Genomic DNA, 115,343 nt, shown 5'->3' with positions numbered 1-115,343 from the left:
CGCAGCCAGCCGGTTAGCCACGGCCGGTGTTCGCGATACAAACTTTCTACACTGACATCCACTATCGGCCCTGCCCATCCAGAATTAAATGAGAACTATTATCATTTAAAAGTGGATGAGTGGCAAGCAAATTAAAACGCACTGTGGGCTGGAGGCCGCACAGTGCGCTGGTTTGACGCTGATGACTGCTTAGAACTTCAGGCGCATGGTCAGGCCGACCACGCGGTCATAACGGCGGATGTCGCGCGGGTTGCTGGCGATACCATGGTAGTCGTGGTACGTGCGGTTCAGCAGGTTTTCCACGTCCAGCGTGAAGCCCAGGTTGTCGGTCACGCGGTACGAGATCGACGCATCGGCGGTCTTGATCGGATCGACGATCAGGTCCAGCGGGCCCACCGGGGCCGGCAGGTTGCGATAGTTGAAAACATCGACAAACTTGCTACGCCAGTTGTAGGCCAGGCGTGCCGACCACTGTCCGCGTTCATACAGGCCAACGATGTTGTACGAGTTTTTGGACAGGCCCTGGAACGGCTTTTCCACGCCCTGATCGACCAGGTGGCCCTTCAGGTACGTGTAGTTCGCTTCCATGCCGAAGCCGCCCAGCCAGCCAGGCAGGAAATCGAAGAACTGGCGGTAGCCGAATTCCACACCCTCGAGCTGGCCCTTGTTGACGTTACGCGGACGGGTCATCAGATATGGCTGGCCGTCGATCATCTCCAGGTCCGTCGCGGGGATGATGTAGTTCTCGAACTTGTGCTTGAACACGGTGGCGGTCAGGCTGCCGGTCGGCGCAAAGTACCATTCCAGCGCGATGTCGGCGTTCTTGCCGGTCACCGGTTTGAGGTCCGGGTTGCCGCCGCTGCCGGCGAGATTGCCCTGGCTATCCTTGATCGTGCCCAGCGAGACGCCGGGGTTGAAATCGCCGAAGTTGGGACGCTGGATCGCCTTGCCGGCGTTGAAGCGGGCAATCAGTTTGTCGGTCAGGCTGGCCTTGAGAGTCAGGTTGGGCAGCACGTCAGTGTCCGACACGTTGCGGTGTACGGCCACCTGTTTGCCGCCGATGTTGCTGAAGCCATTCACGTCGAGGTCGGTCTTGACCACGCGTACACCCAGCGTACCTTCGATCGGTACCGGGCCGGCGTCGAAGCCGAAGCGGGTCTTGCCGTAGAACGCGCTGGTGTCTTCGCTGTTGGTGTAGAGCGAGTACGGATCGGCAGGGCTCCGGCCGGCCTGTTCGCGGCCGTACAGCTTGCGCCAGGCGTCGATGTTGGCGTGCTGGTACTGCTCACAGATCACCAGCCAGCGGTTCATACCGTAGTCGTTGGCCAGCGGCATCGACGGGCAGGTCAGTCCTGGCAACGATGAAACGGCTGGCAAGGTTGAGACTGGCGGAGTGCCTGCTCTTGGCACGTCCAGGAAGTTGTTGCTCTCGTGCTGGTATGACGATTTGCGCTTGGCCAGGCGTACGCCACCCGAGAACTCGCGGAAGAAGTGCTCTTCGCCGGCGTTCCAGGTGACGTCGCCGCGCCAGTCGTTCGAACTGCCGCCCGAGCGCTGCCAGTTATCGATGAAGGCGCCGAGCGTGTAGTTGTTCGGATCCAGCATGTTGTAGCCAGGGTAGTTGTAATAGGCGCCGCCGTCCTTGTAGGTGCTGGCCGTGATCGTGGTGGGATGCGCGTTCATCTCCATGATCGGCATGTCCTGCTTCCACTTGCTGTAGGTGTGTACGAATTCGCTGCTGACCTTGAGCGACGGCGACACGTTCCAGCGTCCGCCAATGGCGGCCTGGTGGGTTTCCGAATCGTCCTGCGGCGTCTGGTTCGAGCTCAGCGCGTTCAGGTTGCCGGTCGAGGTTACGGTATCGACCTGCTTGGTGCCAGGGAACAGCGTGTACTTGCTGTCGGCATTCCAGCCCAGGCCGCTGATCATGAACTGGCGTTCCATGTCGTGATCGATGCGGGTGGACCAGCCTTCCGCGTACAGTTCAACGGTGTTCGATGGCCGCCACTGGAACGCCCAGTTGCCGGTGTAGCGGGTGCGTTCGCCCCGGCCGTTGGTGTGTCCCACGTCGAACGGACCGGTGATGGTGGGGTCGCTGGTCACGGTATTCGATGGTGGCGAACTCCACGTCGCTTCGTCATGGTAGCGGCCCAGCTGGTACGACAGGCCGAACAGCGCGCCGAAGTCGCCGTACGCGGTTTTCCAGCGGTTCGAGACCATGCCCGATACCTGCGGGTCGCGGGTGTTCGATTTGTCGCGGTCTTCCACGCGCGCAGCCAGGTTGCCCGAGAAGCCGGCAAAGTCGAACGGGCGCGCGGTACGCACGTCGATCACGCCGGCGGTGCCGCCCTCCACCATGTCGGCGCTTTGCGTCTTGTAGACGTCGATGCGCGAGAGCATGGTGGTGGGAATGTCGGCCAGGTACAGGTTACGGCCATTGGACGTATAGACTTCGCGGCCGTTGAGCAGCGTGGTCAGGCCGGGCAAGCCACGGATGATCACGGAGCTGGCCTCGCCGCCCGCGCGCAGGACCTGCACGCCGGTCACGCGGCCAAGAATTTCGGCGACGTTTTTGTCGGGGAATTTACCGGCTTCTTCGGCGACGATGGAGTCGATCACGTCGTCGGCATTTTTCTTGATGTTCTGGGCGCTCTGCGCCGCGCGGCGCACGCCGGTAACGGTGACCGAGGTCACCGCGCTCACCGGTGCGGCGGCCTCTTGCTCGGCGACGACCTGGGCGTTCTGCGCCCAGACCGACGCGCTGCTCAGGATGCCGGCGCCGGCCAGGATGGCAACGGTCAGTTTGATTTGCATGCGTGGGGACGCTGCGTGACGCCCGGTTGGGTGTGCGCTCATGATATCTCTCTCCAGTGTTCTATTTTTTTGTTGGTGCACTGGACCGATGACCCAATGCAACCGGTGCCATCTTAGAGAGCGCGCATTTTCTGAACCAATCAATTTTTTGCGCGCACCGATACCGAAACTACTATGTCAATAGGGTCTTTCGCACTGTTTTCGTGCAATACCGGGCCTTTGCGGGGTGCGAAAAAAAACCGGAACGCACGGTCGCTCCGGTTTTTGATGTCAAAATGAGACTGTTCCCGCTCAAATTCTTGGCAATTATTGAGCAATCTTGACCTGTTTGACGTCGAAGATCGATTCGCCAAAGGTTTCCTTGTCGAACTCGCCGGTCAGTTCGACCACCGTGTTCTGGTCGATGTTGACACCCTGCGGGAAGTGCTTGGCGTCAATTTCCACCGTGATCTTGCCGCTGGCATCGGTGAACTCGTAGTCTTCGCCGCCCTTGTGGCTGGTCAGTTTGCCCTTGAGCTTGGCGTACTGGTCGTCCTTGCCGTTGGCCAGCAATTCCTTGGCGGTGGTCATCGCTACGCTGGACGGGCCGGTGTACCCGGTAGCGGCAGGCTTCGATGTCGGGCCGGTGTAACCGCCGGACTGGGCGATGGCGAAGGTCGAACCGGCGAGCAGTGCGGTCAGGCAGGTAACTTGAATGAAGCGTTTCATGGTGTGGTCCTTTCGTGGTGGGCTTGGACGCATTACACCGACTGGACATTAACCGTATCTTAACGGAACCTCGAAAAACCGTAGCGAGCGGTTCGTTATCGTCGCGAGTAGCGGAAGCGTACGGAGGTACGCTGAGCAACGGAACGGCGATAGCGGACCGCGCAGTAGGTTTTCGAGGTTCTTTTAATGTGCCGGCACATCGAACGTCACCCCGAGGCCACGTCCATCCAGGCCGGCTCCGAAGCCCAGCGTGCCGCCATGCAGCTCGACGATGCGCTGCACGATCGACAGTCCGAGCCCGCTGCCGCCCTGCCCTGCTGCGTGCCCGAGCACGCGGAAGAACCGTTCGGACAGGCGCTGGCGGCTGGCCGTATCCACGCCGGGACCGTTATCGCGCACCGTGATGACGATACGCCCGGCCGCCTGCACGGCATCGAGCTCGATGCGGGCGCCGTCCGGGCAATAGCGCACCGCGTTATCGAGCACATTGCGCACGGCGATTTGCAGCATGGCCGGATTGGCCTGCGCCACTGCGTCGGCGCAGCGCAGCACCAGCGTGAGGCCACGCCGGGCGGCGGTATCGGCCAGCGTGGCGCGCAGTTGTTCGCACAGCGGCGCCAGCGGCACTGCCTCGGTCGCCAGTTGTTCGCGCATGACCGGGTCGAGCCGCGCCAGCGCCAGCAGGCTGTCCACCAGCGCCGTCACGCGAGCGATATCGTCGCGCAGCTTTTTGAACGGCGCCGCCAGCGCGGCATCCGGGTGCTGGCGCTGCAACAGCTGCACGTGCATGTGCAGGCCGGCCAGCGGCGTGCGCAGCTCGTGCGCGGCGTCGGCGGTAAAGCGGCGTTCGGCCTGCAAGGCGGCATCGAGCCGGCCCAGCACGCCGTTGAGCGCCTGCACGATGGGCAGCAGTTCGCGCGGCTGGCCAGCGGTTGCCACCAGCGCCAGGTCGTGCGGCGTCTTGGCGGCAATCGCGGAAGCGGTCTGGCGCAATGGCTTGAGCACGCGGTGGATCAGCAGCCAGCACACCACCGCCAGCAAGGCCAGAAAACCGGCGACAGGCAGCCACAGGTGTTCGGCCAGCTCTTCCAGGATGTCGAGCCGCTTCTTGTGCAATTGTCCCACCTGTACCTCGAAGCGACGTTCGTCATCGCGCACCACGAACACGCGCCAGCGCTGCTTGCCCAGGCGCGGGTCGGCAAAGCCGTGGTCGTCGTCGAAGCCGGCCACGAACGGTGTGGCCGGCGCGCCGCTGGTGCGTTGCAGGACGCGGCCATCGACCACGATCTGGTACTGCATATCGACCTTGCGCTCGCTGGTGCCGCCTGCACGCGCGCGCGACAGCAGACCGCGCTCGTTCCAGTCGGTGGTGGCGGCCAGCAGCATGTAGCCCGATTCCTCGAGCGCGTCGTCAAAAACTTCGTTGGTTTCGTGCCAGGCGATATAAGTGACGATGCCCAGGCTGGCCAGCCACAGCACGGTGCTGGCAGCGACGATGGCGGCCAGCAGGCGGCGGCGCAGCGACCAGGGGCGCGCCAGCGGTTCAGTCGCCATCGTGCTTGAGCCGGTAGCCAAGCCCGCGCACGGTGACGATCTGCTCGCCGCCGAGTTTCTTGCGCAGGTTGTGGATATAGACCTCGATGGCGTTGCTCTCCACCTCGTCGCCCCAGCCGTACAGGGTTTCCTCGATCTGGGCGCGCGAGACGATGCTGTTTTTGCGCAGCATCAGCGCGTACAGCACGTTGTATTCGCGCGCGGTGAGCGCCACCGGCTGGCCGGCCAGGCTGGCCTGCTTGGTTTCCAGGTTGAGCGCCAGGTCGTCGTGCACCAGCGCGTTGCTGACCTGGTCGGCGCCGCGCCGCACGGCGGCACGGATGCGGGCCGACATTTCCTCGAGCTCGAACGGTTTGACCAGGTAGTCGTCGGCGCCCAGGTCCAGTCCCTCGACGCGGTCGGCCAGGGCGTTGAAGGCGGTGATCAGGATCACCGGCACGCGGTTGCCGGCGCCGCGCAGCTCGGCCAGCAGGGCGTCGCCGGTCATGCCGGGCAGGCCACGGTCGAGCAGCACGCAGTCGTAGCGGTGCGTCATGAGCGCAGTTTGCGCCGAGTCGCCCCGGCGCACCCAGTCGACCGCGTGCTGGTCGAGCCGCAGCCAGGCCAGGATGGTTTCGCCAAGGGAGGTGTCGTCTTCGACTAACAGGATGCGCATGGAAGCGAGTGTGCGGATCGAAGATGAAGTGAGTCTTAACCTATGCCGCGCACCTGGCGGGCGTCGAGCCGTGCGCGCAGTTCCTGGATCTCGGCAGCGAAGTTGTCGCGTGCGGTGATCGCGCCCACCAGTTCCATTTCGGCTACCAGGCGGCGGTCGGAATCGGCGGCGGCAGCGGCCACGTTGCGCTCGAGTTGCGCGCGCAGGTCGGCCAGCTGGCTGTCCTTGCCTTCGATGGCCAGGTGGTCCTTGGCTTTACCTACCAGGGCATCGGTGGCGATCTGGCGCGCGTTGCGCAGTTCAGCCTGCAGGCGTTCGATCTGTTCGTCACGCTCGGCGAGGATTTCCAGCGCCTCGTCGCGGGCGGCGGTGACCGTGTCGCGCTCGGCTTCGAGCTGGGCGCTGGCGTCGAGCAAGGCATCGAGGTCGCCGCCGGTTTGCTCCAGCCCGGCGCGGTTGGCGGCGCCCGCCTCGTCCGCGTATTGCTTGGCCCAACCGGCCAGCGCGGCCACCAGCTCGGCCGGCATTTCGGGCGCGGGCACCGGCGCAGATTGCGCTTGCGCACTGCGCCAGGCCGCCAGGTGCTTGTGCAGGCCGATCGACGCCGGCTCGCCCAGCGCGGCGCTGACGGTCTCGATGGTGACCGGCTGACCGTTGCCCTGCAAACCGGCTGCCGCTGCCGCGACGGCGTCGAAGGTGATGCCTGCACTTGCCATGACTTGCTCCGAATAAGGTGAGACGGCCAATATAAACGAAAAGACCCATTTTTCCCATCGGCAATGGGATGAGTTTGCAACAGTCGTCGAACCGCCTTTGAACCGATATCTACACATCATCACCCTGCGCACGGTATACATGCCACAGTTTGATGGATAAATTGACACACATGCCGGTTCAAAGACCGGTTCAACCACCACTCCAAGGAGCAGGAAAATGAAGAAATTTTTGATGGCAGCAGCGTTCACCATGGCATTCGGCGCCGCCCAGGCAGCAGACATCGTCGATACCGCGAAAGCGGCCGGTTCCTTCAACACCCTGGTCACGGCAGTGCAGGCGGCCGGCCTGGAAAGCACCCTGAAAGGTCCGGGCCCGTTCACCGTGTTCGCGCCAACCGATGCGGCGTTCGCCAAGATCCCTAAAGCCAAACTGGACGCACTTCTGAAAGACAAGGCCGCCCTGACCAAGGTGCTGACCTACCACGTGGTGCCGGGCAAGGTGATGGCAGCCGATGTGAAGTCCGGTGACGTCAAAACCGTCGAAGGCGCCTCCGTCAAAGTGGCCGTCAAGGGCGACAAGGTGATGGTCGACAAGGCCCACGTGACCAAGACCGACATCGCGGCCGACAACGGCGTGATCCACGTGATCGACACCGTGTTGATGCCAAAATAATTCCCTGGTAGTGCCGGGGTACCCGGCGAGTTCCTCTCCGCAGCGATTTCGCCACCCACCGGGTGGCGTTTTTTTATGGGCTTTTGCGCTATCATCGCCGCATGGATAACCACTACCTTACCCCGCTGTTCGCTCCCAAGTCCATCGTCGTCTTTGCCGGCCGCGATGACCAGCCGGACAGCCAGACCACGTACGGCCGCAGCATCCGCGCGCAGCTGGAACAAGGCGGCTTCACCGGCCCGGTCAGCTATCTCGACATCGGCATGACGGGCACCCTGGCCGACCTGGCGCAGTCGCGCGCCGACCTGGCCGTGATCGCGCTGCCGCACGACCAGCTGGCGTTTGCGCTCGAGGTGGCCGGCCGCATCCAGTGCCGCGCGGCGTTGATCCTGTCGTCGAGCGTCGATCCGGCGCTGGCCACGGCGCTGGTCGCCATCGCCAAGCGCCACGAGATCCACCTGCTCGGCCCCAATTGCCTCGGCTACCAGCGCCCGCGCCTGCACCTGAACGCCAGCGTGGCCGGCCCGCTGGCCCGTCCCGGCAGCCTGGCGCTGATCTCGCAATCGGGCGCGCTCACCACCGCCATTCTCGACTGGGCCGACAAGAACGCCGTGGGGTTGTCTGCAGTCGTTTCGCTCGGCCCCAGCACGGCGGTAGACCTGGCGCAAACGCTGGATTTTCTTGCCACCGATCCGGCCACCCACAGCATCGTCATCTGCATGGAGGGGCTCACCAATGCGCGCCGCTTCCTGTCGGCGCTGCGTGGCGCGGCCAATACCAAGCCGGTGATCGTGCTCAAGGCCGGCAACGCCACCGCCGCTTCGCAGGCGGCATTGACCCACTCGGGTGCGATGGTGCTCAGCGACGTGGTGTTCGATGCGGCGCTGCGCCGCACCGGCGCGGTACGTGTGAAATCGTTCGTCCAGCTGTTCTCGGCCGCCAAGTGCCTGGCGTCGCGTTACCGGCCGGTGGGGCCACGGCTGGCCGTGGTCACCAACGGCGGCGGCCCCGGCGTGCTGGCGGCCGACTGGATCCACGAACTGGGCCTGCAACTGGCGCACCTGTCCACCACCAGCGTCGATGCGCTGCGCCCGCTAGTGCCGGAACACGCCACGCTATCGAACCTGCTCGACCTGGGCGAAGACGCCAGCGCCGACGCCTACCGCGAAGCGGTGCTGGCCTGCGCGCGCGACAGCCAGGTCGATGGCATCCTGGTCATCTACTCGCCCAAGCTCGGTGGCGATCCGGCCGGCGTGGCGCGCGCCGTCAGCGCCCTCAACGCCGGCCTGGGCAAGCCGCTGCTTACCTGCTGGATGGGCGACAGCCAGGTGATCGAAGCGCGCCAGGTGATCAATACGGCCGGCCTGGCCACGTTCCGCACGCCCGAAGCGGCGGTCGATGGTTTTTCCAACATCGCGTCGTTCTACCAGAACCAGCAACTGCTGCATCAAACCCCGCCACCGCTGTCGCAACTGGCGGACCCCGACCTCGACGGCGCGCGCCTGCTCATCGAAAGCGTGCTGGCCGAGCGCCGCAAGGTGCTGACCGAAATGGAATCGAAAGCCTTGCTGGCCGCCTTCCACATCCCGATCACGCCCACCATGCTCGCGCGCAGCGCCACCGAAGCGGTGCTGATCGCCAGCCAGCTCGGGTACCCGGTGGCGATGAAGATCGACTCGCCCGACATCAGCCATAAATCCGACGTGCAGGGCGTGGCGCTCAACGTGCTCACCGCCGCCGGCGTGCGCGACACTTACGACGACATGCTGGCCACCGTGCGCCGCCTGCGTCCCGACGCCACCATCAACGGCGTCACTTTGCAAAAAATGGCCGGCAAGCGCCATGGCCGTGAGCTGTTCATCGGCGTATCCACCGACCGCCTGTTCGGACCCGCGATCAGCTTTGGAGCCGGTGGCACCATGATCGAACTGATCGCCGACCGCGCCACCGAGCTGCCGCCCTTGAACCAGTTCCTGGCGCAGCGCCTGATCGGCCGCGTGCGCGCCGCCGATACCCTGGGCGAATGGCGCGGCGCACCGCCGGCGCAGCGCGAGGCGATCGAACATATCCTGCTGCGCGTATCGGAAATGGTGTGCGAGCTGCCGCAGCTGCGCGAGGTCGATATCAACCCGCTCATCGTCGATGAATACGGCGCGCTGGCAGTCGATGCGCGCATCGTCATCGATGCCGCGCCACCGTCGTCGCACAAGTACGACCACCTGGCCATCCTGCCCTACCCGGCCGCCTACACCCAGCAATGGCCGCTGCGCGGCAGCGGTTTATATACGCTGCGGCCGGTGCAGCCGGACGACGCCTTCATGCTGCAGGAGTTCGTGCGCGGTCTGTCGGAAAAGTCGCGCTACTACCGCTTCGCATCATCGCTGCGCGAATTGTCGGTGCCGATGCTGGCCAAGTACACGCTGATCGACTACGACCGCGAAATGGCGCTGGTCGCCGTGCAAACGCTGCGCACGCCGGGCGCCGATGGCGGCTTCGTCGAAGCCGAACGGATACTGGGCGTCTCGCGCTACATCGCCAACCCGGACGACAGCAGCGGCGAATTTTCGCTGGTAGTGGACGACCGCTTCAGCGGCCAGGGCCTGGGCACGCGGCTGATGCTGGCGATCATGGACGTGGCGCGCGATAAGGGACTCAAGGAGCTCAACGGCCTGGTGCTGGTCAAGAACAGCGGCATGCTGAAATTGATGGCCAGTTTGGGATTCCAGATCCGGCCGTACGAGGAGGATCCGGATTTCCGGCTGTGTTCGAAGGCGCTGTGATTTAAACGAAACGCTTCCCGGATCGACCGGAACGCTGTACTTCGAATTTTGCAATGTGCCAGCATCCGCTGAGAGCGGATGCCCAGGCTGCGACACCTTGCTTCAGGTGGAACCCTTTTCGGCCATTTCGCGCTGGAGCCTGGCGTGGTTTGCCAGGTACTCGGCGTGTTGCGCTTCGCTGCGTTGTGGTCCCAGCTTGTCGAACAGCTCGCGCAGTTGATCGGCCGGCAGATCGGCCCCGTAACATGGCGTACCCGGTTGCTGACGCCAGGATTCGTGCAGGCTGCCGTCATCGACGGCATCAAAGCCCAGTTCTTCGACCAGCGCCATCACTTTCTGCTTGGCCCCGGCGTCGTCGCCGGCGACCGGCAGTGCAATACGGCCGGCAGCACCCTGGGGCAAACCCTTGGTTCGAATATGTTCGGCGAAAATGTTGTTGAACACCTTGATGACCGGACGGCCAAGATGTTGCTGCACCCATTCGCTTTCCGTGAGGGTACCGGATTCCAATTCCGGCATGTGGCCGTCGCGCAGGATGGGGTAATAGTTGCTCGTGTCGATGACTGGCACATCGGCGGCAGTGCCGGCGAACAGGTCTTTGGGTAACTTGGGAATATTCTTGAGTGGAATGGTGACCACGATAATGTCGCCATGCCGGGCTGCTTCCTGAATCGTCACCGGCTTCGCGCCCGTTTTCTGTGCCACGTCTTGCAGCGTTTCTGGCCCGCGAGAGTTGGCGATATGCACCGAGTGTCCCAGGCTGACCAGTCGTACTGCCAGCGCGCTGCCGATATGACCGGCACCAATGATTCCAATGTTCATAAAATCCTCACATTTTTAAAAGTTATGCACGACGAAAGCGCTCTTGGTACAGTTAAAAACTGCCATAACGAGACACGCTTTCCGGCTGACGAGTGGTACGGGGCCAGCAGTTGCAGCTATGTGTTCATCAAACAACGTTGAGAAACTGCCTTGATGGTACACATCAACTTGAGTGGCGTGTCGTACGGTTCTGTTGGGCAACCGGTCGATGCTTGATCAGAAAGATGACGCTGGCGCGACATGTGCGCCCGGCTCGTTTACTCAGGCGGTGAGCGTCTGCCGCGCCGCCTGGCTGATCGCCTGCGTGGCCGGGTGGCTCAGGCGGCGCTCGGTCGTGATCGCATACACCTGCTCGCGCAGTGCCGGGATGGTCCCCACCAGCACCATGCCGGACTGGCCGTTGAACGCATCGGTCAGGGTCTCGGCAATGGCGACCGGGGCGAAGAACAGCCCCGCGCCCGACTCGCCGAAGGCCTTGATCATGGCGCTGTCGTCGAACTCGCCCACCACGTGCAGGCGCGGCACGTGGGTGTGCAGCCACTGCATCAGCTTGGCGCGTACGGCAAAATCCTCGCCCGGCAGCAGCAGCGGCATATGGTTCAGGCAGGCGGGAAACTCGCCCGTCAGCGTGGCCGCCAGCGACGGCGCCGCGAACACGCCCAGTTCGCTCTCGCCCAGCAAGTGGTTGTAGCCGCGCACGCTCAGGTGGCTGGGCATGGGGCGGTCGGCGATGATCATGTCGAGCCGGTGGATGGCCATGTCGGCCAGCAGCGCCGCCAGTCGCCCCTCGCGGCAAATCAGCCTGGTGGGTTCGGCCAGCGACAGCGCCGGCGCCACCAGGCGGCACGCCACGGCTTTCGAGACCGAATCGGACACTCCCACCCGGAAGCTGCCCACCTTGGTGGCCGACTGGTCGCGCACCACGTCGAGCAGGGCGTCACCGGCGCTGAAGATGTCTTCGGCGTGGCGCAGCACGCGGTTGCCGGTTTCGGTCAGTTCCAGCCGCCGGCCCACGCGGCGAAACAATTCCACGCCCAGCGTGTCAGCAAATTCCGTCAACTGGCCCGAGATCGACTGCGGCGTCAGGTGCAGCTGCTCAGCCGCCTTGGCGATGCTGCCGCTGCGCGCCACCATCCAGAAATAGCGTAAATGCTTGTAGTTGAGTGCCGATACCGTCGCCATAGATTCCTCCGATTTTTCGATACATCGATATTTTCGATCAATTCATAAAGTATATTCGAATTGCACGAACAATCGTGCGCTCTTATGATGGCTTCGGGTTAATCGAAAACATTCATCTATTTTCATGCAAGGAGGACCGTCAATGACCGGATTAGAAAATATTGCCACGGCACCCATGTGGGCCGGGTTCGTGGCGTTCGTGCTGGTGATGCTGGCGCTGGACCTGTGGGTCTTCGGCGGCAACAAGGCGCACAAGGTATCGATCAAGGAAGCGGGCGCGTGGTCGCTGGGCTGGTTCAGCCTGGCGCTGCTGTTCAATGCGGGCCTCTGGTATTACCTGAAAGGCACGGTGGGCCCGGAGATCGCCGAGCAAAAGTCGCTCGAGTTCCTGTCCGGCTACCTGATCGAGAAAGCGCTGTCGGTCGATAACGTGTTTATCTTCCTGCTGATCTTTACCGCGTTCGGCGTCAAGCCCGAATACCAGCGCCGCGTGCTGATCTACGGCGTGCTCGGTGCGATCGTGATGCGGGCCGTGATGATCCTGGCAGGCGCCTGGGTGGTCAACGAGTTCAAGTGGATACTGTACCTGTTCGGCGCGTTCCTGCTGTTCACCGGCCTGAAAATGCTCAAGGCGGTCGATGAAGAACCGGACGTGAAAAACAATCCCGTGCTCAAGTGGGCACGCAAGGTGTTGCCGGTGTCGGAAGGCGACCACGGCGAGAAGTTCATCGTCAGCAAGGATGGCAAGCGCTACGTGACCACGCTGTTCCTGGTGCTGATCCTGATCGAAGTGACCGACCTGATCTTCGCAGTGGATTCGATCCCGGCGATCTTCGCGATCACCTCCGATCCGTTCATCGTGTTCACGTCGAATATGTTTGCGATTTTGGGCTTGCGGGCGCTGTACTTCCTGCTGGCAGACGTGGCTGACCGTTTCCACCTGCTCAAATATGGCCTGGCCCTGGTGCTCTGCTTCATCGGTCTGAAAATGCTGCTGCTGCCATGGATCCACATTCCGGTGCACATTTCGCTGACCGTGGTGGCATCGCTGATCGCTGGTAGCGTCATCGCCAGCCTGTACGCCACTCGTAAGAAGTAACCATTGAAACATGCCGGGCAAACCAGCTTGCCCGGCAAACCAAAAGGAAAAGACTATGCGACATTATGAAGAAAACACTGCCAGCGCCGCTGGCCGTATCGTGGCCCTGGCCATGGTGGTCGATGGCGCACTGGCGCCGTCCGAACTGCGCGCCCTCACCCGCACCCGCCTGCTCGAGCACATCGACATCGATATCGACACCTTCCACGGCCTGCTGGAAGACCTGTGCAACGACTTGCTTACCAGCTCGGTCAAGCAGGGCCATGTGGAACTGGCGCCGGCCACCATCGACAGCCTGCTCGGCGAAGTCACCGACCCCGACCTGCGCCGCCGCCTGTTGCGGGCCATGTGGGCGATTGCCGACGCCGACGGCGTGCTGGCCGATGCCGAAGCCACCCTGCTGGCGCGCGCCTGCGCCATGTGGTCCGCCGAATCGCGCTTTATCAAGGAAGAAGCGGCGGCCTGAGTTACGCCCCGAGCGGCTTGCCCGCTCAAAATCATCCTTACAAATAGGTAATGTTATTGACATAAGCCGACCCTAGAATGGGCAGGCATAAATGATCAAAACAACATTAACATTGTCTAGGGTGAAATAAATGGAAGCATCTACCAACCACGGTACGCTGCCTGGCGCACCAGTTCTTGCCGGCGTTGCAGGACGCCGCAACATGGCTCGCCGAACGCTGTCCAAGGCTGTCAGCCTGCCGCGCAACCTGCTGCACCTGCGCCGGCACTTCCATCTGTCGCGCCTGCTGGGTGACCTGGGCCTGCTCAACCAGCAGGATTTCTATACCGGCATCCGCTACCGCTACCTGCGCAAGTATTACCTCGGTTCCAGCTTTTCCATTCCCGAGCGCCTGGCCGTCGCGGTCAACCATCACCAGAGCATGGCCCGGCATTTCCTGCCCGACTTCCTGCGCAAGTCGCGCAGCAGCGGCTTCGGCCTGTGGCGCCATACCCACGAAGACAGCCGCTACGATATCGCGCTGCGCTACCCTTACAACTACAACCACGACGGCGACCTGTGCCTGACACTGGACCTGGATGGCGAAAATATCTGTATTGTGACGTTTTCCATTGCGCCGGGTGCGCTGGCAGGCGTAGCGGACAGCCAGGTGTTGCTGGTCTCGGGCATCCAGGGCATTGCCGGCAAGATCGCCCAGATCCGCCAGGCGACCGAAGCCTGCAACAACGTCTCGCCGGCGCACATGCTGTTATTCGCGGCGCAAACGCTGGCAAACGAAATGGGTATCAAGACCATGGTGGGCATGGGCCGGGGCCGCGCGCAAAGTGCGCTGCCGACCGACGGACAACGCACCGCCTTCGACTACGACGCGTTCTGGATGCCGATGGTGGGCGTGGAAGCGCCGCGCCGGTTTTACCATGTGGGCCTGCCGTTTACGGACAAGCCGATCGAGTCGATTCCTGCCAAGCACCGCAGCCGCGCCCGCAAGCGCCGTGAACTGCGCAACGTGATTCGTCAGGATATCGAAGCCCAGGCGCAAGTCATCCTGCTCAAAGAGTGTCTCATTGCAAACACATAAACAAACAGGTTCAATCACATCCGTGCAATGACCATTACACAAACGTAATTGAACCTGCTTTCATGTGAGATACACTACGTTACAAACGTCCTGCGTAACGCAGTGGTCTCAATGGCAATATTTCTTACTGGACGTTGCCGTCCGCATCCACCTTGCGCACTTCGCCCAGGTTGAGCTCGCGCACGCCGGCTTCGATCTTTTTCACATCGCCCACCACGACCCACACCAGCTTGCCCGGCTCGATCACGCGCTTGGCCAATGCGTTGGCGTCGGCCGGCGTCATGGACGTGATCTTGTTGGTGAAAGTGTTGTAGTAGTCTTCCGGCAGCTGGTATTGCAGGATGGTGCTGTACGCACCGCCCAGCTGGCCGGCGGTCTCGAACGAACCCGGCAGCGACAAGGTCGAGTTGTCTTGCGCTTCCTTCAATTCGGCCTCGGTGATCGGCTTGGCGCCGGCAATGTTGCCATACTCGCGCACCAGCTCCTGCAACGCCTCCTTGGTCTTGTCGGCTTGCACCGGCGACGTGCTCAGGTACAGGCCCTGGCTGCGCGCCGGCAACACGCTCGAACGCACGCCGTATGACCAGTGCTTGTCCTCGCGCAGGTTCATATTGATGCGCGAACCGAAGTTGCCGCCAAAAATGTTGTTGACGACGCCCAGTTGCACCGCTTCCGGCGCGTTGCGCGGCGGCGCCAGTTGCACCGCGTAAATCGTGCTCTGCTGCGCGCCCGGCTTGTCCATCAGGTACACGCTGGTTTTCTCCGGTTGCGCCACTTGCGCGATGTTTTTCTTCGGCACGTCGCCAGCCTTCCAGCCGCCAAATGCTTTTTCCAGCTGCGGTACGACTTCGGCCAGGGTGGTGTCGCCCACCACCAGCAAGGTGGCGTTGTTCGGTTTGAACCAGCTCTGGTGATACTTGACCAGGTCGTCGCGGGTGATACGCAGCACCGATTGTTCGTTGCCGCTGCCCGACAGCGGCAAGCCATAGGCGTGTTCCTTGCCATAGATCAGGCCCGGAATCACGCGCAGCGCCATGGCCGACGGATTGGTCTTTTCACGCGCGATGGCGGCGAGCTGGTCCTTGCGCAGGCGATCCAGTTCCTTCTGTTCGAAGGCCGGGTGCAGCACCACGTCGGCGTACACGTTCAGCGCTTGCGGCAAGGTGGCCTTGAGCGCGTTGAGCTGCACGAACGAACCGTCGAGGTTGTTGTTGCTGGAAATCTGCGCGCCCAGCGATTCGACTTCCTCGCTGATTTTCGCGGCGTTGCGCTTTTGCGTGCCTTCGTCCAGCATCGCCAGGGTCAGGCTGGCCACGCCGGGCAGCTCGTGCGAGTCGGACGAATAGCCGGCATCGACAATCAGCGACAGGTTGACCACCGGCGCCGCATGGCGCTCGGCCAGCACCACTTTCAGGCCGTTCGACAAGGTCGCCTTTTGCATCGCCGGCAAGTTCAACGATTCGGCCTTGCCCAGCGCTGGCGGCTTGCTGCGGTCGAACCTGGCGGTGGTGGTGTAGTTGGTCGGGAACGGCTGCACGTCGAGCACGAAGTCGCCATCGGCCAGCCAGGCGTTCATGGCCTGCTTGACGGATGCGGGCGTGGCCGCCTTGACCGCCTTCAGGTAGTCCTTGTAGCAGTCGGGATTGCCGGTGTAGGTCTGGCAGCTGGCCAGCAAATCGCTCTTGCCGCCGAAGCCGCCCACGCGTTCGACGATGCGCGTGTATTGCGCCAGGATCTTGGTCTTGGCAATCTCCAGCTCGGCAGCGGTGGGGCCGTTTTTGAGCAGCGCCTGCAATTCCTCGTCGGCCTGGCGTTCCATTTTTTGCGAGTCGGCGCCGGGACGGGCCGTGAGCACCATGTAGAACTGGCCGGCAATCTCGGATGACGCATTGCTGGTGGCTACGCTGGTCGCCAGTTGTTCCTTGTACACCAGGCGCTTGTACAGGCGCGAGGTCTTGCCTTCGCCCAGCACATAGGCGCCCAGGTCCAGCAGCGGTTCCGTGGCGCTCTTGGCGCCGGGCACGTTCCACACGCGGTAGATGCGCGCCTGCGGCACGCGGTCCTGCACCGTGCTGCGGTGGGTGCCGGTGCGCTTGGCGATCCACTCGGTGTGCTTGGCCAGCGGCGGGCCGGCCGGGATATCGCCGTAGTACTGCTCGACCTTCTGGAGCGCTGCTTCCGGCGTGATGTCGCCCGACAGCACCAGCGTGGTGTTGTTCGGACCGTAGTTGGTCTTGAACCAGTCGGTCACGTCGGCCATGGTGGCCGCATCGAGGTCGGCCATCGAGCCGATCGTGGTCCACGAGTACGGGTGGCCGGCCGGCCAGGTATTCTCGGTGAGCAGCTGGCGCGTCACGCCGTACGGCTGGTTCTCGCCCTGGCGTTTCTCGTTTTGCACCACGCCGCGTTGCAGATCGAGCTTCCTCTGGTCGAGCACGCCGAGCAGGTGGCCCATGCGGTCGCTCTCGGCAAACAGCGCGTAGTCCAGCATCGAGGTCGGCACGTTCTGGAAGTAATTGGTGCGGTCGGGATTGGTGGTGCCGTTGAGGTCGGTCGCGCCGATGCGCTGCAGGGCGTTCAGGTAGGTCTGGTTAAAATTGTCGCTGCCGCTGAACATCAGGTGTTCGAACAGGTGGGCGAAGCCGGTCTTGCCCGGCTTTTCATTCTTGGAGCCGACGTGGTACCAGGTATTGATCGCCACCACCGGCGTCTTGTGGTCTTCATGCACCAGCAGGGTCAGCCCGTTCTTGAGCACGAATTTTTTGTACGCGATATCGGGGATGGCGATATCGGCCTTGGCCATCGGCTTGACGTCGGCCGCATAGGCCGAAGCAGCGGAGAAAACGGCGATGGACGCCGCAAGGATGGTGCGGCGAAGCGAAATGGTCATGCACTGGCTCCTGAAAGAAAAAGCGCACCGGCATCAGTGCCGGCGCGCTTTTATTTTATTGCAAATGAGAAAAAGTTAGAAATAATATAAACGATAGCCCGATTATTTTCTATCTGCCGCGCTCTTATCGCGCGCCGCGCGGAACTCGGCATCGCTGGCCCAGTTGGGCCACGACTTGCCATCGGCCAGATCGCGCCCCAGCGAGTACAACATGCCCAGGTCGTGCGCCATGCCGGTAAATTGCCACTTGGCGCTCCACTCGTCCGACGGCTGGTGGTAGTTGTCGGTGGTGTAGGCCTGCTCGTTCTTCTTGCCGGCTGCAATGCCGCCGTCCACCCAGTCGTTACCCGAACCGTAAGAGAACGCCGGCACGCCGCGCTTGGCGAACGGGAAGTGGTCGGAGCGGAAGAAGTAGCCGGCTTCCGGTTTCGGATCGGGCGAATACGCCAGGTTCCACTGCCTGGCCTTGGCCACCAGCTGGTCGAGCAAGTCGAGCTTGGCGCTGCCGGAGATGGTGAAGTTGCGCGAGACGCCGTAGGGGCTGAGCGCATCCATATTGATCACGCCGACCGTGGTGGCCAGCGGGTACAGCGGGTACGACGCGTAGTACTCGGAGCCGAGCAAGCCCTTTTCTTCTGCCGTCACCGCCAGGAACAGCACGCTGCGCGCCGGTTTCGGCGCCTTGCCATAGGCGCGCGCCAGTTCCAGCATGGCGGCCAGTCCGGTGCCGTTGTCCACCGCGCCGTTGTAGATCTTGTCGCCTTTCGCATCGGGCAGGCCCACGCCCAGGTGGTCCCAGTGGCCGCTGTAGATCACGGTGTCGTCGGGACGGCTGGCGCCCACCACGCGCGCGGCCACGTTTTTCGACGTGATCACTTGCGCGTCCACCGCGTACTTGCCCGACAGCGTGACGTCCTTCAGTTGCACCGGTTTGAAATCGCGCGTTTGCGCCAGTTTTTTCAGCGCCTCGAAATCCTGGCCGCCGCGCTTGAACAGGTCCGCCGCCAGGTCGCGCTGTATCCACGCTTCCACCGGTGCATGGGCTTCGGCCGGATTCTTGCGCACGATGTCGTACATGACGTTGGTGTTGGAGTTTTTCACCGTGGCCCAGCCGTACGAAGCCGGTGCGGTTTCGTGGACGATGATGGTGCCCAGCGCGCCGCGGCGCGCCATTTCCTCGAACTTGTAGGTCCAGCGGCCGTAATAGGTCATGGACTTGCCCCCGAATTCACCCTGGCCGGTTTCAAAATCGGGATCGTTGATCAGCACCACGGCCAGCTTGCCCTTCAAATCCACGCCTTTGAAGTCGTCCCACTTGCGTTCGGGCGCGGTCACGCCATAGCCCACGAACACCAGCGGCGCATCCTTGAAGTCCACCAGCTTGCTGCCGCTCATCGACGCGCGCACGGCCAGGTCGTCGCCCTGCTTGAGCGCATGGGTACCCTTGGCGTCGCGCACCGACAGCGCAACCGGCCCCTTGATCTCGAAGCGGCCCAGCGGCACGTCCTGCGTCCAGCTGCGCTCGCCCGGTTTGCCCTTGACGGGGTCGCCGCCAGGCTGCAGGCCGGCCGCCTTGAATTGCTGCACCAGGTAGTCGACGGTGAGCGTCTCGCCGGCGGTGTTGGGGCCGCGTCCTTCGAACTTGTCGGACGAAAGCACCTTGACGTCCTGCGACAGGCGTTTGGCGTCGAACTCGGGACCGGTGGCGGCATGGACGACGCCTGCTGACAGCAGTGCGGCGATAATCAGCGTGTGTTTCAAATCTGGCTCCTCGGTAGTTTGCAACGAACAACGAATATGACATGATTTACTTGTGGTCGCAATGGCAGGGCGAATCGGCATAGGTGACCCAGCGTACAGCCCGCGTGGCGCGCGCGGTCCACACTCGACGGCATACCGCCAGTGGAGACCCCCCATGCCCGAAGGACCATCGATCGTCATCCTGCGCGAACAGGTCGCAGACTTTGAAGGCCGCACCATCGTGCGCGCGCAAGGCAGCAGCAAGGATGTCGCGACGGACGAGCTGGCCGGCCAGCCCATCCTGGCGCTGCGCACCTTCGGCAAGCATTTCTTGATACGCCTGGCCGACCGCGCGCTGCGCATCCACCTGCTGATGTTCGGCACGTACCTGATCAACGAAACCAAGGAGGCCGGCCGCGCCAAGCCGCGCCTGAGCCTGTTCTTCGACGACGACAGCGCGCTGCATTTTTATACGTGCTCGATCAAGACGCTCTCCGACGACCTGGACAGCGAGTACGACTGGCGCGGCGACGTCATGAGCGACGCCTGGTCGCCAGCACTGGCACTGAAAAAACTGCGCGCCCAGCCCGACCTGCTGGCGTGTGACGCCCTGCTCGATCAGACTATCTTTGCCGGCGTGGGCAACATCATCAAGAACGAGGTGCTGTTCCGGGTGCGCCTCCACCCACTCTCCAAGATGGGCGATATCCCGGCAGCGAAGCTGCGCGCACTGGTGGCGCAGGCACGCGCGTACAGCTTCGATTTTCTGGCATGGAAAAAAGAGGCAACGCTCAAGCAGCACTGGCTGGCGCACACCAGGAAAATCTGCCCACGCTGCAATATCTCGTTCTTGCGCGGGCACCTGGGCAAGACTGCGCGGCGCAGCTTTTACTGCGCGCGCTGCCAGCTGCAATATCCGCTTACACCAGCCCGGTCAGGTAATACACCGCAATCACGAAAAACACCGCCAGCGTCTTGATCACGGTGATGCCGAAGATCTCGCCGTACGACTGCTTGTGCGTCAGGCCCGTCACCGCCAGCAGGGTGATCACGGCGCCGTTGTGCGGCAAGGTATCCATGCCGCCGCTGGCCATCGACACCACGCGGTGCAGCACTTCGAGCGGAATCTGCGCGCTTTCTGCTGCGCGAATGAACTGGTCCGACATGGCAGCGAGCGCAATGCTCATGCCGCCCGAGGCCGAGCCGGTGATACCGGCCAGCGTGGTCACGGAGACGGCCGCGTTGATCAGCGGATCGGGCACGCTTTTGAGCGCACTGCTCACTGCCAGGAAACCCGGCAACGCCGCGATCACGCCGCCGAAGCCGTACTCGGACGCGGTATTCATCGCCGCCAATAACGCGCCGCCGACAGCAGCCTTGGTGCCTTCGGCAAACGCGGCGCGCACGCGGCCGAACGCGGTCACCACCACGAATACGATGCCCAGCAGCAGCGCGCCTTCCACGGCCCATATGCCGATCACGCCCTTGATGGGCAGGTTGATGGCGCTGTGCAGGCCGGGCAAGGCGTCGGCCGTGAGCGCGTAGTTGTCGCCGTACCAGTGCGGGATCATCTTGGTCAGTGCGTAGTTGACCACGCCGACCAGCACCAGCGGCGCGATCGACAGCAGCGGGTGTGGCAGGCCGCTGCGGGGTGCCTTGGGCTGGTTCTCTGCATTGGCTTCGGCGGCACTGCCGCCATAGCCTTCGCCGGTGGCCATCACGGTGCGGCGGCGCCATTCCAGGTAAATCAGGCCGGCCGTCAGCATGGCGACACTGCCGATCACACCGAGCCATGGCGCGGCCCAGCCGGTGGTTTTGAAAAACGTGGTGGGGATAATGTTCTGAATTTGCGGGGTGCCGGGCAAGGTGTCCATGGTGAACGAAAACGCCCCGAGCGCAATCGCCCCGGGCATCAGTCGCTTGGGGATATTGCTTTGCCGGTAGAGCTCGGCAGCGAACGGGTACACCGCGAACACCACCACGAACAGCGACACGCCGCCGTAAGTGAGCAGCGCGCACACCAGCACGATCACGGCATTGGCGCGGGTGCGGCCGATGTAGCGGATTGCCGCCACCACGATGGATTCGGAAAAGCCGGAAATTTCGATCAGCTTGCCGAACACGGCGCCCAGTAAAAATACCGGGAAATACAGTTTGACGAAGCCGACCAGCTTTTCCATGAAGATGCCGGAAAACACCGGCGCCACCGCGCCCGGATCGGTCAGCAATACCGCGCCGAGGGCGGCAATCGGCGCAAACAGGATCACGCTGTAGCCGCGATACGCGGCCAGCATCAAAAAGGCCAACGCTGCAAGAACAATCAGGAACGACATGCCGACTCCATTGGGTATTGATCTGGAGATATTGTAGTCGTAAAAGCAACGGGCTCATCGGTGTACAACTCCAGCCGTGCAATAATCAGTGCTCCACCGCCGCGACAAAACAACAACGCACAGATCAATCCGTCATTCCCGCGCAGGCGGGAATCCATAGACCGTCACAGGACTCCCATGCGCCTGCCCATTCTGCTCCTGCTCGCCAGCCTCAACGCCTACGCACAAAATCCCCCCGTCAATCAGGTCCGCATCGGCGTTGTCGCGCCCTTGTCCGGCGCCAGCGCCCACCTCGGCAAGGACATCGAAAACGGTGCCCGCATGGCAATCGACGACCTCAACGCCACCGGCCCGCAGATCGGCGGGCGCAACGTGCAGTTCGTGTTACAGGTCGAGGACGACGCCGGCGATCCCAAGCAGGGCACGGCCGTGGCGCAAAAGCTGGTCGATGCCGAGGTGGCCGGCGTGGTCGGCCACCTCAATTCCGGCACCAGCGTGCCGGCCTCGCGCATCTATGCGGCTGCCGGCATTCCGCAGATCACGCCGGCCGCCACCACGCCGCTGTACACGCGCCAGGGTTTCCAGACCGCGTTCCGGCTGGTGGCCAACGATAACAAGATCGGTGAAGTGCTGGGCCGCTACGCGGTGCACACGCTCAAGGCCCGCCGCATCGCCGTGATCGACGACCGCACCGCGTTCGGCCAGGGCCTGGCCGACGCCTTCCTCAAGGGCGTGCGCGCGCAGGGCACGGCGGCGGACGCCGTCAGCCGCCAGTACACCACCGACCGCGCCACCGACTTCAACGCCATCCTCACCCAGATCAAGGCGCGCCAGCCCGACCTGATCTTCTTCGGCGGCATGGATGCGGTAGCCGGTCCCATGCTCAAGCAGATGAAAACCCTGGGCCTGGACGTGCGGCTGCTGAGCGGCGATGGCATCTGCGCCGAACGCCTGCCGCAACTGGCCGGGGATGCGCTGGCCGACAACCAGGTCACCTGCGCCGTGGCCGGCGGCGTGACCGGCAACTACGACGCCGGCTACCGCGCCTTCGTGGACCGCTACCAGCAGCGCTACAAGCTGACACTGCAAACCTACGCGCCATACGCCTACGATGCCGTGATGCTGCTGGCCAAGTCGATGCAGGCGGCCGGCACCGCCGTGCCGAAACAGTACCTGCCCGAACTGGCCAACATCAAGTACCAGGGCGTGACCGGCGCCATCGGCTTCGACCGCTACGGCGACCTGGCCAACCCGGCGGTCACGCTGTACACCTATCGCGGCGGGCGCAAGACCCGCATCGACATCCTGCACTAGAACCGTGCGCCGCTGTGGCCCATGGTGCCCTACCATCGTGGTTTTATCCAGCATGCCGAGGACACCATGATGACCAGCCGCCGCCTGACACCCGGGCTGGTGGCCGCGGTGCTGCTGGCAGCCTGCTGCCAAGCGCGCCACGCTGCCGCTCAAGTCACTCCTGCACCCGCAGCAATAGCTGCTACACCTGCTACGTCTGCCGTCGCCGCCCCTTCGGACACGCCCGCGCCCCCGGCCGCGCCGGATGCCCCCGCGCGCGTCACCATCGCCACCACCCGCGACCCGGTGGACAAGTCCTACCGCAAGATGATCGCCGGCATGGACCGCTTCGAACGCCTGCATGCACTGGCGCCGCAGGCCACCTTGCGCTTCCAGCTGCTGCCGCGCCTGTCCACCACCGAACTCGACGGCATCACTTTGCGGGTGGCTGGCGACAGCGTCTCGCTGCCGGTCACGGTCGCGCCCGATCACACCTTCACGCTGCCGCGCGACGCCCGCGCACTGGCGCAGGACGCCGCCCTCGTGGCCAGCCGCAAGACCAGCACCCTCACCTGGCGCGCCCAGGTGCGCAGTCCCGGCGTACCGGCCGGAATGCGCCGCCTGGGCGACCTGCGCCTGGAATGCCAGGTGGGCGTGGCTGCCGGCCTGCTGTCGAACAATTCGGAGATGTTCGCCTGGCTGGGCGACCTGCTGACCGATGCCGACAGCATCTGCGGCGCTCCCGACGGCAACTACGTGTTCTTTGCCGAGCGCCCGATTTTCGGCGTGACCGCGCGCCATGGTGCGCGCAGCGCCGCCCTGCCGTTCGACCTGCTGTACGCGGGCGGCACGCAAACCCCGGAGTCGCTCCCCTACTGCGACTGCCAGGTCCTGCTCGACCGCAGCTTTTACGCGCCGCTGTGGGACAAGTCGTGGCCCGACGACACCCTGCTGGCCTTCGAGTACATGGACGATCCGCCCACCACCACGCTGGCCCCCGGCTACGACACCACGGCGGCCGTGCGCGCCAGGCTGGGGCCGGCCACAGCGCTGCAATTCGACACCGGCATGCAAGTGTGGCGCTACCGCTACCCGCAGGCGGCCGCCAAGGGCAGCGACGGCCAGCCGGCGTATGCCGAGTTCGTTATTTTGTTCGGCCCGGATGGCGCGGCCCGCAAGGCGCGCCTGACCGAGCCGCTGTAGTTTGCCCACCGGAGCACCCCCATGAAACTGTCCTCGTCCCTTCCGCTCTCCACGCGCCTGGCTGCGGCCGGCCTGCTGTTGCTGATGACCAGCGCCTGCGCCAGTCCACCACCGCCTGCGCCGCCTGCCGCTCCTGCCGCTCCTGCCACCCCTGCAGCGCCAGCCGCAGCCAGCAGCCTGTGGCAGCAAATCCAGGCCGCCACCGCCAACCCGGTGTGCGACAACGACAGTCAATGCCACACGATCGGCGTGGGCGCCAAGGCGTGCGGCGGGCCGCAGAGCTACCTGCCGTGGTCCAGCAAGCAGGACGATGGTGCAACCCTTCAACAACTGGTGGAACGCCACGCCGCCGCGCTGCGCGCCCAGGATGCGCGCGAAGCGATGATGTCCACCTGCTCGGTGGTATCGGACCCCGGCGCCAGTTGCCGCGCCAACCGCTGCGTGCTCAATCCGGCCAGCGCCGGCAGCCAGCCCAACGTGCGCTAAGCCCGCGTCCGCCACGTACCGGCGCCGCCCCGGATTGGGGGCCGGGACCGGGAGAGGCCGCCCCCCCGCCTTGGCGTGCCAACGGAAAAAAGCCCGCGGCGCCGAATGGCTGCCGCAGGCTTTTTAATGAAGCAATTACTGTTTAGTAAGCCAGCTTGCCCTTGTCGGACGAGCTCTTGAACAACGGCAGCGGATCGGTGGTATCCACATCGATCACCGTGGTGCCCTGCCTGACACCGCCTACCAGGTAGTCCACCGCACCGACGTAGCGTTTGCCCACGTCCAGGTTGCTCCAGCTCATGCCGACCGATGCCGTGCCACCCAGGGTGGCCGAGCTTGGCGACATCACCTTGAAGTTACCAGCGGTCGAGGTTGGCTGTACCAGCCAGCTCGACAGCTTGTAGGTGGCCTGGCCGCCGGCCGGGGCGTAACCGATCACGCACAGTGTGTAGTTGCCTGCCGCCGGCGACACCAGCTCGATGCGCTCGTTCGACGTCAGCTCGCCGCTCTGGCCCACCAGGGTGGTGCCGCGCAACAGGATCAGGTCGAGGTCGGAGTCGCCGGCGCCCGTGCCGGTGTTGTCCGAGTCGAACAGTGCGAAGCGCGCCACCAGCGTGCCAGCCGGCACGGTGAAGTTATGCACGTTCACGCCGGCCGAGGCGCCGTTCAGGCACAGCGTCGCATTGTCCGCGCCGCCGGCCTGGCCGATGGTGCGGGTGGTTTGCGTTGCCGGCAGCAAGCCCTTGGCGGTGCTGAAGGCGCCGGCAAAACCGGTGCCCACGGTCAGCACCTTGGCGCCCGACGTGTTTTCGCTGTACACGTTGGCAGCTGCAGCAATGCCGGTGCCGCGTGCGGTCAGCGGGCTGCGTACCGTGTGCACGCCGTCGCTCCAGACCAGCGAACCGTAGGACCAGGTATCGCGCGCTGCGGTGGTGCGGGTGAGGCGGGCCGTGAAGGTGGCCTTGGCGCCCGGCGCCAGCGTCAGCGAGGCCGGCGAGATCGCCACCGTGAAGCCCGGCAGCGTGGCCGTGGCGTTATAGGTGGCGGTGGTGTCGCCCACGTTGGTCACGGTGCGGGTGAGCGTTTGCGCGCCCAGCACGTTGGAGGCGGTGAGCGACGCCAGGTTCAGGTTGTAGGCTGCAATGCCGCCACCGAACGCGGTGCACTGCGCCGCGCTGTACACCAGGCCCTGGCCGCACAGGAAGCGCGCGTACTCGACCGGCGCGATGTCGTACACCAGGCCGGGATCGGCAGCCGTCGTCGGCGCAATGTGGCCGGCGCCCTGGCCGAACGCGCGGTTGCCCGCGTAGGTGGCCGAGGTGTCCCATGGCACTTTGGCGCTCTGGCCGTCGTTGAAGGTGCTATAGGCGGTGGTCATCAGCGCCGACTTGATGGCAGCCGGGCTCCAGGTCGGATGGCGCTGCTTGAGCAGCGCGGCCACGCCAGCCACGTGCGGCGACGCCATCGAGGTGCCCGACAGGAAGCCGAACTCGACCGTTTGCGCCGGGTTGCCGGCAGCAATCGCGTCGCGCTGGGCCTGGGTCAGGTCGGGCGTGAGCGCGGCCAGGATGTCGGTGCCTGGTGCGGTCATGTCCGGTTTCAGGATATTGGCGTTGGCCACGTTCGGGCCGCGCGAGGACGAGCCGCTCATCACCGGCGCGACCACGGTGGTATCGACGGTGGGTTTCAGATTGCCCAGCGCCGCCGTGGCGCCGGTATTGCCCGCCATATAGCTCTTGAGGATGGCGCCGTTTTCCTTGGTGATGTGCACGGTGGACAGCGAGTGCGCCTGGTTCAGGATGGTGACTGCACCGTTTTCGACGTTGGCGATGATCGCGCCCACCGCACCGGCGGTCTTGGCGTTGGCGCTCTTGTTGACCAGGACGTTGTTGCCACGGTCGCAAACCAGGATCTTGCCGGTCACCTTAACCGGGTCGAGCAGGGCCGCCACGCTGTCAGCCGCGCCGAAGCACTGGGCCAGCGCGAGCTGCTGGGCCGGCGTGACGCTGGGCAGGCCCGCATCTTTGGACAGGATCAGCGGCGAGTTCGGCGTGTTGGCGTTGCTTGAGGCGCCGGTCAGCTTGACGCCGGTGGGCAGGATCACGTCGCCGACGTACAGGCGGTTGTGGGTGGAGTTGCCGACCGTGGAGAGCCACGGGCTGATGTGGCTCSCCGGCGCCGGCGCGGTGGCGGTCGGGCCCGAGTTGCCGGCCGAAGCGGCAACGAACACGCCGGCTGCCGCCGCCCCCAGGAAGGCCTGCTCGGTGGCCTCATCGAAGGCACCGCCGCCGGACGACGGGCCGATCGAGAAGTTGATCACGTTGACGCCGTCCTTGACGGCCTGGTTGATGGCAGAAACGCTATTGGACGTGGCGCAGCCGTTGCGGCGGGTGGGGTCGGTCCAGCACACCTTGTACGAGGCAATGCGGGCGCGCGGCGCCATGCCGGAAATCTTGCCCAGGTTGACGCCGTTGATGATGGCGTTGGTGCCGCCATTGCCGGCGGCCGTGGTGGACGTGTGGCTGCCGTGGCCGCCCTCGCCGACCGAGCCGCCGATCGAGTCGCGCGGCGAGGCAAATTCGGTCCAGTGCAGTTGCTGGCTGGCGGTCTTGTAGGCACGCGCGCCGATCAGCTTGTTGTTGCAGTTGGCGGCGGTAAAGCCTTCGCCGGTATCGCAACCGCCCTTCCAGCTGGCAGGCGGCGCATCGTAGGCCAGCGTACCGCCGCTGTGGGTGGGATTGCCGTTCTCGTCCACGCGGTCGGCGTAGCTGGGATTTTCCGGCCAGATGCCGCTATCGACGATGCCGACGATGATGTCTTCACCGGCGAGCTTCTGGCCGCCCAGTTGCGACCACAGGCCGCCCGGCTGGTCCAGGCCCAGGAAGGTCGGGGTGTAGCTGGTGTCGAGGATCATTTCGGAGTCGGCCGTGATGGCGGCCACGCCGGCGTTTTTCTTCAGGGCGCGCACTTCGGCGTCGGTCAGCAGCGCGGCAAAACCGTTGAACACCACGTCGTACTTGTGGGTGATCTCGGCAGCACTGACGGTTTTGATGACGTCGTTCTGTTTGGCGTCGAGGTAGCTGATATAAGCCTGTACATTGCCCGCATCGACATTGAGGCGCTGGCCGGCTGCCGGCTGGGTGGCAGCCAGGCCGGCGACCTGGCCGGTGTAGGTGGCGACCGGCTTGTCAACCAGTTGCACGATGTAGGAGCGGCGCAGCTGTTCGGCATGGGCGGCGCCGGATAGTGCAGCCAGCAGGACGATGGCGGAGCAGATAGGACGAAGTTTCATGAAAAGGTTCCTCGATCAGGCGGCGATGGTATTGACAACAGTGTTGGTGCGGGCAGCACGCGCGCGGCGGCGGGACATCCAGCCCACCAGGCCCAGGCCCAGGCCCATCAGGGCGTAGGTTTCCGGCTCGGGCACGGGCGCCACACGCAGGTTGTCGATGGCGAACTGCGACTGGTTCTCGGCGCCGGCCAGCGGGCTGGTGCAACCGCCGTTACCGTCGAACAGGCACGAACCGATGGTCACGCTGCTGAAATAGTTGCCGCCGAAAGCAGTCAACGACAAGGTTTGGAACGGCGAATAGCCTTGGCCGTTAAGCACCGGGAAATCGTAGGCATACGACACGTTGGTACCGTTGGACAACTCGCCGACCAGGGTCAGCTGGCCGTAGGTATAGCCCCCGAGGCCACCCACGGGCGCCAGGAAAGCGTAGTCGAGGCCCGTGAGCTGGAACAGGCGGTTGTCGGTGCGGGTGACCTTGAGGCTGCCATCGTTGACGCCGAGATAGAACTGGCTGGCGTTGCCAGTGGGACAAGCGGCCACCGTGCACAGGAACGGATCGCTGCCATCGCCGATGGCGCCGGCAAAACCGGTGCCGCCAGGACCGGCGGCAGGAGTATCGATCACGGTCAGGTTGTAGCCGGATTGGGTGATGACTTCGGTGCCGCCATAGATATTCGGCGCGACCGACTCGAAATCGATCACCCCGGCCAGCGCCGGCGTGGCGGACATCACGGCAAGCGCGCCCACGGTGGCGGCAGTCAATTGGCGCAGTTTCGATTGGAAGAATGTCATTTTCTGTTGCCCTTGTGGTTAAGTGGTGAGCGCGGGTCGCCGGGCTGGTTGCCTGTCGGCCCCATGTTCTACTTTTTTGGAAAGTAACAATGAATATAAACAAACAACTCTCGGTGCAGTAACATATTATTACAATTTATTATTCTTTTTATATTGATAAAGACTGAACAATATACCGATTCCTCTATGAAAGTATGAGATTTTCCAGACGCCATACTTCGCTCAGATGAGCACACTTTACGTTGTATGCAAACAAAATTCCCACATAGAAATTTAACGTTCTTTTCGAAAATATCACCCCATCCTCGGCCTTTACCCGGGCAATGCCATGCCATCGTCGCGGTTCATGACGGTTTGATGACATGCATAAAAAAAGCCGGCGCAAGCGCCGGCTTTAGCCCTACTGCTAACAGGGAATAGATTATTCTGTCATCGCTTTCTTGATAGCAACGCAGCGTTCATCTTCTTGGTGCGTGACCAGCAGCGCACGGCGGGTGCCGGCCGACAAGCCGGTCTGCGCTGCCACCGCGGCTTGCAAGCGTGCCACGCTGGCCGGCGTGCACGCGGCCGGTATCAGGGCTGCCGCGTAGGCGCGCATGTAGACCGGGCCGGCCGCTTGATCCACCTGCGCCAGGCCGTCCAGGCGCGCACCGGCGCTCTGCTCGGCCAGCGCGCCCTGCTCGGCCGGATACAGTCCGAACATGGCGGTGCGGATGCGCGAGAACGGCAGCTTGGTCTGCAGGTCGCCGATGGTGGCCAGCCATTCGGCCTTGACCTTGGCGTCCGGGCGGGCCACGGTGGCGGCCAGCGCGGCGGCCTGGCCGCTGTCGGACTTGTCGCGCGCCTGTTCGACGCTCAACAGCGCGGCGCTGCCACGCACGTCGTAACGGTTCAGGCGGGCAACGATGTCCCAGCGCGCGTCCTGGCTCACGTTCAGGCCCGGCACCACCAGCTTGCCATCGAGAATGTCGGCCAGGCGCTTGAGCGCGGCCGGGCTGCTGGCCAGGTTGACATAGGTGGTGAACCAGCGGCGCTGGAAGTTGCTGTCGCCGCTGGCCGCGACCGTGGCCTTGAACGCCATGTCTTCCAGCTGCACGCCCACCTTGCTGCGGTACCTGGCGGCGGACGGGCCCATCTTGTCGAGGTAATACTTCGATTGACCGATCTTGCCGACGATATCGCCGAGCAGCGTGTAATCCTTCTCGGCCGGCGCGTTGGCCAGCACGGTTTTCAGGAAACTGTTGAGCGGCAGTTTGCCATCGCGCACGCTATCCCACAGGCTTTGCCACAGCATCGCGCGCAGCAGCGGATCGTCCACCTTGCCCAGCGCCGCCTGCGCGGTGGCGAACGATTTCTGGTCCAGCGTCACCTTGGCAAAACCCCAGTCCTGGTAGTTCGGATAGACCAGGTCCGGGCAGGCCGCGCCCACCAGCTCCGGCACTGGCGTCTCGGCGCCCTTGTAGGTAACCGCGACGTTCTGGCTCAGCGCCATGCCATCCTTGCCCTGCTTGAACAGCGCCACTTGCACGCGCTGTTCGCGCAGGGTCGGCATGTCCTTGCTCGGCGCGCTTTGCAGCAATTTAAAACTGTTGACCTTGCCGCCGGCGCAGCTGAGCGACGCCTGGATGGTGTTGACGCCCGGCTCGTACAACCATTCCTTTGTCCAGCCGCTCAGGTCGCGGTTGGCGGCCTCGCCCAGGCTGCCGATGAAGTCTTTCAGTTCGGCATTCTGGTACGAGTACTTGACCAGGTAGTTATGCACGCCCTTGCGGAACACTTCCGCACCCAGCAGGTGGCGCAGCTGCATCAGGGTGGAGGCGCCCTTCGAGTAGGTGATGGCGTCGATATTGTCGAAGGCGTTGGCGGTCGAAGGCACCGGCGTTTCGATCGGGTGCGTGGTCACGCGCTCGTCCATGACGTACGCAGCCTGCTTGCCGCTCGAATAAAAACTCTGCCAGGCGTTCTTGAACTCGGTGGCTTCGGCCGTACCCAGCGTGCCCATGAAGGACGCGAAGCTTTCGTTCAACCACAGGCCGTTCCACCACTTCATGGTGACCAGGTCGCCGAACCACTGGTGCGCCATCTCGTGCATGATCACCGACGCCAGGCTCTGGCGCTGGGCGGCGGTCATGGTTTCCTTGTGCAGAAAGCGCCCTTCGGCAAAGGTAATGGCGCCGGCGTTTTCCATGGCGCCGTACAGGAAGTCCGGCACCAGGAGCTGGTCGTACTTGGCAAACTGGTACGGCACACCGAAGTACTCGTCGAAGAATTTCAGGCCCTGCGACGTGTACGTGAACCAGTCCTTGGGCGACACTTGCGCTGCCACCGACTGCCGCGCGAACAGGCGCATCGGGTACGGGCCGCTGTTGTCTTCCCAGACCTGGTACGGACCGGCGTGCATCGAGAAGTTGTACGGGCTCAGTTTCTTGGTGCGCGGGAAGGTCCATTCTTTCGCACCAGCCACGTCCTTGACGCCGCTCTCGCGCATGGTGGACACCGCCACCCAGTCGGCCGGCGTGGTGACAGTAACCTGGTAGGTGCCTTTCAGGTCGGGCTGGTCGAACAGCGCGAACATCTGGTGCGCGGCAGCCGGCTCGAAGTGCGAATACGTGTACACGCGGCCATCGACCGGATCGACCATGCGGTGCAAGCCCTCGCCGTTGGTGCTGTGCAGGCGCTCGTAGGCGATGGTGACGCTGTTGCGGCCCACTTTCAGGTCTTGCGGCGCGATGGTGATGAACCACTGGTTGTACTGCGGCGCGACGGCCTTGCCGTTGACGACAAGCTGGCCGATGGTGGCCTTGTCGAGGTCGATGGTCAGCGGCTGGTCGGTGTCTTTCAGGTCGAATTCCAGCGTGGTGGTGCCGGCAAAGGTTTCCTTGCCGGTCAGCGTGAATTGCAGCGTGTAATCGACGTTCGAAACGCGGGCCGAGCGGGCCATGGCGTCTTCCTGCGACAGGTAGGCGTTTTCGGCGCGCGGGGCCGGGGTGGCGGCAAACGCAGGATGGGCGGCGCCAAAGGCCAGCACCAGGGCGGCGGCGATCAGATGTTTTTTCATGGTGGTCCTTGATGTGGAAACGCCCGCGCAGTGGCGGGCGTGGCGTCAGCTGCAAGCTAACGATTATTTTTTCAGGTAGGTGTCGAGCCAGCCGATCACCTCGTGGTGCCACAGCACCGAGTTGGCCGGCTTCAGTACCCAGTGGTTCTCATCCGGGAACATCAGCAATTTGCTCGGGATGCCACGCCGTTGCAGCGCGGTGAACGTACCGAGGCCTTGCGCGGTCGGGATGCGGAAGTCGAGGTCGCCCTGCACCACCAGCATCGGGGTTTTCCAGTTTTTCACGAACAGCGCCGGGTTGAATTTTTCGTGCGCTTCCGGGTTGTCGTAGTAGGTGCCGCCGCTTTCCCATTCGGTGAACCACAGCTCTTCGGTCGAATACGCCATGCCGCGCGTGTCGAACACGCCGTCGTGGTTGACGATGCACTTGAAGCCGTCGGACCAGTGGCCCTCGATCCAGTTCATCATGAAGCCGCCGTACGACGCGCCCAGCGCGCAGCTCTTCTCGCGGTCGAGCCACGGGAATTTCTGCACGGCTGCCGCCAGACCTTTTTGCAGGTCTTCCAGCGGCTTGCCGCCCCAGTCGCCGCTGATCGAGTCGGTGAACTTCTGGCCGTAGCCGGTCGAACCGTGGAAGTCGATGAACACGGTGGCGTAGCCGGCACCGGCGTACACCTGCGGATTCCAGCGGTAGCTCCACGAGTTGCCGAAGCTGCCTTGCGGGCCGCCGTGCACCAGGAACGCGATCGGGTATTTCACGCCCGGTTTCGCATCCCACGGTTTCATCACGTGACCGTAAACCGTTTCGCCATTGGCGCCGGCGAACGAGAACTGCTCGTACTCGCCGAATTTCACGTCGGCCAGCGCGGCTTCATTGACGTTGGTCAGTTGCGCAGCTTTCTCGCCCGAGCCGCCCAGCTTGAACTGGTACAGCTGCGCGCTTGATGCCAGGTTGGCCTGGGCGATGACGACCGTATCCTTGACCACGTCGAAGCCGCTGACGTAACCGTTGCCGGTCAGCTTGCGCACCTTGCCGCTGGCGGCGTCGATGGCAAACAGCGGGTGCTGGCCGATGTCGTCGGCAGTGGCCAGGATGGTCTTGCTGTCCGGCGTCCAGCGGTAGTCGGCGATCGAGCGGTCCCAGTTGTCGGCAACGGTGCGCTTCTTGCCGGTGGCCACGTCGATCAGCACCAGGTGGAAGCGGTCCGCCTCAAAGGTCGGCTTGTCCATCGCCAGGTAGGCCAGCGTGCGGCCGTCCGGCGAATAGATCGCCTTGGTGTCCCAGGCCTGGTTGTCGGCGGTCAGGTTCTTCGGCTCGCCGCCGGTGGCAGGCACCGTGTACACGTCGAAGTTGGTCGACCACGCTTCGGTCTTGCCGGCGATGCGGGCGGAGAACACCACGGTCTTGCCGTCCGGGCTGAAGTGATACTCGCCGTTGTCGCCGAACGGCTTCGACGGTACGTCGCCATCGAGCGTGCCCGACAGGGCTACCGGTTCGGCGCTGACCTTGCCGGCGGTGTCGATCGGTGCCGCGTACAGCACGTTGGTGCGGCCGTCGGCCCAGGTGTCCCAGTGGCGCACGAACAGCTTGTCGTACACCTTGCCGCTGGCCTTGTTCTTGCCCTGCTCGTCGAGACGTTTTTTGGTGCAGGCCAGGTCCACGCAGTCGCGGAACACTGCCACGCTCAGCGCCAGGCGGTCACCCTGCGGCGACAGGCGGAAGTTCTCGACGTCGAGCGGCAGGCTGGTGACCTTGGCGGCTTCGCCACCGGCCAGCGGCAGGCGCCAGACCTGCGACGAACCACTGCGGCCGGACAGGAAATAAATGGCGTCGCCCTTGGGCGACCAGGTAGGCTCGCTGCTGCTGGCGTCCGCTTGCGTCAGGCGCACCGGCGCCGCCTTGGGGCTGCGCAGATCAAGCAGGTAGAGCTGGGTGTTGCCCCGGTTCTTGTCCATGTCGGTGGTGCGCACGGTGTACACCACGCGGGTGGCGTCGGGCGACAACACGGGCGCGCCCACGCGCTCCATCTTGACCATGTCTTCTACGGTAAAGCCGCGTGGCGCGGCGATGGCGCTCGAGGCCGCAACGGCGGCGCCCAGCATCAGCACAGGTAATCTCATTCGGGGATCTCCGACTGTTAACAAAAAGTACCGGCTGGTGGCCGGTCGTCGAACATCATACCAAGATCAGATAGTGCAAAGGGCAAATGTTACTTTACGCTACTTAAGGACTTGAACTGACCGGGAAAATATATTTCGATGACAAGCGTTTTACCGGTTCCACAGCGCTAAAAATGGGCGCATAATTTCCCACTCACCAGTTCAACCTTCCATGACTACCACCGGCATGTCATGTGAACAACGCGCTGTCCCAGCCGGTAAATGAACAGCACACAACATTGCAGTCTGAACAGTTGTGAACAAGTGTAAATCGGCGTTGAACGAGGCCAACCCGGCGCTAAGGTTATCCGACCGCCGCGCTGGACGCTTCCTCTGAACGCCACCCGCGCAGCCTCGTCTTACGATCCAGTCAGAAACGGGAAACGCTATGCTTACTGCCACCTATGTCATTCTTTCGCTGTCGGTAGAACAAAAGAAAGAACGCCAATTCATTTCGCGCCTGCTGCAAACCGTGCAATCGGTCCGGCGCCGTCCGCAGGAAATCGATCCTGCCACCATCGAATCGCAACTCAAGCAACTGACCTCGTTTGCCGAGGCGCGCCACCAGCGCAAGGTCGAAGCGTGCCTGATGCCGGCCGTCTGCGCGGCCGCGCGCGCCACCGACCGCAACTGCGATGCGCTGATCAACGATCTCGAATCGTTGAGCCGCCACGGCAGCGCCACCCTCAACGCCGTCAACAAGTGCATGCGGCGGGCCATGCGGCGCAGCGCCAGCCAGTGCCAGTTCCTGTGCCGTACCATCGACCTGTATTGCTACAACCTGCTCAAGCGGCTCGACCGCGAAGAACAGGACTTGCTGCCGCTGGCGCAAAAAGTCATTTCCAGCGCCGAGTGGTTCGAGATCGGCCGCGAATTGCTGGCGCAGGAAGACAGCGGCGCCGCCAACCAGCCATCGCTGCGTCCGCGCCATGCCGCCACCTACGCCGGCCGCCCGGTGGATATCCGCATCTGACGTTGTTGTTTTCAGCAAGGTAGCGCCGGGAATGCTTGCCTAAGAAATTAGGCAAGGCTAATATCGACTCATGCCCACCAAGCTTGCCACCTCACCATGAGTCAAGGCGCCACCCTTCTGCACCTGCGCGGCGCGGCCGGCATGGATGCGATTTATCGCAAGATCAGCTGGCGCCTGCTGCCACTGCTCATGCTGTGCTGCGCGGTCGCTTATCTCGACCGCGTCAACGTCGATTTCGTCGCGCGCCACATCGGCGCCAGCCTGGCCTTCCGCGAGCATGTGCACAGCTGGGGCATGGCCGCATTTTTCATCGGCTACTGCGTGTTCGCCGTGCCGAGCAACCTGCTGCTCGAACACCTGGGCACGCGCAAGATGCTGCTGCGCATGATGCTGGGCTGGGCGGCATGCTCCGCCGCCAGCGCGTTCGTGCGCTCTCCGATCGAGTTCTACCTGATCCGCTTTTTGCTGGGCGTGTTCGAGGCCGGCTTCTTCCCCGGCGTGATTCTTTACCTCACCTGGTGGTTCCCGTCCGGACGGCGCGCGCGCGCCATCGCCGTGTTTGCCTCCAGCACGCTGGCGGCCGTCATGCTGGCCACGCCGCTGTCGAGCGCCATGCTGCAGGCGCTCACGCCGCTGGACCTGTTCGATGGCTGGCAGTGGCTGCTGCTGGCCCAGGCCGCGCCGCCGCTGGTGCTGGGCATATTCGCCTGGTGGTATCTCGACGACCGGCCCGGTGATGCCGACTGGCTGTCCAGCTTCGAGCAGCAAATGGTGGCGCAAGACCTGGCCCGCGACGAGGCGCGCCGCCACGGCGGCAGCGACAAGGATGTTGACATGGACGATCCCGATGCACCGTCGGCGCTGGCCGTGCTGTGGGACCTGCTGCGCGACCGCACCATGCTGCTGCTGGGCGGGGCCAACCTGCTGCTCACCGGCGCCGGCTTTGCCATCGTCCACTGGTCGCCGGCGCTGCTGCAGCGCTGGACCGCCAGCGATCCAGCGCAACTGGCGCTGCTGTCGCTGGTGCCCGGACTGGCCGGCATCGTCGGCATGCTGGCTATCGGCTACGACTCCGACCGCAGGCGCGAGCGGCGTGGCCACTTTGTCGCCAGCACCGTGCTGGCGGCCGGCGGCCTGGGACTGGCGATCGCTGCCGACGGCATGCTGGCCTGGTCGCTGGCAGGACTGGCGCTGGCCACCATCGGCATCGCCTCGGCCACGCCGCTGCTGCTGGCGATCGCCACCGACCTGCTCACGCGCGGGCAGATGGCAATCGGTATCGCTGTTGTCACCAGCATGGGTGTGCTGGGCGGCGCTTTCGGCCCCGCGCTGGGCGCCCGCCTGCTGGCCTGGGGCGATACCGCCGCCATGCTGGCGGCGCTGGTCGGCACGTATCTCGTGGCCGGCCTGGTCCTGCTGCTGGCGCTGCGCCTCGCCTCGCGGCGCGGTGGACCGGCCTCGCAAAGTGGCCAGAACGACAAGCTGGCGCGCAACTCGGACCAGCGCTGATATCGCGGCAGGACGATCGGTCTAAACGGTTAGGCTAGAATATGGCGCCGGTCGGTTACCCCGCGACCGGCGCTTCCGTCCACCCAACTTCAAAGCGAACCATCCATGCGTTTTGTCTTGCCTACTTCAACGCTGGCCGCCATCCTGGCCACCGCGCTTGCCAGCGGCCACGCCGTCGCTGCTGCCACTTCCCCCGCCCCGATCACGCTGGACCAGGCCATGGCCAATCCTGACTGGATCGGCACACCCGTCGAATCGGCCTGGTGGGGCTGGGACAGCCGCCAGGTCTATTACAAGCAAAAGCGCGCCGGCTCGCCGCTGCGCGACACGTTCCTGGTCAACGGCGGCGCCGCCAAACAGGTCGATGACAAGCAACTGGCCAACCTCGACACCGCCAACCCGGTGTACAACCGCGAGCACACGCGCGCCATCGTGCTGCGCAACGGCGACCTGTTCGAGCGCGATCTGAAGTCCGGCGCGCTGACGCAAATCGTGCGCGGCACCGCTGCCGCTGCCGATCCGCAGTACGCGGCCGACGGCAAGCAGGTGCAATTCCGCATCGGTAACGACTGGTTCAGCTGGAGTCGCAGCGAGCGTCTGGTGACGCCGGTGGCCGTGCTGCGCACCGCCAAGGACCCGGATGCCAAGCCCGAGGCCGATTCGCTGCGCGACCTGCAACTGCGCCTGATCTCCACCCTGGCCCGCGTCAAGGAAGAGCGCGACGCCACCCGCGCCCAGCGCGATGCAGAGCGCAGCGCCGACGCCACCCGCGCGCCGAAACCGGTGTACCTGGGCGAGAAGGTCGTGATCGCGTCGAGCGCATTGTCGCCGGATGGGCGCTACCTGCTGGTGGTCACCAGCGCCAAGGATGCCGACAAGCGCCGCGTGGGCAAGATGCCGCGCTACGTAACCGAATCCGGTTACGAGGAAGCCGACGACGAACGCCCGCGCGTGAGCGACGCCGGCCCCGTGCCGCACCAGTTGAAACTGCTGGAAATCGCCACCGGCAAAGTGACCGACCTGTCCTTTGACACCCTGCCCGGCATCGCCACCGATCCGCTGGCCGACATGCGCGCAGCGCAAAAGCTGGCCGCGCTCAAGGGCAACCGCCCGGTACGTTTCGAACGCAGCGCCGAATCGATCCGCTGGAGCGACGACGGCGCGCGCGTGGCCGTGATGGCACAATCGGTCGACAACAAGGACCGCTGGATCGCCACCGTCGACCTGACCGACGCCAAGCTGCAACCGCTGCACCGCTTGAGCGACCAGGCCTGGGTGAATAATCGTGGCAACGACTTCGGCTGGCAGCCGGACAACAGCACGCTGTGGTTCCAGTCCGAGGAAAGCGGCTACGCCCACCTCTACCTGAAAAATGCCCGGACGCCCGATGCGGCGCCGCGCGCGATCACCTCGGGCAAATGGGAAGCGAGCGACGTCACCTGGTCGGCCGACGGCAAGATTGCCTACTTCCTGTGCAATCCGAAACTGCCGGGCACCTATGAAGTCTGCGCCAGCAATACGACCGACGCCAAGGTAAAGGAACTGACCACGCTTGGCGGCGTGGAGAGCTTCACGGTGTCGCCGGACGGCCGCAAGCTGCTGGTGCGCTACTCGACCTCGTACATGCCGGCGCAAATCGCCACCGTGCCTGCCACCGGCGGCGCGGCCACCCAGCTGACCGACACCCGCAGCGCCGACTACAAGGCCCGCAACTGGATCGCACCGCAAATCGTGGCCGTGCCATCGACGCATGGCGCCGATCCGGTATGGGCCAAGCTGTACCGCCCGGCCACCCTGGAACCCGGTAAAAAATACCCGGTCGTGATGTTCGTGCACGGCGCCGGCTACCTGCAAAACGTGACCCAGCGCTTCCCCGTGTACTTCCGCGAGCAGATGTTCCACAACCTGCTGGTACAGCAAGGCTACATCGTGCTGGACATGGATTACCGCGCTTCGCTCGGCTACGGCCGCAACTGGCGCACGGCGATCTACCGCCAGATGGGCCACCCGGAACTGGAAGACTATATCGACGGCCTGAACTGGCTGGTGGCCAACCACCAGGGCGACGCGAAAAACGTCGGCATCTACGGCGGCAGCTACGGCGGCTTCATGACCTTCATGGCGCTGCTGCGCGCACCAGACCAGTTCAAGGCCGGCGCCGCGCTGCGTCCCGTCACCGACTGGACCACGTACAACCACGAGTACACGTCCAACATCCTCAACACGCCGGAGCTGGACCCGCAAGCGTACAAGGTCTCGTCGCCGATCGAATACGCCGACAAGCTCAAGGGCCACATCCTGATCGCCCACGGCATGGTGGACGACAACGTGTTCTACCAGGACTCGGTGCGCATGGCGCAGCGCTTCATCGAACTGAAAAAGGACAACTGGGAACTGGCCTCGTACCCGCTGGAACGCCACGCGTACGTGCATGCGGAAAGCTGGTATGACCAGTACCGCCGGATTTACCAGCTGTTCGAGCGCACGCTCAAAACCAGGGAGTAAAAAAATGGCGGAACCTCGGTTCCGCCTTTTTTTTCACCACATCAAATCATCGGGAATCTGAAACGCCGCGTACGGATCGTCCTCTTCCACCACCGCAGCGGACTGCTTGACGCGCACGACCAGCGACGCATCGCGTTCTTCGATCTTGTCGGCGATTACGCGCGGCACCAGTTCCACCGTCGCGCCCAGCACCACGATCACCAGCCGCCCCGCCACCAGGTGCTCGCGCACCGCCGGCGACACGTAGATCCGTTCGATCTTGGTGCCGTGGGTGAAGTTGTAGGCGATGTCGTCCTTGCCGTTCTTGGTCTTGTCCTGGCGGTTCTGCTGCACCATCTGCACGATCTGCGCCATGATGGCTTTCTGCTGGGCGGCCGCATCGCGCAAGGCATTCGCTTCGCGCGCCTTTTCGGCGTTCTTGCGCTGGATTTCCTGCGCCGCCAGGCGGGCTTCATCGACCGACTGTTCGCCGGTGCGGCGCTCGACTTTCTTCTGCTTGCTCTTTTCCTGGTTGGCCAGTTTGGCCTTGGTCTTGTCGATCAGGCCCGCTTTTAAAAACTGCTCTTGTAAGGAAACCATGTCCTTTGCTCCGTGTGGGGGGATTGCCGGCTGCGCCAGCGTCAAGCCGGTAGCATAGCAAAGTCGAGCGGTGGGCCGACAGGAAATCTGGCCACCGCCAGCAAACATTTGGCATTTTCAAATCGGGCTGCTATAATTGCGCGCCTTGGCCTGGTAGCTCAGTTGGTAGAGCAGAGGATTGAAAATCCTTGTGTCGGTGGTTCGATTCCGCCCCGGGCCACCAAGAACAACGCTCAGTGCGCCAAGCGCAACTCGAGCCGCTCGATCACATGGTGCACATCGGTCGCCTGCACGGGCGGGCTGAAAAAGTATCCTTGCCCGATACCGCAGCCATTGGCAAGCAGCCAGTTCATTTGCTCCCTGGTTTCGACCCCTTCGCCGACGATGCGCATCTGCAGTGCGGCGCCCATGGCAATAATGGCTTGAGTCAACTTCTCCGCGTTTGGATTTTCCAACATACTTTGAATAAATGACTGATCGATCTTCAGGCACTGCAACGGCAGTTGCCGCAGATAGCTCAGCGAGGAGTAGCCAGTACCGAAGTCGTCCAGCGAGGTGTGGATACCCAGCGCATTCAACTCTTGCAGCACCGTCTGGGTACGCGCCAGCTCGCGCATGATGCAGGACTCCGTCACCTCGATTTCCAGGGCGTCGGGCGTCACCTGGTACTCCTGGAACAGGTCGGTCAGGTAAGCCATCAGGTCGGGGGACAGGATGTCGGCCAGCGACAGGTTGATGGCGATTGGCAGCAGCGGCATGCCTTCCTGCTGCCAGTGCGCGCGGTCGGCGATGGCACTGCGCATGACCCAGCGGTCAATGCGCGTGATCTCGTTGCTGCGTTCGGCGATGGCAATGAACGCGCTCGGGCTATTTTGTCCGCGGGTCGGATGGTTCCACCGCAATAGCGCCTCCAGGCCGATCACCTTGCGGGTGGACAGGTCGACCTTGGGCTGATAGACAAGCGAGAACTGGTCCCGCTCCACCGCCTCGGACAAGTCGCGCTCGAGCATGACGTAGTCGAGGTGCTCCGACGCCATGGCCAGTTCGAACACCGAGCTGCGCGCGCGTCCCAGCGACTTGGCATGGTAGAGGGCCAGGTCGGCGTGCTTGAGCAGGTCGGTGACGGTCCGGCCATGACCCGGTGGAATGGCGATGCCGACCGATATCCCCAGGCGCAATTGCTGGCCGTCCACGTCGAACGGAGCGGCGACCGCCTGGTGCAGGCGCTCGGCAAAGGTCAGCGCGGTGGCGGGACTGGGATGCGGTATCTGTGGCAACAACATGAATTCATCGCCGCCCAGGCGCGCCAGCAGATCGAACTCCCTGGTCACGGCCGTCAAGCGCAAGCTCAATTGCTGCAACACCTGGTCGCCGGTGTCATGGCCATAGGTGTCGTTGATCTTCTTGAAGTGGTCGAGGTCGAGCAGCATCAGCGCACAGTCGAATTGCCCGAGTGCCAGACGGCGCGACAGCGCGTCTTCCATGGCCAGCCGGTTATGCAGGCCGGTGAGGTGGTCATGGTGGGCTCTCCAGTGCAAAGTCTGCTGGAGTTGACGGTTGTGGTACAACTTTTGCGCATCGCTCAGGATTCTCAGCAGGTTTTGCAGTGCCTCGGCCTCGGTCTGGGTCCAGGGCGCCGAATGACCGCGCACGGTTTCCTGCCACGCTGCAAACGATCGGCGCGGCTCCAGGATGATCTGGCCGTCGGGCAGCGTGACCATGTCCGCCTTGGTCGGCTGCCCTCCCCAGCGCACCTGGTGTACCTCCTCGGGCCGGCTCAAAAAGCAAAAGCTGATCTGTTCCTCGTGTCGTTGCGCCAGCAGCAGGCCGGCGGCGTCGGGCAGTGAGGCGAGCCCGGGCTTTCCGCCGGCACGCAGCGCATCCCACATCAGCGCTGTCGGATTTTGGTTGCGGATGTCCACCAGCGCAGCAACTTCGTCGAGGATATGCGCTGCGTCGCAGTGCTGGATGCCGGTACCACCGGCGTAGTCGAACCCGCCGATGCGCACACCCAGATTGCTCGCATTAAATGCCTGCAACAGCCTGGGCAGCCAGCGGTCGATGACGGCGGCGATTTCGCCGTTCATGACCAGGGCCTGGTGGAACTGGTTCAGCAGGCTGTCGAGCGCCAGGCGCCGTCCCATGACATCGAGGTTGGACAGCGCCTCGATGCGCATATTGGCCACCTCGGCCAGCAATTCGCAGACCTGGCGCACGGCTTCGCGGATCTGGTGCGGCGGCGTCTTCGGTTCCTGGTGATGGCAGGCGATCAGTCCCCACAGCTTGCTGTCGCACACCAGCGACACGCTCAGCGAGGCGCGCACGCCCATATTGTGCAGATACGAGAGATGCGCCTGGGACATGCCGCGCAACATGCAGTAGCTCTGGTCGAGCACCCTGCCGTCGGCCAGCACCGGCGGCACCAGCGCGTCGACCGGCGCTTGTACATCGGCCAGCACCCGTAGCGTGTTCGCCAGGTAAAGCCGGCGCGCCTGGGCGGGAATATCGGACGCGGGAAAGCGCAGACCCAGGTATTTCTGCTCGCACCGTTCCGAGGTCCGCTCGGCCACCACCTCGCCGCAGCCATCGGCCAGGAAACGGTAAATCATCACCCGGTCGAAGTTGGTGAATTCCTGCACCACCTGCGCACACTCGTCGAAGAACGGGGCCAGCTCCTCGGCATGGCGCAGGCGCGCGATCAGGTCCGCAAAATCGTCAAGCATGCGGTTTTGACGTCCCGTGCTGCCGAAAGTGCGCTCGACCGGCAACCATTCGAGCACGGCCAGCTCTGCGGACCGGTGTGCAAGGCATTCCCACCGCGCGGGCGAATGCGGCGCGGCGGGAGCCCGGGTTTGTTCGAACCGCAGCCGCCAGGGCTGCATGATGGCACCCGCTGAGGGCAGCGTGTCGAGCGCCAGCGGATGGCCACGGTTCACGGTGGCCACCCAGTCTGCCAGCGCGCCGCCGAGCAACGCGCTGGCGCTGTGCAGTCCAGGCCAGTGACGCAATACCCCTTCCGATACCTGCACGATGCGACCGGTGGCGATGTCGATGACCATCAGGAACCCGTAAGACTGCACCGTGCCGAGCAAGTGAATCGGCTCGAGCGCGCAGCTGCGTTCCAGGTCCGTCGCAATGGTGCTGAACGCGTCGTTCGTCTCCATCTTGATCCTCCTTGACGGGATATCTTCCGCCTCCTCCCACAGCGCTTCACTGCGCCAGGTCCGGAAGGCATGACCATACGTCGGTGACGCTAACGCCACCTGAAATCTTAAGACCTGGCAGATGAAGATTTGTTCCGCTCAGCCACGCGAGGCAGGCCGGATCGATGTCGGCATCGATGTATTGGTCTGCGTGCACTATCGCACAAACATCGTGGCGAAACCTTTCTAAAATATATCCACATAGAAATTTTTGTTTCTTTTTAATATGCTCTCGCGAGTTGTACAGCAAATCCGCTTCAATCGTTTCCCCCTACTTCCCCCAGGAGCTCCCATGCGTTTGTCCAATCTGAAAATCGGTGTGCGCCTCTACATGGCGTTCGGTGTGATCGTTGCCATGCTGGCGACACTGGTCGTTGTGGCCGAGGTCAATTTCAGCCGCCTCGGCACGGCCAACAGCTGGAACGTGCACACCTACGAGGTGCTGGCCGAAGCCAACGCGCTGCAGGAAAACCTGATCAACATGGAAACCGGCCAGCGCGGCTTTTCGCTTACCGGCAACGAAGCATCGCTCGAACCCTTTCACGCCGGCAGGGCCGCCTTCACCAGCCACCTCGCCAGGATCGTCGAACTGACCAGCGACAACCCGACCCAGCAGCAGCGGCTGAAGGACCTGGCGGCGGCTGAACAACAGTGGCTGCGCGAGGCGGTGGAGCCTGCCATCGCACTGCGCCGCAGCGGTGGCGACCAGCCCGAGACCATGGCGGCGGTAGTGCAACTGGCGCAGTCGAACAAGGGCAAAGCGGCCATGGATGCCATGCGTGCCCAACTTGCCGTGATCCGGGACGGCGAGCAGGTACTGTTGACACAACGCTCGGCCGACCTCGCCGCCCAGCGCACCCGCACCGACATCCTCTTGATCGGCGGCGGCATCCTGGCGGCATCGATCGCTGCCGTGCTGGCATACCTGCTAACGCGCAACATCACGGTGCCGCTGCAAGGCGCGGTGGCGCTGGCCCAGCGCGTTGCCAAGGGCGACCTCAGCAGCAAAATGGTCGTGACCAGCAAGGATGAAACGGGCGAACTGATGCAGGCGCTCAGCGACATGAATGCGGCGCTTTACAACATCGTGCAGGAGGTGCGCAGCGGTACCGACACCATCGCCACCGCCTCGGCCGAAATTTCTGCCGGCAATATGGACCTGTCCTCGCGCACCGAGCAGCAAGCCGGCTCGCTGGAAGAAACGGCCTCGTCGATGGAAGAACTGACCGCCACCGTCAAGCAGAATGCCGACAACGCCAGCGAGGCGCGCGACCTGGCCAGCTCGGCCTCCAGCGTGGCCGTGCGCGGCGGCGCCATGGTGGCGGAAGTGGTGACGACGATGGGCTCGATCAACGATTCGGCGCACAAGATCGTCGACATCATCGGCGTGATCGACAGCATCGCGTTCCAGACCAATATCCTGGCCCTGAATGCAGCGGTGGAAGCGGCACGTGCCGGTGAACAGGGACGCGGCTTCGCGGTCGTCGCCACCGAGGTGCGCAACCTGGCGCAACGCTCGGCCAGCGCGGCCAAGGAAATCAAGGTGCTGATCGACGATTCGGTCAGCAAGGTTGAAGTGGGCAGCAAACTGGTGGACCGCGCCGGTGCGACCATGCAGGAAGTGGTGGACAGCGTGCAGCGGGTCAACCACATCATCAGCGATATCGCCGCCGCCAGCGCCGAACAGCGCCAGGGCATCGAGCAGGTCAACGACGCCATCACCCAGATGGACCAAGTCACGCAGCAAAACGCCGCGCTGGTGGAAGAAGCGGCAGCCGCCTCGAACGCCATGCAGGAACAGGCGGCAGCGCTGGCGCACGCGGTCAGCGTGTTCCAGCTGACCCCGGCCAACGCCGCGCCAGTGGCCATCTATAACGCGCGTCAAGCACGCACGCAGCCATCCCGCCCCGCGCGGCAGGCAGGCGCCATGGCGATGCTAGGCGCCTGATGAAGTACAAACCGCAGCGCCGCTCTCAAGCAAATGGATCGTGCAGGATGAACCGGTATCTCTGCGGCCGGCTCTGCGGTTTGTCCGGCACAGTCATTTCAATCAATCCACCATCCAAGGCTGGCTGCAGATAATTGGAACGGAAATGTTTATGGTCTTTTAAACCCAGTGCGCTTTGAATGTCGGTACGTTTCATTTCACCGTGCATGACCTCAAGTAGCCGGCTGACTTCAGGGGTGACTTGGGGGGGGAATTGGGGGGTGGCCTCTTCGACAAACTGCCGCCCGGTACGCACCACGAACTGGTTCGCTTCCACGTCATCGATCAGATCGATGGAAGGCCAGTCCTGCAAAGCGCGTGGGATTCCTGTACCCAAGCCCCGATAAGGCAGCATATGCACCGCATGTTCGGTCAGCATGGGATTGCGACGATTGGTCGCCCCCCCCCGGCAGATCGCCTACGCATACCACCCGTGCATCAGCCCCGCTTATAGATCACCCAAAGAAATCCTGAATATCCTTCCCGCGCATCGCGCCCTACTATTTCTTCATCGGAGTGCCTGCCGAAATTTACCACCCGTGCAGCCGCTCCTGCGTTGAACCGCTGTCCGTCCGAACAGCGGAAACTCTTCAAGGAGAATTAGTATGACCGACCTCAATCGTCGCGGAATCCTGGCCGGTGCGGCCGCTGGTGCGGTGGCGCTGGGCGCTGCTGCCGCTGCCAAGGCTGCCGAATTCGGCAATCCGAATCGGCCGCTGCAAGGCGCCATCAATTCGTCGGCGCTCGCCAATGCCGATCCCGGTCCGCAAAATCCGGCGCTGCGCGATGTGCTGCCGTCGTTTGCCAATCCACCGGCGACCGACGTGGGCGGCATGCAGATCCCCTGGAACTCGTTCAACATGGCGCACAAGCGCATACAGGATGGCGGCTGGGCGCGCGAGGTGACCACCAAGGCGTTCCCGATTTCGAAGGACATCGCCGGCGTCAACATGCGCCTGGGACCGGGCGGCGTGCGCGAGCTGCACTGGCACCAGCAGGCCGAGTGGGCCATCGTCACCGTGGGCGGCATCCGCATCACCACCATCGACAGCCAGGGCCGCTCCGAGGTGGCCGACGTGGAGATGGGCGACATCTGGTACTTCCCGCCCGGCCTGCCGCATTCACTGCAAGGCATTGGCGCGAACGGCGGCGAGTTCGTGATCGCCTTCGACGACGGCGCCTCCGGGGAATTCAACACCCTCATGCTCAGCGACTGGCTGGCCCACACGCCGCCCGACATCCTGGCGCAGAACTTCGGCGTACCGGCCGATAAATTCAGGAACATCCCGCTCGAGCAGCTGTGGATTTACCAGGGCGCGCAGGCCGGTCCGCTCAGGGCCGACCAGCTGTACGCGGCCTCCAGCCTCGGCCGCCCCGACCACCCGTTCATCTTCCGCATGGGCGCCATGAAACCTACGCTGACCCAGCCGGGCGGCGAAGTGCGCATTGTCGACAGCAACAATTTTCCGGTGTCGAAAACCGTGGCGGCGGCGCTGGTGACCTTGCGCCCGGGCGGACTGCGCGAAATGCACTGGCATCCGGACGCCGACGAATGGCAGTACTTCATCAAGGGCTCCGGGCGCATGACGGTGTTCAATACCGGGCCGGTGGCGCAAACGGTGGACTTCAACCCCGGCGACGTCGGCTACGTGCAGAAAAGCCTGGGCCACTACATCAAGAACACCGGCACCTCGGACCTGATTTTCCTCGAACTGTTCAAGTCCGACCACTTCGCGGAAGTCTCGCTGTCGCAGTGGCTGGCCAACACGCCGCGCCAGCTGGTCAAGGAGCACTTGCGGGTGGACGACGCCACGCTCGACGTCATCCACAAACTCAAGAACCGCCGCGACGTCATCGCGTGATGTAAGGAGACAGCCACCATGAACACCGCCGCCACTGTCAACACCGTCGTCACCATGCGCGACGCCCTCGACCACCAGCGGCGCGGCCTGCGCTCGATGCTGGCGTTTGCCGGACCGGCGGTGGTGGCGTCGGTGGCGTACATGGACCCCGGTAATTTCGCCACCAACCTGCAGGCCGGCTCCACCTACGGCTACCAGCTGCTGTGGGTGGTGCTGCTTGCCAGCCTGGTGGCGATGCTGTTCCAGGCCATGTCGGCCAAGCTGGGCATCGTCACCGGCCGCAGCCTGGCCGAGGTGTGCCGCGACGAGTTTTCGCGGCCGCTGGTGGTGGCGATGTGGATTGCCGCCGAAATCGGCGCCATCGCTACCGACCTGGCCGAGTTCATGGGCGGCGCCATCGGCATCTCGCTGCTGTTCGACGTGCCGCTGGGCTGGGGGCTGGTGGTCACGGGCGTGGTGACGTTTGCCATCCTGTCGCTCGACGCGCAGGGTTTCCGGCCGCTGGAAATCGTGATCGCCGCGCTGGTGGCGGTGATCGGCCTCAGTTACCTGGCCGAGCTGGTGATCGTGCCGCCCGACTGGCACGCGGCGCTGTTCCACACCTTCGTGCCGCAACTGCACGGCAAGGATGCGCTGATGCTGGCCGTGGGCATCGTCGGCGCGACCATCATGCCGCATTCGATTTACCTGCATTCGGGCCTGACGCAGCACCGCGCGCCGGCCCGCAACGACGCCCAGCGCCGCCAGCTCGTGTCGTTCTCCAACCGCGAGGTGGCGGTCGCGCTGGGACTGGCCGCGCTGGTCAACATGGCGATGGTGGCGATGGCTGCCGCCGCCTTCAGCGAGACCGCACCTGGCCTGGCCGATATCGCCACCGCCTACCACACGCTGGTGCCGGCGCTGGGCGCGGGCGCCGGCGTGCTGTTCCTGATTTCGCTGCTGGCGTCGGGCATATCGAGCTCGGTGGTGGGCACCATGGCCGGCCAGAACATCATGCAGGGCTTCGTCGGTTTTAAAATCCCATTGATGGCGCGGCGCCTGGCGACGATGGTGCCGGCGTTTATCGTATGCGCCACCATGAATCCGATGACGGCCATGATCGACAGCCAGATCTTGTTGAGCCTGGTGCTGCCGGTGCCGCTGATCGCGCTGGTGGTGCTGTCGTCGCGCCGCTCGGTAATGCAGGGTTTTACGGCCAGCCGCAGGCTGACCGTGATGGCGGCGGTGGCTGCCGCCGCCATGGTGCTGCTTAATGTGGCGCTGCTGTGGCAGGCATTGGTGGGGTGAGTGACAAATGATCGAGTCGCGCCGCGCCCTCGTCGAGCAGGAACCGGTAAAAGTCGCGCGCCGCGCGCGGCAGCCCATGTTCGCCACGGTGCACTGCATGCCACTGCTGCATCACCGGAAAGCCCTGCACATCGAGCACGCACAACTGGCCACTGCGCACATCGGCCTGCACTTCGCGCGCGGACAGCAGGCCGATGCCCATGCCGGCAATGACCGACTGGCGGATCGCCTCGCTGCAACCGAGTTCCATGAAGCGCGGTGCGGTGTCAAAACCGATGGCGGCGCGGCCCAGCAGGGTGTCGTCGGCCACCTGGCGGGTATCGGTACCGTGCTCACGCACGATCAGGCATTCGTGCGCCAGGTGCGCGACCGGCACCTGCGCCGCGCCGGTCAGCCGGTGATCGGGTGGCGCCACCAGCACGAACGGATTGTCGGCAAACGGCGTGGCATCGACCCCGCGCAGTTCGGGCGGATGCAGCATCACCGCCAGGTCGAGCGTATCGCAGCGCAGCATGGCAACCAGCTGGTCGCGGCTGCGCACGGCCATGTCGAGGTCGATGTGGTCATGGCCCTGCAGGAAGGCGCGGATCAGGTGCGGGAAGCAGCAACTGCCCGACGTGATCAGGCCCACGCGCAGGCGCTGGCGCGGTTGTTCGGCAGCAACGTTCAGCAGGCTGGCCAGCGATTGCTCGGCCGCGCGCAGGTCGGCCAGGATCACCTGGCAGTGGCGCAGCACCACGCGGCCGCCGTCGGTGAGCGCAATGCGCTTGCCGGTCTGGCGAAACAGCGGCAGTCCGGCCAGGCCTTCCATCTGCTTGATCTGCATCGAGACGGCGGGCTGGGTCAGGTGCAGGTCTTCGGCCGCGCGCGAAAAGCTCAGGTTGCGCGCCACGCTCTCGAAGATGCGGAACTGGCGCAGGGTGATGTTTTTCATCGGGTGGACTCTCCGTCACGTGGAAAACGTACCACCCGAGTCTAGCCTATGTACTTCACCGCCAAGCTTACCGTTTGGCAGGGAAAGCACCACTGCGCACGGTCAGGCCGGCAGCGCTACCCGCGACGATGCGGCCACGCGGCCCGCGCTCCTGGCGCCACCTACCGCACCACGCCCACCACCCGTGCCAGCCGGCCGGCCAGCATCGTCGAGCTGGAACTGGCTGACGATCTGCGCCAGCTCGCGCGCCTGTTCCTGCATCGATTCGGCGGCGGCTGCCGCTTCTTCCACCAGCGCGGCGTTTTGCTGGGTGACGGTGTCCATCTCGGTGACGGCCTGGTTGATCTGTTCGATGCCCTGGCCCTGCTCGGCGCTGGCGGCGGCGATGTCGGCCATGATGACGGTGACATCGCGGATGCTGTCCACCACTTCGGTCATGGTCTGGCCGGCTTGTTCCACCAGCGCGCTGCCCTCACCCACCTGCTGCACCGAGGCGTTGATCAGCGTGGTGATTTCCTTGGCGGCGGCGGCCGACCGGTGCGCCAGGTTGCGAACCTCGGTGGCCACCACGGCAAAGCCGCGTCCCTGCTCGCCGGCGCGCGCCGCTTCCACGGCCGCGTTCAGGGCCAGGATGTTGGTCTGGAAGGCGATGCCGTCGATCACGCTGATGATGTCGGCCACCTTGCCCGACGACGTGCGGATCGATTGCATGGTATCGACCACGCTGGCGACCACGGCGCCTCCCTTCACCGCCACGTCGGACGCGGTCTGCGCCTTGCGGCGCGCCTCCTGGGCGTTGTCGGCATTGTGGCGCACGGTGGACGTGAGTTCTTCCATCGACGACGCGGTTTCTTCCAGCACGCTGGCCTGCTGCTCGGTGCGGGCCGACAGATCCTGGTTGCCGCTGGCGATCTGCGACGACGCCGAGGCGATGGTCTCGGTGCCGCCGCGCACGCGGCCGACAATCTGCTGCAGGCTGCCGCTCATGGTGTGCAGCGCGTGCAGCAGCTGGCCGGTTTCGTCGCGCGTGGGCTGGTAATGGCGCGTGCGCAGGTCACCGGCAGCCACCGCCTCGGCCAGCGTGACGGCCGCGCCGATGGGGCGGGTGACCGAACGCGTGATCAGCCAGGCGCCGGCGCTGCCGCACACCAGAGCCAGCACGGACAACAGGATGGTGGTCAGGCGGGTGGACGCGATGCGCGCAGCGATGTCGTCCATGGCGCTGGCCGCAATCGCCTTTTGCAGCTTGGCCAGCCCGCCGATGGTCGCTTGCAGGGCGTCGAGTGCGGGCAGCGTAGTGCCCAGCAGCGCCTCGGTCGCCTCGTCACGCTTGCCCTCGGCCAGCAAGGCGCTCACTTTGGAAAATGCCTGCACATAGATGGCGCGGTCGTTCTTGAACTGCGCCAGCAGGGCCTTGCCTTCCGGGCGCGTGATCATGGCGTCGAGCACGGCCACGGCATCGGTGATGGTCTTCTTGTTGGCGTCGATCTGGCCGCGCACGCGGTCGGCGTAAGCCTGGTCCGGCGCCATGAACAGTTCCATCGTGTAGCGCGCGTTGGCGCGGGTGGTGGCGTCGATCAGCGCCACGGCGTCGGCCTTGGCCATGTCTTCGTGGACGATCTGTTCGCTGCGGTTGCCGATGCCGGAGATCTGGGCGATCGACACCACCGACTGCACGGCCATCATCAACAACACTGCCGCAAAGCACAAACCCAGCCGGGTGCCAATTTTTAGATCCTGGATACGCATACCTTCTCCCTGCACGATCTGGTTTTATGGTGAATCTCCGGCGAATTTCGGAGCAGAGACTAGCAGTGACAGCACACGACAACCAGTGGTGTCACGCAAACGATGTTAACCATTTAATTTACATGGCGCAATGAATGCGGAGTCAATCCCGGTGATTATTTTGCATCGCAACAACGCTATCGCGTTCCCGAATTTCTGCCATTCATGCCGCGCCGTCTGCCGTCCATCGCATCAATTCCCCGAAACGGGCGATTGCCGCTACCATCATCGGCACATGCAAACCTGGCATGTTTGACCGTTTCATCACTTCGACGAGGTATCCATGAATCGTATCGCCCTGAAAGTCCTGCCTGCGCTGCTCCCAGTTCTGCTTCCTACCATGCTGCTGGCCAGCGCCCTGCCCGCCCATGCCCAGACCACCACTGCAGCATCCGAGGTTCCGCTGATCGAACGCGCCAAAATCTTCGGCAACGCCAGCAAGTCCGGCGCCAACATCAGCCCGGACGGCAAGTGGCTCTCGTGGATCGCACCGCGCGACGGCGTGCTCAATGTGTGGGTGGCTCCCAGCAGTGATTTAACGAAGGCGAAGCCGCTCACCGACGAAAAATCGCGGCCGATTCGCAGCAGCTTCTGGGCGCCGGATTCGAACACGGTGCTGTTCATCCAGGACAAGGGCGGCGATGAAAACTTCCTGTTGTATGGCGTCGATGTCGTCTCGGGCAAGCAGACCAACTACACGCCGTTCGAGAAAACCCGGGTGCAGATCGTCAACATCAGCAGCAAGGTCAAGGACCGCATCCTGATCGGCATCAACAACCGCGATCCGAAGTGGCACGACGTCCACAGCCTCGACCTGAAAACCGGCAAGCTGACGCTGGTGCAGCAGAACGACGGCTACGCCGGCTTCCTGGCCGACGAACAGCTCAAGCTGCGCCTGACCATCAAGGCGCGCGCCGACGGCGGCGCCACCTATTACCGCATCGTCGATGGCAAGATCGAGACCACGCCGGTGACCGAAGTGGGACTCGACGATTCGCAGACCACGGCGCCGCTGGGCTTTACTACCGATGGCAAGACCTTGTACTGGACCGACTCGCGCAACCGCAATACGTCGGCGCTGCTGGCCCAGGACGTTGCCAGCGGCAAGACCACCGTGGTGGCCGAAGATCCGCGCGCCGACATCTCCAACGCCCTGCTCGACAAGCGCACCGGCCGCGTGCTGGCCTACGGCGTCGATTACCTGAAACAGGAATACGTGCCGCTCACCGACGCACTGAAGGCCGACCTGGCGTACCTGAAGAAAAACATCGAGGGCCAGTTCTTCGTCAGCTCGCGCAACGAGGCCGACGACAAGTGGCTGATCACGGTCGATCCGGTCACCGCGCCCTCGTCCACCTGGCTGTACGACCGCAAGGCCAAGAAGCTCAGCAAGTTGTACGTGAGCCGGCCCGAACTCGAAGGCGCGCCGCTGGCCGCCATGCATCCGCAGGAAATCAAGGCGCGCGACGGCCTGACGCTGGTGTCGTACCTGACCCTGCCCAAGTCGGTCGATGCCAACGGCACCGGCCGCGCCGGCAAGCCGGTGCCGCTGGTGCTGATGGTGCACGGCGGCCCGTGGGCGCGCGACCGCTACGGCTACAACAGCTACCACCAGTGGCTGGCCAATCGCGGCTACGCGGTGCTGTCGGTGAACTACCGCGGCTCGACCGGCTTCGGCAAGAATTTCATCTCGGCGGCCGACCTGCAATGGGGCCGCAAGATGCACGACGACCTGATCGACGCGGTGGACTGGGCGGTCAAGAGCGGCATCACCACCAGCGACAAGGTGGCCATCATGGGCGGATCGTACGGCGGCTATGCCACGCTGGCCGGGCTGGCGTTCACGCCCACCACGTTTGCCTGCGGTGTCGATATCGTGGGGCCGTCGAACCTGTTTACGCTGCTGCAAACCATCCCGCCGTACTGGGAAGCGGGCAAGCAGCAGTTCTACAAGCGCATGGGCGACCCCACCACCGAGGAAGGCCGCGCACTGCTCAAGGAACGCTCGCCGCTCAACTTCGCCGCCGACATCCAGCGTCCGCTGCTGATCGGCCAGGGCGCCAACGACCCGCGTGTGAATGTGCGCGAGTCGGTGCAGATCGTCGATGCGATGAAGGCCAAGAACATTCCGGTGACGTACGTGGAGTTCCCGGACGAAGGCCACGGCTTTGCCCGGCCGGTCAACAATATCGCCTTCAACGCGGTGACCGAAAACTTCCTCGGCAAGTGCCTGGGCGGGCGCGCCGAGCCGATCGGCGGCACCATCAAGGCGTCCACCGCGCAGGTGAAATATGGCGCCGAGTTTGCACCGGGGCTGGTGGAAGCGCTGAAATAAATAGTTACGAAACAGTTAATTCATGCGGAAAAGCAAGGGAAATTTGTTGCATGTAGAATAACTGGAGAGGCATCCGCCGTGGATGCCGGTGCTCCACGGAGAAACGCATGCAAACCTTGTTTTCCGCAGGATTTATCCTGTGCGTGGTGCTGTGGGGCGTGCTCGCCCCCGACCACATGGCGGCGGTGTTCGACACCCTGCTCGCTGCCGTCACCCGCAACTTCGGCTGGCTGTATTTATGGGTGGTGCTGGGCCTGGTGATTTTCGCCGTGTGCACCGCCTTCAGCCGCTATGGCAACCTCAAACTCGGTGGCGAAGATGAAGAACCCGAGTTTTCCGTGGTCAGCTGGTTCTCGATGCTGTTTGCTGCCGGCATGGGCATCGGCCTGGTGTTCTGGGGCGTGGCCGAGCCGATCTCGCATTACAGCTCGGCGCCGCCGGGCGTGGTATCCGGCACCCCGGAAGCGGCCAACGCCGCCATGCGCTACGTGTTCTTCCACTGGGGCGTGCACCCGTGGGCCGTGTACGCCATCGTCGCGCTGTCGATCGCCTTTTTCCAGTACCGCCGCAACGGCACCGCGTTGATCAGCACCGTCACCGAGGCGCTTCCGTGGCGCTTCGTGCAGCAGCTCTCGCCGCTGGTCAACGGCATCGCCGTGGTGGCCACGGCATTCGGCGTGGCCGCGTCGCTGGGCGTGGGGGCGCTGCAGATCAACAGCGGCATGCACGCGGTCTTCGGCATCGACATCAGCGATGGCAACCAGGTGCTGATCATCATCGTCACGTCGTGCATGTTCATCGCCTCGGCGGTGAGCGGCGTGGAAAAGGGGGTCAAGCTGCTCTCCAATGCCAACATGATCATGGCTGGCGTGCTGGCGCTGGCCGTGTTCATCCTCGGTCCCACCGTGGCCATCATCGACACGCTCACCAACTCGCTGGGAAGTTACGTCAACGATATCGTGCGCATGAGCTTGCGCGCCACGCCGTTCCGCGACAGCACCTGGGTCGGCACCTGGACCATCTTTTACTGGGCCTGGTGGATTTCGTGGTCGCCGTTCGTTGGGTTGTTCATCGCGCGCGTCTCGCGCGGGCGCACCATCCGCGAATTCATCCTCGGCACCGTGCTGGCGCCGTCGCTGGCCGCGTTCATCTGGTTCTCGATCTTCGGCGGCACCGCGCTGTACATGGAAATCTGGCAGCATGTGCCGCTGGCAGAAGCTGTCAAGGACGATATGTCCACCGCGCTGTTTACCATGTTTAACGCCATGCCGTTCGGCGCCATCATGTCGGTGGTGGCCACCGCGCTGGTGGTGATTTTCTTTGTCACCTCCGGCGACTCGGCGGTGCTGGTGCTTGGCATGATGAGCGCCAGGGGGAACCCGAACCCCACCGCCCGCAGCAAGGTGATGTGGGGCGTGCTGGTGGCGGGCATCGCCATCAGCCTGCTGCTCGCCGGCGGCCTGAAGGCGGTGCAAACGGCCACCATCCTGTTCGCGCTGCCCTTCTCGCTGGTGATCGTCATGATGGCGGTATCGCTGTACCGCGCCATGCGCGAGGACTGGATCGCCGAAGACCGGCGCGAGAAGGAGTTGCGGCGCAAGGTACGGCAGATGGTGTCCAAATAATTATTTGGTACCTGCCTTGCGGTTGTAGTAATCGGCCAGCACGCCAAACGCCTGCTTGCGCACGCCGGTTTCCGACATCAGGCCCTTGCGGTTCCAGCCGTTCTGGAACACCGGGTGTTCGCGCCGTGGCGACTGGAAGTCTTTCAGGATCCACGGCGACAGCCCGCGCAGGGACGGCAGCTTTTCGGCCAGCGCCAGGGTCTGGCGGTAGTACTCGGCCTGGTACTCCTCGGTGAATTTCTTCATGCCGTCGTTGCGGTAGCCGGCCAGCGCGTCGGCGCCGAATTCGGACAGGATCAGCGGCCGGTCGGTGGGCAGCTTCCATTTCAGGTTGGGCAACGCATCGAGCGTGTCGCCGCCGTACCAGCCGACGTAGGTGTTTACGGCCAGCACGTCGAGCTTGTCGGCCAGCGGGTCCTGGATTTCCGTGACTTCTACACCGTTCACCTTGTGGCGCTCGACCAGCAGCGCCGCGCTGACCAGGCGCGTTGGATCGAGCGCGCGCACGTTATCTGCCATGGCGCTGTGGAAGGCGGTGCGTGCGGGCGATACCGGGGTCTCGTTACCCACGCTCCACATCACGACAGCGGCGCGGTTGCGGTCGCGGTAAATCGTTTCGGCCTGCATCACCAGGGCCTTGTGCAGCACGGCCGGGTTTTCCCAATCGACGGTCCAGTACACGGGAATTTCGCTCCAGACCAGCAAGCCGATTTCGTCGGCCAGGCGCAGCGTGGTTTCCGAGTGCGGGTAGTGCGACAGGCGCACGTAGTTGCCATTCAAGCCGTGCTTGATCTCGTTGAGGAGCGCGCGCGACGCCTGTTCGGTCATGTTGCGCGCTGGGTTCGATCCGAACTCCTCTTCGTGCAGCGAGATACCGCGCAGGAAGATTGGTTTGCCGTTGAGCAGAATCTCGTTGCCCTTGACGGCGATGGTGCGGAAACCGATACGGTCGCGGATGGCATCGGTCGCGGTGGAAAAGCGCACGTCGTACAGCTTCGGACTGTCGGGCGACCAGCGTTGCAGCTTGCCCGGCGCGGCCAGCGCGAATACGGCGCGGCCGGTGGCGTCGGTGGTGGCGCTGGCGGTGGCCAGGTCGCCGATCGCCACTTTGACCACCTGCCCGGCCGCTTGCGCGCCTTGCAGCTGCACGGCGCCGGTGATGCGGCCGTCCAGGCCCAGGCTCACGGTGGCGTCGTCGATAAAGGTGGCGGGCGTGGTGATCAGGCGTACCGGGCGCGTGATGCCGCCGTACAGGTCCCAGTCGGTGATCGGGGTGGGAATGGTTTGCGCGTCGTGGGTGGAATCGACGCCGACGGTCAGGCGGTTGTCGCCGGCGCGCAGGGCGTCGGTCACTTCCAGCACGAACGGCGTGAAGCCGCCTTCGTGGCGGCCGATTTCCTTGCCGTTCAGGTACACGTAAGCGCGGTAGTTGACCGCCTCGAAGCGCAGGAAGGCGCGCTTGCCCTGCTCCTTGCGCGCATTGAACTTGCGCTGGAACCAGACCAGGCCATCGTAGTAGCGCAAGGTGGGCGTGGCCGCGTTCCAGGCGCCGGGAATGTTCATCTGCGCGCTGCGATCGAGGTCGAATTCGAAGAACTCGACGCCGCCCTTGGCTTCCTGGGCGGCGATGTCGATGTCGCGGTAGCGCTGCATGCGCGACTTGGCCACCCAGCCGTTGATGTCGTTCAGACCGGTGCGATACAGGTCTTTCGAATAGGTCCACTGGCCCGATAAATCCTGGCTGTCGCGCGACTGCGAGGAGGTCAGCAGCACGGCCGGGCGCAGGTCGGCGTGGGTGGTTGACGGCGTTGCGGTGGCCGCAGCAGCGGCCGGTCCGAAGTGGAGTACCAGGCACAGAGTGATAAGGATTTTTCTCATGGTCGTCAAATAAATCTCGTTAATCGTTAGCGTAACAGGCCGGCCGCGCGGGCCGCTTCGTCGAGGCTATCGCCGACCAGCGCCATGTTCTGGATCGCCGCCAGCCCCCATTGCGCCGAGCCGTTGGTGCTGATGTCGGGCTGCTCGTTGAGCGGGCGCAGGGTGGCGGTGCCGTCGATGCGGCGCGTCGCGTCGCGGGGGGCGTTCCTGGCGAAGTCGTTGCCGAAGAATTCGCGCCAGGTGCGCAGCGCCAGCGCGCGGTCACGTTCGTGGTAGGCGGCGTAGGCGGTCATGCGCGAATTGGTGTTGGTCATGCCACGTCCGCCCGGATCTCGGCCCAGCAGCGCCACCAGGTCTTCTTTCGGCGCGTTGTAGGCGCGGCAGTAGGCGAGCCAGGTCTTGCGGTAGGCCGGCACGTCCACCAGCGCCAGCAGTTCCGAATTCATTTCCACCACGCCGAACACGCCGTTCAGATTCGAGAACTGGACATAGTCGCCGGCGCCGCCGAACTTGCCGGTCTTCGGGTCGTACGGCGCGGCCGAGGCGAACCAGCCGCGTTTGAGGCCGCCGATGGTCTGCATGCCGTTGACGATCTTGTCGCGCCAGCGCGTGTCGCCGGTGCGCTCCCACTCGGCCAGCCAGGCCGCGATCAGCGAACCCCACACGGTGCCGAACGACGCATTGATCATGCCGTCCGGTGCGGCGCGGGCGGCATTGGGCGCCAGCTTGCGCGAGATATCGACCTTGTGCAGGTCGGCGTCGGAATCGAGCAGTTCGCGCATCAGGTCACCGGCGCGTTCGTCGGCGGTGAGGAAATAATAGATGCGGCGATAGGCGGCATTCGATACCCGCGGCTGCTTCGACGAATCGGACCAGTGCTGCACGCCGTGGCGCGTGCCGAAACCCTTGAAGGGCCCCAGGTGATACACATCGACCTCGCCGGTGTGGCGCGTCATCGCCTCGGCCATGCGGAACAGGTCGGCGCGGCCGGTGCGCAGGTAGCTGTACCACAGCCACAGGTCGGTGGACAGTTCCGAGTTGTCCCAGGCGTAGCCGCCGATATCGTAGCGCCACATGTGGCGGTCGTTGTCGTAGGCGTGCATCACGTCGCCGTAATTCCAGAAGCCGTACCAGCGGTGCTGCTCCACTTCGCGCAGGTACTGGTCCAGTTGCGCGGACAGCTTGTCTTCGAGCAGGCGCCGGCCCGGCGTGCCGGTATCGACCACGTCCCAGTCGCCGAACACGGCGCACTGGTGGATGCGCTCGGGCGCCAGCACCAGGCGCGCCGGATTGGCCACCTGCTCAGCCATGTGCGAAAACGCATCGTGCGATGGCGTGGTGCTCAAGGCCCACAGTTGCAGCTCACTGGTGCGGGCCACGCCGGTGGCCGAGTCCCAGCCTTCTTCGTAATCCTCGTAGATGATGTTCAGGCCGGCGATCTGCTTGTCGTGCGTGTCCATGCCGTTGACGGCGCGGTACGGCCGCATGTCGAGCGCTGGCGCCGACGGCGAGTACAGCCAGGCGGTGATGTCGGCCATGTCGCCGGCAGCGTTGCGTACATCGAGGCGGGTGGTGGCGCGCTGCCAGAAGTCGCGCAGGCCCAGCGCCACGCCGCCAGAAGCGCCGCCCACGTAGGCCAGGCCCTTGCTGCACGTGCCGCCATTGACATCGATCCAGGCCTGGCCGGCAGCCGTGCGCTTGCGCAGGATGAAACCGTCGGCGCTGAGCTGCGTGAACGAAAAATCGTTCCACTGCGGGATCCACTGCATGCCGTCCTGCACCGGCTTGGCCATGCCGGCCAGCGGCGGCAATGCCTGGCCGGCCACCTGCGCGGCGCGGAACGTATCGCCGGGATCGCGGCGCAGGCCGGTGACGGGCCGCACGGCCTCGCCCCATACGCCGATGCCCTCACCGGCGTAGCGGATGTGGCGGTCGTATGCCGGGTCCGTCATCGGCACCCTGGCGGTGACAGCCAGGCCGGCGATGAAATCCTGCTTGGCGTTGCCGTCGAAGATGAAGGTGTGGACGATGCGCACGTTCTCGGCGCCGGCATAAAAATACAGGCGGACCGAGAATGGCAGCCAGTCGCGCCCGTTGCCACTGTGTTTGCCGTCGAGCTTGAGCGTGGCGCGCACGGGGCCGGTCTGCTCGACCGTCACCTGCTCCACGCGGCTGGTATAACGCTGGCGGGTTACCGTTCCGGTTTCGTCGGGTTCCGGCCCGTCCTGGCGCAGCGCCAGCAGTTTCACGTCCTGCACGATAGTGCGTCCGGCCCGGGTGGCGGAGGCGATCAGGTGTTCGCCACTGGTCGGCACGGTCCACACGGTGGGGCCGACGGTGACGGTGATCAGGGCGGTGGTCTGCCTGACCGCTACCGCGCCGGCAACCGCTGCCGGTGCGCCGGCCTCCAGGCGCCAGGCCTCGGCAGCACTGCCGGCCGCCGGTGCGCCGGCCGCCGGAACGCCGGCCGCCGCAGTACCAGCACCCACACTCGCGGTAGCGGAGCCGCCGGCACTTTGCGCACTGGCCGCCACCGCGTGCGCGGTCCATTTCAACGAACCATCGGGCCAGTACGCCAGCGGCCACGATTGCACGGCCGGTGCGCCGGCGCCCGCCAGGCGCAGTTGCAACACTCCCTTGGCGGGTACGCGCAGGGTGCCGCGCGGCCACGGCACGCCCAGCGTGGCGCCGTCAAACCGGGCCGGCGCCACGCCGTCCAGCCAGCGCAGCACGGTGTCGGCCACCGGCCGCGGCTTGCTGCCATCGTTGGCGGTGGCGGCCAGCGCCAGCGACGGCAAAGTGGACACCACGGCGGCACTGGCGGCCGACTGCATGAACTGCCGGCGCGACGTAATGAAGGTCGTCATGGAACGTGTCTCGCTGAAATATTAGTATTAAAGCGAGTATAGGGCTGCTGTGCCGACGGTGATCATTACCGCGCCAAATAATCACAAGCTTGCACACTTTTAGTCACCCGGCAGATGTAGGGCGATAAAGCGTTGCTGGCGTGCTACCTCGAAGAAGAGATTTGTAGCAAAAGATTTCTCACGGAGCTTTGATATTGCCGATGAAATATTTTCATGGCCTAATGTTCCGCTGCACATGCGCGGGCGGCGATCCTGCCGGCGCATCGAGGCAGTTCGACGATTCAGTTCGTTAAATAAGTTCGATAAAAAATGGAGAAACACCATGCAGGGTAAACACTTGTTGCGCGGCCTCGTGAGCACCACGCTCGCAGTCGGCATGACCTCGGGCGCGCTGGCAGCGCCCACCACCGCAACGCCAGCCAGCGCTGCCACCGCGTCGGCTTACAACCAGCCGCCGAAGGAAATCCTCGACGTCATGCGCGCGCCGCCACCGCCGGTGCCATCGCTGAGCCCCACCCGCGACAAGCTGATGCTCGTCACCATGCAGGACTTCCCGTCGATCGCCAAGGTGGCCACGCCGTTCCTGCGCCTGGCCGGCGTGCGTATCGAGCCGGGCAACCACAGCCAGCACGATACCCCGGGCGGGTACGGGATTCCACCGTGCGTGAGCGCGATCGACCTGGTGCAGGTTACCGACGGCAAGCAAACCGCCGTCAAGCTGCCGGCCGACGCCTGCCCGCGCCGCCCGGTCTGGAGCGCCGACGGCCAGCGCTTTGCGTTTGAAAACATCACCACCGCAGCGGTCGAGCTGTGGGTGGGCGACGCCAAAACCGGCGCCGTGCGCCGCCTGCCTGGCGTACGCCTGAACCAGATGTTCGGCGACCAGGTGCAATGGATGCCCGACCAGAAAACCCTGCTGGTCAAACTGGTCACCGGCAACAAGGCCCCGCCGGTGGAAGCTCCCGGCTCGGCCGGCCCCGGCATCCAGGAATCGATCGGCGGCACCGGCCAGAGCAGCACCTATGAAAACCGCGACACGCTGCGCAACCGCTACGACGAATCGCTGTTCAACTACTACGGCACCTCGCAACTGGCGCTGGTCGATGCCGCCACCGGCAAGATTACCAATGTCGGCAAACCGGGCCTGTACGAAGAGCTGAGCGTGGCGCCGGACAGCCGCCACGTGGTGGTCACCGAAATCCGTCCGCCGTACTCGTACGTGACCACCTTCGACCGCTTCCCCAAGCAGATCGACCTGTGGGACCTGCGCAGCGTGAAACCGGGCGCCAACCCGGTCGTGCGTGAAATCGCCGCGCTGCCGCTGGCCGACCGCGTACCGAATCGCGGCGTGCCGACCGGCCCGCGCAACTTCACCTGGCGTCCGACCGACGCGGCCACGCTGGTGTGGGCCGAGGCGCTCGATGGCGGCGATCCGAAAGTGAAAGCGGCCGAGCGCGACAAGCTGGTCATACTGAAGGCGCCGTTCACCGGCGCGCCGGTGGAAATCACCCGCACCGAGCAGCGTTACGCCGGCCTGTCCTGGAGCGAAAACGCCGGCACCGCGCTGCTGAGCGACTACGACGTCAACCGCAAATGGCGCCGCACCTGGCAGCTCAACGTCGATGACGCGAAAAACTCGCGCCGCCTGGTGTGGGATATGTCGGCCGACGAAAAATATGCGAATCCGGGCAACCCGGTACGCCGCCAGCTGGCCAACGGTTCGTGGGTCATCCGCCAGGACGGCGACACCATCTACCTGTCGGGCATGGGCTCGTCGCCCGATGGCGACCGTCCGTTCCTCGACAAATTCAGCCTGGGCACGCAGCAGTCGGAGCGCCTGTTCCGCAGCGGTAAAACCTCGTATGAACAGTTCATCGGCTTTGCCGGCAACGATACCCGTCGCCTGCTGACCTGGTACCAGTCCACTACCGACACCCCGAACGCGCTGCTGCGCACCGTGGGCGCACCAGCGGCCGGCGCGGCCAAGGGCGAAGCGGCGTTCGATTCGTCGAGCGCACCACTGACGCACCTGAAGGACACCGCGCCACAAGTGCGCGAGATCCAGAAGCGCCTGGTGAAGTACAAGCGCGCCGATGGCGTCGATCTGTCGTTCACGCTGTACACGCCGCCCGGCTACAAGGAAGGCACGCGCCTGCCGACCATCCTCAACGCCTACCCGCTCGACTACGCTGACGCCTCGCAGGCCGGCCAGACCACCGGTTCGCAAGCGACGTTCACCCGCCTGCGCCAGTACCGCCTGCTGCTGCTGTCGGGCTACGCCATCATCGACAGCGCTGCCTTCCCGATCGTGGGCGACCCGCGCAAGGCGTACGACACGTACACCGAGCAGCTGGTAGCCAACGCCAAGGCGGCGGTGGACGAAGCGGTGCGCCTGGGCGTGACCGATCCGGCCCGCGTGGGCGTGACCGGCCATAGCCACGGCGCCCTGATGACCGCCAACCTGCTGGCGCACTCGGACCTGTTCCGCGCCGGCGCGGCCACCAGCGGCTCGTACAACAAGTCGCTCACGCCATTCGGCTTCCAGAACGAGCGCCGCTCGGTATGGGAAGCGCCGGACGTATACACCAAGGTTTCGACCTTCTTCTACGCCGACAAGCTCAAGACGCCACTGTTGATCGTGCACGGCGGCGACGACGCCAACCCGGGCACCACGCCGCTGCAATCGACCAAGCTGTACGAGGCGATCCGCGGCAACGGAGGCGTCACCCGCCTGGTGATGCTGCCGCACGAGCCGCACTGGTACGCAGCGCGCGAGTCGAACGAACAGCTGGTATATGAAATGCTGCGCTGGTTCGACAAGTACGTGAAGAACGCACCGGCGGCTGCACCTGCCAGCGCCGCAGCCAACTAAGGTTTGCGGCAGATCCCGTCCCGGTTCATCCGGGGCGGGAAACGGTATATACTCTTCCCATGAACACCCCGCGCCTCCCTGTCCACTGCAACCGCACGTCTCCGTCCCGGAATGCGTTGCCTGCGGCCGCACGCTTTGCCGTGCCGGCCAGGGACCTCGCCCGCCTTTTCGTCGCTCGGTAAGCAAGAACCTTCCGGTTCACCTGCCTGCCGAGCCACCTCACCGCCCCCGCTCGACCGCAAGACCGCCCGTGGACACAGGTCCACCGGATCACCCACGCACGCCCCTTAATAAACTGGAGCCATCATGCATCCTCAGATTACCGTCTCGTCGCTCGACATCGAACGCCTGGAAGCGTTGTTCGACGCCTTGCCCATCGCCACCGCCAATGCCAACGCCCGCCTGCTGGCGGAACTGGGCCGCGCCAGGGTCGTGGAGCCGGAGCAAATGCCACCGAACGTGGTCACCATGCGCTCGCAGGTGCGGTTCGACATCGAACAGCCACCGCAGCAACTGTGCCTGACCCTGGCGTACCCGAAAGACATGGCCGAACTCGATGACGGCATCTCGATCCTGACCCCGATCGGCACCGCGCTGCTGGGCCTGTCCGTGGGCGATCGCATCGACTGGCCCCTGGCCGACGGCCAGACCACCAGCCTGCGCATCGTCGATATTCCCTACCAGCCGGAACGCGCCGGCGAAATCTTCCGCTGAAGTGCGCCAAAGAAAATACTAGACGACTGGTCTAATTGTGCTAGACTACGTTTCATGAAAGCCGAATACACCGACATCCGCCAGCACATCCTCGACCAGGGCAAGGCCATCATCACCCGCAAGGGTTTTGCCGGCGTGGGCCTGAACGAGATCCTGACGGCGGCGGCTGTGCCCAAGGGTTCCTTCTACCATTATTTCAAGTCGAAGGAATTATTTGGCGAGGCGCTGCTGGCCGATTACGTGGCGCAGTACCTGGTGCACATGGACGGCCTGCTGGGGCAAATCGGCAAACCGGCGGCGCAGTGCCTGATGGCCTACTGGGACAGCTGGTTCAGCGACGCGACCGGGAGTGCCGACAGCTGCAATTGCCGCTGCCTGGTGGTCAAGCTCAGCAGCGAGGTGGCCGATATGTCCGAGCCGATGCGGGTCGCCCTGCGCGACGGCACCGACCACATCATCGCCCGCCTGGCGGTTGCCATCGAGCATGGCGTGACGGACGGTTCGCTGCCTGCCCCGGCAAGCAGTCAGCACCTGGCGCAAACGCTGTACCAGCTGTGGCTGGGCGCGGCCATGCTGACCAAGCTGCGGCGCGAGCCGAGTGCGTTGAATTCGGCCTGGCACGCCACGCTGGACCTGCTGCACCTGGCGCCAGCATCGTATCCCCTGCGCGGATGATGTCGTCCGCGTTTTTTTGACACAGACTCTAGACGACCAGTCTAATAACAAGGAGCTATCCATGAAAAATTTTGAATTCCATAACCCGACCAAGATCGTCTTCGGCGCCGACACCGTCGGCAAGCTCGCCACCCTGGTCCCCGTTGACGCCCGCGTGCTGATCCTGTTCGGCGGCGCCAGTGCCGAAAAAACCGGCACCCTGGCCGAAGTGCGCACCGCCCTGGGCGAACGCACCGTGCGCGAGTTCGGCGGCATCGAACCGAACCCCAGCTATGAAACCCTGATGCGCGCGGTCCACCTGGTGCGCGAAGAAAAAATCGACTTCCTGCTGGCAGTCGGTGGCGGTTCCGTCATCGACGGCACCAAGTTCGTGGCTGCCGCCGCCTTGTTCGACGGCGAGCCATGGGACATCGCCCGGCAAGGCGGCGCCAACGTGCAACGCGCCCTGCCCTTCGGCTCGGTATTGACCTTGCCGGCCACCGGTTCCGAGATGAACAACGGCGGCGTGGTCACGCACAAGGCCACCCAGTCCAAGCTGGCCTTCCGCCATGCGCTGCTGTTCCCGGCGTTTTCCATCCTCGATCCGCGCAAGACGTTTACGCTGCCGACCAGCCAGGTCGCCAATGGCCTGGTCGATGCCTTCGTCCACACCACCGAGCAATACCTGACCTACCCGGTCAATGCCAAAGTGCAGGACCGCTTTGCCGAAGGCTTGCTGCAAACCCTGGTGGAAATCGCCCCGCAGGCGGTGGCCACCCCGGACGATTACGAAACCCGCGCCAACCTGATGTGGACCGCCACCCTGGCGCTGAACGGCCTGATCGGCGCCGGCGTACCGCAGGACTGGGCCACCCACATGATCGGCCATGAACTGACCGCCCTGTACGACATCGACCACGCCCGCACCCTGGCCCTGGTGCTGCCCGCCCTGCTCGATGTACAGCGCGAGCAAAAACGCGGCAAGCTGCTACAGTTTGGCGAACGCGTGTGGGGCATCAACGAAGGCACCGACGACCAGCGCATCGACGCCGCCATCGCCCGCACCCGCGCCTTCTTCGAGGGCCTCGGCATTCCTACCCGCCTGTCCGCCTACCAGCTGGGCGACGACGCCGTGGAAGCGGTCCTGAAACAGTTACAAGCGCACGGCATGACCGCGCTCGGCGAGCACCGCGATATCGACCTGGCGCGCAGCCGCCAGATTTTGCAAGCAGCACTCTGAACCACCCCACCAACCCATTCACGACCAAGGACACACAATGAACATTCTGATGGTACTGACCTCGCACGACCAACTGGGCGACACCGGCAAAAAAACCGGTTTCTGGCTGGAAGAATTCGCCGCACCTTATTACACGCTGAAAAACGCCGGCGCCAAGCTGACGGTGGTGTCGCCAGCCGGCGGCCAGCCGCCGCTCGACCCGAAAAGCGACGAACCCGATGCGCAAACGGAAGCGACCAAGCGCTTCAAGGCCGACCCGGAGGCGCAAGCCGTACTCGCCAATACCGGCAAACTGGCTGACGTGAAAGCGGAAGATTTCGACGCCGTGTTCTACCCGGGCGGTCACGGCCCGCTGTGGGACCTGGCCGAAAGCCGCGATTCGATCGCGCTGATCGAAGCCATGATCGCCGCCGGCAAACCGGTTGCTACCGTGTGCCACGCACCTGGCGTGCTGCGCCACGTGAAGGCACCGGACGGCTCGCCGCTGGTCAAGGGCAAGAAAGTCACCGGCTTTACCAACACCGAGGAAGAGGCAGTGGGCCTGACCCATATCGTGCCGTTCCTGGTGGAAGACATGCTCAAGCGAAACGGCGGCGAGTACTCGAAACTCGGCGACTGGCAGCCGTACGCGATCACCGATGGCCTGTTGATCACCGGCCAGAATCCGGCTTCGTCGGAAGCGGCCGCCGAGGCGCTGCTCAAGCTGCTGGCCTGATCAGCCTTGCTTGGCCGGCTTGCACGCCGCTGTCGGATTGGCGGCGGGGCCGGCGGTGGTTTGCGGAATGAACGGAATTGCCGTTAAATTCCACGAACGTGTGGTGCACGGTGCCGGTCTTGAGATTCTTGTCCATGATCTTGCCGCGATGGATATCAGCGCAACCGCAAGTTACCACGCGCACAGCACCGGAAATACTCATCCCGCTGAGCGTTGTCTGGACACGCATAATGTTTTGCCACGCATAAACAACCGGCGTATAGTGATCTGGCTGCACCTTCCCGTTGCTTCCCTTTTTGAGCGAGGTCACCCATGAAAAAGCTGTTCGTTACCGGCATGCTGCTGGCGTTTGGCGGTGCGGCGTTTGCTGCCGAGCCTACCGCCCAGCAAAACAAGATGAAAACCTGTAACGCCGAAGCCACGGGCAAGAAAGGCGATGAGCGCAAGGCTTTCATGAAGCAGTGCCTGAGCGCCAAGCCGGCGCCGGTCGTCGCGGCCGAACCGGAAATCCCGCTCAGCCAGCAGAACAAGATGAAAAAGTGCAATAACGACGCCGTCGGCAAAAAAGGCGACGAACGCAAGGTGTTCATGAAAGCCTGCCTGAGCGCCAGGTAAGCGCACTTCCTGATGAGGTCCGAGACGCCACCCCGTGCAACCAGCACCGGGTGGCGTTTTTTTGCACTTGAAATTGCCTCACTGGCACGAAAATTGCATAGGACATACTTTTTGTGATCGACCAAAAGTAATGAACGCAAATCCTTTACCGCGTTCGGGCATGTTTTTACCCTACATGCCGGACGTTGCGCGCTGCGAGCTGTCGCTGCGCGAACTCAATCAGATGTGGCAACTTATCGAGTCGTCCGCCAAGATGAACTGCCCGGCCGAGGCGCGCCTGCTGCTGCCCGCCATGGTGGCCACGCGCGCCGGTTTCGCGCACCTGGAACAGGCGCTGATCGCCAACCTGGTGCAGGAGAAGGTCAACCAGGTGCTGGCCAACCTCGGCACGCAGGCCCGGTACGCCATCGACATCCTGGTGCGCAACCTGTTCGAGCGCACCGCCGATGTCGGCTTCCTGGCCACCGACGCCGACCTGTGCACCTTTGTCGCGGACTTTGGCGACGACAGCGACCACGACCACCATCGCGCCAGCCTCGACGCCGCGCGCCGGCGCCTGGCCGCCTACCGCGACAAGTACACGGTGTACGATGAAATCCTGCTGCTCGATACCGGCGGCCGGGTGCTGGTGCAGGCCGACATGACCACGCCGGTGGCGCGCAGCCTCGATCCGCTGCTGGCCGCCACCCTGGCCGCCGACGGCTACGTGGAGACCTTCCGCGCCACCGACCTGCGGCCTGCCAAATCGCGCGCGCTGGTGTACTCGCATCGCATGCGCGATCCGCGCAGCGGCGCGGTGGTCGGCGTGCTGTGCCTGTGCTTCAATTTCGAGCAGGAGATGGACGCCATCTTCAGCGCCTACCGCGATCCGTCGCACCGCGCCAACATGCTGCTGCTCGACGCCGACAACCGCGTGGTCAGCAGCGCCGATCCGCTATGGATACCGACCGGCGTGCGGGTGCCGGTCAACACGGGCGGCGCCGCCCGTCCGCTGCTGTTCGGCGGCCGCGAATACCTGGTGCAAACCTTCGGCTGCAACGACTACCAGGGCTACCCCGGCCCCACCGGCTGGAAGGCGCAATTGATGGTGCCGCTGGACCTGGCCTTCCGCGACAGCGGCGCCGACGTCATCCAGGGCGCCGATGCGCAACTGGTGCAGGGACTGCTGTCGCATGCGCAGGCTTTCAGCCCGCCGCTGCACGAGCTGATGACGGCCGTCACGCGCACCACCCGCACCATCGGCCGCATCGTCTGGAACGGCAAGGTGACCAGCCACGGCGACGGCAATGGCAACGGCAGCGGTGGTAACAACAGCCGCCTCAACACCATCCTCGACCAGATCAGCGGCACCGGCGCGCGCAGCGATGCGCTGTTCTCGCGCTCGATCCGCGACCTGTACCAGACCGTGCTGGCGGCCAGCATCAGCCAGGCCGAACTGACCTCGCAACTGCTGGTCGATATGCTGGACCGCAACCTGTACGAACGCGCCAACGACTGCCGCTGGTGGGCGCTCACCGCCCAGTTGCGGCGCGGCCTGGCCGAGGGCGGCGGCGACGACGCCATCAAAACGGTGCTGGTCCACATCAACCGCCTGTACACCGTGTATGCGCGGCTGTTCGTGTACGACCGCCAGGGCCGCATCGTCGCGGCCACCGGCGCCGGCCCGCTGCCGTGCACCCACGTCGATGCCGACACCCTGGGCCGCGTCTGCGCGCTGCGCAGCGAACTCGATCACCACGTGGAACGGTTCGCACCGTCGGCGTTGTACGGCGGCGCCCCCACCTTCATCTATCACGCCGCCATCCGCCACCCGGAGCAGGCGGCCAACGTGGTGGGCGGCATCGGCGTGGTGTTCGATGCGGGACCGGAGCTGGCCAATATGCTACACAGCGGTGTGGCGGGACGGCGCAATATGCACGCGTACTTCATCACGCCGGAACGGCAGGTACTGGCCAGCACCGACGCTGCCCATCCGCCAGGCGCCACGCTGGCGCTGCCGGCCACGCAACTGGCGGCGCTGCTGGCGGCGGCCGACCGCAATGGCCGCAGCAGCGGCGCGCTGATGATGGAGCACGACGGCCAGTACGTGATCGCGGCCTGCTCGCGCGCAGCTGGCTACCGGGATTTCCGTACCGGCGCGGGCGTGGAGCAGCCGGTGCTGGCGCTGCTGCTCGAGTCGTTCGGACCGGTGCGCGATGCGCGCGAACTGGCGGCGCTGGGCGCGCAGGCGGTGCAGGTGGAACCAATGGAAGGCGCAGAAGCAGCAGGGTCCGGCACCGGAACCGGGACCGGGACTGACTACGCCATCTTCCACGCCGGCGGCGCGCTGATGGCGCTCCCGGCGCGGGCGATCCAGGAAGCGGTGCCTTTTACGCGCGTGCAGCGAGCGCCCGGCAACCACCGGGCGCGGGTGGGCATGCTCGACATGGCGCCGGGCGGCGGCAGCAAGCAGTTCGTGTGGGTGTTCGACCTGGCGCTGCTGGCCACCGGCCGCGCCGCCGTCATCACCGACAACAGCCAGGTGATGCTGGTCAAATTCGGCGCGGGCACTATCGGCCTGGTGGTGGACGACCTGCACTCGGTGCAGCAGTTTTCCAGCGATGCGCTGACCGCCTCGCCCATGGGCGTCGGCGCCCAGGCGCTGGCGCCGCGCCTGATCAAGGCCAACGGCGGCCACCTGCTGATCGAGGAGATCGACCTGGAACGGCTAGCTTTGCGGCTGCGAGCCTGACGCGCGGCGACGGTACAGCATCAGCGTCGCCAGCAGGCCACACACGGCGGCAAAGGTGAGCCACCAGCCGGGCGCACTCTTGTCGCCGGTCGCCTCGATCAGACCGGTGGCCACCGCCGGCGTAAAGCCGCCGAAGATCGCGGTGGCCAGGCTGTAGGCCAGCGAAAAGCCCACCGTGCGTACCTCGACAGGCATGACCTCGGTGAGCGCCACCACCATGGCGCCGTTGTAGCTGGCGTACAGGAATGACAGCCACAGTTCCACTTCCAGCATGCGCGTAAAGCTCGGCGCCTGCACCAGCCAGTGCAACGCCGGCCAGGCGGTGAGGATGGCCAGCACGGTGCAGCCGACCAGCAGCGGACGACGGCCCACACGGTCGGACAGCGCCCCCATCACCGGCAGCCAGATAAAGTTCGATACGCCCACGCACAGCGTGACCAGCAGCGCCGCGCTGGTACTCAGGTGCAGCACCGATTTACCGAACGTGGGCGTGTACACGGTGATCAGGTAGAACGACACGGTGGTCATCGACACCAGCATCATGCCCGAGACGATCAGGCCCCAGTTGGCCACCATTGAGCGGAAGATCTCGCGCAGCTCGGGGCGGTGCTTGCGGTTCCTGAATTCCTCGGTTTCCTGCAGCGAGCGGCGGATCATGAACAGCACCGGCACAATCATGCAGCCGACAAAGAACGGCAAACGCCAGCCCCACTCGGCCACCTGGGTGGGCGCCAGTAGCTGGTTCAAGCCGAAGCCCAGCGCGGCGGCGACCACGATCGCCACCTGCTGGCTGGCCGACTGCCAGCTCACATAAAAGCCCTTGCGTCCCGGGGTGGCCATCTCCGCCAGGTACACCGACACGCCGCCGAGTTCCACGCCGGCCGAGAAGCCCTGCAACAGGCGGCCGGTGAGCACCAGCAGCGGCGCGGCATAGCCGATGGTGGCGTAGCCGGGCACGCAGGCGATCAGCAGCGTGCCGGCTGCCATCAGCGCCAGCGTGACGATCAGGCCCTTGCGGCGGCCCACGCGATCGACATAGGCGCCGAGGATGATGGCGCCCAGGGGCCGCATCAGAAAGCCGGCGCCGAAGGTCATGAAGGTCATCATCAGCGACGCCACTTCGTCGCCGGCCGGGAAGAAGGCGGCGGCAATGGCATTGGCATAAAAGCCGAACAGGAAAAAGTCGAACATCTCCATGAAATTGCCGCTGACAACGCGGAACACGGTGCCGGCGCGCGATGGCGCGGCAGGCGCCGGCGGAATGGGGAGACTGGAAGGAATGGGTGACATGGCTACCTCGGGTTGACGATGGTTTTACGAACTTTGTCAGCCCATTATTAGGTATTTCATTAGTAAAGTAAATCGGTAGTTTCCCTGGCTTTTGCCAGGGTTGCTTGCCTATTTCGTATCCCCACTGCAACACGATGATCAATTTACAGCGATTTGTCGCCGCCGGTGCGGCGCGCCGGTAAAATCGACCATGTTTAAAAATGCAATCTGATCGAGGAACCCATGCGCCGCGTCCCGCTCGTCCCCTTATTTGCCACCTTGTTTGCCGCCACCTTGCCCTGGCCGGCCAGCGCCGCCGAATCGCTACGCACGGTAGCGCCGTTCATCGCAGTCGATGCCAGGGGCGCGTTTGCCATGACGGTCGAAGCGGGCAAGACGCAGTCGGTCAAGATCTCGGGCGACGATGCGTTCGTGGCCGCGCTGGAAACCCGCGTGGTGGACAACGAGCTGCAGATCACCGTCAACGGCAAGCAATACAAGAACAGCAAGGGCGATCCGCGCGTGACCATCACCCTGCCCGCGCTGAGCCGGGTCAAGGTGGAAGGCGCGGGCGAAACCATCATTACCGGCGTGGCCAGCGACCGCCTCGACGTGGGCTACCGGGGCGCCGGCCGGCTCACCGCCAGCGGCAAGGTCAAATACCTGCGCCTGAACGCGAAAGGCGTGGGCGAAGTCGATACCAAGGGCCTGCACGCCGAGCGCGTGGACGTCAATTTCAGCGGCGTGGGCGATGTCAGCGTGTACGCCACCGACACCGTCAACGCGGTGGCCAAGGGCATGGGCTCGCTGACCTACTACGGCAAGCCGAAAACCATCAACAAGTCGGTCTCGGGCATCGGCAACGTCAGCGCTGGCGACTGACTTCCGCCAACACCACCGGCTGGCATTCGACGACGTTCTCACCGGCCTGCCCAATCGCCACCTGGCGGACGACCTGGCCGGCGCCTTGCGGGCTATCTGTTCGGCCGCCCGATGCCGCTTGCCGTGCTGATCGCGCTGATCGCGCAGCCGGCACCCGCTGAGGTGAATGTCACTGTTACTGCACCACCGTAACGCGCTTGCCGCTCACGCTGCGCTGCGCCGGATTGCCATAGACGGTGATGCTGCCCGAGCCGTTGCTGCCGGCGACCAGCGCGCCGCTGGCCTTGGCCGTCACGCTGCCCGAACCGTTGGTGGAGATATCGGCATCGCGGCTCGACAGGCCGGCCAGGTCGGCATTACCCGAGCCGCTCAGGCGCACCCGCAGCCGCTCGACGCTGCCGCTGGCGGTGGCGCGGCCGGAGCCGCGCAATTCGAGGCCCAGCGACTGGCCTTGCAAGCGGCCCAGTTGCAGCCGCCCGGAGCCGTTCAGGGTGGCGTCGGTGGTGGCGCTGTCGAGCGCCGTGGCGTTCATGCTGCCAGAGCCATTGAGGCGCACATCGAAGCGCCCCACGCGGCCCGCGATCTCCACCTCGCGCGAACCATTCAGGCGCAGGTCGAAGTCGCCGCCATTCAGGCCGGTCACCTGCAGGCGCCCGGAGCCATTGGCCTCGGCCTGGCGCAGCTGCGGCACGGTGAGCGTCACGCGCAGCGGATTGGATGTACGCACGCCACCCTCGGTCCACACCCGCAGGGTGCCGCCGCTGGCGTCGGTACGCAGCAGCGGCAGCAGGTTGCTGTCGCCCTCCACCGTCAACGACGGCGCCTGCCCCACCCGCACCGTCACGAGCATCGAGCCGTTGATATCGATGCCATCGACACTGGCGCTGACCGCGCGCTGCTCGGTCACCACCTGGCCATTACCCTGCACCGCATTGCTGCTGAAGGCGGACTTGATCTGGGCATTACCGTCTTCCGGCACAACGATCACGGCGCAGCCGGCGATCAGGGCGAGGACGAGGGCGGAAGAAGAAAAGGCGAGACGGCGCATGATAGAGATCCTGGTCAGTGGTGATGTTGCCACTGTAGCCAGAACGCTGGCCGCCGGCGCGGTCAATGCGACGAACGGTGGAATTCGGGGAGTGAAACGCGTTTTACCGCCCTGCCGCAGTGCTACCATGACGGCCATGAACACTCTTCCCGACAGCCTCGCGCACCTGCGCGCCCTCACCCGCCAGTTCGCGCAAGAGCGCGACTGGGCGCCGTTCCACACGCCGAAGAACCTGGCCATGGCCTTGTCGGTCGAGGTGGCCGAGCTGGTCGAGCATTTCCAGTGGTTGCCCACCGGCGCGGACGCCGAACTCGATGACGCCGCGCGCCTGGGCATTCGCCACGAGCTGGCCGATGTGCTGCTCTACCTGGTGCAGCTGGCTGACAAGACGGGCGTGGACTTGCACGCGGCGGCGCTGGAAAAGATCGCGCTCAATGCAGTGAAATACCCCGCCACCCGTTAACCGGGTTGGACGCTGCTGACCAGTGCGCACGGTAGTGCCGAACCACCTTGCGCAATCTGACCGCGCCGCACCGCGCCGGTTATTGCGCCGGCATGACTAGCGCCTTGCGGATCTCGGCGCCGACGATGTGCCAGGCGTTCGAGGTGCTTGAGACTTCGTCGTAGTGACTGGCCCCCGGCAGCAGGATCACCTCCGCCTGGTCGCCGGCAGCACGCGCGCGCCGCGCATAATCCTCGCCCGCGCGCAGCGGCGCGATGGTGTCCAGCTCACCGTGGATCAGCACCGTGCGCACGCCGGCCGGCAGCAGTTCGGCCGGTGAGGTGTCCACATACACGTCGGGCCGCTCGGCGCTGGGCTGACCGGCCAGTTGCGCGGTGCTGCGGTCGCAGCTGGTGTGGATCAGCGTGGCCTCGTTGCGCAGGTCGGCCAGGCCGCCCAGGCTGATCACCACCGGCACCAGGAGCGGATCGGCTACGTACACCGGGCTCGATTTCGGCAGCCGCGCGCGCGAGCCGGCCCACTGCGCCAGGTGGCCGCCGGCCGAATGCCCGACCAGCACCACGCGCGCCAGGTCCAGCTGGTACTGCGGCGCCAGCGTGCGCAGGCGGTCCATGGCGGTGGCCACGTCCTGGTACATGCCGGGATAGCCGCCGCCTTCCTCGTCGTAACGGCGGTATTCGATATTCCACACCGCGATGCCCTGCGCGGCCAGCGCGCCGGCCATGTTGCGCATCTGGGTAATGCCGCCAAACTGTTTGGTCCAGCAACCGCCGTGGACGATGGCCGCCACCGGGTGCGGTCCCGGTCCGGCCGGTGCAAAAAATTCGGCAAACTGCGAGGGCGCGGCGCCATAGGCGACATGCGCGGTGGGCGCCGGGCCGCTCAAGGCCAGGTAGTTATCGAGCGACATCGGGGTGGTGACGATGGCGGCGGCCAGCAAGGCGGTGACGATGGTGCTCATGGGGACATGCTCCGGATGGGAAGCGGCCATGCTACACGAAAAAAAGGCCGCCCCGGGCAAGCGGGCGGCCAACGAACTACTCCAAGGACAAACGACCGGAAAAACTAGAACTTGTAGTTGGCGCGCACGTAGTAGTAGCCGCCATTGATACCGAACGGCGAGAACGATGGCAGCACCGTGACGGCGGCGTTGTCGAGCGCCGCACGCTGGTCGGCCAGCAGCGCCGGGTTGATGCCGTTCGGGTAGACGTTGAACAGGTTGTTCGCACCGATCGCCACCGACCACGCGTTGTCGATCTTGTAGCCCACTTCCAGATCGGTGATGGCGCGCATCTTGATCTCGTTCTTGTGGTACACGGCGCCGTCTTCACTGTCGTAGTTGTTCGACTTGCCGTAGATCGCTTCGCGCAGGTTGACGGTCCAGTTACCGATCTTCCACAGCGCGCCCAGGTTCACGCGCATTTTCGGCGAGGCCGTCTCCAGGTTGGAAATGGCGGTCTTGTCGAGCAGCGTCTGCGGCATCAGCTGGGTGGGCGCCTGGTTAATCTGGGTCACTTCCACCTTGTTGTAGTTGGCGGCGATCGACCAGTCCACGCGGCCGTAGGTGCCGTAGCTTTCGTTGAGGGTAGCCACGAACTCCATGCCCCGGCTGCGGGTATTGACGGCGTTGGAGAAGATGTTGATACCGGTCTGGCTAACGGTGCTGTCGAGGACATTGCCGTTGGCCAGGATCGCCGCCACCACGGCCGGCGAGTTGACCGCGCCGCCCGAACCGTACAAGGCGCCGGAACCGACGATGCGGTCGCGGATCTTGATCTGGTACACGTCCACCGTCACATTGAGGTTGCTGGCAGGGTTGAACACCAGGCCGAAACTGAGGTTGTTCGACTTTTCCGGCTTCAGGCCGTTTACGCCCACCAGGCGGGCGCCCGGCGAATTGGGCGCCAGCTGCACGAAGGCGCTGGTAGGGCCGACGTTGGTGGCCGAGTAGTACGATTCGGCCAGGGTCGGCGCGCGGAAGCCATTACTGATGGTGCCGCGCACGGCTGCCGTCGGCGTCATCTCGTAGCGCGACGTCAGCTTGCCCACGCGGGCGCTGCCGAAGTCGCTGAAGTGCTCGTAGCGGCCGGCCAGGTCGATTGTCAGGTCCGGGATCGGGTTACCGGCGAAGTTGATGTAGGCCGCCTTGTTGGTGCGGCGGTGCTTGCCGGCGTCGGTGAGCGAAAAGCCCGGATACGACTGCGAACCTTCCTTGTAGCGCGATGCCGGATCACCCGCCTGGATTTCGTACTGGTCAACGCGGTATTCGAGGCCGGTGGCAAATGTCAGCGGCTTGCTCCAGCCCACATTGATCTCGCGGCTCGCTTCGAGCGTGGTGGTGGTCTGGGTGGCGACGAAGGCGCCAGCGGAGAACTCGGTAGGCGACGCGCCGGTGTCCGCGTACAGCGAAGCATTGACCGAATCGGCCACGCCGATGCGCGACTTGTCGCGGCCATAGGTGGTGCTGATGTCGGTGTTCCAGTCGGCGATCTTGCCCTTAACGCCGATGGTCAGCGCCACGTCATCCTGCTTGATTTCCTCTTTCGGCGAGAAGCCTTGCGGGTACAGGCGCGGCACGCGGTTTGGCAGGCGGTAGTTTTCGTAGGCGCTCGCTTCCTTGCGGCCGGCGGTCAGGATCGAATACAGCTGGCTGTTGGCATCGATGTCCCAGCCGAAGTTGGCCGCCAGGACGTTGAGGTGGTACGCGGCATCGCCCTGGATCTTGTTCAGGTACGGGTAGCCGGAGATTTGCGTCATGCCGGGAATGTTGGCGACGTTGCGCGGATCGACCAGGCGCGGGTCAATGCCGCCACGGTCGCTATGGCCGTGGTATTTAGAATCCACGGTCACGCTCAGGAAGGCATTCTCGAACGGTTCCACGCCGAAGTTGACGGCGCCGCTGGCCGAGCGGCCGCCGCCGTCCCAGTAGCCGCCGCCGGAGACGGTCGCGTTGCCGCCGCGGTTGTTCGACTTGAGGATGATGTTGATCACGCCGGCGATGGCGTCGGATCCGTACTGGGCGGCCGCGCCATCCTGCAGCACTTCGATATGGTCGATGGCGGAGACAGGGATGTAGTTCAGGTCGGCTGCTGCGCCGCCCTGGTATGGTCCGCCCAGCACGGCCAGGTTGGCGGTGCCGTGGCGGCGCTTGCCGTTGATGAGCACCAGCGTGTTATTCGGGGACAGGCCGCGCAGGCGCGCCGACAGGGTCAGGTTGGCAGTGTCGCCGCCGAAGGCCTGGGCCGTGAACGACGGCAGGTTTTGCGCCAGCGCCTGGATCAGGTCCGGCTGGCCGGTGCGCTGCAGCGAGGCCGCGTCCAGTACCTGGATCGGCGAGGCGCTATTCTCCGCCTTCATGCCGCTCGAGCGGGTACCGGTAACGATGACCGAGGCGGTCGATGCGACTTCGGTCGGGGCGGCTGCCGCTGCTGCGACTTGTGCATCAGCGGCATCAGCTGCTTCCGCAGCCGCCGGCGCCGCATAGGCCGAAGATGCGCCGAACGCCAGGGTGGACAGGACGGCGGCAACGCCGATCTTGAGTGTGGTCTTGTGCATATTTTTACATCCCCATTTTTGGAAAAAATTACAAAGTAAGACCTGCGATGACTATTATTTTTTTGCGGCGACTACTTCGATCTCGACCAGCCAGCCCGGGTTGCTCAGCCCCGCCACCTGGACCACGGCGCGTGCCGGCAGGTTCGGCTGGGTGCCGCCGAAGTACTGGGTGTAACCTTCCATGAAACCCTTGGTATCGGCCTTGCCGCCCTTGGCCGGATCGCCCACCAGGAACACCTGCATCTTGACCACGTCGGACATTTGCAGCTTCATGCCTTCTAGGATTTCCTTGATCTTCTTGAGCACCGTTTCGGTCTGGGTCTTGGTGTCGCCGAAGGCGGCCAGCGAGTCACCGGCGGCGTCCTTGTTCACCACCGCCGGCACCTGGCCGCTGATGAAGTGGATGGTGGCGGTCGGCGGAATGGTCACGGCCAGCGCGATCGGGAAGTCCGAGTTCGGGATCTTGTGGCGAACGATGTCTGCCGCCTGGGCAGCGCCGCACAGCAGGCCGAAGGCAATCGGGGTCAACACGGTGGCAACGATTTTTTTCATGGTTCTCTCTCCAGGGTTTAATGTTTGTTCGACATTTCGGCCGTGCCGAATTGCGCCACGCCCAGCGCGGTGCGCAGCTTGTGGATTTCGTCTTCGGTCAGCGCATCGGCCTTGTTGCCCCATTCGCCGCGCACGTAGGTCAGGATGGCGGCCAGGTCGCGGTCGTTGATGGTTTCGGAAAAGTCCGGCATGCCGCCGCGCCCCTTGAGCAGCACGCCGGCCACTTCGGCATGGTCGCCGGTGACGAACTTGCTGCCGGCCAGCGCCGGGAATGCGCCCGGAATGCCCTTGCCGCTGGCCTGATGGCAGGCCGCGCAGTTTTTCAGAAACAGCGCCTTGCCGTCCGGGCTCTGGGCCCGGGCCGGCGCGGCGGCCAGCAGCGCGGTGGCGGCCAGCGCGGCGGCGCTCATCAGGGCGGTGGTCAGAATTTGCTTCATGCGCTGGCCCTCGCATGGATGCGGGCGATCTGCTGCCACGCCGATTCGATGGCGCCGGCCTGCCAGCCGGTCAGATAGCTCAGGTGTTCGCCGGCCAGCATGATGCGGCCCTCGCCTTCCACCAGCGTGGGATAGGCGGCAGCACGGGTCTTGTCGGTCCACTCCGCCCATCCACCGAGGTTGTACTGCACCCGGTGCCACGCCACGGAAAACGCGTTCTCGTATTCCTTGCGGTACTGCGGGAAGATCTTCTCGCCGGCGGCCACCGCGAACTCGGCGCGTTCGGCCGGCGTCAGGGCGCTGACCTCGATGGCGGCGGTCTGGTACTGGTAGTAGCCGAGCACCACGCCCTTCTGCTTTTGCCAGTTCGACGACGGCAGCGAGATGGTGTTAATCCCGCGCAGGTCGGTCAGTACGTGGCCGCCGTAAATCTGGTCGTCCTCTTCCCAGAAGCGGCGTTTCATTTGCAGGCCGATTTTGCCTACCGGCGCGTAAGCCACGGTGGCCACGGCCTTCTTGAACTTGTCCGAAAAATCGGTATCGATCTGGCGCAGTACGGACAAGGGAATGGTGCACAGGCAGTAGTCGGCGGTGACGGTGCCAGCCTTGCCGCTGGCGGTGTCCTTGAAGGCGATGGTCACGCCCTTGTCGTTCTGGCGGATGGTTTGCACTTCGGCGCGGTAGCGGATCACTTTACCGAGGCGCTTTTCAAACGCTTTGGGAATCGCGTCCATGCCGCCCACCGGCTGAAACATGGTGGCCTGCATCGGGAAGTCGTGCACCGCGCTGTAGACGTTGCCCAGCTTCGATTCCAGCAAGTCCTTGAAACCGAGCGGATCGGACGCCTTGCCCGGTCCCGGTTCCATGCCGGCGCCGGGGTACACGGCATAACCCCGGCCCGGGCGGCCACGGTAAGCCAGGTCGGAGGCCGACAACTGACCCTCGTGCACCAGGTAGTCGAGCAGCAGGCGCTGGTCGTCGGCACTCAGGGTCTGGTCGAGCTGCTTGTTCTTGATCGACTTGGCCAGCAGTTCGTCAACGTGGCCGCGCATGTCGGCCTTGACCTCCTTGATGCGCATGCGCTTGCCCGCGAACGGGCCGGCGTTTTCGGAGTACACATAAGAGTGGTCGTTTTCATTGACCATCACTTCCAGCGGCACCTCGAACAGGCGCGTGTAGTGCAGCGTGGACTGGTGGTGCAGCGGAATGCGCCATGGGCCGTGGTTGATGTACTGGCCGGCGTCGAAAGCGCAGGTCTGCTTTTCACCACCGAGTTCGGTCAGCGAGAAACCCTTGCGGGCGGTCTGGCAGCGGCCACCGGCAAAGTCGCGCGCTTCGAGGATCTGGCATTGGTAGCCCAGTTTGCCCAGTTCGTAGGCGGCGGTCAGGCCGGCCAGGCCGGCGCCCAGGATCACCACCTTCTTGCCCTTGCCGCTGCCGGTCAGTGCCGGCGGCGCCGACACGGTGGAGTTGATGCCCATGCCCCATGCGTTCATGGTGGTCAACAACAAGCTGGTGCCGCCCACCGCTGCGGCCCGGTACAGGAAGTCTCTGCGGGTAAAAGAGCTAAACGATTTAAACGGTTTTACTGTTTTGCTTTCCATCTGCTTTCCTCGCCATTTTCACTGAAAAACCCCGGGGTTACTTGCTTCCCCATAGTCCCCTTCATAGCAAGCAACGTGCCATATTGGAAAGATGAATAAACATCGTTCATCATCAAAGCAGGCCTTTATCTGCAAGGCTTGCTTCATCGAACAAAGTTTTTTCGGAAGTGCGCTGCGGGTGCTTTCGGCACGCAACCGAACGCCTCCAGCGATAAACTTTATTTACCTGAAACAGACTTTATTCATGGCGGCGCCGGACACCGCAACCACTGCGGCGCACAAGCGCACGCACCACCAGATGGCGGTGGTGCATGGCGGTGCAGCGTGTGAAAATCGAGAGAGGGAAGAATCAGCCGGCGAAGCTGACCAGGGCGGGAGTATTGGTGCGAACGGTGGCAAGCGCCGGCGCGGTCACCGCAACGGCGGCCGGCAGATACGCCATTTCCACCGCGCTCAGGTGGCGGCGCACGCCGCTGGCGTCGGCCAGGTGGCAGGCGTGGAACTGCATCGGCGCGGCCGCGTCGAGCAGGTAGATCGTGTCGAGGTTGGACGGGTCGTGCGCCACCTTCACTTGCCAGCTGCCGCGCTGGCGCGCCCGCTCGTACCAGCGCTCCTGGACCGCACGCGCGCAGGTATAAATACTGCCGGCGAAATGGATGCCGTCGCAGCCCACGATGGCGGTGGCCACCGGCATCAGGCTGCAGCGCACCAGGTGCTCGGGATAGGGCTTGAGCGCGCCGCCCCGGTGCTCCACGCCCCAGTCCCACAATGCCGCCGGCGTGGCGGCGTCAGGCGCCGGCTGGCGGCTGTTGTAGTACAAAACGCAGTCGATGACGATGCGGGTGAACTGCGCCACATCGAGCACGCCGTCGAGCCGGCACGCTGCGCCGGCCGCATTGGCTGTCGCATTGACCACATTCTCTGCGCCACCGGCGACGTCAGGCGCCAGCAGCCGAAAGCGCCTTGCCAGTACCTCCTGCCAGTCGCCGGCCCCCTGCTCGGCGGCGATGCAGCGCAGGTTGAAGTTGGTGCGCAGGGTGCCGCCATCGCCCCATTCGGCGCCTGCCAGCGCGGCCAGCGGCGCCGCCACGAACAGGGTGTCGGGCAGATGGCAGCCCGGCCACTGGGCCGCCTCGATGCGGCGGCCGTAATGCTGGCTGTAGCGCTGCTTGTCGGCTCCGCAGTTGGCCAGCGCCAGCATCGCCTGCGACCAGCTGGCCGGGCCCAGTCCCACGTGGATGCCGGTAATCATGCGGCTGTACGTATCCTGCACCACGTAGATGTGCGGGCGGCCGATGGCCTGTTCGCGGTCGGCGCGCGACACCAGTTGCACCTCGGCGCGCACGACGTCGAGCTGGTAGCTGGCGCCGGGACGGCCGGGGGCGGACGCCCATGGCGACGCCTGCGCCGCATCGGAGCCGGTCGCTGTGGTGGTTGCCGCCACGGTCATGCGCGTGGCCGAAACCGGAACCGGGGCCGAAACCGGGGCCGCCGATGCGCCGCGCAGCGCCTGCGCCGCGCCGGCAAAGGCACTGGCGCCGGAACCGGAACCGGGACCGGGACTGCTACTGCGGCGCGCCACTTCCGGCGGGCGGTCGTCGTCGTGGTCGAGCCAGTAATTGAACTGGCCAAAGGTGGGCAGCATGGCCGCGCGGCGCTGCGGCGCCGCCTGTACCCGGCCGCTGGCAGGATCGATGCGGCGCTCGATGAAGAATTCATCGAGCATCTGCTGGTAGGCGCCCAGGCGCGAAAACTTGTCGTGACTGGCCGCGTAGCGGGCAATCGCCACCCGGAAGATGCGGCGGATGTCCTCGTCGGCGTTCAGGCCGGGGCCGTCGTCGGCGCCGTTCTTGCGCGGCCGGCCGCGCTTGATGCCTTCCGACGATTGCCGCACTTTGCCCTTGCCGCCCGAATTGCAGTAGTCGGGCAGCAGCGCGTTGGGGGTTTGCCCGCGCTGCCAGTAGCGGCGCAGATAGCGATAAATGGTGGGGTGCGACACCTGGTGTTCGGCGGTGGCGCGGGCGATCATCTGGCCGCGCCGGCGCGCATCGTAAATGTCGGGTTCCTGCGCCACCAGCGGCGCGATGATTTCCCAGGCGCGCGCGCGCAGTTGCAGGTATTTGGGCGGCAGCATTTCCTGGCTGACCACCATCAGGTAGGGATCGGCCGGCAGCACGCTGGCGCGGCCATCCCGCAGGTCGGCAAGCAGCGCCGGTAACTGGACCAGTTCTACCTCGGCCGAGCGCGCCGCCACGTCATAGACATAGGCATGGCGCTGGCCGGGGTCGATCCACAAAACACGGACGGTGCGCGCCGATGGCTGCGGGTAGTGCAGCAGATCGTTGCGCAGTAACATCAGCGCCCCTGCACCGCGAGGTGGAACGGCCGGGTGTCAACCACGATGGCGTGCAGCCCTGCATCGGCATTTTCACGCAACAGCGGCGGCTTGATCGCATCGACAAAAGTATTCCACAGCTTCCTGAATGGCGTCATGTCTAAGCTCCGGTTCAACGACTTGTCTCCAGGTTGAGGCGCGTTAAGCGCGCCATTTATCAGGTTTGTGCCAAGTCATAATGCAAAAACCGGGCCACCTCCTCTTCACCTATGAGAACACTTTACCAACATCCGCTCAGGCACCACGTTTGCACTTTCGCAAGCTTTTTATTGGTGCGGCGCAGCAGGCGAACCGGGTTCATGCACTGCATGCGTGCATCAACGCGGGGGCCGCCATTAGCGCATGACCAATACCGGCAAATGACAATGTGCCAACACCTTCTGGGTCACGCTCCCAAGTAACACGGCTTGCACGCCGGTGCGACCGTGCGCGGCCATGGCGATCAGGTCGCAGCCACGTTGCCGTGCGGTGTCGATAATGACCCGGTAGGGATGCGGATGCTCGACCACGAGCGTCTCGTAGACCACTTTTTGCGCAAGTGCCTCGGCAGCAACGGTTTCGAGCAGTTTCCGTGCACGCGCCTTGGTCTGCACGCGGTAGCGCGCTGGCGTATCGACCAGCATGTCGGGATCGGTACTGATCACGTGGAACGGCTCGGTGACATGCAGGACCAGCAAGCGCGCGCCTGCCTCCCGGGCAAAGGTTACGCACGGCACAATGGCCGCTGACGACGGCGCCTCGCCGTCTACAGGGAAGAGAATGTGGGCGAACATGGCGCCTCCTATGCGACCGGCACCAGACGCGGTGGCAGCCCCGCCTTGGGCAGCGTGAGTTCAAGCAATCCGCGGTGAAATTGAGCGCGCGCACCAGCACTGTCTAGCGTGCGCGGCAATGACAGCACGCGGGTACGCTTGCCGACGTAGCGCTCACGCTGGATCACGTCGGGCGAGACATGCTGCGCGTGATCGAAGCGCGCGCCGGCGACGATGCGTACCCGGTTGCCGTCGAGACCGACCTCGATCTCGCCCTTGTGCACACCGGGCAACCATGCCCACACGGTGTAAGCCTGGGCGTTTTCGTGGACGCGTATGCGGATCTGCTGGCCCTGGTGGCGCAGGGCGTGGACGAAACGCATGCGCTGCCAGGTTTCATATAGTGTGCGTAGCGGATGAAAGTGCGCTAGCGCTCTGTGCGGCTGACGGGCCGGGACGGTGTGGGGCATGGCAGCGGCTCCGGCAGAGCTTACTGGATGGCCACGCGGGTAGCGCCGGCCCCCGCCTTTTTCGGCAGGGTGACACTCAACACGCCGTCTTCGTAATGCGCTTGCGCCTGCGCTTCGTCCACCTCCTGCGGCAACACAAAGCTGCGCTGGCACTGTCCACGCTGACGCTCGGACCACAGCACACCGTCGTCCCCGCTCTGCGCAGCGCGCTCGGACGTCGCGCTCAGAAACACCTGGCGACCATCGACCGCCAGCTTGATTTCTTCTTTTTTTACGCCGGGAATGTCGGCCTTCACTTCAAAGGCCTGCTCGGTTTCCTGGACATCGATGCGGATCACCGGCGCCATGCCGGTGACCGGCCAGAATGGATCGGCGCCGATGTCGCGAAACAGTCTTTCAATCATGTGTAGCGGCTCGAAACGCCCTGATCCAATCGCGGGTTCGTGTACAGTAACATTGTCGGTGTTCATGGCCAGCTCCTTCATCTGCGGTGTAAAAATGCAGTCTGGCGCTGTCGCAGCAAGTAACACGAAGCTGCATCAAACCTGCGCATGGAACTTTAACGCCCACGCGCACTCACGCGGTATCCGACCGTGCGCCCCCCCACGCCCGCCTTTGCAGTTCACCGTCCGTTTGATCCAGATCATTCAATCGCCAAATAGTTTTTGTTAGGCTCATCGTCGGTCCTGCTCCCGGACGGGTATTGAACCGCATGACGTTGTCGGTGCTGGTGTCGCATCAGTTTGCCCTTGCCGATCGGAGCCTCCATGTCTTATAAAGCCATCCTGTTGCACGCGGACCAGGCGCCGCATGCCAGCTACCGCGTGACATTGGCGGCCCGCCTTGCACGGTCTTTTCAGGCGCACCTGACAGTGCTGGCATGTACCGGGCTCTCACGATTCGCGGCGCGGCAAACATCGCCAGGCAAACCTGGCCAGGCCATGTGAGCAGGCACCTGCGCGAATACACCACCATCACCATGAGCGCGGCCTTGCTGTCCATCGCCACCGAGCACCGGTGCGACCTACTGGTCATGGGCGGATACAACCATGACCACGCCTAGCGGGCAGGCAAGCCAGCCGGTCCGGCGGGCGGCACTCATTCACCAGTACGATCTGGAGCACATCATGCCAACCAACACAGTTTTTTCCCTCAGCGGCAAGCGCGGCCTGATAATGGGCATCGCCAACGAACATAGCATTGCCAGCGGCTGTGCCCGCGTGGCCACCGACCTCGGCGCACACCTGGTAGTCAGCTGCGCCGACCTGGCCGCGCGGCCATTTGCCGCGCCGGTGGCCGCGGCCGTGCAGGCGCCTTTGCTGATCTGCGATGTCGAACACCCTGACGACATCGCAGCCCTGGTTGACCAGGCCGTAGATCGCCTGGGCGGACTCGATTTCGTGATCCACTCGCTGGCCTGGGCGCCCACCGCAGAACTGCGCGGCAGGGTGATCGACAGCACCAGCACCGGTTTCCTGCGCGCCATGCAAATATCGTGTCACTCGTTTGCCGCACTGGCGCGGCACTGTGAACCTCACCTGGGCCGGCAAGGCGGCAGCTTGCTGACGATGAGCTATCTGGGCGCCGACGAGGCGGTGCCGCACTACGGATTGATGGGACCCGTCAAGGCAGCCCTGGAGTCGCTGGTGCGGTACTTGGCGCTGGAGCTGGGGCCGCGCGGTATACGCGTCAGCGCCATCTCGCCTGGTCCTGTCCCGACCCGGGCCGCCTCCGGCTTGCGGGATGTCGAGACGTTGATGCAGCGGGTACGGGAGCGCGCGCCATTGCGGCGCCTGGTCACCCTCGCCGAAATCGGCCAACTGGCGGCGTTTCTGGCCGGCGACGGTGCCAGCGCAATGACGGGCCAGACCATCTATGTCGACGGCGGCTACCATGCGGTCAATTAGGCACCACCAATTCGTTTGATCCCGCGCAAAAGAAAAGCACTATCGACTGTCTAGCATCAAGTGTCGGCCATGCGGCGGACTTGATGTTGCAGCGTTTTCCACAGTTGCGCCAGATTACCGAAACCACGCGGACCATGTGGCCAGGTTGGGTATTTCTGCATATCACGCCATCGATCATTTCCTTGCTCGATTACCAGCAAGGCGCCGGTCACACCGAGCTCTACTCGGTTGGCGAGGACGGCAGGGGCCGGCCGCCGGCGACGAGTTAAGCAAGATTTACCTCGCCGTCAGCGGGCGTGGTCATTGGCCCGCAGCCTGCGCCAGCGCTTGCTGTAACGACTGCGCCTGCGGATTGTTGACGCTGCCCTGAGCAATGTCCCTCGGCGACAAGGTGCGGCCATAATACGCATTGGTCAGGCTCTGGTTGAAGCGGATATCGTTGATGCCCACGGCAACCGCGTCGCCGAACAATCCCTTGGCCGAACTCCAGGCCACCACATCGCCGGTACCTGCCAGGCCATGGCCAAGCCGCGACCAGTTGACGACGGTCAGGCCCGCATCTGCGCTGAGCGTGAAATTGTTTTTCTTCATGAACTCGGCAACCGCCTTGTCATTATTGAGCAACAGTGCCATCTCGCCGCCCTCGACACCGGCTTGCAAGCCAAGGGTCAGGCCGCCGAGATCGTAAAATGCCGGACTGCTCCAGCTACCGTCTGCTTGCCTGAGCAGTAGCAAACCGGCGCCACCACGGGCGCCAACGCCCAGTGCCGCACGACCGTACGAGGGCACGAGCAGCACTCCTTTGGCTTTAGGTAACAGCTTTTTCATGCGTGGCTCCGCTTCGAGGCGACGCACCACGTCGAGCGCGTCGCTTACCCGGGCGGTAGCGGTTTGGGCGGGATTATTGCCACGCGGACTATCCGCATCGGCCTGCGCCAATGCACTGCCGCCAACCACCAGGCCAACCAGGCAGGCCAGCGCCAACCCACATCGTTTAATTTGATGAACCATTTTTTTCTCCTTGAAGACAGGTTTCGGATGCGACCGTACAAAGCGCGCTTTGTACAAAATCATGCTAACGCCTTTACTCGGCGCCGAACTTTGACCAGGGTCAAACCGATCCGGAAGCAGACACCCGAACCCTTCTGGTTGACAAGGAATCGGCTTGGCGATTGAACTTCTGGCAGCCGTTGCGGGTCCAACCCATCCTGGGCAACCAGGATCGCGCACGGTACGCGAGTGCCACGGCTCAAGACCGCTGCAATATTTTACGTAACTGCAGGTGCTTCCATGCCCAAGCTGCCAAGCGTTGTATGCGGGGTTGTATGTAGCGTTGTCTGTGGTTTTCTTCTGCTCGCTGTCACGGCGGCTGGCGGTGCGCAATCGCCCGGCGTGCATGCATCGCGGCCGGCGGCGTGCATCGCGCCGGTCCCGCAAACGGCACCAGGGCGGCCGTCCATCGGCGTATCGCTGCGCCGGCTGTATGACACGTTGGGCAGCGAGGCCCTCTGGCTTCGTCCCGAGCGCCGGCGCGCGGACCAGGCCTTGGTGTTGCTGCGCGGCGCGCGCGACCACGGGCTCTCGCCCGACCACTACCGTGTGGACGAGCTCGCGCAACGTGTGTACCGGCTGCCGGCTAGCGGTGACGCCCTGCTTGATGCCGACCTCAGTCGTTCGGTCCTGCAAATGCTCACCGATATACACTTCGGCCGGACTGCGCCGGACCATGTCACCACGGTGTCCGGATGGGCGCCAGTGCCGTACGACCCGGTGGACGCGTTGTGTGGGGCGCTGCGCGAAGACCGGCTGGCAGGGCTGACGCAACAGGCGCAGCCGCGTATTCCGCTCTACCAGCGCGTCAAGCTGACCCTGGCACAGTACCGCGACCTTGCCGCACGGCCCCGGCAAGGACTCCCGCTGGGGCCGTTGCCCGCCTCCGGCGCCGTGGTGGCCGGCGACCGATACCAGGGAGCGGCGATGCTGCGCCAGCGTCTTGTGCTGCTGGGCGACCTGGCCGCCGGTGGCGACAGCGGCGACGGGCAACATTACTCGATCGAACTGGCCAATGCGGTCAGACGTTTCCAGGCGCGCCATGGCTTGGCCGACGACGGCGAGTTGGGCCCCGCCACCATGGCGGCCCTGGCGGTGCCGCTGGCGCACCGGGTTCGCCAGCTCGAACTCACGCTGGAACGCCTGCGCTGGGTGCCAGCGCTGCCGCCCGGTAAAATGGTGGTGGTCAACCTGCCTGCCTTCAGGCTCTGGGCGTTCGACACTGCTGCTCAGCCTGCCAGCGCGGCCCTGGAAATGCGCGTCATTGTCGGCAACGCAGCCGGCACGCCAACGCCATTGCTGGTTGCCCAGATGCGGCAGGTACAATTCCAGCCTTACTGGAATGTGCCCGCCAGCATAGTGCGCAAGGAAATCCTGCCCAAACTGGCGCGCGATCCCGCCTACCTGGCCAGGCAGCACATGGAAATCATCGCCCGCGACGGCACATTGCTGGCGGCGGATCAGTCCGACGCTGCGGCGGCACTCGGCTCAGGCCGCGCCAGGATCAGGCAAACTCCGGGGCCACACAATGTGCTGGGCGCTGTGAAGTTCAACTTGCCAAACAGCATGAACATCTATCTGCATGCCACCTCCGCCCGCGAACTGTTCGCCCGCGCCCGGCGCGACCTCAGTCACGGCTGTATTCGCGTGGAGCAGCCAGCCGAACTCGCCGAGTTCGTTCTGGATGATCCGATCCAATGGAGCACCGAACGGGTACGATCGGCGATGCTCGCTGGATCATCGCAAACAGTTGGGCTCAAGACACCAGTTCCCGTGGTGCTGTTTTACGCGACCGCCGTCACCGACCGCCAGGGCCGGGTGCTGTTTGCCGCAGATATCTATCGGCGCGATGCGAAGATGATCGCGGCCATGGCCGGATCGCCAGGGCCCGGCCTCCGGTAGCGAAGCCCGGCCCACGGCAAAGTGCGAAGAATCTAAAAAAAAGACCCCCGCTCTTTGGCAAAAGAGCGGGGGCGTTTTCAGCCACTGGCAGCCTGGCGGCCTGGCCGGTTGCCTGGCGGCGCAGACACGCTGCTAGTACTTCTTGCCCGGCGCCGGTTTCTTCTTCGGCGCGACCGATTTCGGTGGCGTCGATTTGCCCGATTCCGGCGGCATGCGGTCCACCTGGCTGATCTTCAGCTGCGAACCACCGACCCAGACCTTGCCCAGGCTTTTGAACAGCTCGTTCGGCATGCCGTCCGGCAGTTCCAGCATCGAATACGTGTCGAAGATCTCGATGCGGCCGATCAGGCGCGCTTCCAGGCCGGTTTCGTTGGCGATGGCGCCGACGATGTTGGCCGGGGTGACGGCGTTGACGCTGCCCACTTCCACGCGGAAGGCGCTCATCGGCAAGGTGGCCTTGGCCGGCTTGTCCTTTTTCTTTTTCGGTGCTTCGTCGTCGAACTCGTTGGCGGCAGCGGCCACGGTGCGCGACAGCGGCGAAGCAGCCGGACCGGCAGCGGCGGCCGGCGCAGGCTTGGCGGCGCGGACCGGGGTGGCACGCGCGGCCGCTGGCGCCGGTGCCGCTGGCGCCGCAGCAGGCGCAGACGACGCAGCCGATGGCGCACCGCCGTTGTCACGGCTGATGCGCAGTTGCTGGCCTGCTACCTTGATGCCGGCCAGGTGGTCGAGCACGTCGCCGGCGAGGTCGTTCGGCATGTCCAGCACGCTGTAGTCGTCGTAGATTTCGATGCGGCCGATGTTCTTCGAGTCGATGCCGCCTTCGTTGGCGATGGCGCCCACGATATTGCCCGGCTTGACGCCGTGCTGGTAGCCGACTTCGATGCGGAAGGTCTCCATGCCGGCGTCCGGCGCGCGCACGATGCGTTCCTTTTTAGGGAAACGCTCGCCGCGGTCCGGGCGCTCGCCACGCTCGGGGCGGTCAAAGCGGTCACCACGATCACCACGGTCGAAGCGGTCGCCGCGCTCCGGGCGGTCGAAGGAAGCGCCGGCACGGGCCGGGCGCTCTTCCCACTGGGTGACCTGCTTTTTGTCGAGCAGCAGCGGTACGTCGCCACGGGCCATCTTGGCCAGGGCGGCGGCGATTTCGATTGCCGGCACGTTCTGTTCGCGCTCGAAGTCTTCGATCAGCGACTGGAACTGTTCCAGCTCGCCCTGGGCCAGGGTTTCCGAGATCTGCTGCTTGAATTTGGCGATACGCACATCGTTGACAGCCTGGATGGTCGGCAGTTCGAGCATGCCGATCGGCTGGCGCGTGGCGCGCTCGATCATTTTCAGCAGGCCTTTTTCGCGCGGCGTGATGAACAGGATCGCCTCGCCGCTGCGGCCGGCGCGGCCGGTACGGCCGATACGGTGGGTATAGCTTTCCGGATCGTGCGGCACGTCGTAGTTGACCACGTGGCTGATGCGTTCCACGTCCAGGCCGCGCGCGGCGACGTCGGTGGCGACCAGGATGTCGATCTTGCCTTCCTTGAGCTGGGCGATGGTGCGCTCGCGCTGCGCCTGCTGGATGTCGCCGTTGATGGCAGCGGCCGAGAAGCCGCGTGCCTGCAGCTTCTGCGCCAGTTCCTCGGTACCGAGCTTGGTGCGCGAGAAGATGATCATGCCGTCGAAGTCTTCGGCTTCGAGGATGCGGGTCAGCGCGTCGAGCTTGTGCATGCCCGACACCAGCCAGTAGCGCTGGCGGATGTTTTCGTTGGTGCCGGTCTTGGCGGCGACGGTCACTTCCTTCGGGTTGCGCAGGTAAGTATTGGCGATGCGGCGGATGGCCGACGGCATGGTGGCCGAGAACAGCGCGGTCTGGCGCGTGGCCGGGGTCTCCTGCAGGATGCGTTCGACGTCGTCGATAAAGCCCATGCGCAGCATTTCGTCGGCTTCGTCAAGCACCAGGGTTTTCAGCTTGGAGATATCGAGCGAGCCCTTGTCCAGGTGGTCGATCACGCGGCCGGGGGTACCGACCACCACGTGCACGCCACGGCGCAGCGCCGACAGTTGCGGGCCGTAGCTCTGGCCACCGTAGATCGGCAGCACGTGGAAGCCGGGGATGTGCGCGGCGTAGGTCTGGAACGCTTCGGCGACCTGGATTGCCAGCTCGCGGGTAGGGGCCAGCACCAGCGCCTGCGGCGAGGTTTGACGGATGTCGATGCGCGACAGGATGGGCAGCGCGAAAGCGGCGGTCTTGCCGGTACCGGTCTGGGCCTGGCCCAGCACGTCCTGGTTATCGAGCAGCAGCGGGATGGTGGCGGCCTGGATCGGCGACGGGGTTTCGTAGCCGACGTCCTTGAGCGACTGGATCAGCGGTTCGCTCAGGTTAAGGTCGGTAAAAAGGGTAATGGGGGTGTCAGACATGGCGTCACTCACAAGTATGTTCGAATCGCCTAATTGCGAAAGAAATTTGTGCATAGTTTACTCTGTCTCAGCCATTCGAGCGTCAATTTGCTTGAAATCCACGCATTTAAGCGCTGTTTAAGGGTGAAAAACACCCTATCCGCCTATATTGTCCGCTGCCCACAATAGGAGATTGCCAACATGATCAATTCATCCACGCGCCGTGCACTGGCTTTTGCGGCGTTCAGCCTGCCGTTGCTGGCCACCGCCCAGAACTACAGTTACGGCCCGCGCCTGGAGGGCTTTACCTATCCGCATAAATTGCAGCAGTTCGATTTCACGTCGCAGGGCGTCAAGCTGGAAATGGCGTACATGGACGTGGCGCCCACCGCGCATGGTCAGGGCGACGGCAAGACCGCCGTGCTCCTGCACGGCAAAAACTTTTGCGGCGCCACCTGGGAAGCGACCATCAAGTCCCTGACCGGCGCCGGCTACCGCGTGGTGGCGCCCGACCAGGTCGGCTTTTGCGCGTCCAGCAAGCCGGAGCACTACCAGTACAGCTTCCAGCAGCTGGCGGCCAATACCGACGCCCTGCTCAAGCACCTCGGCGTCAGGCAATCGATCATGATCGGCCACTCGACCGGCGGCATGCTGGCCACGCGCTACGCGCTGATGTACCCGCAGGCGACGGCAAAACTGGTGATGGTCAACCCGATCGGGCTGGAAGACTGGAAGGCGCTGGGCGTGCCGCCGCGCAGCGTCGATCAGTGGCACGAACGCGAACTGAACACCACGGCCGACGGCATCCGCGCGTACGAAAGCAAGACCTATTATGGCGGCAAGTGGAAGCCAGAGTACGAACGCTGGGTAGACATGCTGGCCGGCCTGTCGAACGGTCCCGGCAAGCAGGTGGTGGCGTGGAACTCGGCGCTGATCTACGACATGATCTATACCCAGCCGGTGGTATACGAGTTCCCGCTGCTGAAAGTGCCCACGGTGCTCCTGATCGGCGACGCCGACACCACGGCCATCGGCGCCGACATCGCGCCGCCCGACGTCAAGGCGAAGATCGGCAACTACAAGCTGCTGGGCAAACAGGCTGCCAAAACGATTCCGGACAGCCGGCTGGTGGAGTTCCCGGGCAAGGGGCATGCGCCGCAGATGGAAGATCCGGCCATGTTCCACAAGGCGTTGCTGGAAGAATTGAACCGCTAATAGCCACTAACAGCCACTGAACACTTCTAAAACGGAAACGCCGCCCAGGCCGTGAAGGTTCGGGGCGGCGCGTGCTGCTCTTGCTCGTTGTGCTTACTTGACTGGTGCTGCTGGCGCTGCCGGAGCTGCGGCTGGATGTGCCGGTGGTGCCGGTGGTGCCGGTGGCACTGGTGCGCCATCTTTTTCAACCGGAGCCTTGGCCGGTTTTACTTTCTTGGCATGTGCTTTCTTGACATGCTTGTCGGCGTGCTTGGCTTCAGGAGCCGGGGTGGCTGCCGGTGCGGCAGGAGCTGCCATCGGTGCTGGCGCAGGTGCAGCCGGTGCTGGCGGCGGGGTTTGGGCAAAAGCGGCGCCGGCGAACAGGGAGGCGATCAGGGTAGCGGTGATTTTCTTCATGATGTGAAATCCTTAAAAACGTAATATTGTTTATATAGTTTAGATAACTGACCCTGCTTTTTTCATGGCCGCTTGTTATGTCGGTCATGAGCAAAAAACGCCGCCGCCCTGCCCCGCGTTGACCACCATTACACTCGCTTACGCACACTTACACTTGCTTACAAGCACAGCGGATTTACAGTAAGATGGTCCGCTTTCACGTTACGGAGTCTCCATGCGCCTTACCATGTTCGCCCTCGTCGCCGGTCTTGCCTGCCAGGCCACCGCACAAGCCCAAGCCGGGCTGCCAGTCGTCACCGAAGCGCCGCTGCGCGCCCACCTGTCCTTCCTGGCCGATGACCTGTTCGAAGGACGCGGTACCGGCCAGCGTGGCGGCCTGCTGGCGGTGCGCTACCTGGAAACGCAGGCGGCCGCCATCGGCCTGAAACCGCTGGCCGACGGCACCTACCGCCAGTCCGTGAAAATCGAAGGCACCAAGCTGCAACCGGGCAGCGCCCTCAATTTCGACATCGCCGGTAAAACCGTCACGCCCAAGGTCGGCGAAGAAATCCTGATCGGCACCATGAGCGGCAAACAGGAAGTGGCGATCGATGCGCCGCTGGTCTTCGTGGGCTATGGCGCCGAAGCGCCCGAAGAAAAGTGGGACGACTATAAGGGTGTCGATGTCAAGGGCAAGGTCCTGGTCATGATGGTCAACGACCCGCAGCCGACGCTTGACGAACCGAACCGCTTTGCCGGCAAGGCCTACACGTATTACGGCCGCTGGCTGTACAAGTTCGAGGAAGCCGTGCGCCGGGGCGCTGCCGGCGTGCTGCTGATCCACACCACGCCATCGGCGTCATACCCGTGGAGCGTGCCGGCCAATGGTTTCGGCCACGAGCGTTTCCACCTCAAGGGCAAGGGCAATCCGGTGGAAGGCTGGCTGCAGGAAGAGACCGCGCGTTCGCTGTTCGCTGCCGCCGGCTTCGACCTCGACCAGCTGCGCGCCGCCGCCGAGCGCCGCGATTTCAAGCCGGTGGACCTGAAAACCCGCGTCCACGGCCAGATCCGCAGCACCGTGCGCCAGATCGAGGAATTCAACGTGGCCGGCATCGTGCCCGGCACCGACGCCAAGCTCAAGGAACAGGCGGTGATTTATTCGGCGCACTGGGACCACATGGGCATGGACGAAGCCACCGCCGGCAAGACCGACAACGGCCAGCACGACCACATCTACAACGGCGCCATCGACAACGCCTCGGGCACCGCCGCCCTCTTGGTGATGGCCGCCGAAGCGGTCAAGCACCCGGCCAAGCGCACGCAAGTGTTCCTGTGGCCGGCCGCCGAAGAGCAAGGCTTGCTGGGCGCTGCCGCTTACGTGCAGAATCCGGCCTGGCCGCTGGATAAAACCACGGCCGATCTCAACCTCGACAGCATGAACTTCGTCGGCAAGACGTCCGACATCGGCGTCGCCGGCGCCGAGCGCAGCAGTCTGTATGAAGCATCGGGCGCGGTGGCCAGGAAAATGGGCCTGACCCTGGCGCCGGCCATTCCCGACCTGTCGGGCGCGTTCTTCCGCGCCGACCACTTCGTGTTTGCCAAGGCCGGCATCCCGGCCTTCAACGTCGGCTCGGCCGTGTTCTCGGGCGACGGCCACTTCACTTTCGTGAAAGACCTGGAAGCGTCGCGCGCCAAGTTGGTGGCCTTTAAAAAGGACTACCACCAGGTGACCGACGAGTACCGCCCGCAGTGGGACCTGTCGGGCATGGTGCAGCAGGCGCAATTCACGCTCAACCTCGGCTACTACGTCGCCAATGCGCCGGCAATGCAGACGTGGAAGGCGGGCGAAGCATTCGGCAAGGTGAAACGCGGCAAGTAAACGTGTGTTATATGCCACACGGCAATTTCTCGAAGGTAAAGCGCCTATAATTCAGGCAGGCGTTTTACCTGAGAGAAATAATGTTGCGATTCCTGTGGCTGGTTCTGAGTACCCTGTTGCTGACCGGTCTGGCGCAGGCCGGTAATGTCAGTTTCAATGGCAATGTCAGCGGCTGCACCCGAGACGGCGATACCTATACCTGCGACCCCTCGTTCCTCGGGGCCAACGATACCGCCGTCATCGGCAATGGCAAGACGGTCATCGTCACCGGCGCCTTCCAGCTCGGCTACTTCCAGGGTCTGAAAATGTCCGGCACTGCGCGCCTGGAAACCACGGGAAGCAATGACATCAACCTCTCGGGCGCCCAGGTCGCCAATATCGACGTGAGCGGCGGCACCATCCAGGCCGGCAATTTCGTACGAGACGCCAACAACAACCTCAGTGGCGGCGGCAATTTCTTGATCACCAACGGCCAGAGCGTCACTGCCAACGTACTCGGCAATACAGTCAGTACCGATGGCTCGTCGGCCACCATCCGCGGCAATGTCACGGCGGTCACGGTGAATATGCGCTCGAGCGCCACTGTCACCGGCGCCGTGTACTGCTATAGCCTTACGACCGGTTCGAGCAATGTGATCGGCGGCGGCGCCACCGTGCGCGACCAGGCTAACCTCGGTTCCGGCATCAAGCTCAGCGGCGGTCTCAGCGCCGGCACCATCACGACCGGCTCTCCGGCCGAACTCAATGGCCCCGTGGTTTCCAAGGGCACGATCGCACTAGGCTCGGGCACGGTCGTCAACGGCAACCTCAGCGGCACCGAGATCACCACTACCTCGTCCGTCACCCTGACCGGCACGATTACGGCCACCAAGTCATTCAATCTTGCTTCGGGCAGCACCGTCACCGGCAATATCACCTCCCCCACGGTCGTGCTGGCGTCGTCCAGCTCCACCATCAAGGGCGATATCAGCGCCAGCACCAGCCTCGACATCGGCAGCAGCGTCGTGGTAACCGGCAAGGTGGACGCGGGCACCCTGGCCATGCGCGCCGAGGGCGCCAAGGTCAACGGCAATGTCACGCTGAAGGGCGACTTTTTGATGGAGTCCGGCACGACCATCAATGGCGACCTGGTGGCAGCAAGGGTCACCACCAAGTCCAGTAACGCCACCATCAATGGCAATGCGGCCGTCAATTATATCTATCTCGATGGCGGTGCGACCGTCAGCAAGGTCATTACCTGCACCGGCGCGGGCGCAGCAGGGTGCAGTTGCGTGGAGCGGCCCTCCTGGTACAACTACAACCCCACCTGCGCCGCCGCCCCCGCCGCCGGCGCCCACCACTTCCAGATCACCCACACCGGCAGCGCCCTCACCTGCCAGCCGCAGACGGTCAAGGTGACCGCTTGCGCCAATGCGGCCTGCACCGCGCCGCACTTCACGGGCAGCAGCAGCGTTACCCTGCAACCGGGCGCCAAGTCGTTCACGTTCACTGGCGAGACCAGCAGCGCCACGGTGGAGCAAACCACGGTCGGCGTCGCCACGCTTGCAGCCACCGGCACGACCGGCACCACGTGCGTCAACAGCGCCAATACCTCGGCCAGCAACCAGTGCGCGATGTCGTTCGAGGACACCGGCCTGCAAGTGACCGTCGATAACCATATTGCTGCAACCACGGCCAACGTGCGCATCCAGGCGCTGGCGGCATCTGCCAACAAGCAAAGCTGCGTGCCGCTGGTGGCCAGCAAGACCGAGAGCATCAACCTGTCCTGTGGCTTCGCCAACCCGGTGTCAGGCAAGGCCAGGGCCGGCGCGCTGGTGAGCGTCAACGGCAGCGTTCTCACTTGCGGCAACAGCCCCACCAAATTGCAGCTGGCGTTCGACAGCGCCGGTATCGCCAACACCACGCTGACCTATCCGGAAGTGGGCGAGGTATCGCTGGATGCCGCCTACGCAGGCAGCGCCGGCTACACGGCCAGGGGAAGCGGTAAATTCATTGCCGCACCGGCCCGCTTCATCATCGAAGCCACCAGCGCCAGCGGGAAAAAAGTGGCCGCAGGCACGGTGCCGGACGCCAACAGCGCCATCTTCGCCAAAGCCGGCGAAACGTTTACGGTCAAGTTCAGCGCCGTCAACAACAAGGGCGAGGTGACCACCAATTTTGGCAAGGAAACGACAGCCGAAAACATGAAGCTCGCCTTACCGGCCGTCGATAATCCTGCCGATGCCGGCAACGCCGGCGGCGACATCACGACGGGCGCCATGAATGCGATCACCGACGGCGTCTCCAGCAGCAAGACCGACAGTACCGGCGCCTGGAGCTTCAGCGACGTGGGCATCATCCGCCTCGACGTGAGCCTCAACAGCGGCGCCGGTTATCTCGGCGCGGCCGGCGATCAGTTCAAGACCGCCGGCACGCAAAAGATCGGCCGCTTCATACCCGATCACTTCGATACGTCGCTGCCCATCTTTGCTACGCTGACCGGCTCGCGCACGCGCGAGATGGTGGCCCCTGGTCAGCTCGCCGGCATGACCATGCCGTGCAAGGCGACGTCCAACAGCACGCCGCTGCTGTCGCCGTGCGACCCCGTCTTCATCTACTCGTACCAGCCGTTTTATGTGATCGTCAAGGCCTACAACAGCGCCAACGGCCTCACCATCAATTACCAGGGTTCGCTGGCCAAGCCCATCACCCTGTCGGCCGCAGCCACCCTGGGCGGGGCCACCCTGGTCGATACCAGCGTGGGCGCCATGGGCGGCAGCATTGCCGGTACCGCGCCGTTGTTCACCTTCTTCAAAGGACTGGGGAGAGTGGATGACCCGAATTTCGACCTGCCGTCCACAATCAGCATGCCGATGTTCCGCTTCAAGGCGCTGCCATCGGCAGCTACCGGCAGCAACCCGGTCAGGTTCTTCGTGCGGGCGGTCGATACCGACGGCGCCACGTCCCAGCGCGCCACCGCCACTTCCTCCATGGAAACGGCGATCACCGCCGTCTCGGGCCGGCTGGTGGTGCCCAATATCGACGGCTCGCCGACGTCACCGATGCCGGTCACGCTGCAAGCCCAGTTTTATGACGCCAATCGCGGCTTCATGTTCAATCCCATGTACAACGCACCAGCCAAGAGCCTGGCAGGTTACCTGCGCTTCAATAACTGCCAGAAAGGCCTGGCCAGCGTGTGCGCCACGGCGGCGCAACTGCAGCCGGTCGCGCCCGGAACCGCCGCTTTCCAGTCCGGCAAGGCGGGGTTCCGGCTGACGCCGCCGTCCGGCCAGTACGGTCTCGGTTCCGTGGAATTGACGGTCGATCCCCAGTGGATCTACTACCTGCCCAGCACCACCGGCAAGCTGACCTTTGGCATCTATCGCTCCGGCCCGGTGATCTATACCCGCGAAATTTATTAAGAACCTATCCCGGTAGGGAGGAGGCAGCGGATTGCGATGCCTCGGTAGCGCGGTCAAGGCGCGAGGCAGAAGCATGGCAGGCCATGCAATGACGAGCAACGCTGGCCCCGCTGCCGAGGCGCGCAAGCAGCGCCTCATTCCCTACCGGGATAGGTTCTAAGACTCCTCCATATCCAAAGGCGTACGGCGACAAGGGCAAAAACACGGTACGATGGTTGTTTTCCCGATCACAGTACAAGGAGCACCATGGAAACGAATTCGCAATGGATCGATATCACCACCGAGGACGGCACGTTCGGCGCCTATCTGTCGCTGCCGCGCGGCGGCAAGGGTCCCGGCATCGTCTTGCTGCAAGAGATCTTCGGCGTCAACCAGCACATCCGTAACGTTGCCGACCAGTACGCCGCCGACGGCTACGTGGTGATTGCGCCCGACCTGTTCTGGCGCGAAGGCGCCCGCATCGAGCTGACCTACGACGAAGCCGGCTGGAAGCGCGCAGTGGAACTGATGAATTCGCTCGATTTCGACAAGGCCCAGACCGACATCGCCGCCACCGTCAAGGCGCTGCGCGCCCACGAGGGTACCGCCGGCCAGAAGATCGCCTCGATCGGCTACTGCATGGGCGGCCTGCTGTCGTACCGCACCGCTGCCGACGGCCTGGTCGATACCGCCGTGGCCTACTACGGCGGCGGCATCCAGAACGGCCTCGACCGCGCGGACGAGATCAAGGTGCCGGTGCTGATGCACTTCGGCAGCGCCGACAGCCACATCCCGAACGACGCGGTAAAAGCCATCGCCGAGCGCTTCGAGGGCGTGGAGTCGGTCGAGATCCACGTTTACCAGGGCGCCGAACACGGCTTCAACTGCAACCATCGCGATTCATACAACCAGCGCGCCGCTGCCGAAGCACACGGCCACACGCTGGTCTTCCTGAGCGAACAACTGTAAGGACCGCCATGGCCCGCCTCAAACTCGATTTTCCGGACGACCAGTACTATTTTTCGACTCAGCTCACCGTGCGCCACACCGACATCAATGCCGCCAATCACCTGGGCAACGATTCGATGGTGTCGATGATTTCGGAAGCGCGCGCGCAATTCCTGGCGGAATTCGGCGTGCAGGAAATGGATAGCAGCGGCGCCGGCATCATCGTCACCGACCTGGCAACGGCGTACCGCGCGGAAGCGCATGCACGCGACCATTTGCTGTTCGAGGTGGGGGTCATGGACTTCAACCGCTATGGCGGCGACATCACGTTCCGCGTCACGCGCCCGCGCGACTCGACCCTGGTGGCCATGGCCAAGTACGGCTTCGTGTTCTTCAATTACCGCACCGGCGAAGTCGCGCCGATGCCGGCCACGTTTGCGGCCAAGTTCCCGCGCGTTAACCGGATCGGCTAGCCGTTCGGCTAACCGTTCGGCTAGCCGTTCGGCTGCCTGGGCTGGTTCAAAAAGCCCGCAGCTTCGTTGCAGCGCCTTGCCGTGCCGGCGCACTGTCTTCCGCGCTGCGCCTCGCTGCGGACATTTTGAACCAGCCTAGTTGGCGGCGACTTTGGGAGTGATGGTTTTCTCGAACCAGTCATCGATCATCTGCTTTTCATAACGCATCGGATCGCTGTCGGACAGCCGCGTGGCGCGCTGCTGGTACATCATGTTCGACAGGTCGCTCTCGCCGCTGCGCAGTACCGTGCCGTTTTGTTCCAGCGTATAGCGCAGCTTCATGTGCGGCCAGTCGGCGCCGCCATTCATGACGCGGATATCGTCGCCACCCGACCGGCGCGGCCACAGCCGCCCCGCCAGGTCGATATCGAGCACCTCGATCTTGAGCTGCTGGCCGGCCGGCAGCTTCTTGTCGAAGGTCGAAAAATACTGGGTGAAATCCTTGAGCATGCGCTCCCGATCGATCGGGCTGCGCGGCACATCAATGAACTCGTCGGGCTTGACATAGCTGACGCTGACCTGGGCCCAGGCCGCGCCGGTGGTTGCGGCCAGCAATACCAGGGCCGCCAGGGAAGATTTGATCATCGGGCGCATGGCGCACTCCTCATAACTTACTGCGAATGTAAACAATATAGCCCGTTTGCCGGCGCGCGGCGCCGATTGATGCGATTTGTTACCAATCGTCGCCGCATGTCATGGTGGCGTCATACAGGATCGCTACCATCTCGCCCGTCGGGATGCGCCACCATCCCGGATGATGCCGCGCCGCCGCCAGCACAAGTACATGGCTTATTTCCAGGAATGATTATGACCGAGTCGCCCGATCTGTCCCGCCGTCGCATTGTCCAACTGTTTGCCGGCATGCCGCTGCTGCCGCTGGCCGGCGGCGCCACCGCCGCGCTGCTGACCGCCTGTGGTGGCGGCAACGACAGCGCCGCGCCCGCCACCAGGCTGATGTCCGTCACCTTCACCGGCATGGCCGCGCCGTCCCTGGCCGATCCCGCCAAGATGGCCACCACCACGGTCGGTTCGGGCATGAACGCCACCTATTCGGACGGCAAGACCCAGGCCTATTCTCTCGCTTACCAGACCTTCTTCATCACCGGCGCCCTGGTGCCCAACGGCAGCGGCGGCACCACGCTGTCCGGTGGCTACTACGACATCAACAACCGTCCGATCATGGACACCAGCGGAACCACGCCGCGCCAGTTCTTTTCCGACTGCCCGGACGGCACCTCGCTGCTCAAGCTCGACGCGCCCACCGTGGCGGGTGTCAAGGGCAATACCGTGTTCGCGGTGGTGCAGTTCGAATACGCCACCAGCAACCTCGCCGGCAGCTCGATGTACGGCATGCTGCCGTCGCCGATCGCCGTGCTCACGCTGGACCAGGACAAAACCACCGGCGCGCTGACGCTGGTGAAGTACCACAACGTCGATACCAGCCCGGCCAACGGCCTGTGGATCACCTGCGGCGCCAGCCGCTCGCCGTGGAACACCCACCTGTCGAGCGAAGAGTACGAGCCGGACGCGACCGTCATCGCCTCCGACACCCAGTTCGCCGGCTTCTCGCGCAGCCTGTACGGCGACGCTACCAAAGCCAACCCTTACCACTACGGCCACATGCCGGAAATCACGGTCAACCCGGACGGCACCGGCAGCTGCAAGAAGCACTATTGCATGGGCCGCATCTCGCACGAGCTGGTGCAGGTAATGCCCGACGAGCGCACCGCGCTGATGGGCGACGACGCCACCAACGGCGGCCTGTTCATGTTCGTAGCCGACAAGGCGCGCGACCTGTCGAGCGGCACCCTGTACGTGGCCAAGTGGCAGCAAACCTCGGTGGACAACGGCGGCTCCGCCACCCTGCAATGGATCAAGCTGGGCAAGGCCACCAGCGCTGAAATCAAGGCCCTGGCCGACACCCTGAAAGCGGCCGACATCATGGACGTGCGCACCGCCGATCCAAGCGACGCCTCGTTCACCAAGATCGCCTTCAACGGCCGCAGCAACTGGATCAAGGTCAAGCCGGGCATGGAGAAGGCCGCCGCCTTTCTGGAAACCCACCGCTACGCCGGCTTCGCTGGCGGCAGCATGGGCTTTACCAAGATGGAAGGCACGACCGTCAATGCCAAGGACAAGATCGCCTACTCGGCCATCGCGGCCATCGGTTCGGCCATGACCAACGGTTCGGGCGGCATTTCGATCAAGGGCCCGAGCGCTGGCGCCGTCTATGCGCTGAACATGAAGGGCGCGCAGAAAGACAGCAGCGGCGCGGCCATCGACAGCGAATGGGTGCCGGTGGACATGGCTGCCGTGCCAGGCCTGCTGAGCGAAGACCTGGCCACGCCGGATGCGCTGGGCAACACCGCCAACGCCGAGAAAGTCGCCAACCCGGACAACATCAAGTTCTCGGAAAAACTGCGCACGCTGTTCGTCGGTGAAGACAGCGGCACCCACGTCAACAACTTCCTGTGGGCGTATAACGTCGATACCAAGGTGCTCACGCGCCTGCTGTCCACGCCATCGGGCGCCGAATCGACCGGCCTGCACGCGGTCGACGACATGAACGGCTTCGCCTACATCATGAGTAACTTCCAACATGCTGGTGACTGGTCGAGCTCGCTGCACGGTAAAGTGCGCACCACGCTCGATCCACTGATCCGCGCCAACTACCGCGACCGCTACGGCGCGGCAGTCGGATATCTGACCGGTTTCCCTCTGCTCGGCTAACGCTTTTCCTCCTTCAGTTGTACTTTACCCGCAGCGCGCAAGCCCTGCGGGTTTTTTTGTTACAGAAGTGTTGCGCGTTTTAACGCGTTCTTTTGTTGCCTGTTGTTAATAGCAATGAGTGGGACTACAATCGAAATCTTGTATGCGCCACCTTTTTGCGGAACGCCCATGTCTTTTTTGTCCTCTGCATCGCCAAAGTTAGCACCATGGAAAGTCTTGTTGGTCGATGATGAACCCGACATCCACGACATCACCAAGCTGACCCTGACCCGTTTCCGCCTCGACGGCCGCGCGCTGACATTTTTGCATGCGTACAGCGGCGCCGAAGCCAAGGAAGTGCTGACGCGCGAGACCGATATCGCGCTGGTGTTCCTGGACGTGGTAATGGAGAAAGAGGACAGCGGCCTGGAAGTGGCGCGCTGGATGCGCGAAGACCTGGACAACCAGTTTACCCGCATCGTGCTGCGCACCGGCCAGCCGGGCCAGGCCCCTGAGGAGCGCGTGATCGTCAACTACGACATCAACGACTACAAGGAAAAGACCGAGCTCGATCGGACTAAACTGTTTACCACGACATTTGCCGCACTGCGCGCCTACCGCGACATCATGAAGGTGGAAGAAGCGCGCGTGCAGCAGCTGAACTACCGCGAAGGCCTCGAGCGCGTGATTGCCGCCTCGGCCCATATTTTCCAGCAACGCAATCTCAAAGATTTCGCCAACGGCCTGCTGCAGCAGGTGGTGGCCTTGCTGCGGCTCGAGCACAGCATGCTGCTGCGCCTGCGCGCAGCCACCGCCATCGGCGACGTCAACGATTACGAAATCCTGGCCCGGATCGGCGACGAGGACGGCACCCTGCTCAGTCCGGCAGTGCTGGCCCAGATCGACGTGGCCAAGAGCAACAAGATCTCGCGGGTGGAAGGCGATACCTATATCGGCTACTTCCCCAACAGCAGCGGCAAGGCGTCGCTGTTGATCCTCAAGGGCGTGGACGAAATTTCCGAGATCGACACCAAGCTGCTGGAAGTGTTCTGTTCCGGCGTGGCGATCGCCTTCGACAATATCTTGCTGACCCAGGAAATCACCGACACCCAGGCCGAGCTGATCCTGCGCCTGGGCGACGTGGTGGAATCGCGCTCGCATGAGGCCGGCAACCACGTGCGCCGCATGGCCGAGGTATGCCACCTGCTGGCCACCGCCGCCGGCCTGCCCGACGACGAAACCGCCGTGCTGCGCCACGCCGCGCCAATGCACGACATCGGCAAGATCGCCACGCCGGACTCGGTGCTGCTCAAACCGGGCAAGCTCGATCCGGCCGAGTGGGAAATCATGAAGCAGCACCCGACCGTCGGCCTGTCGATCCTGGACGGTTCGCAGCGGCCGATCCTCAAAGCGGCCGCCGTGATCGCCCACCAGCACCACGAAAAATACGACGGCAGCGGCTACCCGCAGGGCCTCAAGGGCGAGAACATCCACCTGTACGCGCGCATCGTCGCCGTGGCCGACGTGTTCGACGCGCTGATGCACAAGCGCTGCTACAAGGATGCCTGGCCGGTGGCGCAAGTAGTGCAACATCTGCGCGACGTGGCCGGCCATCACCTCGATCCGCATTACGTCAACTTGCTGGTGGCCAATATGGATCAGGCACTGGCCATCAACGAACGCTTCCCCGATTAAACTCTAAGCTTATAGACAATCGGTTGTTGGTGACACAATTCCTTGCAAGTAAGATTGTGGTTCAGATCATGCAAGGAAGTCACCATGTCCCATCACGCCCTCCCGAATTTTCCGCTGCGCCACAGCGTACTGGCCTGCGCCCTGCTGCTGGCCGCGCTGCCTGCCGCGCAGGCACAATCCGCCGCCGACACTGAAGCCGGCGTTGCCGCCATCGACCAGGTCACCGTGGTCGGTTCGCGCGCGCGCAACCGCACCGTGTTCGATTCCGCCGTGCCGATCGACCGTTTCGGTGCGCGCGAGGTGGACAATGCGCTCGCTGGCGGCGACCTCGGCGCCGCCCTGCAAAACCTGTCGCCGTCGATTAACTTCCCGCGCATCGAATCGAGCGGCGCGGCCGACTCGGTGCGCGGCATCCAGTTGCGCGGCCTGGCGCCCGACCAGGTGCTGGTGCTCATCAACGGCAAGCGCCGCCACGCCAGCGCCGTGCTCGACACGGAAAGCAGCTTTGCCGGCATCGTGCCGGTCGATGTCAACGCGATTCCACCGGGCGCCATCGACCACATCGAAATCCTGCGCGACGGCGCCGGCGCCCAGTACGGCAGCGACGCCGTCGCCGGCGTGATCAACATCGTGCTGAAAAAGGCGCGCGCCGGCGGCTCGGCCTCGGTCAGCTATGGCGCCAACCACACCGACTTCAAACCGACCGAAGAGCGCAAGACCGACGGCCAGACCACCATCGTCAACGCCGACTACGGCGTGCCGGTGGGCGACGTCGGCTATTTCCGCTTCGGCCTGGAAAGCCGCGACCGCAACCCGACCAACCGCGCCGGCGCCAGCGATGCCGGCTGGACCTCGTGGAATTCCACGCCAGCCGACCTGGCGCTCGACGGCAAGGTCGTGTTCAAGTCCGGCGACTCGCAGCAGCGCAACCACTACGCGTTCTACAACACGCTGGTGCCGGTTGCCGACGGCGTCGATGCGTACTCGTTCGCCACCGTCAACAAGCGCAAGTCGGACGGCAGCGCCTACTTCCGTTATCCGGGCGATCCGTCCAATGTGCCGGCGCTGTACCCGAACGGCTACCGCCCGACCACCCGGGGCAATGCCACCGATGTCAGCGTGGTGGCCGGCCTGCGCATCACCCAGGGCGCCTGGAACTGGGACGTCAGCGCTCGCCACGGCGGCAACAAGTTCCGCTACGATCTCGCCAATTCGGCCAACGCGTCGCTGGGCGCGGCCAGCCCGACCAGCTTCCACCTGTCCACGTTCGACTTCGACCAGGATGCCGTCAATGCCGATGTCACGCGCGAGCTCGATCTCGGCATCGGCGCGACGGTCAACCTGGCGCTGGGCGCCGAATACATGCGCGAGACCTATACCAGTTCGCCCGGCGACCCTGCTTCATATTCAGCTGGAACTGCGGCGGCCGGCACAGTACCCGATGCGCCGCCGGGTGCGCAGGCGGGCCCCGGACTGCGGCCGCAGGATACGTTCGATGGCCGCCGCTCGGTGCGATCGGTGTATCTCGATGTCGAGAGCGAGCTGACGGCGCGCCTGCTGCTGGGCGCGGCGGCGCGCTATTCCGACTACAGCGACTTTGGCAACGCCAGCACCGGCAAGCTGTCGGCGCGCTACAAGGTGAACGACGGTTTCCTGTTGCGCGGCTCGCTGTCGAACAGCTTCCGCGCGCCGGCGCTGGTGCAGACCGGCTTCCGCTTTTCCACGCTGAACTTCAACAGCGACGGCACCGGCCTGCAGACGGCGTCGCTGCTGCCAGCGTCCGACAGCCTGGCGCGCGCGTTCGGCGCACAGAACCTGAAACCCGAAAAATCGACCAACCTGTCGCTGGGCGCCGCCTGGAAACCGCAGCGCAATACCAGCGTCACTGTGGACGCTTACCGGATTAAATTGCGCGACCGCATCACCCGCACCAGCGATCTGCAAAGCGATGCTGCCACCGCCTATCTGGCATCCATCGGCCGCACCGACATCCAGTCGGTTGCCTACCTGGCCAACCTGCTCGACACCACCACCACCGGCCTCGACGTGGTGGTCAACCACGACCTGCCGTTCGCTGGCGGCAAGCTGGACCTGAACGCTGCGCTCAACCTGAACAAGACGCGTATCGACAACGTCCATCAGCGTTCGGCCGCACTGGCGCAAATCGATTCCGACCTGACGCTGTTGACCGAGAACAACCTGTTCCGCATCCGCCATGCCTCGCCCAAGACCAAGCTGGTGCTAAGCGCCGACTGGCAGGCGGCGCAATGGGGCTGGCAGGCCCGTGCCACCCGCTTCGGCGCGCTGAAGGATTTTTCATATGACGACGAGGCCGAATTGATCGACGGCGTGCACGCCCAGCGCTTCGGCGCGGTGTGGTCGGTGGACCTCGAAGCGCAATACAAGCTGACCAGGCAGCTAACTTTGGCGGCCGGCGGCAACAACATCTTCGACCGCTACCCGGACCGCGTGCGCCAGACCAATAACGCCAGCTATGGCGGCGCGCTGCCGTACAATTTCATCAATCCGATCGGGCTGAACGGCGCATATTTTTATGGCCGCGTACGCTACACCTTCTAGAAAGAACCCATGAAACCGTCCAAACTGTTGATTTCCTTGTGCCTGGCGGCGGCGCTGGCCGGCCCGGCCCTGTCCCACGCTGCCGATGCACCCGCAAACAAGCACGCGCTGGTGCTGATGACCGACTTCGGCACGTCCGACGGCGCCGTCTCGGCCATGCGCGGCGTGGCCTTTGGCGTCGATCCGAACCTGTCGGTCTCGGACCTGACCCACAATATTCCCGACTACGACATCTGGCTCGGCGCCTACCGCCTGTACCAGACCGCCAACTACTGGCCGACCGGCAGCGTGTTCGTCAACGTGATCGATCCGGGCGTGGGCACGCAGCGCAAATCGGTGGTACTCAAGACCCGCGAGGGCCGATATTTCGTTGGTCCCGACAACGGCCTGTTCACCCTGATCGCCGAGCGTGACGGCGTGGCCGAATTGCGCGAGATCGATGAAAAGGTCAACCGCCTGGCAGGATCAAGCGAGTCATACACCTTCCATGGCCGCGATGTGTACGCGTACGTGGGCGCGCGCCTGGCGTCGGGCGCGATCACCTTCGAGCAGGTGGGCCCGGTGCTGCCGAGCGAATCGGTGGTGAAGATTCCGTACCAGAAGGCAGTTCGCAATGGCGACGTCATCAAGGGCATCATCCCGGTGCTGGACGTCAAGTACGGCAACGTCTGGACCAATATTCCGAAGTCGCTGTTCGACGAGCTGAACATCGGCCTGCACGACAAGGTGCAGGTGCGCATCCTGCACAAGGGCAAGCTGATCAACAAGGTGGTGGCGCCGTTCGAGCACACGTTTGGCGGTGTGGAAAAGGGCAAGTCGCTGGTTTATCTGAACAGCTTGCTGGACGTGGCAGTGGCGATCAGCCAGGGCAATTATGCAGCCAAGCACAAGATCGACTCGGGCGTCGATTGGGAGGTGGAAATCACCAAGGTAACGAAATAAACCTTAGCAGCTGGCCGGCGTGGCACTGGCCAGCACAACCGCCACCTGGTCCGGCGAAGCCGGCTTGAGCAGGTGGTGGTCGAACCCCGCCGCCCCGGTGCGGGCGCGGTCGTCTTGCGCGCCCCAGCCGGTCAACGCCACCAGTTTTACGCCTGCCAATGCCGGCAGCGCCCGCAGCGCGCGGGCCGCGCCATAGCCGTCCAGGCGCGGCATGCCGATATCGAGGAACACCAGGTCGGGATTGAACGCCGTGGCCGCATTTACCGCCTGTTCGCCATCGTAGGTCACCAGTACCTGGCAGCCCATCGCCTCGAGCAGGTCGCCGAGGGTATCGGCGGCATCGACGTTGTCGTCGGCAACCAGCACCCGCAGCGCCGGATGCGCGGGCGCGGTGTGCGCCGGGTGCTTGTCGTCCTGCGACTGTCCGGCCACCGGCGCCGCCAGCGGCAGGCGGACGGTAAACGTGCTGCCCAGGCCGGGGCCGGGGCTGGCCGCTGTCACGCTGCCGCCGTGCAGCGTGACCAGGTGGCGTACCAGGCACAGGCCGATGCCCAGGCCGCCCTTGGAAATGCCGATGCTGTGCGGCGCCTGGGCAAACATCTCGAACACCTTTTCCAACGCCTCGGGCGCGATGCCGATGCCGGTGTCCGTCACCGCGATCACCGCCATGCCGTCGATGATGGTGGCCGTGACGTTGATGCGGCCCGGCTGCGGCGTGTACTTGGCGGCGTTGGTGAGCAGGTTGCTCAGCACCTGGCTCAGGCGCACGGCGTCGCCGTCGAGCCAGACCGGCTCGCGCGGCAGGTCGAGCGCCAGTTCGTGCGCGGCCGCTTCCACCAGCGGCAGGCTGGTTTCCACTGCGCTGGCAGCCACCGACTGCAGCGAGACGCGCGCGCTTTGCAGCACCACCTTGCCGCTGCTGATCCTGGCAATGTCGAGCAGGTCATCGATCAGATGGACCATGTGGCCGACCTGGCGTTCCATGGTGGCCAGCATGCGCTCCTTGAGGCCCGGCCGGTCGGCACCGATGCGCAGCAGCTCGAGCGCATTGCGGATCGGCGCCAGCGGGTTGCGCAGCTCGTGCGCCAGCGTGGCCAGGAATTCGGACTTGCGGCGGTCGGCCTCGCGCAGCGCCTCGGTCGAGCGCACCCGCTCGATGTGGGCCCAGCAGCGGTCCACCACGGCTTCGACCAGCGCCACTTCGTCACGGGTCCAGGTGCGCGGTTGCTGCTGGTGCACGGCCATCATCGCCACCAGCTTGCCCTGCTTGACCAGCGGGCAGCAGATGATGGCCTGGATGCCGATCTGGTTGAACATTTCGACACCGTCGCCATGCGCCAGCTCGCGGTCCACGTGGTTGATCAAGAGCGTGCGCCCCACCCGCAGGTTGGACGTGGCGCGCGAGCCGAACAGGTCGAGCGAGTACACGCCCACCGTGCTGATCGCGCCCGGCACGCGCCAGTCGTGGCGGATGGTGAAGCGATCGTTGTCGGGTTCGAGGTCGGCATAGGCCACCCGGGTAACGCCCAGGTACTGGCCCAGCAGGCGGGTGCTGTGGTCCATGATGGTGGCCGGTTCGGCGGCCAGGCGCGTGGCTTCGCCGATCTCGTCGAGCAGGCGCAGGCGCTCCTCGACCTGGCGCACCTTGCCGGTGGTTTCGCTGCACACGCACAGCACGCCGGCAATCGCGCCCGACTCGTCGCGGATCGGGCTGGTGGAAAAACTGGCGTAGATCTGTTCGACAAAGCCGTTGCGGGTAAGCGTAAACGGCTGGTCTTCGTACCACAGCGATTCACCGGCCATGGTGGCGGCCAGCATGGGCCCTACCTGGTCCCACACCTCGGCCCAGACCACGTTGAACGGTTGCCCCAGCACCTGCTGCGGATGGTCGGCCTTGGCGCCCAGCACCTCGCGGTAACTGTCGTTGTAGAGCAGCGCCAGCTGCGGCCCCCAGACCACGTACATCGGTTGACGCGCGGCCAGCATCATGCCGGCAGCGGTGCGCAGCGACTGCGGCCAGGTTGCCAGGGGACCGAGCGACGTCCCCGCCCAATCGAACGCGCGCACCACCGCCCCCATCTCGCCGCCGCCGGCAGCAAAACCGAGGTCAGGATTGAAACCAGCGGAGGAAGGTGCAGTGGGCATGGCGGAACGAGAACGCTCGAAAAGGTGGACAACCCGCACCATAGCATTTTTGCGCTAACGCAGCCGCGCTCTTATTTGCGTTTGACCTTGGGGAACCGCAGCTTGTAGTGGAGGCCCATGCCGGGGGCGCTGGCAACCTTGACGGTGCCGCCCAGCGCACCGGTGACCAGGTTGAACAGGATGTGCGCGCCGAGGCCGCTGCCGCCGGTGCCGCGCTTGGTGGTGTAGAACGGGTCGAACAGCTGGCCCAGGGTGGACGTGTCCATGCCCACGCCGTCGTCGCTGTACTCGAAGTTGACGAAATCACCATCGACCTTGCCGGTGATCTTGATGCGGCCCGGCTGCCCTTCCTCGAAACCATGGACCAGCGAGTTGACCACCATGTTGGTGAGCACCTGCGACACGGCGCCTGGAAAACTGGCCATGTTGATGTTGTCGTCGCAATCGATGTCGATCGTGATCGGCTTGCCCTTGAGCTTGGGCTGCAGCGACAGCAGTACTTCGTCGAGGTACTTGCGCAAGTTAAAACTGCGGATGTCGTCCGACGATTGATCGACCGCCACCTGCTTGAAGCTGCGCACCAGCGCCGCCGCGCGCTGGGTGTTGGTGGTCATGATGCGCAGCGACTGATCGACGATGTCGAAGAACTGGTTCAAGCCGTCTTCGTCGAGGATGCCCGCCGCCATGTCGGCGCGCGTGAGCTTCAGTTCTTCCACCAGGTGACTGGTGGCCGTCACGCAGATGCCCAGCGGGGTATTGATTTCGTGCGCCACGCCGGCCACCAGCCGGCCCAGCGACGCCAGTTTTTCCTGCCGTACCAGCTCGCCCTGGGCGTCCTTGAGCGAGGTCAGGGCGTTTTCCAGCGCGGCGTTCTGCTCCTCGAGCGCATCGTTGGCGTGGCGGATGTCGTCTTCGGCGCGGCGCCGTTCGGCCACCTCGTGCGCCAGCAGCGCGGTGCGGTCCTGCACCGCGCGCTCGAGCCGGTCCACGCTTTGCAAGCCGCGCAGCGCGGCCGAGACGAAGTCCGCGATCAGCGCGAACAGGGCCTGGTCTTCGCCGCTGAACGTATGCTGGCGGTCGTAGCTCTGGATCACCATCGCGCCCAGCGCCTGGTGCTCCTGGTCCAGCAGCGGGCAACCCATCCAGTGCTCGGCAATGGTGCCGATGCCGAAGGCGGCGTTGTCGAGCCTTTTGGAGACATGCTCGGCGGCCGTCATCACCATCGGCCGGCCGCTGGCGATCACGGCGGCGGTGGGGGATTCGCCGTCCGCCAGTTCGAACAGTTCGTCCCTGGCCGGCGCCGCATCGACTTCATCGACGAAGTACACGAAGCGCACGTGGTTGGCCGGCCCCTCGTGGTCGCTGAGCGCGACAAAAAAATTGGCGGCATACATGATGCGTCCCAGCGCCGCGTGCACCGATTGCAAAAATTCGCTGATATCGGTGCAACTGCCCGATTTACGGCCGATTTCAAGCAAGATGGCCTGGACGGCTTCAAGACGGGCGAGACGGTCTTCCATAGTATTTCCTGTAATTAGTACGCACAGGAAATACTATCAGTCAGCCCCGGCAAGGGCCAGTGATCATTGCGGTTTGCGATACCCGTTTTCTATCCATGTGGTGGCGCTGGTCACACTGAGCTTGAAAGTCGGCACAACGCGCACTTTGGCGATTTCTTCGCCATACACGTCGAAGGCGGAGAGCATGGCGTACGGGTCGTCCTCGTCGGGCACGATATCGAGCGTGACCTTGATCTGGCCGCCGTCGTCGGTGTTGACGAAGACATTCTTGTGCAGTTGCGCGTGCAGTTGCTGCTCGTGGCGGCGAATCACTTCGTTGGCGGTCTTGACCAGCGTGTTGAAGGCGTTGACGTCGAGCGGCTTGGGGTTTTTCTTGTCGCGGCCCATGGTCCAGGGACCGACCAGCGCCGGTTCCGGCTCGCCGTCCTTGATCATCGCCACCGCCCAGCCCTCGTCATCGTCGTTCTTGATCACGCGCGCGGTCCAGCCATTGCCCTGCCACAGGCGCGGCTCCTGGATCGGGGCGTCGTCGTCCGGGGTATCCGGTACATCGGGGAAGTCGTTACTCATACTTTAGGCTCGGGTGTCTTGGCATCGGGGGTGAAATAATAAGCGCCTTATACCGGAACAACAATAGAAAGTCACCACGGATGCATAAACTTGGCCTCGCCCTCCTCCTCACCGCCACCACTGGCGGCGCTTGCGCGCAAAGCAACGTCACCGTGTACGGCCGCCTCAATACCGGCCTCGAGTCGCTGCGCAGCTCGGACGCCAACGCCAGCGTCGCGCGCATGAGCAATTACCGTTCGGTACTGGGCTTTCGCGGCACCGAAGACCTCGGTGGCGGCCTGAAGGCCATCTTCCAGATCGAGGGCACGCTGGCGCTCGACACCGGCGCCGGCGGCCTGGCCTCGCGCGACACCCGGGTGGGCCTGGAAGGCACGTCCGGCACCGTGTTCATGGGGAACTGGAACTTGCCCTACAACACCGCCACTGCCAGCCTCGATCCGTTCTATCCGACCACGGCCGGGTACATGAGCATCATGGGCAACGGCGCGGGCGCCACCGTCAACAATACCAGCGACACGTCCTCGTTCGACCGGCGCCAGCAAAACAGCCTGCATTACTGGTCGCCCATGTGGCACGGCGTGCAATTGCGGGTAGCGCGTTCGGCTGCCGAAGAGCGCCCGGCCAGCGGCGCCAAGCCCTATCTGAATTCGGGTGCGGTGGTGTATGAACAGGGCGGCTGGTACGCCACCGGCGCGTTCGAGAGCCACCACGAGTACCAAGGGCCGGGCAGCAGCGACACCGGCGCCAAGCTGGGCGCCGCCTACACCGCCGGCGCCACGCGCGTGGCGCTCGTCGGCGAACAGTTGAAGTACGAGCTACCGGGCGGCACGCTCAAGCGCCGCGCGGCCTATGTATCGGTCACGCACCAGGCCGGGCGCCATGCGTTCAAGTTCGGAATCGCGCGCGCAGGGGATGGCAAGGGCAGCGCGCCCGATGGCGTCCAGGTGGGCAAGGTGCGCAAAGGAGCCGATACGGGCGCCACCCATTACACGGCAGGCTACGACTACCTGCTCAGCAAGCGCACGACCGTGTTCGCGTTTTACACGCACCTGAAAAACCAGCGCAATGCCAGCGTGGATTTTGCCATCAACGGTTTGGGCGCGAATGCGGGAGCCAGCCCGGGCGCCACGCTCAAGGGCGTGTCGCTGGGCTTGCGCCACAACTTCTAAATGATATCAGCACACCACGCACGGCCGGCGCTGCACCAGCGGCGGCTTCGGTGGCTTGTAGCGCGGATCGATCGCCGGTTCGGGCGTGTGATAGCTGAACGGCGTGATGATGATCGGCGGGATTGCCGGCGGCGCCGACGGCGGGCCCTTGGGGCCACCGCCGGAAGAACGCGTGGCGCCGCGTTGGCGCCCGGTTGTGTGTGGACACGCGGCGGGGATAGCTTGCCCCTCGCACCATACTAGCCATGCCATGTTGTGGTCCTCCCTCAACTAGGTAGAGATTCAGTATAGAACGGCATAACTTTAAATCAAGGAACAATCGGGTTAACCGGCAACTTCGGCCTGTTGCGCCGCTGGTCGCCGCCTGCCTGCGTTCCAACCCGCCATTTCTACGTTTTGTCGCAATCTGGTGGCTGCTGCAGCACCTGGCCGGTACAGTTCAACCATGCCAAACGGCACCTGAACAACACACAACAACGGGGTACCACCATGACCAGCACTGCCAAAAAACTGTTAGCCGCCGCCATCGTCTTCGTGCTTGCCCTGTCGCTGTGGGACTCGGTGCTGGGCAATAACATGCACATCAATATCGACGGCGATGAATTCGACGGCCCGCTCGGCGCCCTGTTCGGCCTGGTGCTGGCCGGCGGCGGCATCCTGATCGCGGCGGTGGCCGTGACCTGCGCCGCCGTCTTCGTGGGCGTGCTGTGCGCCGGTATCGGCATGGTGCTGGTCAGCGCGCTGGTACTCGCTGCGGTGATCGTGCTGGCGGCCATGTCGCCGCTGCTGCTGCCGCTGCTCATTCCCGTGGGCCTCTACTGGATCTTCACGGCCCGCGCCCGTCGCCAGCGCCGCGCCTACCAGCAAACCGCTTAAACCCTTTCAATCGGAAGCGGTTGGGGTTTGCAGCCCCGGCCGATCCGACCCAATACCGTCCTGTAGCTCCACCCGGTTGCGCCCTGCGCGCTTGGCGCGGTACAAGGCCTGGTCCGCACGGATCAGGGCCGCGTCGCCGCCGGGCAGTTTGCCGCCCATGACCGCAATGCCGATGCTGACCGTGACGTGCAGGTTCACGCCGCTACCCAGCTGCAAGGGACTCAGCGCCACCCGCTGGCGCAGCCGTTCGGCAAACACGGCGGCCGCCGGCAAGGTGGTCCCCGGCAGCAGCATGGCAAATTCCTCGCCGCCCATGCGGCCCACCATGTCGATCTTGCGCTGCTCATCGAGCATCAGCACGCCGAGCTGGCGCAGCACCGCGTCGCCGGCCGCGTGGCCATGTTCGTCGTTGATGCGCTTGAAGTGGTCGATATCGAGTTGCAGCACCGCCGTGCAGGCGCCAATATCGCGCCGCAGCCGCGCCTCCTCGTCGGCCAGGCGGTGCATGAATTCGCGCCGGTTGGCCAGCCCGGTGAGGAAGTCGGTGGTGGCCAGCACGCGCAGCTCGTCGTGCATGCGGCGCTTCTCGGTCGTGTCCACGGTGGAGACGATGACGAAGTCCAGGCTGTCGGTGTGGCCCGGCATGATCATCAGGGTCAGCTCGTTGTGGCGCATCACGCCGTCGAGGCGGCGGAAACTGCCCTCGCACACGAAGAAATGCTCGCCGCGCGCCAGCGCCGCCAGCGCCTGGGCAAACGCCGGCATGGCGGCGGCCTCGAAGTTTTGCGCCAGCGTGATGGCGGCCAGGTCCTGCGGACCGGCGCCCACCTGGCGCCGCGCCGCTGCATTCAAATCGACGATGCGCACCAGCGCCGCCAGCCGCGCCACCTGGCTCGGATTCGCTTCCAGGTACCGTCCCATGTCGTCGATGCCGGACGCGGTAAGCTCGGCCAGCGCGGTGTGCAGCGCCGACCAGTCCTGTTGCCACAACGCCACCGGCGCGTGGTCGTACAGGCGGCGGAAGCGGGCCTCGCCGGCGCGCACGGCCTGCGCCGCCTGCGCCTGCTCGATGGCGATGCCGGCCAGCCGCGCGGCCTGTTCGATCAGGGCGATATTGGCCATGCTGGGCTGGCGCGCTTCGCGCTGGTACACCGAGAAGGTGCCGATCACCGCGCCGCCGGCGCCGAAGATCGGATCGGACCAGCCGGAAGCGATGCCCGCGCGCAGTGCGATGTCGCGGTGTTCCATCCATGCCGGCGCATTGTGCAAGTCCTCCACCACCACCCGGCGCCCGGACAGCACGGCTTCCACGCATGGTCCGCCGTTGCCGTGCAGCGCGGTGCCGTGGATGGCGGCGTTGAAGAACGGCGGCAAACCTGGTGCGGCCGCCACCAGCAGGTGCTCGCCCTGCTCGTCGAGCAGCAGCACGCTGCACAGCAATTCCTCGTTGTCCGTCTCCACCCCTGCCACTACGCTCTCGAGGATGGTCTTGAGCGGCGCGCCGGTGGCCAGCAGCTCCAGCACGCGGCGGCGGGTCTGTTCGCGCCGTTCGCCGTGCACCCTTTCGGTGACGTCGCGGAACGACCAGATGCGCGCCGGTTCGCGGCCCAGTTGCAGGCCGCGCGTGTGCTGCTCGATCACGCGGCCATCCTTCAACCGCAGCAGCGCCTGCTGCGGCGCTTCCCAGTCGCCATCCTGGTCCGACGGCGATGCTCCGGGTTCGAACTGGCCATCCTCGGGGCGCGAGAGCTGGGCGCGCAAGTGCGCCATCAGCACCGCGCCGTCGCTGTCCCAGTCAAAATATTCGGGCACATTCCACAGTTCGCGGAAGCGCCGGTTGGCGTTCAGGATCGAGCCCTTGAAATCGTCCGCCAGGATGCCATCGACGGTGGAATCGAGAATGCTGCGCAACATGGCCTGGCTGCGCCGGGCGCTGTCGGCCATGGCCAGCAGCGCGCCCTGCCCGTCCTTGAGTTCCGCCGCCAGCGCGGTGCTGCGGGCCAGCGCCTGGTGGGCGCGCACGCGGCCGCGCGCCAGGGCCCAGGTCAGGCAGGCGGCCAGCACGCTGAGCAAGGCGCCGCACACCGCGATCAGGCGCATGCGGTCGGTGGCGGGCACGTGGGCCGCATGCGGCATGGCGATGCGCAGGGTCCAGCGGTGGCCGCCCAGCGACAGTTGCTGGATGCTCGACCGCATGCGCACCGGCGCGGCGTTGACGGCGCCGGTGGCGCCAGCGCTGCGGTAAACCAGGTTGTCGTTGGTTGCGCGCTCGCCGTCGTGGACCTCCACCGCCAGCCCGGCCGTGCGCGGGGTGCCCAGGCGGACCATCAAATCGCCCACCCGGAACGGCGCGAACACCCAGCCCGTGAGCGCCGCGCGCCGTTCGGCCACGGTGGTTGCCGGCTTGCCGCGGCCATACAGCGGCAGCAGCATCAGGAAGGCCGAGCGCGGCGCTTCGGCCAGGTCGTCGAGCAGGCGCACGGCGCCGGTCATGGCCGGCAGCCCGGTGTCGCGCGCGCGGTCGAGCGCGGCTCGGCGCAGCGGCTCGCTGGCGGCGTCGAAGCCGAGCGCGCGCAGGCTCAGGGGATTGGGCGGCTCGCTATACACGGTGGGGGCATACCAGGCGCGTTCGCCGGCCGGGTAGATATGGTAGCTGGGATTGGCGCCCGGCTCGCGGCGTACCGCCGCCTCGTGCGCCGCGCGGGCGTCGCCGGGCACCAGCTGCATATAGCCGATCGACTGCACGCCGGGCGAATGGCGCGCCAGTCCCTGCCCCTCGAGATACGTGCGGAACTCGCGGCGGGTGACATCCTCAGAACTGTAGAACAGCCCCTGCACGCCGTACAGCACCTGGACATAGGTTTGCATGCGCTGGTCGAGCTGGTTGACCAGTTCGCGCACGCGCACTTCGAAATCGGCTTGCAGCTCCTGGTCGGCATCGTTGCGGGCGTCGCGCCACAGCAGGCCGGTGAGGCCCAGGCTCACGGCCAGCACCAGCGCTGACAGCATGCGTGGCGATTGTGCCAACGCCAGCGCCGGCGCCAGTGCCGACGCCAAGTAGCGACGCTGGCGGGATGGCGCTGGCGCGGCCGGATCCACTTAGTTCCCGGCGCCCGTGAACTGGCGGTAGCCGCGCGCGCGCAGTTCGCACGCCGGGCAGGTGCCGCAGCCATAGCCCCAGTCGTGCAGCGCGCCGCGCTCGCCCAGGTAGCAGGTGTGGGTGCCGGACCGGATCAGGTCCACCAGCGGCGTGCCGCCCAGGTCCTGCGCCAGTTCCCAGGTCTGGCGCTTGTCGCGCCACATGAGCGGGGTTTCGAGCTTGGTGCGGGTGTCCATGCCCAGGTTGAGCGCCACCTGCAGCGCTTTCATGGTGTCGTCGCGGCAGTCCGGGTAGCCGGAAAAATCCGTTTCGCACATGCCGCCGACCAGCACCGTCAGGCCGCGCCGGTAGGCCACGGTGGCAGCCACCGTCATGAACAGCAGGTTGCGG

86 protein-coding genes and 1 tRNA gene (2 of these 87 cut by a window edge) are annotated in these 115,343 nt (G+C 64.4%); 42 read left to right on the top strand and 45 right to left on the bottom strand.

The genetic code is table 11. The features are described 5' to 3' along the window. The 6 genes from ASF04_RS23465 to ASF04_RS23440 form a co-directional block, all read right to left on the bottom strand. Positions 1–62: the 5' end (the start) of a sigma-70 family RNA polymerase sigma factor gene (locus ASF04_RS23465; RefSeq protein WP_056147137.1), read on the bottom strand. Its footprint begins 427 nt before the window's first position; the window shows 62 of its 489 coding nt (coding positions 1–62); it begins with the start codon at positions 60–62; its stop codon lies beyond the left edge, outside the window. Between the two features lie 127 nt (positions 63–189). Then, on the bottom strand, positions 190–2,856 hold the full coding sequence (locus tag ASF04_RS23460; protein ID WP_229205170.1) for a TonB-dependent receptor: 2,667 nt from the start codon (positions 2,854–2,856) through the stop codon (positions 190–192). Positions 2,857–3,120: 264 nt separating this feature from the next. After that, positions 3,121–3,522 (bottom strand): YgiW/YdeI family stress tolerance OB fold protein, encoded by a 402-nt coding sequence (locus tag ASF04_RS23455; protein ID WP_056147134.1) that lies wholly within the window; start codon positions 3,520–3,522, stop codon positions 3,121–3,123. 183 nt (positions 3,523–3,705) lie between these two features. Then, on the bottom strand, positions 3,706–5,076 hold the full coding sequence (locus tag ASF04_RS23450) for an ATP-binding protein (protein ID WP_056147132.1): 1,371 nt from the start codon (positions 5,074–5,076) through the stop codon (positions 3,706–3,708). Continuing rightward, positions 5,066–5,731 (bottom strand): response regulator transcription factor, encoded by a 666-nt coding sequence (locus tag ASF04_RS23445; RefSeq protein ID WP_056147131.1) that lies wholly within the window; start codon positions 5,729–5,731, stop codon positions 5,066–5,068. Before ASF04_RS23445 ends, ASF04_RS23450 begins: the two co-directional genes overlap by 11 nt. A 35-nt stretch (positions 5,732–5,766) precedes the next feature. Then, on the bottom strand, positions 5,767–6,447 hold the full coding sequence (locus ASF04_RS23440) for a DNA-binding protein (RefSeq protein ID WP_056147128.1): 681 nt from the start codon (positions 6,445–6,447) through the stop codon (positions 5,767–5,769). 217 nt (positions 6,448–6,664) lie between these two features. On the opposite strand from ASF04_RS23440, the gene ASF04_RS23435 reads away from it, so the two are divergent. Both ASF04_RS23435 and ASF04_RS23430 read left to right on the top strand, forming a co-directional pair. Then, entirely contained in the window at positions 6,665–7,120 is a 456-nt protein-coding gene (locus tag ASF04_RS23435) for a fasciclin domain-containing protein (protein ID WP_056147126.1), read from the top strand. A gap of 101 nt (positions 7,121–7,221) precedes the next feature. Next, positions 7,222–9,900, top strand: coding sequence for a bifunctional acetate--CoA ligase family protein/GNAT family N-acetyltransferase (locus tag ASF04_RS23430; RefSeq protein ID WP_056147124.1), 2,679 nt, complete (start codon positions 7,222–7,224; stop codon positions 9,898–9,900). Positions 9,901–10,002: 102 nt separating this feature from the next. Here the strand turns inward: ASF04_RS23430 and ASF04_RS23425 are convergent, their stop codons facing one another. Then, positions 10,003–10,722, bottom strand: a complete 720-nt coding sequence (locus ASF04_RS23425) for an NADPH-dependent F420 reductase (RefSeq protein ID WP_056147123.1) — start codon at positions 10,720–10,722, stop codon at positions 10,003–10,005. A 261-nt stretch (positions 10,723–10,983) separates the two neighbouring features. Then, entirely contained in the window at positions 10,984–11,904 is a 921-nt protein-coding gene (gene nhaR / locus ASF04_RS23420) for a transcriptional activator NhaR (protein WP_056147120.1), read from the bottom strand. A gap of 142 nt (positions 11,905–12,046) precedes the next feature. Here nhaR and ASF04_RS23415 point away from each other — a divergent pair, with 142 nt between their 5' ends. The 3 genes from ASF04_RS23415 to ASF04_RS23405 all read left to right on the top strand — a co-directional run bounded on the left by ASF04_RS23415 (position 12,047) and on the right by ASF04_RS23405 (position 14,547). Continuing rightward, positions 12,047–13,003: a TerC family protein gene (locus ASF04_RS23415; protein WP_056147118.1), complete on the top strand. Its 957-nt coding sequence runs from the start codon at positions 12,047–12,049 to the stop codon at positions 13,001–13,003. A 55-nt stretch (positions 13,004–13,058) separates the two neighbouring features. Further along, positions 13,059–13,469, top strand: coding sequence for a TerB family tellurite resistance protein (locus ASF04_RS23410; protein WP_056147117.1), 411 nt, complete (start codon positions 13,059–13,061; stop codon positions 13,467–13,469). Between the two features lie 130 nt (positions 13,470–13,599). Then, positions 13,600–14,547: a DUF535 family protein gene (locus tag ASF04_RS23405; protein WP_082488969.1), complete on the top strand. Its 948-nt coding sequence runs from the start codon at positions 13,600–13,602 to the stop codon at positions 14,545–14,547. A 124-nt stretch (positions 14,548–14,671) separates the two neighbouring features. On the opposite strand, the gene ASF04_RS23400 is transcribed toward ASF04_RS23405, so the two are convergent. Continuing rightward, positions 14,672–17,437 (bottom strand): pitrilysin family protein, encoded by a 2,766-nt coding sequence (locus tag ASF04_RS23400; RefSeq protein WP_056147114.1) that lies wholly within the window; start codon positions 17,435–17,437, stop codon positions 14,672–14,674. Positions 17,438–17,539: 102 nt separating this feature from the next. Further along, positions 17,540–19,198: a M28 family metallopeptidase gene (locus ASF04_RS23395; protein ID WP_056147112.1), complete on the bottom strand. Its 1,659-nt coding sequence runs from the start codon at positions 19,196–19,198 to the stop codon at positions 17,540–17,542. 154 nt (positions 19,199–19,352) lie between these two features. Here ASF04_RS23395 and ASF04_RS23390 point away from each other — a divergent pair, with 154 nt between their 5' ends. Next, positions 19,353–20,156 carry a DNA-formamidopyrimidine glycosylase family protein gene (locus tag ASF04_RS23390; protein ID WP_056147110.1) on the top strand — a complete coding sequence of 268 codons (804 nt, stop codon included), beginning with the start codon at positions 19,353–19,355 and terminating at the stop codon, positions 20,154–20,156. Here ASF04_RS23390 and ASF04_RS23385 read toward each other — a convergent pair. Further along, positions 20,098–21,510, bottom strand: a complete 1,413-nt coding sequence (locus ASF04_RS23385; protein WP_056147108.1) for a GntP family permease — start codon at positions 21,508–21,510, stop codon at positions 20,098–20,100. The genes ASF04_RS23390 and ASF04_RS23385 overlap by 59 nt on opposite strands. A 177-nt stretch (positions 21,511–21,687) precedes the next feature. Between ASF04_RS23385 and ASF04_RS23380 the strand changes: the two genes are divergently transcribed. From ASF04_RS23380 to ASF04_RS23370, 3 genes are read left to right on the top strand one after another with little or no spacing between them, the layout of a single operon-like run. Beyond that, on the top strand, positions 21,688–22,824 hold the full coding sequence (locus ASF04_RS23380) for a branched-chain amino acid ABC transporter substrate-binding protein (RefSeq protein ID WP_056147107.1): 1,137 nt from the start codon (positions 21,688–21,690) through the stop codon (positions 22,822–22,824). A gap of 21 nt (positions 22,825–22,845) precedes the next feature. After that, a complete protein-coding gene (locus tag ASF04_RS23375) occupies positions 22,846–24,006 on the top strand; it encodes a hypothetical protein (protein WP_229205169.1) in 1,161 nt (386 codons plus the stop codon). A 21-nt stretch (positions 24,007–24,027) separates the two neighbouring features. Beyond that, the gene (locus tag ASF04_RS23370) at positions 24,028–24,492 is read left to right on the top strand and encodes a hypothetical protein (RefSeq protein WP_056147104.1); all 465 of its coding nucleotides are present in this window, start codon (positions 24,028–24,030) and stop codon (positions 24,490–24,492) included. A 142-nt stretch (positions 24,493–24,634) separates the two neighbouring features. Here ASF04_RS23370 and ASF04_RS23365 read toward each other — a convergent pair whose 3' ends face one another. The 4 genes from ASF04_RS23365 to ASF04_RS23350 all read right to left on the bottom strand — a co-directional run bounded on the left by ASF04_RS23365 (position 24,635) and on the right by ASF04_RS23350 (position 33,755). Further along, positions 24,635–27,784 carry a S8 family serine peptidase gene (locus tag ASF04_RS23365; RefSeq protein ID WP_056147102.1) on the bottom strand — a complete coding sequence of 1,050 codons (3,150 nt, stop codon included), beginning with the start codon at positions 27,782–27,784 and terminating at the stop codon, positions 24,635–24,637. Between the two features lie 15 nt (positions 27,785–27,799). After that, a complete protein-coding gene (locus tag ASF04_RS23360) occupies positions 27,800–28,576 on the bottom strand; it encodes an NF038120 family PEP-CTERM protein (protein WP_056147100.1) in 777 nt (258 codons plus the stop codon). 421 nt (positions 28,577–28,997) lie between these two features. After that, on the bottom strand, positions 28,998–31,634 hold the full coding sequence (gene pepN, locus ASF04_RS23355) for an aminopeptidase N (protein ID WP_056147098.1): 2,637 nt from the start codon (positions 31,632–31,634) through the stop codon (positions 28,998–29,000). 63 nt (positions 31,635–31,697) lie between these two features. Beyond that, positions 31,698–33,755: a S9 family peptidase gene (locus ASF04_RS23350; RefSeq protein WP_056147095.1), complete on the bottom strand. Its 2,058-nt coding sequence runs from the start codon at positions 33,753–33,755 to the stop codon at positions 31,698–31,700. Positions 33,756–34,182: 427 nt separating this feature from the next. Here ASF04_RS23350 and ASF04_RS23345 point away from each other — a divergent pair, with 427 nt between their 5' ends. From ASF04_RS23345 to ASF04_RS23335, 3 genes are all read left to right on the top strand, one after another. After that, positions 34,183–34,767, top strand: coding sequence for a hypothetical protein (locus ASF04_RS23345; RefSeq protein ID WP_056147093.1), 585 nt, complete (start codon positions 34,183–34,185; stop codon positions 34,765–34,767). A gap of 96 nt (positions 34,768–34,863) precedes the next feature. Beyond that, entirely contained in the window at positions 34,864–36,276 is a 1,413-nt protein-coding gene (locus ASF04_RS23340; protein ID WP_056147091.1) for an MFS transporter, read from the top strand. Positions 36,277–36,381: 105 nt separating this feature from the next. After that, the gene (locus ASF04_RS23335; RefSeq protein WP_056147089.1) at positions 36,382–38,781 is read left to right on the top strand and encodes a S9 family peptidase; all 2,400 of its coding nucleotides are present in this window, start codon (positions 36,382–36,384) and stop codon (positions 38,779–38,781) included. 33 nt (positions 38,782–38,814) lie between these two features. On the opposite strand, the gene ASF04_RS23330 is transcribed toward ASF04_RS23335, so the two are convergent. Next, positions 38,815–39,360 carry a DUF2058 domain-containing protein gene (locus tag ASF04_RS23330; protein WP_056147087.1) on the bottom strand — a complete coding sequence of 182 codons (546 nt, stop codon included), beginning with the start codon at positions 39,358–39,360 and terminating at the stop codon, positions 38,815–38,817. A 147-nt stretch (positions 39,361–39,507) separates the two neighbouring features. Between ASF04_RS23330 and ASF04_RS23325 the strand changes: the two genes are divergently transcribed. Next, positions 39,508–39,583, top strand: a tRNA-Phe gene (locus ASF04_RS23325). Between the two features lie 10 nt (positions 39,584–39,593). On the opposite strand, the gene ASF04_RS23320 is transcribed toward ASF04_RS23325, so the two are convergent. After that, entirely contained in the window at positions 39,594–42,524 is a 2,931-nt protein-coding gene (locus ASF04_RS23320) for an EAL domain-containing protein (protein ID WP_056147085.1), read from the bottom strand. Between the two features lie 331 nt (positions 42,525–42,855). Between ASF04_RS23320 and ASF04_RS23315 the strand changes: the two genes are divergently transcribed. Continuing rightward, a complete protein-coding gene (locus ASF04_RS23315; RefSeq protein WP_056147083.1) occupies positions 42,856–44,511 on the top strand; it encodes a methyl-accepting chemotaxis protein in 1,656 nt (551 codons plus the stop codon). A 25-nt stretch (positions 44,512–44,536) separates the two neighbouring features. Here ASF04_RS23315 and ASF04_RS23310 read toward each other — a convergent pair whose 3' ends face one another. Then, positions 44,537–44,929, bottom strand: a complete 393-nt coding sequence (locus ASF04_RS23310; RefSeq protein ID WP_056147082.1) for a Fic family protein — start codon at positions 44,927–44,929, stop codon at positions 44,537–44,539. A 226-nt stretch (positions 44,930–45,155) separates the two neighbouring features. On the opposite strand from ASF04_RS23310, the gene ASF04_RS23305 reads away from it, so the two are divergent. Together ASF04_RS23305 and ASF04_RS23300 are read left to right on the top strand one after the other, a co-directional pair. Next, entirely contained in the window at positions 45,156–46,412 is a 1,257-nt protein-coding gene (locus tag ASF04_RS23305; protein WP_056147080.1) for a cupin domain-containing protein, read from the top strand. A gap of 18 nt (positions 46,413–46,430) precedes the next feature. Continuing rightward, positions 46,431–47,699, top strand: a complete 1,269-nt coding sequence (locus tag ASF04_RS23300; RefSeq protein ID WP_056147078.1) for an Nramp family divalent metal transporter — start codon at positions 46,431–46,433, stop codon at positions 47,697–47,699. Here the strand turns inward: ASF04_RS23300 and ASF04_RS23295 are convergent. Then, positions 47,662–48,633 carry a LysR family transcriptional regulator gene (locus ASF04_RS23295; RefSeq protein WP_056147076.1) on the bottom strand — a complete coding sequence of 324 codons (972 nt, stop codon included), beginning with the start codon at positions 48,631–48,633 and terminating at the stop codon, positions 47,662–47,664. The two genes, ASF04_RS23300 and ASF04_RS23295, sit on opposite strands and share 38 nt — an antisense overlap. Positions 48,634–48,735: 102 nt before the next feature. After that, complete coding sequence (locus ASF04_RS23290) at positions 48,736–50,382, bottom strand: methyl-accepting chemotaxis protein (RefSeq protein ID WP_056147074.1); 1,647 nt, start codon at positions 50,380–50,382, stop codon at positions 48,736–48,738. Positions 50,383–50,704: 322 nt separating this feature from the next. On the opposite strand from ASF04_RS23290, the gene ASF04_RS23285 reads away from it, so the two are divergent. Together ASF04_RS23285 and ASF04_RS23280 are read left to right on the top strand one after the other, a co-directional pair. Then, the gene (locus ASF04_RS23285) at positions 50,705–52,756 is read left to right on the top strand and encodes a S9 family peptidase (protein ID WP_082488968.1); all 2,052 of its coding nucleotides are present in this window, start codon (positions 50,705–50,707) and stop codon (positions 52,754–52,756) included. 107 nt (positions 52,757–52,863) lie between these two features. After that, positions 52,864–54,381, top strand: a complete 1,518-nt coding sequence (locus tag ASF04_RS23280) for a BCCT family transporter (RefSeq protein WP_056147072.1) — start codon at positions 52,864–52,866, stop codon at positions 54,379–54,381. On the opposite strand, the gene ASF04_RS23275 is transcribed toward ASF04_RS23280, so the two are convergent. Next, complete coding sequence (locus ASF04_RS23275) at positions 54,382–56,259, bottom strand: glycoside hydrolase family 2 protein (protein WP_056147070.1); 1,878 nt, start codon at positions 56,257–56,259, stop codon at positions 54,382–54,384. It abuts the gene before it with no gap. Positions 56,260–56,285: 26 nt separating this feature from the next. Continuing rightward, positions 56,286–59,126, bottom strand: coding sequence for a hypothetical protein (locus ASF04_RS23270; RefSeq protein ID WP_056147069.1), 2,841 nt, complete (start codon positions 59,124–59,126; stop codon positions 56,286–56,288). Between the two features lie 322 nt (positions 59,127–59,448). Between ASF04_RS23270 and ASF04_RS23265 the strand changes: the two genes are divergently transcribed. The 5 genes from ASF04_RS23265 (at position 59,449) to ASF04_RS23245 (ending at position 65,321) form a co-directional block, all read left to right on the top strand. Next, positions 59,449–61,998, top strand: coding sequence for a prolyl oligopeptidase family serine peptidase (locus ASF04_RS23265; RefSeq protein ID WP_056147066.1), 2,550 nt, complete (start codon positions 59,449–59,451; stop codon positions 61,996–61,998). A gap of 306 nt (positions 61,999–62,304) precedes the next feature. Then, complete coding sequence (rnk, locus tag ASF04_RS23260) at positions 62,305–62,712, top strand: nucleoside diphosphate kinase regulator (RefSeq protein ID WP_019923287.1); 408 nt, start codon at positions 62,305–62,307, stop codon at positions 62,710–62,712. 54 nt (positions 62,713–62,766) lie between these two features. Continuing rightward, positions 62,767–63,387 carry a TetR/AcrR family transcriptional regulator gene (locus tag ASF04_RS23255; RefSeq protein ID WP_056147065.1) on the top strand — a complete coding sequence of 207 codons (621 nt, stop codon included), beginning with the start codon at positions 62,767–62,769 and terminating at the stop codon, positions 63,385–63,387. Between the two features lie 61 nt (positions 63,388–63,448). Further along, a complete protein-coding gene (locus ASF04_RS23250) occupies positions 63,449–64,606 on the top strand; it encodes an iron-containing alcohol dehydrogenase (RefSeq protein WP_056147062.1) in 1,158 nt (385 codons plus the stop codon). A 37-nt stretch (positions 64,607–64,643) separates the two neighbouring features. Continuing rightward, positions 64,644–65,321 carry a type 1 glutamine amidotransferase domain-containing protein gene (locus ASF04_RS23245; RefSeq protein WP_056147060.1) on the top strand — a complete coding sequence of 226 codons (678 nt, stop codon included), beginning with the start codon at positions 64,644–64,646 and terminating at the stop codon, positions 65,319–65,321. Here the strand turns inward: ASF04_RS23245 and ASF04_RS27965 are convergent. Further along, positions 65,305–65,631, bottom strand: a complete 327-nt coding sequence (locus ASF04_RS27965) for a hypothetical protein (RefSeq protein ID WP_200931135.1) — start codon at positions 65,629–65,631, stop codon at positions 65,305–65,307. The genes ASF04_RS23245 and ASF04_RS27965 overlap by 17 nt on opposite strands. A gap of 2 nt (positions 65,632–65,633) precedes the next feature. Here ASF04_RS27965 and ASF04_RS23240 point away from each other — a divergent pair, with 2 nt between their 5' ends. Both ASF04_RS23240 and ASF04_RS23235 read left to right on the top strand, forming a co-directional pair. Next, complete coding sequence (locus ASF04_RS23240) at positions 65,634–65,936, top strand: PsiF family protein (RefSeq protein WP_056147058.1); 303 nt, start codon at positions 65,634–65,636, stop codon at positions 65,934–65,936. 160 nt (positions 65,937–66,096) lie between these two features. After that, positions 66,097–68,667, top strand: a complete 2,571-nt coding sequence (locus ASF04_RS23235) for a chemotaxis protein CheW (protein ID WP_056147055.1) — start codon at positions 66,097–66,099, stop codon at positions 68,665–68,667. Here ASF04_RS23235 and ASF04_RS23230 read toward each other — a convergent pair. Further along, positions 68,644–69,957 (bottom strand): MFS transporter, encoded by a 1,314-nt coding sequence (locus ASF04_RS23230; protein ID WP_056147054.1) that lies wholly within the window; start codon positions 69,955–69,957, stop codon positions 68,644–68,646. The two genes, ASF04_RS23235 and ASF04_RS23230, sit on opposite strands and share 24 nt — an antisense overlap. A gap of 222 nt (positions 69,958–70,179) precedes the next feature. On the opposite strand from ASF04_RS23230, the gene ASF04_RS23225 reads away from it, so the two are divergent. After that, positions 70,180–70,818, top strand: coding sequence for a head GIN domain-containing protein (locus ASF04_RS23225; protein WP_056147051.1), 639 nt, complete (start codon positions 70,180–70,182; stop codon positions 70,816–70,818). Positions 70,819–70,993: 175 nt separating this feature from the next. On the opposite strand, the gene ASF04_RS23220 is transcribed toward ASF04_RS23225, so the two are convergent. Beyond that, positions 70,994–71,866, bottom strand: a complete 873-nt coding sequence (locus ASF04_RS23220; protein ID WP_056147049.1) for a head GIN domain-containing protein — start codon at positions 71,864–71,866, stop codon at positions 70,994–70,996. Positions 71,867–72,002: 136 nt separating this feature from the next. On the opposite strand from ASF04_RS23220, the gene ASF04_RS23215 reads away from it, so the two are divergent. Beyond that, positions 72,003–72,329 carry a nucleotide pyrophosphohydrolase gene (locus ASF04_RS23215; RefSeq protein WP_227012309.1) on the top strand — a complete coding sequence of 109 codons (327 nt, stop codon included), beginning with the start codon at positions 72,003–72,005 and terminating at the stop codon, positions 72,327–72,329. A 79-nt stretch (positions 72,330–72,408) separates the two neighbouring features. Here ASF04_RS23215 and ASF04_RS23210 read toward each other — a convergent pair whose 3' ends face one another. The 10 genes from ASF04_RS23210 to ASF04_RS23170 form a co-directional block, all read right to left on the bottom strand. Then, positions 72,409–73,290: a S9 family peptidase gene (locus ASF04_RS23210; RefSeq protein WP_056147046.1), complete on the bottom strand. Its 882-nt coding sequence runs from the start codon at positions 73,288–73,290 to the stop codon at positions 72,409–72,411. 104 nt (positions 73,291–73,394) lie between these two features. Beyond that, positions 73,395–75,884 (bottom strand): TonB-dependent siderophore receptor, encoded by a 2,490-nt coding sequence (locus tag ASF04_RS23205; RefSeq protein WP_056147044.1) that lies wholly within the window; start codon positions 75,882–75,884, stop codon positions 73,395–73,397. 54 nt (positions 75,885–75,938) lie between these two features. Then, complete coding sequence (locus tag ASF04_RS23200) at positions 75,939–76,436, bottom strand: RidA family protein (protein ID WP_056147042.1); 498 nt, start codon at positions 76,434–76,436, stop codon at positions 75,939–75,941. Positions 76,437–76,453: 17 nt separating this feature from the next. Then, positions 76,454–76,873 carry a cytochrome c gene (locus tag ASF04_RS23195; RefSeq protein ID WP_056147041.1) on the bottom strand — a complete coding sequence of 140 codons (420 nt, stop codon included), beginning with the start codon at positions 76,871–76,873 and terminating at the stop codon, positions 76,454–76,456. Next, a complete protein-coding gene (locus ASF04_RS23190; protein WP_056147039.1) occupies positions 76,870–78,477 on the bottom strand; it encodes a flavin monoamine oxidase family protein in 1,608 nt (535 codons plus the stop codon). Before ASF04_RS23190 ends, ASF04_RS23195 begins: the two co-directional genes overlap by 4 nt. Before the next feature lie 349 nt (positions 78,478–78,826). After that, on the bottom strand, positions 78,827–80,833 hold the full coding sequence (locus tag ASF04_RS23185; RefSeq protein WP_056147038.1) for a Mu transposase C-terminal domain-containing protein: 2,007 nt from the start codon (positions 80,831–80,833) through the stop codon (positions 78,827–78,829). Further along, positions 80,833–80,970, bottom strand: coding sequence for a hypothetical protein (locus tag ASF04_RS27680; protein WP_156368744.1), 138 nt, complete (start codon positions 80,968–80,970; stop codon positions 80,833–80,835). Before ASF04_RS27680 ends, ASF04_RS23185 begins: the two co-directional genes overlap by 1 nt. A 237-nt stretch (positions 80,971–81,207) precedes the next feature. Next, on the bottom strand, positions 81,208–81,645 hold the full coding sequence (locus ASF04_RS23180; protein WP_056147036.1) for a universal stress protein: 438 nt from the start codon (positions 81,643–81,645) through the stop codon (positions 81,208–81,210). Positions 81,646–81,653: 8 nt separating this feature from the next. Next, a complete protein-coding gene (locus ASF04_RS23175) occupies positions 81,654–82,007 on the bottom strand; it encodes an Hsp20/alpha crystallin family protein (RefSeq protein WP_056147034.1) in 354 nt (117 codons plus the stop codon). A 107-nt stretch (positions 82,008–82,114) separates the two neighbouring features. Next, complete coding sequence (locus ASF04_RS23170) at positions 82,115–82,564, bottom strand: Hsp20/alpha crystallin family protein (RefSeq protein WP_056147247.1); 450 nt, start codon at positions 82,562–82,564, stop codon at positions 82,115–82,117. 410 nt (positions 82,565–82,974) lie between these two features. On the opposite strand from ASF04_RS23170, the gene ASF04_RS23165 reads away from it, so the two are divergent. The 3 genes from ASF04_RS23165 (at position 82,975) to ASF04_RS23155 (ending at position 84,270) form a co-directional block, all read left to right on the top strand. Continuing rightward, complete coding sequence (locus tag ASF04_RS23165) at positions 82,975–83,157, top strand: hypothetical protein (protein ID WP_056147032.1); 183 nt, start codon at positions 82,975–82,977, stop codon at positions 83,155–83,157. Positions 83,158–83,221: 64 nt separating this feature from the next. Next, positions 83,222–84,001 (top strand): enoyl-ACP reductase FabI, encoded by a 780-nt coding sequence (gene fabI, locus ASF04_RS23160; RefSeq protein ID WP_056147030.1) that lies wholly within the window; start codon positions 83,222–83,224, stop codon positions 83,999–84,001. 83 nt (positions 84,002–84,084) lie between these two features. Next, positions 84,085–84,270: a hypothetical protein gene (locus tag ASF04_RS23155; RefSeq protein WP_056147029.1), complete on the top strand. Its 186-nt coding sequence runs from the start codon at positions 84,085–84,087 to the stop codon at positions 84,268–84,270. 31 nt (positions 84,271–84,301) lie between these two features. Here the strand turns inward: ASF04_RS23155 and ASF04_RS27800 are convergent, their stop codons facing one another. Beyond that, entirely contained in the window at positions 84,302–85,012 is a 711-nt protein-coding gene (locus ASF04_RS27800) for a lipid-binding SYLF domain-containing protein (protein ID WP_162241465.1), read from the bottom strand. 279 nt (positions 85,013–85,291) lie between these two features. On the opposite strand from ASF04_RS27800, the gene ASF04_RS23145 reads away from it, so the two are divergent. Next, positions 85,292–86,953, top strand: coding sequence for a murein L,D-transpeptidase (locus tag ASF04_RS23145; RefSeq protein ID WP_082488966.1), 1,662 nt, complete (start codon positions 85,292–85,294; stop codon positions 86,951–86,953). Between the two features lie 132 nt (positions 86,954–87,085). Here the strand turns inward: ASF04_RS23145 and ASF04_RS23140 are convergent, their stop codons facing one another. Continuing rightward, complete coding sequence (locus ASF04_RS23140) at positions 87,086–89,359, bottom strand: DEAD/DEAH box helicase (protein WP_056147023.1); 2,274 nt, start codon at positions 89,357–89,359, stop codon at positions 87,086–87,088. Positions 89,360–89,539: 180 nt separating this feature from the next. Between ASF04_RS23140 and ASF04_RS23135 the strand changes: the two genes are divergently transcribed. After that, a complete protein-coding gene (locus ASF04_RS23135) occupies positions 89,540–90,553 on the top strand; it encodes an alpha/beta fold hydrolase (RefSeq protein WP_056147021.1) in 1,014 nt (337 codons plus the stop codon). Positions 90,554–90,646: 93 nt separating this feature from the next. Here the strand turns inward: ASF04_RS23135 and ASF04_RS27085 are convergent, their stop codons facing one another. After that, positions 90,647–90,949 (bottom strand): hypothetical protein, encoded by a 303-nt coding sequence (locus ASF04_RS27085; protein WP_082488965.1) that lies wholly within the window; start codon positions 90,947–90,949, stop codon positions 90,647–90,649. Between the two features lie 214 nt (positions 90,950–91,163). On the opposite strand from ASF04_RS27085, the gene ASF04_RS23130 reads away from it, so the two are divergent. From ASF04_RS23130 to ASF04_RS23115, 4 genes are all read left to right on the top strand, one after another. Beyond that, on the top strand, positions 91,164–92,807 hold the full coding sequence (locus ASF04_RS23130; protein ID WP_056147019.1) for a M28 family peptidase: 1,644 nt from the start codon (positions 91,164–91,166) through the stop codon (positions 92,805–92,807). Between the two features lie 80 nt (positions 92,808–92,887). After that, on the top strand, positions 92,888–96,208 hold the full coding sequence (locus ASF04_RS23125; RefSeq protein ID WP_056147017.1) for a polymer-forming cytoskeletal protein: 3,321 nt from the start codon (positions 92,888–92,890) through the stop codon (positions 96,206–96,208). Between the two features lie 246 nt (positions 96,209–96,454). Next, the gene (locus ASF04_RS23120; protein ID WP_056147015.1) at positions 96,455–97,156 is read left to right on the top strand and encodes a dienelactone hydrolase family protein; all 702 of its coding nucleotides are present in this window, start codon (positions 96,455–96,457) and stop codon (positions 97,154–97,156) included. A gap of 8 nt (positions 97,157–97,164) precedes the next feature. Next, the gene (locus tag ASF04_RS23115; RefSeq protein WP_019923310.1) at positions 97,165–97,608 is read left to right on the top strand and encodes a thioesterase family protein; all 444 of its coding nucleotides are present in this window, start codon (positions 97,165–97,167) and stop codon (positions 97,606–97,608) included. A 135-nt stretch (positions 97,609–97,743) separates the two neighbouring features. Here ASF04_RS23115 and ASF04_RS23110 read toward each other — a convergent pair whose 3' ends face one another. Beyond that, entirely contained in the window at positions 97,744–98,241 is a 498-nt protein-coding gene (locus tag ASF04_RS23110; protein WP_056147014.1) for a DUF3016 domain-containing protein, read from the bottom strand. A 213-nt stretch (positions 98,242–98,454) separates the two neighbouring features. Between ASF04_RS23110 and ASF04_RS23105 the strand changes: the two genes are divergently transcribed. The 4 genes from ASF04_RS23105 to ASF04_RS23090 all read left to right on the top strand — a co-directional run bounded on the left by ASF04_RS23105 (position 98,455) and on the right by ASF04_RS23090 (position 105,573). Further along, positions 98,455–100,377 carry a PhoX family phosphatase gene (locus ASF04_RS23105; protein ID WP_056147012.1) on the top strand — a complete coding sequence of 641 codons (1,923 nt, stop codon included), beginning with the start codon at positions 98,455–98,457 and terminating at the stop codon, positions 100,375–100,377. A 168-nt stretch (positions 100,378–100,545) separates the two neighbouring features. Continuing rightward, positions 100,546–102,051: an HD domain-containing phosphohydrolase gene (locus ASF04_RS23100; protein ID WP_056147009.1), complete on the top strand. Its 1,506-nt coding sequence runs from the start codon at positions 100,546–100,548 to the stop codon at positions 102,049–102,051. 84 nt (positions 102,052–102,135) lie between these two features. Beyond that, on the top strand, positions 102,136–104,631 hold the full coding sequence (locus ASF04_RS23095; RefSeq protein ID WP_056147008.1) for a TonB-dependent siderophore receptor: 2,496 nt from the start codon (positions 102,136–102,138) through the stop codon (positions 104,629–104,631). Positions 104,632–104,640: 9 nt separating this feature from the next. Further along, a complete protein-coding gene (locus tag ASF04_RS23090) occupies positions 104,641–105,573 on the top strand; it encodes an S-adenosyl-l-methionine hydroxide adenosyltransferase family protein (RefSeq protein WP_056147006.1) in 933 nt (310 codons plus the stop codon). A gap of 3 nt (positions 105,574–105,576) precedes the next feature. On the opposite strand, the gene ASF04_RS23085 is transcribed toward ASF04_RS23090, so the two are convergent. From ASF04_RS23085 to ASF04_RS23075, 3 genes are all read right to left on the bottom strand, one after another. Then, the gene (locus ASF04_RS23085) at positions 105,577–107,718 is read right to left on the bottom strand and encodes an ATP-binding protein (RefSeq protein ID WP_056147004.1); all 2,142 of its coding nucleotides are present in this window, start codon (positions 107,716–107,718) and stop codon (positions 105,577–105,579) included. A gap of 71 nt (positions 107,719–107,789) precedes the next feature. After that, positions 107,790–109,238, bottom strand: a complete 1,449-nt coding sequence (locus ASF04_RS23080) for a GAF domain-containing sensor histidine kinase (protein ID WP_056147002.1) — start codon at positions 109,236–109,238, stop codon at positions 107,790–107,792. 63 nt (positions 109,239–109,301) lie between these two features. Further along, complete coding sequence (locus ASF04_RS23075; protein WP_056147000.1) at positions 109,302–109,808, bottom strand: hypothetical protein; 507 nt, start codon at positions 109,806–109,808, stop codon at positions 109,302–109,304. Between the two features lie 80 nt (positions 109,809–109,888). Here ASF04_RS23075 and ASF04_RS23070 point away from each other — a divergent pair, with 80 nt between their 5' ends. Then, on the top strand, positions 109,889–110,977 hold the full coding sequence (locus tag ASF04_RS23070; RefSeq protein ID WP_056146999.1) for a porin: 1,089 nt from the start codon (positions 109,889–109,891) through the stop codon (positions 110,975–110,977). 6 nt (positions 110,978–110,983) lie between these two features. On the opposite strand, the gene ASF04_RS27675 is transcribed toward ASF04_RS23070, so the two are convergent. Further along, the gene (locus ASF04_RS27675) at positions 110,984–111,229 is read right to left on the bottom strand and encodes a hypothetical protein (protein WP_156368743.1); all 246 of its coding nucleotides are present in this window, start codon (positions 111,227–111,229) and stop codon (positions 110,984–110,986) included. A gap of 237 nt (positions 111,230–111,466) precedes the next feature. Here ASF04_RS27675 and ASF04_RS23065 point away from each other — a divergent pair, with 237 nt between their 5' ends. After that, complete coding sequence (locus ASF04_RS23065) at positions 111,467–111,853, top strand: hypothetical protein (protein ID WP_019923320.1); 387 nt, start codon at positions 111,467–111,469, stop codon at positions 111,851–111,853. A gap of 6 nt (positions 111,854–111,859) precedes the next feature. Here the strand turns inward: ASF04_RS23065 and ASF04_RS23060 are convergent, their stop codons facing one another. After that, positions 111,860–114,952 (bottom strand): CHASE domain-containing protein, encoded by a 3,093-nt coding sequence (locus tag ASF04_RS23060; protein ID WP_056146997.1) that lies wholly within the window; start codon positions 114,950–114,952, stop codon positions 111,860–111,862. Beyond that, positions 114,953–115,343, bottom strand: the 3' portion of a protein-coding gene (queC, locus tag ASF04_RS23055; RefSeq protein ID WP_019923322.1) for a 7-cyano-7-deazaguanine synthase QueC. Its footprint extends 317 nt past the window's final position; only the last 391 of its 708 coding nucleotides appear in the window; the start codon falls outside the window, past its right edge — the gene reads right to left on this strand; it ends in the stop codon at positions 114,953–114,955. It abuts the gene before it with no gap.

Source organism: Duganella sp. Leaf61, assembly GCF_001421905.1.
GTDB lineage: Bacteria > Pseudomonadota > Gammaproteobacteria > Burkholderiales > Burkholderiaceae_D > Rugamonas > Rugamonas zoogloeoides.
This window is presented reverse-complemented; position numbering and strand designations above follow the sequence as displayed.

Bases quoted from the DNA above. Each gene is read 5' to 3' on its own strand.
- ASF04_RS23460 (WP_229205170.1), bottom strand. From the start codon at position 2,856: ATGAGCGCACACCCAACCGGGCGTCACGCAGCGTCCCCACGCATGCAA.
- ASF04_RS23455 (WP_056147134.1), bottom strand. From the start codon at position 3,522: ATGAAACGCTTCATTCAAGTTACCTGCCTGACCGCACTGCTCGCCGGT.
- ASF04_RS23450 (WP_056147132.1), bottom strand. From the start codon at position 5,076: ATGGCGACTGAACCGCTGGCGCGCCCCTGGTCGCTGCGCCGCCGCCTG.
- ASF04_RS23445 (WP_056147131.1), bottom strand. From the start codon at position 5,731: ATGCGCATCCTGTTAGTCGAAGACGACACCTCCCTTGGCGAAACCATC.
- ASF04_RS23440 (WP_056147128.1), bottom strand. From the start codon at position 6,447: ATGGCAAGTGCAGGCATCACCTTCGACGCCGTCGCGGCAGCGGCAGCC.
- ASF04_RS23435 (WP_056147126.1), top strand. From the start codon at position 6,665: ATGAAGAAATTTTTGATGGCAGCAGCGTTCACCATGGCATTCGGCGCC.
- ASF04_RS23430 (WP_056147124.1), top strand. From the start codon at position 7,222: ATGGATAACCACTACCTTACCCCGCTGTTCGCTCCCAAGTCCATCGTC.
- ASF04_RS23425 (WP_056147123.1), bottom strand. From the start codon at position 10,722: ATGAACATTGGAATCATTGGTGCCGGTCATATCGGCAGCGCGCTGGCA.
- nhaR (WP_056147120.1), bottom strand. From the start codon at position 11,904: ATGGCGACGGTATCGGCACTCAACTACAAGCATTTACGCTATTTCTGG.
- ASF04_RS23415 (WP_056147118.1), top strand. From the start codon at position 12,047: ATGACCGGATTAGAAAATATTGCCACGGCACCCATGTGGGCCGGGTTC.
- ASF04_RS23410 (WP_056147117.1), top strand. From the start codon at position 13,059: ATGCGACATTATGAAGAAAACACTGCCAGCGCCGCTGGCCGTATCGTG.
- ASF04_RS23405 (WP_082488969.1), top strand. From the start codon at position 13,600: ATGGAAGCATCTACCAACCACGGTACGCTGCCTGGCGCACCAGTTCTT.
- ASF04_RS23400 (WP_056147114.1), bottom strand. From the start codon at position 17,437: ATGACCATTTCGCTTCGCCGCACCATCCTTGCGGCGTCCATCGCCGTT.
- ASF04_RS23390 (WP_056147110.1), top strand. From the start codon at position 19,353: ATGCCCGAAGGACCATCGATCGTCATCCTGCGCGAACAGGTCGCAGAC.
- ASF04_RS23385 (WP_056147108.1), bottom strand. From the start codon at position 21,510: ATGTCGTTCCTGATTGTTCTTGCAGCGTTGGCCTTTTTGATGCTGGCC.
- ASF04_RS23380 (WP_056147107.1), top strand. From the start codon at position 21,688: ATGCGCCTGCCCATTCTGCTCCTGCTCGCCAGCCTCAACGCCTACGCA.
- ASF04_RS23375 (WP_229205169.1), top strand. From the start codon at position 22,846: ATGGTGCCCTACCATCGTGGTTTTATCCAGCATGCCGAGGACACCATG.
- ASF04_RS23370 (WP_056147104.1), top strand. From the start codon at position 24,028: ATGAAACTGTCCTCGTCCCTTCCGCTCTCCACGCGCCTGGCTGCGGCC.
- ASF04_RS23360 (WP_056147100.1), bottom strand. From the start codon at position 28,576: ATGACATTCTTCCAATCGAAACTGCGCCAATTGACTGCCGCCACCGTG.
- pepN (WP_056147098.1), bottom strand. From the start codon at position 31,634: ATGAAAAAACATCTGATCGCCGCCGCCCTGGTGCTGGCCTTTGGCGCC.
- ASF04_RS23350 (WP_056147095.1), bottom strand. From the start codon at position 33,755: ATGAGATTACCTGTGCTGATGCTGGGCGCCGCCGTTGCGGCCTCGAGC.
- ASF04_RS23345 (WP_056147093.1), top strand. From the start codon at position 34,183: ATGCTTACTGCCACCTATGTCATTCTTTCGCTGTCGGTAGAACAAAAG.
- ASF04_RS23340 (WP_056147091.1), top strand. From the start codon at position 34,864: ATGAGTCAAGGCGCCACCCTTCTGCACCTGCGCGGCGCGGCCGGCATG.
- ASF04_RS23335 (WP_056147089.1), top strand. From the start codon at position 36,382: ATGCGTTTTGTCTTGCCTACTTCAACGCTGGCCGCCATCCTGGCCACC.
- ASF04_RS23330 (WP_056147087.1), bottom strand. From the start codon at position 39,360: ATGGTTTCCTTACAAGAGCAGTTTTTAAAAGCGGGCCTGATCGACAAG.
- ASF04_RS23320 (WP_056147085.1), bottom strand. From the start codon at position 42,524: ATGGAGACGAACGACGCGTTCAGCACCATTGCGACGGACCTGGAACGC.
- ASF04_RS23315 (WP_056147083.1), top strand. From the start codon at position 42,856: ATGCGTTTGTCCAATCTGAAAATCGGTGTGCGCCTCTACATGGCGTTC.
- ASF04_RS23310 (WP_056147082.1), bottom strand. From the start codon at position 44,929: ATGCTGACCGAACATGCGGTGCATATGCTGCCTTATCGGGGCTTGGGT.
- ASF04_RS23305 (WP_056147080.1), top strand. From the start codon at position 45,156: ATGACCGACCTCAATCGTCGCGGAATCCTGGCCGGTGCGGCCGCTGGT.
- ASF04_RS23300 (WP_056147078.1), top strand. From the start codon at position 46,431: ATGAACACCGCCGCCACTGTCAACACCGTCGTCACCATGCGCGACGCC.
- ASF04_RS23295 (WP_056147076.1), bottom strand. From the start codon at position 48,633: ATGAAAAACATCACCCTGCGCCAGTTCCGCATCTTCGAGAGCGTGGCG.
- ASF04_RS23290 (WP_056147074.1), bottom strand. From the start codon at position 50,382: ATGCGTATCCAGGATCTAAAAATTGGCACCCGGCTGGGTTTGTGCTTT.
- ASF04_RS23285 (WP_082488968.1), top strand. From the start codon at position 50,705: ATGAATCGTATCGCCCTGAAAGTCCTGCCTGCGCTGCTCCCAGTTCTG.
- ASF04_RS23280 (WP_056147072.1), top strand. From the start codon at position 52,864: ATGCAAACCTTGTTTTCCGCAGGATTTATCCTGTGCGTGGTGCTGTGG.
- ASF04_RS23275 (WP_056147070.1), bottom strand. From the start codon at position 56,259: ATGAGAAAAATCCTTATCACTCTGTGCCTGGTACTCCACTTCGGACCG.
- ASF04_RS23270 (WP_056147069.1), bottom strand. From the start codon at position 59,126: ATGACGACCTTCATTACGTCGCGCCGGCAGTTCATGCAGTCGGCCGCC.
- ASF04_RS23265 (WP_056147066.1), top strand. From the start codon at position 59,449: ATGCAGGGTAAACACTTGTTGCGCGGCCTCGTGAGCACCACGCTCGCA.
- rnk (WP_019923287.1), top strand. From the start codon at position 62,305: ATGCATCCTCAGATTACCGTCTCGTCGCTCGACATCGAACGCCTGGAA.
- ASF04_RS23255 (WP_056147065.1), top strand. From the start codon at position 62,767: ATGAAAGCCGAATACACCGACATCCGCCAGCACATCCTCGACCAGGGC.
- ASF04_RS23250 (WP_056147062.1), top strand. From the start codon at position 63,449: ATGAAAAATTTTGAATTCCATAACCCGACCAAGATCGTCTTCGGCGCC.
- ASF04_RS23245 (WP_056147060.1), top strand. From the start codon at position 64,644: ATGAACATTCTGATGGTACTGACCTCGCACGACCAACTGGGCGACACC.
- ASF04_RS23240 (WP_056147058.1), top strand. From the start codon at position 65,634: ATGAAAAAGCTGTTCGTTACCGGCATGCTGCTGGCGTTTGGCGGTGCG.
- ASF04_RS23235 (WP_056147055.1), top strand. From the start codon at position 66,097: ATGTTTTTACCCTACATGCCGGACGTTGCGCGCTGCGAGCTGTCGCTG.
- ASF04_RS23230 (WP_056147054.1), bottom strand. From the start codon at position 69,957: ATGTCACCCATTCCTTCCAGTCTCCCCATTCCGCCGGCGCCTGCCGCG.
- ASF04_RS23225 (WP_056147051.1), top strand. From the start codon at position 70,180: ATGCGCCGCGTCCCGCTCGTCCCCTTATTTGCCACCTTGTTTGCCGCC.
- ASF04_RS23220 (WP_056147049.1), bottom strand. From the start codon at position 71,866: ATGCGCCGTCTCGCCTTTTCTTCTTCCGCCCTCGTCCTCGCCCTGATC.
- ASF04_RS23215 (WP_227012309.1), top strand. From the start codon at position 72,003: ATGAACACTCTTCCCGACAGCCTCGCGCACCTGCGCGCCCTCACCCGC.
- ASF04_RS23210 (WP_056147046.1), bottom strand. From the start codon at position 73,290: ATGAGCACCATCGTCACCGCCTTGCTGGCCGCCGCCATCGTCACCACC.
- ASF04_RS23205 (WP_056147044.1), bottom strand. From the start codon at position 75,884: ATGCACAAGACCACACTCAAGATCGGCGTTGCCGCCGTCCTGTCCACC.
- ASF04_RS23200 (WP_056147042.1), bottom strand. From the start codon at position 76,436: ATGAAAAAAATCGTTGCCACCGTGTTGACCCCGATTGCCTTCGGCCTG.
- ASF04_RS23195 (WP_056147041.1), bottom strand. From the start codon at position 76,873: ATGAAGCAAATTCTGACCACCGCCCTGATGAGCGCCGCCGCGCTGGCC.
- ASF04_RS23190 (WP_056147039.1), bottom strand. From the start codon at position 78,477: ATGGAAAGCAAAACAGTAAAACCGTTTAAATCGTTTAGCTCTTTTACC.
- ASF04_RS23185 (WP_056147038.1), bottom strand. From the start codon at position 80,833: ATGTTACTGCGCAACGATCTGCTGCACTACCCGCAGCCATCGGCGCGC.
- ASF04_RS27680 (WP_156368744.1), bottom strand. From the start codon at position 80,970: ATGACGCCATTCAGGAAGCTGTGGAATACTTTTGTCGATGCGATCAAG.
- ASF04_RS23180 (WP_056147036.1), bottom strand. From the start codon at position 81,645: ATGTTCGCCCACATTCTCTTCCCTGTAGACGGCGAGGCGCCGTCGTCA.
- ASF04_RS23175 (WP_056147034.1), bottom strand. From the start codon at position 82,007: ATGCGTTTCGTCCACGCCCTGCGCCACCAGGGCCAGCAGATCCGCATA.
- ASF04_RS23170 (WP_056147247.1), bottom strand. From the start codon at position 82,564: ATGAACACCGACAATGTTACTGTACACGAACCCGCGATTGGATCAGGG.
- ASF04_RS23165 (WP_056147032.1), top strand. From the start codon at position 82,975: ATGTACCGGGCTCTCACGATTCGCGGCGCGGCAAACATCGCCAGGCAA.
- fabI (WP_056147030.1), top strand. From the start codon at position 83,222: ATGCCAACCAACACAGTTTTTTCCCTCAGCGGCAAGCGCGGCCTGATA.
- ASF04_RS23155 (WP_056147029.1), top strand. From the start codon at position 84,085: ATGTTGCAGCGTTTTCCACAGTTGCGCCAGATTACCGAAACCACGCGG.
- ASF04_RS27800 (WP_162241465.1), bottom strand. From the start codon at position 85,012: ATGGTTCATCAAATTAAACGATGTGGGTTGGCGCTGGCCTGCCTGGTT.
- ASF04_RS23145 (WP_082488966.1), top strand. From the start codon at position 85,292: ATGCCCAAGCTGCCAAGCGTTGTATGCGGGGTTGTATGTAGCGTTGTC.
- ASF04_RS23140 (WP_056147023.1), bottom strand. From the start codon at position 89,359: ATGTCTGACACCCCCATTACCCTTTTTACCGACCTTAACCTGAGCGAA.
- ASF04_RS23135 (WP_056147021.1), top strand. From the start codon at position 89,540: ATGATCAATTCATCCACGCGCCGTGCACTGGCTTTTGCGGCGTTCAGC.
- ASF04_RS27085 (WP_082488965.1), bottom strand. From the start codon at position 90,949: ATGAAGAAAATCACCGCTACCCTGATCGCCTCCCTGTTCGCCGGCGCC.
- ASF04_RS23130 (WP_056147019.1), top strand. From the start codon at position 91,164: ATGCGCCTTACCATGTTCGCCCTCGTCGCCGGTCTTGCCTGCCAGGCC.
- ASF04_RS23125 (WP_056147017.1), top strand. From the start codon at position 92,888: ATGTTGCGATTCCTGTGGCTGGTTCTGAGTACCCTGTTGCTGACCGGT.
- ASF04_RS23120 (WP_056147015.1), top strand. From the start codon at position 96,455: ATGGAAACGAATTCGCAATGGATCGATATCACCACCGAGGACGGCACG.
- ASF04_RS23115 (WP_019923310.1), top strand. From the start codon at position 97,165: ATGGCCCGCCTCAAACTCGATTTTCCGGACGACCAGTACTATTTTTCG.
- ASF04_RS23110 (WP_056147014.1), bottom strand. From the start codon at position 98,241: ATGCGCCCGATGATCAAATCTTCCCTGGCGGCCCTGGTATTGCTGGCC.
- ASF04_RS23105 (WP_056147012.1), top strand. From the start codon at position 98,455: ATGACCGAGTCGCCCGATCTGTCCCGCCGTCGCATTGTCCAACTGTTT.
- ASF04_RS23100 (WP_056147009.1), top strand. From the start codon at position 100,546: ATGTCTTTTTTGTCCTCTGCATCGCCAAAGTTAGCACCATGGAAAGTC.
- ASF04_RS23095 (WP_056147008.1), top strand. From the start codon at position 102,136: ATGTCCCATCACGCCCTCCCGAATTTTCCGCTGCGCCACAGCGTACTG.
- ASF04_RS23090 (WP_056147006.1), top strand. From the start codon at position 104,641: ATGAAACCGTCCAAACTGTTGATTTCCTTGTGCCTGGCGGCGGCGCTG.
- ASF04_RS23085 (WP_056147004.1), bottom strand. From the start codon at position 107,718: ATGCCCACTGCACCTTCCTCCGCTGGTTTCAATCCTGACCTCGGTTTT.
- ASF04_RS23080 (WP_056147002.1), bottom strand. From the start codon at position 109,238: ATGGAAGACCGTCTCGCCCGTCTTGAAGCCGTCCAGGCCATCTTGCTT.
- ASF04_RS23075 (WP_056147000.1), bottom strand. From the start codon at position 109,808: ATGAGTAACGACTTCCCCGATGTACCGGATACCCCGGACGACGACGCC.
- ASF04_RS23070 (WP_056146999.1), top strand. From the start codon at position 109,889: ATGCATAAACTTGGCCTCGCCCTCCTCCTCACCGCCACCACTGGCGGC.
- ASF04_RS27675 (WP_156368743.1), bottom strand. From the start codon at position 111,229: ATGGCATGGCTAGTATGGTGCGAGGGGCAAGCTATCCCCGCCGCGTGT.
- ASF04_RS23065 (WP_019923320.1), top strand. From the start codon at position 111,467: ATGACCAGCACTGCCAAAAAACTGTTAGCCGCCGCCATCGTCTTCGTG.